Raw genomic sequence first — 113,496 nt, 5'->3', positions numbered from 1 at the left:
CAAGGCCGATATCGCCAAGCTTGCCGAGCTGCGCGACGGACTGAAAGACGCCAAGGATGCCTACTGGTCCAACATCGTCGACATCCAGCAGCAGATCGCGAGCGCCTGGGTGCAGTACGCCGAAGGCAAATATGACGAGGCGCTCGGCGCGATGAATGCCGCCGCGGAGGCGGAAGACAAGACCGAGAAGCATCCCGTTACCCCGGGACCGCTGGCGCCGGCGCGCGAGCTCTATGCCGCCATGCTGCTCGATCGCGGCAAGGCCGCCGACGCGCTTGCCGCCTACGAGGCCGTGCTCAAGAAGGAGCCCAACCGGCTGGCGGCGTATCTCGGGATGATCAAGAGCGCCAAGGCTTCCGGCGATCAGGCCAAGACCCGGGAATGCGCTGATCAGATCGCCCGGCTTACCGCGGATGCCGATCTGTCGCGGCCCGAGCTGATCGAATTGCGACAGACAACCGGAAGCAAGCTGTGATGCCGCTGACGACATGGCGCAACGGTGCGGCGCTGCTCGGCGCCGTTGCGCTCTGTCTTTGCCACGTGCCGCCGCTCGGCGCGATGGAGATCCTCGGCCAGGCCGGCGTGCTCGGCGAATGGGAGCTGACCGGGCATCTCACCGAAAGCGGACCGGGCACGCCCGGGCAATTCTCCGGACCGCTGAAGATGAAGCATGTCGGGATCTGCACGCTGGACGGACCGGAGGAGCGCGCCGGAGAGATCCGGCTGCAACTCACGGGTGCGGATTCGCAGGTGACGGCCGAGCTGGTGCTGGACGGCGCGCCCTGCACCTACAGCGCTCGCAAGACGCACAATTACGAGGGCACGCTGTCCTGCGAGGGTCGCGCGCCCGTCCCGCTGCTGGTGTGGCTCAAGTAGCTGCTACCGTCAGGCTGCCGGCCGCGAGCGGCGCAGCCAATCGTTCAGATCGATGCGGCCGAGGCGCGCCTCGCCCAACGGCACGAGGGAGTGCTCCTCGACCCGGCCGCCCCAGTAGAGGGCGTCAGGGTCTCGCACTACCTGACGCGGATCGCCGATCGTCTTCAGGTAGCGGGCGACGATTTCGTTGAATGGCGCGCGTTCCGGTCCGGCAATCTCGACGATGCCGTTGCGCGGCGGCTCGAGCGCCACATCGGCCACGAGGGCGGAAACATCCTCCGCCGCGATCGGCTGGAACAGGCCGGGCGAGAGCCTGATGGTATTTCCAACTGCACCCGCATCGGCGATGGCTCCGACGAATTCCATGAACTGAGTGGCGCGGATGATGGTGTAGGGGATGCCGGAGGCCTGGATGAGTTTCTCCTGGGCGACCTTGGCGCGGAAGTATCCGTTCTCGGGCGTGCGGTCGGTTCCGACGATCGAGAGCGCGACATGGTGCCTGACGCCGGCCGGCGCCTCCGCCGCCAGAAGGTTGCGGCCGGAGGCCTCGAAGAACGCCATCACCGCCTTGTCCTCGAATGATGGCGAGTTGGCCAGGTCGATCACGACAGTCGCGCCGGACAGTGCCTCCTTGAGCCCCTCGCCGGTGATGGTGTTGACGCCGCTCTTCGGCGAAGCGGCGACAACGTCGTGGCCACGCTGGCGCAGAATGGCAACGGTCCTGGAGCCGATCAGTCCGGTGCCGCCGATCACAACGATCTTCATGATTGGGTCTCCCTTGTCGATGACTAGAGATTTGCCGATCTCGGGACGCGCTTGTGGTTCGAGCTTGCTGGCGGCAAGCGCGATGAGCGCCGCGGTTGATCGACAAATCGATGAACGTTGCGTGCCCGCAAGGCGAGATCACGCGGACGTCTGGCTGACGAGGAGAGTTGAAGAACCGCGCCGCCGTATCGATCGCTCCTGCATGCGCAACGACAATTATATCATGCCGCTCGCCTTGATGGCGCGTTCGACAAATTGATCAGGATTGGTCAGCAGTGCTGATTGACTCGGAGAGGCGTGCCGCCCGCCGCCGCTTCAGGAAAACTCGTTCCAGCTGACGCGCCGCGCGTCGAGGTCGCCGAGCACGACCGGATCGTGGATGTTGCGCACGCTCTGGAAGCCGGAGCGCAGATAGATCAGCGGATCGATCGTGGTCGCGGCGCGGACATGCTGGACCTCGCCGATGAAGATCGAATGGGTCTTGGTCTCGAGCTCCTGCGTCAGCACGCAGTCGAACGCCGCCACCGCATCCTCCAGCACCGGGGCACCGGTTGCGCCGGTGGTCCAGCGGCCGAACGCAAAACGGTCGTCGCCGTTGACGCCCTTCTGGCCGGAGAAGGTCAGCGCCAGCAGCGCGTGGTCCTCGTTCAGGAAGTTGATGACGAAATGGCGCTCCTCGCGGATACGGGCGTGCGCGCTGGCATTACGGTTAACGCAAACCAGAACCGAGGGCGGATTGTCCGACAGCGAGCAGGCCGAGGTCACCGTCAGGCCGGTGCGCTGCCCGGTCTCCGAGCCGACCGTCACCAGCGCGACCGCGCCGGCGCAATGGCGCATCGCCTGCTTGAAACTCTGTGCGTCGACCGTCATGCCGCAACCCCGGTACTGAAATATATTTCCCTCAAGATATGCAAGGCGGGATGCGAGGCAAGCCCCGCACCCCGCCTAGCTGTCATGCAGCCTTCTCGAACTCGGCGCCGAGATGCTTGAGCCGCGGCATCACCTCGTTCTTGAGCAGGTCCAGCGAGTGCCGCCAGGCCTCCGGCTTGTGCTTGTAGTCGAAGCCGAACACGCAGAGCACGCCGAAGCCGCCGACCTCCTGATAGATCTTCTCGATCTTCTCGGTGACGGTCGCGGGCGAGCCGACGATCCAATTCCGGCGCGCGCAATATTCGACGGTGACGTCGCTGTCGGGCACGTCGGGGGCGTGCTTCAGATAGTCCTTGAAGCCGAAATGGCCGAGCAGCGGCAGGAAGTACTCGCCCATCATCCGGCCCATCATGTCGCCGGTCGACAGCCTCCACGCCTCCTCATCGGTATCAGCCACGAACACCTCGCGCACCAAGCGCCAATCCCTGCGGCTCGGCTTGCGGCCGGTCTTAGCCGCGCCGGCTTCCACCGAGTCCCAGTGACTGCCGACATAGGCCGGGTTGAGGTTCAGACTCATCGGGATGAAGCCGCGCTCGCCGGCGAGCTTCAGCGTGTCGGAATTCTTCGACAGGCCGGCGACGCCGATCGGCGGATGCGGTCCTTGCAACGGTTTGATGTGCGGCTTGAGGAAATCGAACATCGTGTCCGGCTTCGACACCGTCCAGTACTTGCCCTTGTGCGTCCAGGGTCCGGGCTCGGACCACATCTTCAGGATGATCTCGAGCGCCTCGCGGGTCATGTCGCGGTTCTGGCCCGACATGCCGTCGACATTGAACATCGCCCAGTCGCTCGGCAGGCCCGAGGCCGCGACGCCGAAGTTCAAGCGCCCGTTCGAGAGATGATCGAGCATTGCGACGCGGTTGGCGAGCTCCGCCGGGTGATGATACGGCAGCAGGAAGCCGCCCGGCCCGATGCGCAGATTCTTGGTCTGCAGCAGCGCCTGCGCGACCAGCAGATCGGGCGACGGGTGCGGCTCCCAGGGTGCGGTATGATGCTCGCCGATCCAGGCTTCCTGATAGCCGAGCTCGTCGAGCCAGCGCAGCGTCTGCAGGTCCCAGTCGTGGCCCTCCTTCAATCCGCACTCCGGCGGGTGCGAGGGCATGGTGAAGTAGCCAAGCTCCATGTGCGTTTCCTTCCTTCGCTTGAGGTTTAGTCATGCAATGCGTCTTGCCGCGCATTCGAAGATGCGTTGAGCAAGCGCTGTGCCAGCGTGGAAATCGCAGGAGAGGAAGAAAAAGGCGCGTTTTCGGCCAAGTGCAAGCCATGCCCCGAGCCCAGCGAGACCCCTTGCCGTCTCATCGTCGCGAGACACTGTCGCAACGATGAGACGGAACGCGGTGTCGCAGATCAGCCCGCCGCGCGGCGCGGCAGCTTGTTGGCATCCGGCTCCGACGGCGCGGGAAGCTGCATCAGGATGGTCTGGCCCATCGAGGCGATCTCGATGCCCTCCTCCTGGAAGCGCCGCTTCATGCGGCGATTGAACTCGCGCTGCACCGCCCAGCGGCCGCTATCGGTGCAGCGGATCTGGCCAACGATGGTCACGACCGAGCCGTCGACCTTGTCGACGCCCCACAATTCGAGGTCGCCTCGAATGAATGCGCGATACGCCGTCTCCTGACGCATTTGGGCGACGATGTCCTTCAACACCTCGCCGGCGCGATCGGTGTCCTCCTTGTAGGACACATTGACGCTGACCGCGGCGTTACCGGCGCCGCGGCTGGAGTTGGTGATCGTCGTCACCGCGCTGAACGGCACCACATGCACCGAGCCGTCGCCGGCGCGCAGCCGCATGGTGCGGATCGAGACGTTCTCGACTACGCCCGACAGGCCCGACACCGTGACGGTGTCGCCGACCTGCACGGTGTTCTCGATCAGGAGGAACAGACCGGTGATCAGGTCCTGCACCAGTTTCTGCGAGCCGAAGCCGATCGCGATGCCGACGATGCCAGCGCCGGCGAGCAGTGGTGCGACATTGACGCCGATCTCGCTGAGCGCGGTGAGCCCGACCACCGCGACGATCATGCAGAACAGCGCGGTACGCAGCATCGGCTGGAAGGTGCGCAGGCGCGCCGCGCGGGCGTAGTGCCCCTCACGCGACAGCGTATCGATCTGCCGGTCCATCAGCGCATTGGCGACTTCCCAGATCACGGCCGCGGCGAGCGCGGCGATGCCGATCGTCACCAGCGCCGAGATCAGGCGAGAGCCGATCTGGCCGCCGTAGAACCAGACGATGGCGTCGACACCCCAGACCTCGAGCAGCGCGACGAAGCCGATCAAGGCGATCACCGTTGTCACCACCTTGCGCAGCAGCGGCAGGTAGCGGTTGGCGCGCGTCTCGAGCCCCGGAAAACGTTGCATCAGGTCCGGGCTGATGCGGAAGCCGCGATCGATCAGGCTCAGCACCACCATGGTGACGAGCCGGGTGACCAGCAGCACCGCGACGGTGCCGACAAAATATTGCAGCAGCAGCGAATAGCCGTTGCGGATGTTGAGCGCCCACACCGCCCACAGTGCGAGGTCGAGCGCGATCGCCAGCACATGCCAGAGTGACGCGAGACGGTTGCGCGTCCGCGCCGCAACGCCGGTGCGATCGGCCGGCGCGCGGATGACATCGGCGACCTGCCGGCGGCACTGCAGGATGATGACGACGATGAAGAGATGCACCACCAGCATCACGAGCCGGATCAGCGCGGCATAGCCGGCGCGATGCAGCCCGAGCAGCAGCGCGACATTGGCAAAGGCGATGCCGGAGACGCCGACGGCGACGATGCGCCGCGCCCAGATCTCGATATAGGCTGCGGTCTCGGCGCGGACGCGGAACAAGCCGAAGGGGCCGGCCAGCGCGCGCACCGCGCAGATCAGCACGCGCGAGAACACATAGGCGTTGACGACGGCGAGGATCACGAGGCGCGTGGTCGACTGATCGCCGATCTCGGTGCCGAGCAGCGCGGTGGCGATGCCGCCGAACACGACCACCGGCAGCAGTTCGAGCAGCAGGCGGCCGAGCACGAAGGGCAGCCGGACCAGCGACTGCCAGGCCCGCGCCAGGCTGAGCCGGCGCCGATGCAGATCGGCCTCCGGCGTGACGTCGGCAACCGACGACGGCGGATCGGCGCTGGCAAGCGCCTGCACCGGCACGCGCGCGGTCTGCGGCAGCCGCGTTTCGAGGAACGCAACCGGCCGCTTGATCAGGCGGAACACCACCCATTCGGCAGCTAACGCGCAGCCGAACACCAGCACCAGCTTCCAGGCGATATCGATCAGGAGGCCATAGGCGTCCGGATCATTGGCGGTGCGCACAAACCAGTAGTAGAACGCCGGAAAATGCGTCAGCGTGCGCGCGACGTCTGCGACCTCGCGCGACATCTCGCCGACCTGCTCCGACACCATCAGCAGGAGCTGCGCACCGAGGCTGTCGGCGGTGAGCGGGATCGGCGAATGCTGCTCGGGTGCCGGCTCCGCGGCCGCCGGCTGAGCAGCGGCCTGCGGCGAGGCCTTGGCGATGGCGCGCAGCGTGTTGATGATCTCGCCGCGCTTCTTGTCGTCCTGCAGCGTCTCGAGCGCGCGCTTCGCCTGCTCCGGTGTCAGCGTGTCGCTGGTACCGGGTTGCGGCGGCGCCGGCTTGGCGGCCGGCTGCGCAAGCGCGGGAGAGACGAACAGGGTGAGGACGAGAAGGATCGCAAAACGAAATGTGTGCGACACGAGGGCCTCTTATTAAAAGTCATTGCGCGACGGCTCATCCCTGGAAGGAATCAGCTCTCGCGCTCGCGCCATGTCGGATCGCTCCTTTTCGCCCCGATGATGTGTCGGAAGTTTGCCGTTGCAGCGGCCATGTTTTGGCATTTGCCGCAACACAATCGTCACAAGTGTTGAGCGGCGTTTACGCATGCAAGGCGGTTCCGGCTGCGCCGATCGATCGACGCACCACACGCCAGGGATGAGGCGGCCGAATCTTTCGCTTGACGCAGGCCCGCAACCATGATGTTCTTATTTTGTTCTTTTGGTTCCGATTGCGTTTCGAGGTGATCATGCACGACGTGTTCAGCGACGACGGTCCGGTCCGGCTCTTCATTCATGATGACGACGAAACGCCGCTGGAGTTCGTGCAGGATCTGTTGCGTACGGTGTTCGGGAAATCCGAGCAGGAAGCCATTGCCTGCGCCGCCTTGATCGAGGCCAACGGCGCTATTCCCTGCGGCCCCTATCCGGGACCGGTCGCACGGGCCATCTTCAACTCGGCGAAATGGCTGATCCGCTCCAACGGCCAGCCGTTGATGATCAGCACCGAATCCGCCGATGCCAGCCGCCCCTGCGATCTCTGCGAAGCCCCGCGGGCCGTGACGGAGATTCTGATCCCCGGTACGACGACTGCATCGCTGTGCAGCGACTGCCTGCTCGCGGCACGCCGCAGCTCGGAAGACTTGCCGGGCGAGACGTTTCGATCCGCTTACGTTGCGCTCGACTGGCATTTTGCCGGCGTGCCACGCAACCTGATCGTGACACGGGCGCGACAGTTTCCGGGCCACATGCGCGCCGATGTTCAGGTCGCGATCGACAAGCTGCTCACCGATCCGATCCACTTCTTCGGCATCCATGAGGAATATCGCTACGAGACGCTCGACTTCGCGGCGCTGATGAAGGCTGGCCGCAATGCACCGGCGATCGCGCCGCCGCAATATCGCGATGTCGATGTCGGCGAGGCCGAGCCGGTGAAGTGCCTCGTCAATGGACTATGGCTGTGCCGAACCGGCGAGTTGCGCTACGCCGTGCTGCTGACATTCTATCGCGAATACAATCACGAGCCGTCGCTGCGCATTGAGATTGCGTTACCTGCCGGCGCGGCCGGCAATGCTTTCGTGCAACGCACTTTCGCCGAGCTGGAAACGGCTGTGCATGCGGCGCGCTCCTATCGCGGCAAGATCCTGTCGCTGGAGGATGGCGCCAATTATCGCGGACGTTCGCGTGGTCTGACCGTGCATCGCCTGCCGACGGTCGCCCGCGACGACGTGATCCTGCCGGACCGGACGCTGCGGCTGCTCGACCGCAACGTGCTCGGCTTCGTCGAAAGCCGCGATCTGCTGCGCAAGCTCGGGCAGTCGACCCGCAAGGGCATCCTGCTCTACGGCCCGCCCGGCACCGGCAAGACCCACACCATTCGCTATCTCGCCACCAATCTGCCTGATCACACCACGCTGATCATCACTGCAGAGCAGGTCGGCCTGCTCGGCGCCTACATGAACCTCGCCCGCCTGCTGCAGCCGGCCATGGTCGTGATCGAGGATGTCGACCTGATCGCCCGCGACCGCGAGGACATGGGCGGGCCGTGCGAGGAATCCCTGCTCAACAAACTGCTGAACGAGATGGACGGCCTGAAGGAGGATTGCGACATCCTGTTCCTGCTGACCACCAACCGCCCCGAGGAGCTCGAGAGTGCGCTGGCCGGCCGGCCCGGCCGCGTCGACCAGGCGATCGAGGTGCCGCTGCCCGACGAGACCGGACGCGACAAGCTGATCAGACTCTATGGCAAGGGCCTGCCGCTCGAGCAGCCCGTCATCGACGAGGCCGTCCGACGCAGCGAAGGCGTCAGCGCCGCATTCATCAAGGAGCTGATGCGCCGTCTCGCCCAGGCCAGCATCGTCAGCGACGGGCGGATCACGACATCCGACCTCGACGGCGCGGTCTGCGAAATGCTGTTCGACGGCGGCCGACTCAACGCCAAGCTGCTCGGCGGCGCGCAGGGAATGAGCGCAACGTGACTGACCGGAAGCCTCGGCTGGTCGTCAGTCGCGGGACGTCTGTGGCAGCAGCAGGTCCCGCTCCCCTCGCGCGACCCGTGCAAGCGCGTCGGACATTCGCGTCAACACGCCCTCCCAGGCCTGCGGTCTGTCCTGGCGGAACAGCCGCATGGTCGGATACCACGGCGTGTCGGCGCGATCGCGCAACCAACGCCAGTCGAGCGCATAGGGGCACAGCATCCAGACCGGGCGGCCCAGCGCGCCGGCGAGATGCGCCACCGAGGTGTCGACGGCGATGACGAGATCGAGCGCGCAGACGGCCGCCGCGGTGTCGGCGAAATCGCCGAGCGTCGGCGCGAGGTCGACGATATCAGCACCGAGACGCCGCAGCACCGGGGCATCGTCCGGCCGCGGCTCCTTCTGCAGGCTGTAGAGCTGGACGCCCGGTGTGACCAGCCGCGGCAGCACGGCATCCGCCGGCACCGAGCGCTGGCGGTCGCCCTTGTGCCTGGCATTGCCGGCCCAGACCACGCCGACCTTCAGCGCGGACACGCCGGCGAGCGCCTCGCGCCAGCGCGCGAGCTTGGTGGCGTCCGCCTGCAGATAGGACACGGCGGCGGGAATGGTCTCGACGGTGGTGCGGAAAATCCGCGGCAGGCTGAGCAGCGGCAGTTGCAGGTCGAACGGCGGCAACGGCTCGCCGCGCGCGAACACCGCGATATCGGGCAGCATCGGCCGCAGCAGCGAGACCAGCGCCGGCTGCACCTGCAGAATGATCCGGCCGCCTCTGCCCGCCAGCATCGGCACATAGCGGACGAAATTGATGGCGTCACCGAGCCCGTATTCGGCAAACAGCAGCAGCGTGCGTCCCGCCAGCGGCTCGCCCTGCCATTCCGGCTCGTCGAACACCGGATCGCCTTCGCTGAGCATCTTGGTCTTGCGGCGCCACTGATATTCTTCAAAACCCTCCTCGAACTCGCCGTTCATCAGCAGGAAATGCGCATGGTTGTAATGCGCCAGCGGCTGCTCGGGATCGAGCGCGATGGCCCGGCGCGAGGCCACCAGCGCCGCGTCGATCTCGCCGGCATTGCGCAGCGCGACCGCAAGATTGGCGTGGCCCTTGGCGTAATTGGGTTCGAGCTCGACGGCCCGCCGATGCGCGGCGACCGCCGCCTCGACCAGATTCTGCGCCTCGAAGATGATTCCAAGATTGGTGTGCGCGGCGGCATAGTCCGGCTTGAGCGCCAGCGCCAGCTCGGCGCAGCCGATGGCATCGTCGACCTGTCCGAGCTCGAACAGGCAGGCGCCGAGATTGTTGAGGATGACGTGATCGGACGGATCGCGGGCCGAGACTTGCCGATAGATGCGGACCGCCTCCTCGCGCTCGCCCAGCTCGTGCAGCACCATGGCCAGCAGGCGCCGCGGCGCGAAATTGTCGGGATCGAGCGCGATCGCCCGGCGATAGTGCAGGACTGCGTCCTCCAGCCGGCCGAGACGGTAGAGGGCCGCGCCGAGGCCGCTATGCAGGCCCGGATTGTCGGGATCCGCGCCGAGCCCGCGGCGATAGGCGGTGGCGGCAGCATCGTGCTTCTTCTGATCGGTCAACGCATTGCCGAGGTTGAGCCAGACGCCGCGATAGGCCGGATCGCGCGCGATCACCTCGCGATAGGCCTGCTCCGCCTCGACCGGCCGCTGCTGCCCGGCCAGCGCAACGGCGAGGTTGAACCGCGCCCGCGTCAGGCCGCCATCAAGTGCGATCGCGCGACGAAACGCTGCCTCGGCCTCGTCAAAGCGCGACAGCTCGCACAGCGCAACGCCGAGCTTGATGTGCAGGCCGGCATCCTTCGGCCGCAATGTGACGCCGCGCTGGAACGCGGCCACCGCCCCCTCGTGCTCGCCCTTCACGGCGAGCGCATCGCCGAGCGTGGCGAACGCCGGGCCGTGATGCGGATCGAGGCTGAACACCCGGTTCAGCAGCACCGCGCCTTCGGCGGCGCGGTCGGTCACGAAGGCGATGACGGCGGACAGATGCAGCGCCGGAATATGGTCGGGATCGGCGCTCAGGATATCGCCGCACAAGGTGCCGGCCTCCATCGCGCGGCCCGCGCCATAATGCGCCACCGCATCCAGCAACATCCGATCTACAGCCACACTGCCCACGATACCGCCCCCGCCTCTCAAGACCCCGATGGGGATTAAACGGGCGGCGGCGGGAATTCCGGCACGGGAATCCCGATTGAAGAAGCATGACCTGGGTGCAGTCCCGATCTCTTCTCTTTCCCCTGAAAGGGAAGGTCGGGATGGGGGTCAGCCGCACACCGCCGCTGACGGAGAGAGTGATCCCCGCCCGCTTGGCTCTGGCGCGCAAAGCTACCTCCTCTTTTCCAAGAGGAAGTGGAGGGGCGACCAGGAACGACGAACCGCCCGTCATCTCCCTCTTGACGTCCACCCCATCATGCAACATATGAAGTTACATGATACGCGATAGCCGTCTATCCGGTGTCCTGCATGGCCTTCTCCACATGATCGGAGCGGGCGAACCAGTCACCTCGGAGCAACTTGCGCAGGCGATGGCCACCAACCCGGTCGTCGTCCGCCGCGTGATGGCGGGCCTGCGCGAGCAGGGCCTGGTCCGCTCCGAGAAGGGCCATGGCGGCGGCTGGACGCTCGCACGCGATCCCGCCGACATCACGCTCGCCGACATCTATCGCGCGGTCGGCGCGCCCACGATCGTCGCGATGGGCCATCGCTCGGAAAATCCCGGCTGCCTGGTCGAACAGGCCGTTAACGATGCGCTGTCAGGCACGTTTCGCGAGGTCGAGGCGATTTTCCTGAAGCGGCTCGGCGCGGTAACGCTCGACGCGCTCGCGAAGGACTTCAAGCGCCGCCTCGCCAAACACAAGCAAAGCCTCGAGGACCAGATTCATGCAGCCAAGTGAACAGGCGAAGCCGCTTCCGTTCAACGATCCCGCACACTGGGACAAGATGGTCGCGACCTACGAGGCGCAATCGCAGCCGTTCACGACACACTTCGCCGAGGCCGCGGTCGCGATGCTCCCGATCGGCCCGTCGACGAAGGTGCTCGACGTCGCCACCGGTACGGGGGCCGCTGCGCTTGCGGCCGCGCGCCGGGGCGCCGACGTCACCGCGATCGACTTCTCGGCCGGCATGGTGGCACGGGTCCGCGCGCATGATGTGGCGAATATCGATGCACGGCAGATGGACGGCCAGGCGCTCGACCTGCCGGATGCCGCCTTCGATGCGGCGGTGTCGGTGTTCGGCGTGATGCTGTTTCCGGACTGGCGCGCCGGGCTGCGCGAGATGGCGCGGGTGACACGGCCAGGCGGATCGGCGGCGATTGCGGTCTGGAAAAGCGCCGACGGCGCCGCTGTGCATCTGCTGCTCTCGCAGGTGATCCGGCGGCTCTATCCCGACAACGTCACGCCGATGCCGTGCACGGGCCTCGCCGAACTCGCCGATCCCGGCCGCCTCGCTGCGGCGGTCGTCGCGGCCGGCTTCTCCGGCCCGGCAATCGCCGAGATCACCCACGACTTCAAGCTCAACGTCGCCGATCCTGCCGACGTCGACAAACTGTTCGAGTTCATGCCGCATTGGAGCGGGCTCGATGCGGACCAGAGCGCCGCCGTTGCACGCGCGTTCCGGAGCGAGATCGAGCGCGGGCGGGTCGGAGACACCTTCGCGATTCCCTCGACCGCGCTGATCGCGACGGCGCCGCGGCCGTAGCCGCGACGGTCCCGCAGCAAGCGCCTCATGAGACGGGTGCGTTATCAACGACCCACTTTGCGTGCGCTGAATGCGAATGACGGCCTGCTCGCAGCAATATCGTGCGCTAGCGGCTTCTCAAATCGTGCAATGACGTAGCAGCCCAGCAACGCCGCGTTACAAAAGCCGATGCGTGCGGAGATTCCGCGGCGTGCCGCGCGAGCCGCGTACTACAACAAACCCGTATTTTTTGAATGTGCGCCGATTCCGCAGCGGGGGCCGGTGCGACGGGGGTTACCTTGTTGCCGATTGCAAATTTCATGCGGACTCGTTTCCGCTTCGCCGCCTCGCGTCTTGCATTCGACGTCCGCACCAGACTGCGGCCGATGGCGATCGCGCGACACGCCGGATGCGCCCTCGCCCTGATCGCCGCCACGCTGTTCAGCCAGGTCGCCGCGGCCAGCTCGCCGCCGGCGGTGGTCTCGATCTCCCCGGCGACGGGGCCCGCGGCGGGCGGCACCACCGTTATCATCGCGGGCGGCAGCTTCAACACCGCAACCGCCGTGCACTTCGGCGCCGCCAGTGCAACGAGCTTCGCCATCGATTCGAACGAGCAGATCACCGCCGTTGCGCCGGCGGGTACCGGCACGGTCGATGTCACCGTCACCAGCCCGTCCGGGACGTCGTCCACGTCTCCCGTGGATCGGTACACCTACGTAGCATCCGCGCCGACGGTGACGTCGATCTCGCCGACCGCAGGCCCGACCAGCGGCGGAACGACGGTCATCATAACAGGCACAGCCTTGACCGCTGCGACGGCCGTCACGTTCGGCGCAACCCCTGCAGCCGGCTTCACCGTTAATTCCAGCACCCAGATCACGGCGACCTCGCCGGCGGGAACGGGAACGGTGGATGTCACGGTGACGACGGCAGTCGGGACCTCGGCGACATCGGCTGCGGACCGCTTCACCTTCGCAGCAACAACGACGACCCAGACCGCACTGACCTCGTCGCAGAATCCGAGCAATCTTGGCCAATCGGTCACCTTCACGGCGAACGTCACCGCCGCAGCAGGAACGCCGACCGGCACAGTGACCTTCAGCGACAATGGATCGCCGATCGGCAGCGCGACGCTCGCGGCAGGCACGGCAAGCTTCTCGATCGCGACCCTCAAGATCGGCAGCCACACCATCACGGCGAGCTATGCCGGCAGCGGCGCGTTCAATGCCAGCACCTCGCCTGCGCTGGCGCAGAGCGTGAATGTCCCGACCGACAGCGTGAAGCTGCGGGCATTGCAGATCGACATCACCAAGCTGGTGGCGCAGAACTCCGGCCAGGCGATCTCGGGCGCGATCGACAACGCGATCTCGGAAGGGTTCAGCGAAGACGGCAGCTTCATGACGCCAGGCGGCGCCGGCATGCGTTTCAACTTCGCGGCCGATCCGTCAGACGGCGTGGCGCAGGCCGATGCGACGGGGAATCGCAGTGCTTACGCGCCGGATCGCGCTTCCGGCGCACCCGGACGCAGCAGCGGCAGTTCGCGCATCGACAATGCGTTCGCGGCGATCGATCAGCAGATGCCGACCAAGGCGAAGCCCAAGGCCTACCGCGAGGCGCGCGACTGGCTGTTCTGGATCGACGTCAGGGGCAGCGGCATCGACCGCTGGTCGTCGCCGAACTCGCCGGGTGTCGGCACGACGGGCTCGTCGATCTACGGCAGCCAGCTCAATGCCCTGATGGGACTGACCTACCGGGCAACGCCGAGCCTCCTGGTCGGTGCCGTCGCCGGCTATGAGACGTTCAACTACACGGCCCAGGACATCAACGGAAAGCTCACCGGCGATGGCTGGACCGCGGGCACCTATCTCGGCTGGATGATCACGCCGGCGTTGCGCTACGACGCCGCCGTGACCTTCTCGCAGATCGGCTACAATGGCGTCGCCGGAACGGCGCAGGGCAATTTCAACGGCGACCGCTGGATGTTCGCGACCGGGCTCACCGGCAGCTACAGGATGAGCAACCTGCTGGTCGAGCCGTCCGCGCGCCTCTACACGTTGTGGGAGCATGAAAACGCCTATGTCGACACGCTCGGCACGCTGCAGACGGCGCGTGACTTCGTCACCGGCCGCGCATCCGGCGGTGTCAAGCTGAGCTATCCGCTGGCAACGATCGACGCCGCGGTGGTCTCGCCCTATCTCGGCATCTATGGCGACTACTATTTCAGCAAGGACGACGCCGCGGCACTGGCCGTGAGCGGCATCCCGATCAACCCGACGCTGGTGCTGGAGGGCTGGTCGGCCCGCGTCACCGGCGGGCTGAACACGAGGCTCGCGGGCGGCACGATGCTCGGCCTCGGCGCGGAGTATGGCGGCCTCGGCGGCACGGCCCGGATCTGGACGTTCTCGGCCAGGGCGCGCGTGCCGTTCAACTGATTGAAGGCGGCACCACCGGCTCGCATCCGCGCCGATGCGGATCCATCGGTGGCGCTCTTACTTGCGCTGACGCTTGTCGTCGCCCGGCTTCTCTCCTTCACTCGGCGGCTGCAGGCCGGGGCTGTTGGCCCAGCGGTCGAGATCCTCGATGACCCGCCGGTGGCTCGGCCGCAGCGACGGCGGACCGCCGGGCTCCTGAGACAATTTTCGGGGCAGCTTGACCTGTTCTGGCATGGCGAGGCTCCAGAGCTGGGTGGTGTGCGGGCCATTCACAGCGACCGTGACGCAATGCGTGGATGGTCGATCGCAACGAAGGCGCGAAGATTATTTGTGATCTGCCGGATTCGCCGGTGCTGTGACCTGCTGAGCGGGAGCGGCCTGCTCCCACGGCGCCGGCAGGATGACCCGCGCCGGCGGCAGGTTCTGCGCGGCGCGCTGCACACCGGCATCCGCGTTCGCCGGCCGCGGCTCCTCGCTGGCGCTATCGGCGCGGGCGATGGCGATGGTGATGCCCATCGCCATGATCGCGAGGCCGAGTCCCGTGCCGATCGAAGCGGCAACGACGCCAGTCCGTGGCCTGTTCAGGATGGCAAGATGAGATGAGGTCATCACAACTGCTCCTCACGCAATACACATGGTTCGGAGCCGTGCGGGATGTGACCGTCGCGCACGGCTCGAGGTGGCGATCAGGTCTTGATGTCGGCCGGCAGCTTGCCGCCATTGGCGGCGAGCTTGGCCATCACCTGCTGATGCAGCCAGACATTCATGGTAGCGGTGTTGTTGGTATCGCCGGTGTAGCGCAGCTCCCTGGCGAGCTCCTTGCGCGCAGCGAGGCTGCTGTCGAGGCCGAGCGCCTTCATCAGGTCGACGATCGAGGTCCGCCAATCGAGCTTCTCACCGGTGGCAGCCGCCGCCTTGTCGACGATCGCCGCGACGTCGACCGTTTGCGCGGCGGGCGTTCCAGGCGCGGTGGATGCGGCGGTTGACGTCGTCGCCGGCGATGCTCCCGGCGCAGCCGTCGTGGTCTCAGGTGTTTTGGCCTGGGCACCGTGGCCGAAGATTGCACCCATGATGCTTCCAAAAATGCTCATGATCTCTCACTCCGTGCGCCCGGGACACCGTTGGTCTCGTGGCTGGTTCCAGTGACGAGTGGACGATAGGCAGGCCATTGGCCGAGTGGAAGATGACCATCGTCACTATCGGAGTGTGGGACGGCGTGGTGCAGTCGGGGAGAGATTCGTGCGGTCATGCACCGCATGTCGCGCGCGTTTCATCGTACGCCCCACGTGCGATGAAGTCAGCCGTCCCGGCCCGATTCGCCAGCCCCGAGAAGTCGGGACGGCTGACACAAACCTGCGCCTCAGTTTTTTGAGAAGAGCGTTGTCGAGCGAAGTGGACGCCACCTCGCGCGAGGAAGACGCGTCAGAGAAAATCTAGAGCTGACGGCGGCGAATGGTCTGGGCGAGCTCGACAAAGCATTCGGCAATGCCGACGCCGGTCTTGGCGCTAACCGGCTTGACGCTCGACTTGGCGAGCTCGGCAATCGCGCCGGCGCTGCCGGCAGCTTCCGGCAGGTCGGTCTTGTTGAGCAGCGCCCGGTAGGGCCGGCCCGGGAATCGCTCCTCGAAACCGCGGACCAGCTCGACCATGCGGGTCACGGTCTGCGGCCGCGTGACATCGGACACGATGATGGCGGCGGATGCGCCGGTGACATAAACCGTGTCGAAGATCTGCGTGCCGAAATCGCCGTCGGTGTCCCACAGCACGAGGCGCATCGGGTCGCCGCCATCGGCCAGCGTCACGTCATGGCTCAGGATCTCGACGCCGAGCGTGGATTTGTACTGGCCCTCGAACCGATTGTAGATCAGCCGATAGAGGATCGAGGTCTTGCCGACCCCCATATCGCCGAGCAGCATGACTTTTGCGGTGAGCATCAGCGGGCCACTTCGCTTCGGTAGACCGTCTCGAACGCCACGCGGCGGTTGCCGCCGACGGTGGCATCGAGCCGGTCGGTGATCGGCATCGTCGCGGCGCGCGAAACCAAGATCAGCCGGGACGGGTCGACCCCGAGCGCGGTCAGCCTGCGCTGCACCTGCTCCGCCCGCTTGCGCCCCAGCGTCTTGTTGGTGCCCTCGGTGCCGCTCTGATCGGCATAGCCGACGATCCGCAGCCTGAGATCATTGTTCGTCAGCAGCGCGGCGAGCTCGCGCAGCTGCTGCTCGGCCTGGTCGTTGTCGAGGACTTCGTCCGAATTGTTGATGAAGAAGATTGCCGTCGAGGCGATGAAGCGATCGAGCCGCGCGGCCGGACCGTCGGCGACGGATTGCAGCTTCGTGACTTGCTCGCTCAACTTCGTGGACTGCTCGCCGAGCTTGTCATACTGCGCGGCGAGAGCGGCATATTTCTCGTCGCCCGACTTCGCCTGCGCGCCCATCGCCTCGCGCATCTGGTCGAGGCTCGCCTGCAGGCGCGTCAGGCTCTGCTGCAGGCCCGCAATGCCGGCCTGCGACGCCGCCGCCTGGTCCGGCGTGGACACCAGCCCGATGCGGTCGACGACCTTGTACGGCGCTGCGGCCGTAGCGAGCGCGTCGATCACCGGCGTCGTTTCCAACTGGCTCGGCTCGATGCCCGAGACGGCCACACTTCGGCTGCCGTGGTCGAAGTCGAGCCGCAGCGGGAACGTGGCCAGCAGGGGCTGCTTCGCGACGAGCTGCTCCAGCGCGGCATGGGTCCGCCGCTCCAAAAGGGCGCGCGTCAGCGAGGTCGCGGCAAACCAGAGCAGCAATGCGGCCACGGCTGCGAGCACGGCAAACAGGATCACCTTGCCGCGTCGGCTCGCGATCCGCCGCGGCGCGTCGTCGGTCTCGATCGCGGATGCGAGCGAGGCGAGCATCGGCGCGTCGCAATCCGCGCCGCGGTCGATACGCTCGATCGCATCGAAGAACAGCGAATTGATCCTGGCATTGTCGGCCGGGCGCAGCGGTCCCAGGCACTCCGCCGCCAGGATGAAGCGGGGCGAGGCGCGCAGCGCGAGCTGCCGGCCGCCGAAATCGAGCGTCTGCAGATTGCCTTCGCCGGCCAGCGCCTGCACGGAGAATTCGAGGATCGCCGCGACCATGGCGCTGAGCAGGTCGGCGCGCTCGTCGGCGCTCGCCTCGCGCTTCCAGTCGGCGATCAGGCGGCCATTGCCGCGTTCGATGATCAGGAGCCGGTTGATCTGCGGCGGACTGTCGGCGAGCACGAACTCGCTGATCGGACGTCCCGTCACCAGCGACTTGACCCGCCCGACCCACAATTGCGCCGAGGTCAGCGCATTGATGCGCTGCTCGAGCGAGGCAACCAGTTCCCGGAACGCATTTGCGACCGCGGCGCTGACCAGCCGGCCGACGATCGGATAGAGCGCCTCGATCATCTGCTCGCGCGAATTCTTGATCTCGTTGCGGATCGCGGAGACCACGACCGGCGCAATCGCGGTGGCGAGCTCGCGCGGCCGGTTGACCTCGGCGCGCTCCAGCGCCTCGACCAGAATGCCGGCGGTGGCCGTCTCCAGCCGATCGGCGTTGCCGACATAGCGCTGCAACGAGTCGAGGTCGGCCTCCAGCGAGGTCAGACGCGTCGCCTCGGGCTGAAACAGCAATGTCCTGAGCTGCTCGATCTCGCGGTTCTGGCCGGCAGCAGCTGCCATGCTATTTGCCCGTGCGGCCGGATCCCAATCCGCTGATCGCAGCGCCGAGCTGGGTGATGGCCGCACCGACATCCTTCAGCGAGTCGAGGCGCTTCTGCTCGGTATCGCGCTCGAGGTCGGAGAGCCGGGCCTGCAGCGCGGTGAGCTCGTTGGTGAAGTCGGCCTGCATCTGCTTCAGCGAGGCCTGCATCTCCTCGCGTAGACCCGAGAGGTTGGTCTCAATCGAGCGTTGCGCGCCGCCGAACAGGAGATCGCGGACCTGATCGATCGCCGCCATGCCATGCGCCGCGGCGTCCGCGCCGTTGCCGGCCGCCGCGCTTGCCAGTCCATCGCTATCCTTGGTCTGGCGCTCGATACCCTTCATGGTCATTCCCTGTTTAGTCAAAGCCGCGCAATCCGGACCTGCTATGTCAAAAAGCAAATCCGAAACAAACCTATAGCCAATTTTGTCGGCGCGGCCCAGAGAAAGGCGAGCAATCTCAGCCGGATCAACCGCGTGGTGTGCGGTTAGGGGCAATTATTTCTAGTAAGTTATTGCCTTTATTGCCAGTTCCGTACGGTTCTTGACCTGGCATTTCTCCAGGATGGTGCTGACATAGTTCTTCACCGTGCCCTCGGCCAAATGCAGCCGTTCACCGATCTCGGTATTGCTCTTGCCCTCGACGATCAGCGTGAGAATTTCATTCTCCCGCGCCGTCAGCCCGTCGCGAACCGGCAGCTTCGCCGAGACGCGCGGGCCGCGCAGCCGCTTGAACTCGTCGAGGATGCGCGCGGCGACGCTGGGCGACAGCCCGGACTGGCCGTTGATCACCGCGCGGATGGTTGATGCGATCTCCTCCATCCTGGCGTCCTTCAGGAGATACGCCTTGGCGCCGGCGCTGACCGCCTCGAAGATCAGATCGTTGGTCTCGAATGTCGTCAGCACGACGATATGGGTCTGCGGCAGCTCGCGCAGGATCCGCTGGGTCGCCGCGATGCCGTCGACACGCGGCATCTGCAGGTCCATCAGGATGACGTCCGGCCGATAGCGCCGCGCGAATTCGATGGCCTGCTCGCCGTCGGACGCGCCGGGAAGGATCTCGAAATCGTCGTTCTGCTGGGCAAGCAGTGTGGCGATACCTTCCCTGATCAGGGTCTGATCCTCGGCAATCAGCACCCGCACCTTCTCAATTCTGCTCACGGGCTTCAGTCATCCTCTCGAAGGTTCTGAATAGGCGGCAACGACATCAATCGGCCAGCAGGCCGGCAGACGCTGCCGGCGGCACCGCCACGGGGAGCGATATCCGGACCAGCGTTCCTTGTCCGGGCGCGCTCTCCACCGCGCAGCTTCCGCCGACGAGTTCAGCAAATTCGGTCATCCCGATCAATCCGAAATGTCCGGGAGTGGGCACCGCGAGATCGAAGCCGCGGCCGTCGTCGCGGATCTCGACGACGAGCTTGCGACCGACCGCAGCCGGCGCTTCGAAGGCGTGAAACGAGACACGGCGTGCCTTCGCATGTGCCTGAACATTGCGCAATGCCTCGCTGAGGATGCGCTGAACCGTCAAGCCGCAATCGCGCAAGCCGGGACGCGCCTCCTCGTCGATCTGGATCGACACCCTGACACCGCTGCGCGCGGCGAAGTCGCTGAGCAGTCCTTCGACATCGGGATCGAGCTTCAAATCGTCGGGCGTGCGCAGCCGATCGATGGCCTCGCGGGCGCGCGAGAGGCCGCTCGCTGCGGCGTCTTCGGCGGTTGCAAGGCTGTCCGCCACCCGCGCAGGGGCAGCCGAAAGATAATGCCTGATCAGCCGGATCTGGGTCAGCAGCGCCACGATCGAATGCACCAGCGTATCGTGCAGGTCGCGCGCCAGCCGCAGCCGCGTCCGCGCCAGCGAGGCAAAGCGCACTTCCGCGCTGGCCGCCTCGAGCTGCTGCTCCATCAGGCGGCGGGCCCGGCGCTCGCTGCCGAGCAGCGTTTCGACCTGACGTCCCGCGAAGTCCGGCATGGCGATGACGAAGTAATGCGACTGCGCGTTATTCCACAGCACGACCGCCGTCATCGGCTGCGTGATGTCAGGCGAGGCACCGCGGACGCCGGCCAGTGCGATCATGTCCCGCTGGCCGCCGGCCAGCGCCGCCAGCTCGGCCTCCATGCCGACCAGCAGCATGCATTCGCAGCAATCGACGCCGATCGCGGGAAGCCATTCGACCAGCCGCCCGATCTTCCGCTGCATGCTTCGGTCGGCACCGATGACGGCGAGACCGATGACGTCGGCTCCTGCGGCCGCAAGCAAATCCGCGCTCAGATCGATCATGCGTTGCCCATCAACTCAGCGAGCAGCCCACTCTGGCGTAAGCCGGCAGTGGCCGCAAACGAATATGACTTTCGTCACAACTGATCCTGACTTTCGTCAGATGCCGCTGCCGCCCGAAATGCGGTTCTGTCTTACGAATGAGTAACAGCGCAAGCCATGATGTGCCACACGCCGGCGTCCATGGCGATGCCGGCCGGTCGCCGGGCCTCGCGGAAGGTCGCGCCAGTCGGCCGGAGTGTGAGCTGACAATGAAGGCCGCGCCACGGAAATCGTTGGGTATCGAGCTCATGCTGGCGGAAGCGGAAAAGCCTGCGCGGCGCCGGCGCCTGAGCGCGACCCAGAAGCTGGCGTTGCAGGAGGCGCTCGCCGGCCGCCTGCAGCTCTACCCGCGCGGATATGCCGCGAGCAAGACCGGGCCATTCCACTCGCGCCGCGCCATCCTCGGGCTGGTGCGCGCCGGCCTGATGAGCCTCAGTGCGACCGCGCGCTATGCGGCCGTGACCCGGCGCGCACGGGACATGTACGCGGCGCCGGCGACCAGCGAGAGCGAGTAGGCCACGACGGTAGGCGCCGGCAGCGGCTCCGGTGCAGTCCGGTCCATACGCCCTGGACTAATGTGTTTCGGCCAGGCCCTGAATCTGAATGATCGAATCGTGCAGCTGCGCCCCTGCTCCCAGGCGAATATAGGCGCGCGACGGGATATCCTGAATATCAGGACCGACGATGGCGTGATGACCTGTCGCGGTCGGAAAGAAAAAGCCGGCCGGCGCGCCCTTGTTCATGGAGATCATCGCTCCACCGGTCCAAACCAGCCCGTCCTCATCGCTGCGCACGCCGGCTTCCGACGCGCCGTCGACCTCGCAGTTGGAGAACTGGATTTTGCCCCGCGTCCAGTACTCGTAACGTGGGTTCCCCCACGCGTGCACATTCGTGTAGAAATTGTGGGCTGAGCCGGTATCTCGCACGTTGGCGACCGAGGCATGGGCAACGACCATGTCGCTGAAATGGCTGTCGCCTGCCGAGTTGAGGATGCCGAACAGCGGCGCGCCATGCCGCATGATCGACGTCGTGTCCGCCGTGATCGTGCTGTGGTCGGCCATGAACTCCCAAACATTTGTGTACCAGCTTTTCGGATTGGTCAGCGTGCCGTCCGGGTTGACGGCGATGGTCCCGAGATGCAGGCCCGCGATCCGGCTGTCGTTGTAGTACAGGTTGGCGTGATGGCCGGCATGACCGCCCTGGATGTCTGCACCAAAGTCGGCCAGGCCGGAACCGTCGATACCGAAGTCGAACAAGTTGGCCTGGTTGTGCTCACCGGCCGGTTCCTCGATCACCGCGCGCATCGGCGCCAATGCCACGAGCCACGATGCGCCGCGGCCGCCGCCACGCAGCGTGACCTGCTCTATGCCGAACGCGCCCCTCTCGCGGCCGCCCGGCAACGCGATGGTCGCGCCGACGCCACATACGCCGTGCGGCAGGCGCAGCTCGCCAAGGTCCCATTGCGGGACTGAAGCGCCCGAGAAGATCGCATTGATCGCCGGCGCATCGTCCGTGCCATAGGCGAGATAGCCGTCATGTACGTCGACCGACGTCTGCGCCGGGAGCGCGAGGACGATTTGCGATTTGGATTCGACCTGCGTGATGCTACCGGCCAGATTGGCGCCGCCCGCGCCGGCACCGGCAACAACGATCAGTTTGCCAACGTCGCCCGACCCGAACCACGCATCAGGCACTGTCAACTGCCGCGAACCTGCGGCGATCGACATTCGGTGCCATCTGAGCACGACCGTGTTGCACACGGCTCCATAGTCGAGCACGCTCGGCACATCATGCAGCTTGTCGCCCAGGTGCCGCGCCGTCTGCGCATTTTTGAGCGTCACCATCTCTCCGGAGAGGTCGGGCGAGGCAGCTAACGCAGGAAGCAGCGTGGCCAGGAAGAGGCACGGTGAGAGGATCCAGAAACTGCGTGCCGTGACCTGCGGACGCGCATGTCCCGCCATTCCGGATCGCGGTGTCGTCCTGAACCGCCACCAAATACAGCGCGCCGCCCGAGCCACCAATGCAACGATAATGACAGCAAGCGATCTCATCGAGACATTCTCCAACATCTTCTGCCAAACTAGTCCGGCAAGGGCGCGCCCCAGCTTGCCGTCACGTTGCCGCCGAGCCTCGGATTAGTAAAAGGCCTCCTGGGGCCAAGAATTGACGGCAAACGCGGATCGTGAAACCGGGCGTAGTACGGCTCCATCCAGGCAAGGTCTCCCTGAAACGTCCAGGGGAAGAGCTGCTGCGGAACGTTGGTGAGAGCGCCGAAGCTGCGCTCGTCCTGCACTGCGCGAACGATCAGGTCGGCGAGCCGACGGATCGCTCCGTTGTTCTCCGCATAAAGGTCGACCTTCCGGCGACTTGCGAGTTCGGCGCAGAACACCAGCGGGATCAGCGCAAAGTTGTGATAGTGCAGCGCGCGCTCGCCGCGCATCAACTCGCGCTCCAATTCGCCGTGGGCGCCGATGTCCCTGATGCCCTGGCGCGCCCGGGACATGCCGGCGTCGACCAGATCGCCCCGATCCGTCAGGGCGCCGATCGACATCAGATCGAGCCCGGCCCAATAGACCAGATTGTTGCCGAGATGGTTGATGCGATCGGCATCGCGCGTTTCCTCGGCAATCCGGATCAGCCACGGCTTGATCTGCTGGAATCGATGGTCGGCCTTGATGGACGCGCCCGGGAAGCGCAGCAACGCCAGCGCGAAATCGGTCCCGGCCCAGGAGCGTTCGAAATCGCTCTGATAATTCGCGCCTGTTGTCAGCAGCGCACTTCCCCTCGCCCAGCCCGCGAGCAGGTCCATCACGCAATCCAGATCGCGTTCATCGGCGGCCTTGTTGACCTCAGCAATGAACGCATGCAGCGGCTTGATGGCGTCCGCGTAACCGCTTGCGTTCTGGTAGAAGCCGGGAGGATCGACCGATGTCAGCGCCGGTGGCGCCTCGCAGGTCCGGGCCGCTGCCGGCTGCGCCAGGCAAGCGAGGACGATCGACACGCCGATCGCCGTGAAACGAACATCAAACTTCATTCCAAACAACTCCGCGAGCCACCGCGGGGACGACACGCCACGTTGTGAGCGCAAGCGCAGTCATCGACAACCGCGCGCACGAAGACAACAAAATCTAATGTGATTCACTCCGGAGCCGGGTTCAGGCGCCATTCAGATTTTCAAGCCGCGCCCCGCAGCACTGACGCTCACGGGAATATGAAGGTAATCTGCGAAGACAATCTTTACAGTTTACCTGCATATATGTCATTGTCACCGGCATGAACAATGCCACGGCCCGTACCGGCTCGGCGCGTACATCCGCGCTCGCCGAAGACCTTCGCCTGTTGATCGGAACGCTGAAGCGCCGGCTGCGCGAGCAGGGCCAGCGCGAGGATCTTCCGCCGTCCCAGGTCGCGGTGCTGCTGCGCCTCGAAAAGGACGGCCCCGCAACTGTGTCCAGCCTGGCGCGCTCGGAAGGCATGCGTCCGCAGTCGATGAGCTCGGCGATATCGGCGCTCGAGGCCGCGGGCCTGGTCCGCGGCGCGCCCGATCCGGACGACGGCCGCCAGACCATCATGTCGCTCACCGATAGCTGCCGCGAGCGGCTGCGCACCGGCCGCGCCGCGCGACAGGACTGGCTGTCGCGCACCATCGCCGCGCGGCTGTCGGCGCACGAACAGGATGAACTCGCCGCCGCCGTCGGCTTGCTGAAGCGGCTGGTCGCCGATTGATGCCGGCCGCGCCGCGCCAATCGCCAGAAAGGAGACGATCATGGCTCTGACGACGCTCGATCCGATCACCGCGCTCATTGTCGTCGATCTGCAATCAGGGCTCGTCGGCGCGCCCTTCGTGCATCCGTTCGCAGATGTCGTGGCGTGCGCCTGCGCCCTCATCGATGCCTTTCGACGGCGTGGACTGCCGATCGTGCTGGTCAATGTCGACGGCACGGCACCCGGACGAACTGAGCGGCCGCGCCACAATGGACAATTTCCCGACGGCTGGACCGACCTGATTCCGGAGCTCGACCGGCAGCCGGGCGACATCGTCGTGACCAAGCGGACGTGGGGTGCGTTCGCCAGCACCGATCTCGAGAGGCAGCTGCGCGCCCGCGGCGTCACCCATGTCGTGGTCGCCGGCGTTGCGACCGGCACCGGCGTCGAATCGACGGCGCGGCAGGCCTATGAGGCCGGCTTCAACGTCACGCTCGCGGTCGACGCCATGACCGATGCGCGGCCCAACGCACATGACTACAGCATCGAGCAGGTGTTCCCGCGGCTCGGCGAAACCGGCTCGGCGCAGGCGATCATCGATCTGCTTGAAAGGACCAACGCGCATGAACTGGCTTGACCTCGTCGCCTATTTCTTCGGCGGCGCCTTCCTCACCAACGCGATTCCGCACGTCGTCGCCGGCATGATGGGCGAGCCGTTCCAGAGCCCGTTCGCAAAGCCGCCGGGCGAAGGCCTGTCGTCATCGACCGTCAACATCGTATGGGGCTTCTTCAACCTCGCCGTCGGATACCTGTTGGTCTGCCGCGTCGGCGACTTCGGCTTGAGAACGACAAGCGACGTCGTGGCGCTCGGCCTCGGCGGGCTGCTGATCGGTCTGTTCCTGGCGCGGCGGTTCGGACGGTTTCACGGCGGGAATGAACCGCAGAGAACATGAGACGTGTCTTTCGATCGCTCGCAAGCTTCAACTACCGGGTCTGGGCCGCCGGCGCGCTGGTGTCCAACATCGGCACCTGGATGCAGCGCGCCGCCCAGGACTGGCTGGTTCTCACCCAGCTCACACAACACAGCGCATCCGCCGTCGGCATCGTGATGGCGCTGCAATTCGGCCCACAGCTGCTGCTGATGCCGTGGAGCGGCTTTGCCGCCGATCATTTCAACCAGCGCAAGCTCTTGATGGCGACCCAGGCGACGATGGGCGCGCTCGCGCTGGTGCTTGGGATTCTCACCGTCACCGGACTGGTGCAACTCTGGCACGTCTATGTGTTCGCGTTTCTGTTCGGCTGCGCGGCAGCACTCGACGCACCCGTGCGCCAGACCTTCGTCGCCGAGCTGGTCAGCGACACCAACCTCTCGAATGCGATCGCGCTGAATTCGACCTCGTTCAATGCCGCGCGCATGATCGGCCCTGCCGTCGCCGGCCTGATCATCGCCTCCGTCGGCACCGGCTGGGCGTTCCTGTTCAACGGCGCATCGTTCCTGGCGGTGCTGACCTCGCTGACCCTGCTGCGCGCCTCCGAGCTGCGCCCGAACGCGCGGGCGCATCCCACCAAGGGCAGCGTCATGCAGGGCTTCCACTACGTCTGGTCCCGCCCAGACCTTCGGGCGACCTTGATCATGCTGTTCCTGATCGGGACCTTCGGACTGAACTTTCCGATCTTCATCTCCACCATGGCGGTTGGCGTGTTCCACACCGATGCGCGTGGCTTCGGCCTGCTGTCGTCGGTGATGGCGCTGGGCACGATGTCGGGCGCGCTGCTGGCCGCGAGCCGCGAGCAGCCGCGGTTCTCGTCCCTGATGCTGGGATCAGCGATCTTCGGCCTCGGCTGCACGCTCGCCGCCCTGGCGCCGAACTATTGGCTGTTCGCTGCCGCGCTCGTCGTGATCGGCATCGCCGCGCTGACCGTCGCCAACACCTCGAACGCGCTGATGCAGCTCGCGACCGAGCCCGCGATGCGCGGGCGCGTGATGGCGCTGCGGCTTGGCGTGGCGCTGGGCGGCACGCCGATCGGCGCCCCGATCGTCGGCTGGGTCGCCGATCACCTCGGTCCACGATGGGCACTCGGCGTCGGCGCTGCCGCCGGCTTCGCCGCCGCGATCGTCGCTCTCGGCATGCTGCCGCGGACAAACCCCGAAGCACGCCATGGCAGCCTGCCGCCGGCGCAATAACAGCGGCGGCGCGACTTCGCCGCGCCTCAGACGAAGGCGCTCAGTCCCATGATCGACTTGCCGACGATCAGGGTGTTCATCTCTCGGGTCCCCTCATAGGAATAGATCGCCTCGGCATCCGCGACGAAGCGGCCGATATGGTTCTCGAGCAGGATGCCGTTGCCGCCGAGCAGCTCGCGTGCATAGCCGACCGTCTCGCGGCATTTGACGGTGCAGAACGCCTTCGCCAACGAGGCGTGCTCGTCCAGCATCACGCCTTCGTCCTGCATCTGTCCGAGCCGCAGCATCATCGCCTGGGTCGCCGTGACGTTGCCGAGCATCCGGACCAGCAGATCCTGCACCAGCTGGAAGCCGCCGATCGGCCTGCCGAACTGCCGCCGCTCGGTCGCATAGCGTAACGCGTGCTCATAGGCGCCCATCGCGCAGCCAACGGCGAACCACGCCACCCCGGTGCGGGTCATGCGCAGCACCTTGGCGGTGTCCTTGAAGGAGTTGGCGTTCTGCAGGCGGTCCGTCTCGGGCACGCGGCAGTCCTTCAGGGTGATCAGGCCGTTCTGCACCACGCGCAGCGCCATCTTGGTCTTGATCTTCTCGACCGAGAAACCGGGATTGTCCTTACCTACGACAAAGCCCTTGACCTGGTTGGAGCCCTCCTCGCGCGCCCAGATCACGTTGATATCGGCGAAGGTGGCGTTGCCGATCCACTTCTTCTGGCCGTTGAGAATCCAGACGTCGCCCTCGCGCCGGCAGGTGGTCAGCATCCCGCCCGACGTCGCCGAGCCGACCAGCGGCTCGGTGAGGCCAAACGAGCCGATCTTCTCGAAGCGCATCATCGCCGGCAGCCAGCGTTGCTTCTGGGCCTCGTCGCCGCACAGATAGATCGAGCCCGCCGAAAGCCCGGTGTGCACGCCCCAGAAGGTCGCGACCGAGGAATCGACCCGCGCCAGCTCCATCGCGACAAAGCCGTTCAGCAGCCAGCTGCCGCCGGCTGCGCCGTACCCCTGATAGCCGACGCCGCCGATGCCGATTTCGGCCATGTCAGGGATAATCGCGAACGGAAATTCGTCGCGGCTCCAGAACTCCTCGATCACGGGCGCGACGACGCCCTCCGTGAACTCACGCACGCGCCGCACCAGCGCGCGCTCCTTGTCATTGAGGACGCTGGCAATGCCGTAGAAATCGCCGTTGATCGGCGGCGGCGCGTAATCCGGCTTGGCCGCCCGTGTCGCGTGCGCGTTAGCCATGGTGTCCTCCCTGATGCATGGCGATGCTTCGCCCTTGTCCCGCGCGCCCGGCAGGACCCGCGCCCTGCCGGGATTCGTCTCATCGCGACGTCAGGTTGACTTGTTCGGGCGGACGCTGGCGCGGAACTCCTCAAAGTTCTCCTTCATCCGGTCCTGGATGATCTTCACCGCTTCGGTGGTCGACTGCCGCGCCGTCGATGCGCTGTCCTGCGCGCCCTTGACCGCGATATCGAACACCTTGCGCGCAAATTCGGTTTGCAAAGCGAGGTTCTCATGGATCTTGCCGAGCGGCTTGTACTCGCGCGCCAAGGTCGAGGCCTCGCGCAAGCCAGCCTCGATCACCTCGCGCTGCTTCTGCGCCACCGATTGCGCGCCCTGGGCCGCAACCTTCGCGCTCTGGCCGAGCGCCTCGAGGTTCTTCTTCTGCGCCTGCAGCAGTTCGTCCACGTTCAGTTTCGGCAGACCGAGATCACTGCCGAACTTGCGCAGCATGTCGATGTAAGAGGTATTGTCGGTCACGATATCCTCCCTGGTTGCTGTGTCTTAAGGCTTCTGCCGTCCGCCTTCGGACGTCGGAACGAGATCCCTGAAGTAGCTCGTCGTTCGCGCGAGCAGGGATGACGATGCGGCCTGACGGCTCTCGTCAGCCAGAAACGCTTCGATCAGGCCGGCGGTTTCCGTTGGCCGCGTCACCATGAACAGGTGTCCGTCGTCGATCAGGCGCAACTCGGCGTTCGGGATCAGGCTCGCCATGATCTGACCGTTGACCGGAGGGACCAGCGGATCGTCGCTGCCCATCAGGATCAGCGTCGGCTGCGGCAACGACCACAGCCAGGGCAGGCTGGTCCAGCCGGTCATCGCGAGCAGCTGATAGAAATAGCCCATGCTGCGCGCGCCGTGCATCGCGGCCGCATGCCGGCCGATCAAGGACGGATCGTCGCGAAACGCCCCGCCATAGATGTCGGCGGCGATCGATTTCATGTAGCCCTTGTCGGTGTAGCGGCGCGGCGTCGCCATCTTCCACAGCACCGCCGGGCTTGCCGGCACCATGGTGAAACCGGGGGCGGTCGCGGCAAGCACCAGGCGGCGGCAGCGCTTTGGAAACTGATGCGCGAATTGCTGCGCGATGCCGCCGCCCCACGACACGCCGGCGACATCGACCTCGGCGTAGCCCAGCTCGGCAACCAGCCCGGCGGCAAGCCGCGCCAGCGTCGACGGACGATAGGGCCACGCCGGCCGTGGCGATCCGCCGACCCCGGGCACGTCGAAGATGATGGCGGTGGTCGAGGTAAGAGCGTCCAGGAACGGCCGCGCCAGCTCCCAATTGGCGCCGATGCCGTTGAACAGCAATAGCGGCGGCCCGCTGCCGTCGCCGTGCCTGATCGCGACCTGAAGCAACTGGCCGTCGATGGTGATTTGCCGCGTCTCGATCATGCCGCGCTGCGCGGCCTCGCCAGTGCTGGTGAGATCGTCAGTCAAAGACGTAGGTTCCCGGTGCTGCGCCAAGCGATGGATAGCGCGCGCTGCCGAGCGAGGCCGGCGCCGCCACCTCATCGCCCGAACGCGCCTGCAGCCAGTCGCGCCAGTCGAGCCACCAGCTGCCCTTGCGCTTCTCGGCCGAGGCCATGAACGCATCGGGCTTGTCCTTGGAGATCGGCCCGATCACGAAGGACGCCTTCGGATTGCTCGGCGGGTTGAGCAGGCTCTGCAGATGCCCGCTGTTCGACAGCACGAAGGTGGTGCCCTCCCCCATGATCTGCGCGGTCTTGTAGACACCCTTCCACGGCGTGATGTGGTCGGTCACCCCGGCGACGACGTAGCTGTCGGCCTTGACCTTGCTCATGTCGATGGTCTTGTCGTTGAGGGTCAGCTTGCCGGCGTTGACGAACGGGTTGGAGAAATAAAGATCGAGATAATCGCCGTGCAGCGCCGCCGGCAGACGGGTCGTGTCGGCGTTCCAGTACAGGATGTCGAACGCCGGCGGCTGATTGCCGAGCAGATAGTTGTTGACCCAGTAGTTCCAGATCAGGTCGTTGGGCCGCATCCAGGCGAACATCCGCGCCAGATCGTGGCCGTCGACAATGCCGCGCAGCTGCGAGGTCGCCTTGGCCGCGCGCATGGTCTCCGGCGTCATCAGGCAACCGAACGTGCTCTCCTCGGCCGAGTTGGGATCGAGCAGGCAGACCGCCAGCACCAGGTTCTTGATCTTCTTCTCGGTTGCGCTGCCGAGCGTCGCGAAATAGGCCGTCGAGGTGATGCCGCCGGAGCAGGAACCCATCATCGAGATGTCTTCGCTGCCGGAGATTTCGCGCGCCGCGTCGACCGCCTCATCCAGCGCGGCGACATAGGTGTCGAGCCCCCAGTCGCGATGCGCCGCCGTCGGGTTGCGCCAGCTCACGGCAAAGACCTGGAAGCCGCTCTCGAGCAAGAAGCGCACCATGCTCTTATCCGGCGACAGGTCGAGCGCGTAGTACTTGTTGATCTGCGGCGGCGTGATCAGCAGCGGCCGCTTCCTGACTGTCGGCGTCGTCGGGGTGTACTGGATCAGCTCGAGCAGCTCGTTGCGGAAGATCACTGCGCCCGGCGTGGTCGCGAGGTTCTCGCCGACCTTGAACGCGCTCATATCGACCATCGACGGCATGCCGCGGTTCTGCGTCAGATCGCCGATGTAGTTCTTCAGGCCGCTCCACAGGCTCTGCCCGCCGGTGTCGATGAATTTTCGGACCGCTGCCGGGTTGGTGAGCATGGTGTTGGTCGGCGCGACGGCGTCGATCAGGATATCCGTGATCAGATGCGCGCGCTGCTTGTCGATGTCGCTGAGGCTGGTCTTGTCGACCAGGCCGTTGATCGCCTCGCCCCACGCCAGGTAGGCCTTGAGCAGGCCGGAGTGCAGCGAGCTCTCTTTCCAGGTCGGATCGGCAAACCGCTTGTCGCCGGCCTTCGGCGCGCGCTCGGACTTGCCGGCGGCGATCGAGCCGAGCTCGCCGACGAAAGACAGCCACTGCTCGGTCGCAACCTTCGGCTCGTTGATGACCGCCTTGAACAGGATGCCGGCGCCTTCGACGAGGTCCTGCCCCTGGATACCGACCAGTGGATTGAGCGCCAGCGTATTCCTGGACGCCGCCTCGGACATGTCAGACGCCGAGGAATCCGGACTACGATTTTCCGTGCTCATTGCTTGGCTCCCGCTGCGGGAATCAGAAGCGCCAGCGTCTCGGCGATCAGAGCGGGCTTCTCCGATCCTTCGACTTCCAGCGTGTTCAGGGTCTTCATGATTACCTGGCCGCCGTCCCTCGGCTCGATGCCGGACAGCACCACCCGCAGCCGCACGCGCGCGCCTGATGGCACCGGCGCCAGGAAGCGCACCTTGTCGACCCCGTAATTCAATCCGGCCGCGGCATCGCGCGGGATGATGCCGACCTGCATGGCCAGCGGCGCCACCATCGCGAGCGTCAAATAGCCATGCGCGATCGGACCGCGGAACGGGCTCTCCCGTTTCGCGCGCTCGACATCGACATGGATCCATTGGTGGTCGCCGGTGCAGGCCGCAAAATTGTCGATACGCTGCTGATCGATCGCGACCCAGTCGGAAAGTCCGAGCTCCTTGCCAACATGTTCGCCGAGGCCGGCCAAAGTGAGATTGCTCATGATGTCGTCCTCCTCGATCCGTTCCTGGCTGTTGAGCCGTTACATGTCGCCGTAAAGCTCGCGCAGCTCCTTCTTGTTGATCTTGCCGACGCTGGTCTTGGGAATGCTGTCGATGAACAGGATCTTGCCAGGGATGCCGTATTTCGAGATCACGCCCTTGTCGGCGAACACCTTGAGATGGTCCTTGATGGCGCCGTCGCTGAGGCCGTCGGCACCCGACGGCTTCTTGACCACCAGCGCGAGCGGCCGCTCGCCCCATTTCTCGTCCTTGACGCCGATCACCGCGGCCTCGGCCACGCCGGCGCATTGCGAGATCAGATCCTCGATCTGCAGCGAGGAAACCCATTCGCCGCCGGTCTTGATCACATCCTTGATCCGGTCGGTGATCTGGACGTAGCCGCCCGGGCTGACCACGGCGATATCGCTGGTGTGCAGATAGCCGCCTTCCCAGAGCTGCTCCGAGCCTTCGGGATTGTTGAAGTAGCCCTGGGTGAGCCAGGGCGCCCGCAGCACGATCTCGCCGGCCGACTTGCCGTCATGCGGCACGTCCTTCATGTCGGGATCGACGATGCGCAGATCGACCAGCGGGCCGGCCATGCCGGCGCGGGTACGGAATTCGACCTCGCCGTCGGGATCGCCGCTGAGATCCCTGGATTGGACATGGGAGACCGCGGCAAGCGGGCCGGTTTCCGACATGCCGTAACCCGCGAAGATGTCGATGCCGGCGTCCATCGCCTGCTTCGCCAGCGCCTTCGGCAACGCCGAGCCGCCGATCACCATCTTGAGACCTTGGAGGTCGACCTTGGCCGCAGTGGCGGCGTTGAGCAGCATCTGCAGGATGGTCGGCACGCCGTGCGTGAAGGTGACGCCTTCGCTCTTGATCAGCTTGACCAGCATCGCCGGCTCGTAGCGGCCGGGATAGACCTGCTTGGTGCCGGCCAGCGTCGCCGACCACGGGAAGCCCCAGGCGTGAACGTGGAACATCGGCGTGATCGGCATGTAGACGTCGTCGCGCGAGAAGCGCCCCTGCGACCCGGCCATGCCGAACAGCGCTAGTCCTGCGATCGTGTGCAGCACCAGCTGGCGGTGGCTGTAATAGACGCCTTTGGGCAGACCGGTGGTGCCGGTCGTGTAGAAGGTGGTGGCCTGGGTGTTCTCGTCGAAATCGGGAAAGTCGTAGTCCGGCGAGGCCGCGCCAAGCAGGTTCTCATATTCGCCGATGAAGGACAGGCTGCCGGTCTGCGGCGACGGCTTGTCCGACATCACGATCATCCGCTTGACCTTGGGCAACTGCGCCTTGATGCCTTCAAGCAGTCCGACGAACTCTTCATTGACCAGCAGCGTCGATGCGCCGGCGTGCTCGATCGTATAGGCGATCTGCTCTGGCGACAGGCGGACGTTCACCGTCTGGAGCACGGCGCCCATCATCGGGATTGCGAAGAAGGCTTCGAGGAAGCGATGACTGTCCCATTCGAGCACCCCGACGGTGTCGCCGGGCTCGACGCCTGCCTTGCTGAGTGCCGAGGCGAGGCGGCCGATCCGTTCCCTGGTCTGTCGATAGGTCTGACGCTTGAGATCGCGATAGACGATCTCCTGGTCCGGCGCCTGCACGCTCGGCGTATGCCATAGCTGCTTGAAGATGAGCGGATAGTGATAGGCGGATTGGGCAGTCTGAATCAGCCTTCCGACCATGGAAGCCTCCCTCGACCTGGCATGTCCTCCGACCGTTGCGTCCGCAGTTCTAAGCGAGCGGATCGTGTGGTCTACCGTGCTGCATCACGACGGTCTGACCCGTGTGACATTAGGACGAAGCGTCGCGTGGCGCCCGAGATTTGTGAAGGTCCGAAACGGACACGAGCCGGGTCTGAACCGGACAGAGTGCCGTCATCGACGGCAACCGGTGTTTTGCTATCCTCGTCGCAGTCTGCGTTTCCCGCGCCCCTTTTGCTGCCTCGCAACACGGGAGACCCATTGATGAGTCTTGGGTTTTGGCGCGAACCGGCTATGTTCCAAAGGCTCGCGAACGGAAATCCACTCGGGCCAGTTTCGCGGGGCACGGCTTCCGGACTGAAGGAAAGGCTGGTTCACTTTGCAACCAACCACACGACTGAAGAGGCCTGTGGGCTCCCGCAACGACATCCTGACCGTCGGTACCGGCGACAAGGTCTATGAGACCACCAAGCTCGGCGCCGTCTTCGACATGCTGGCCGGCGCCGGCGTTCCGGCCGACGCCATCCTTCGCGACACCCGCATTCCGCTGGCCGACGTCCATTCGCCGCAGGCACGGATTTCGCTGACGCAGCTGATGACGGTTTGTCAAAACGCACTGCGCCTGTCGACCGACCGTCATTTGCCCTATCGCATCGGCGCGTCGATCCACATCTCGACTTACGGAATGTACGGCTATGCGCTGCTGTGCTGCCCGGACTTTCGCAAGGCCATGGAATTCGCGATGCGCTACCACGCGCTCGCCGCGCCGCTGGCGACGATCGAATTCTGCGAGGACAAGGCCCATGCGAGATGGATCATCGAGCCCAATCTGAACGCACTGGCCGATTCCACGCTCTACCGGTTCGTCACCGAGATGCAGATCGGCATCCACATTTCGCTGATGCGCGACATCATGGGACCAGGCTTCGCTCCCTCTGAAATCACGCTCGCCTACCCGCGGGCACAGGACTTCGATCTTCCGCTCGATCATGTCGGGTGCCCGGTGCGCTTCGATCAGCCGGCCAACCAGATCGTCTTCAAGGCGCAATTGCTGGACCGCAGCGCGGACCTCGGCAACAAGACGACGTATCCGACCATCGTCGCCCTCTGCGACGACTTGCTCGGTGACTTGAGATTGCGGACCGGCATTGCCGGAAAAATCCGCGCCATCCTGCTTCGCGACATCGCCAATCCCCCGACCTTCGAAGCCATTGCCAAATTGCTGGGCGCGAACGAGCGTTCGTTGCGCCGCCAGCTTCGTCAGCAGGGCTTTTCCTTTCGGGGACTGCATGACGAACTGCGGACCCAGATTGCGCTGAAATATCTCCGCAGCACGACGCTGGCCAATGACGATATCGCATTGGCGCTCGGCTTCAGCGATGCGGCAAACTTCCGCCGCGCGTTTCACCGCTGGACCAACAAGGCCCCGAGCGATATCCGCGGCGAATGATGGCGGGCCGCGACCGCTCGCCGCCTCGATGGCGCGGACGCCGGCGCTAATACGCGTAGGACGTCTTGCCCGGCTGCACCGTCAGCCGAAAAGCGACATCGGTCGAACCGTCCATCAGCTCGATCAATTGGTCACACACCAGGCATCGAAACTCGCCGGGGATGCCGCCCTTCGACGTCAATTCGATCCGGCGGTAGCCGGCCTGGCAATGGGGGCACGTCACGTCAGATTTTCGCATGGAATCAGCAAACCGTTGCTCTCTCTATTTTCCACATGCCCATCGTCAGAAATGTGACGGCGTCACGATCTCTGAGAAACAGACGCGCATCGCACGCGTTATCGATGACTGTAAACGGGCGCCGCCGGGCGATAGGGAAAGGCCGAGACCCCGAAGTTGCGGCCATATTGCTGCTGCACCGCCGGGATGTTGACCACGCCCACCTTGAGATCCTGCGATTTCGCATCGATCGGCGGCGTGTTGGTCACGGGCGGATTGACCTGATCGACCTGCTTCTTCAACCGCTCATTGATACAGCCAAGCGAGGCGGCATCGCCGCAGCCCCCGGCAGGCGCGCCTCTTGCCGCAGCCCGGCCGGTGCTGCCACGGGTATCGCGGTTGAGGTTGAGCGTGGGCGGCGGTGTGCCGCCACTGGTGTCGCGGTTAAGGTTGAGCGTCGGCGGCGGTGTGCCGACGACAACTTCCGGAAGCGGCGTGTGCGTCTGCGTTTGCGCCTGCGCCTGCATCGCGGACAACCCGGCAATGACGATCGCCGACATGATCACCTTCATCGGCACTGCTCCTTGCAGAACCAGAACTGTTTCGAACGATAGGAAGCCAAGGGCAGATATCAAGCGAGGATATCAAGGCAACGACTTGAACGAGGGAGGCGCGGCCTTGCTATTTCCCTCCCCGGGCCTGGATCACAAGCGCATTGAGCCGCGTGTTGAGCGCGACCAGATCGACGCGGCCGATGCGCCCGCCGCCGCCGAGGCATTTGCGGCCGCATCCGCCGGCACGGCCCGGTTCGCCGAAGGTCGCGACCGGTACGGTTCCCGTCACCCGAAAGCCGCGGGCAAACAGCCGGCTGCGCACCGCCACGCAATAATTCACCGACAGATAGGAGAAGCGGGTCTCGCCATGACCCGCGCGGTACTTCATGACTGCGGTGCACAGGTCACCGCCGGCAAGGCGCCACGCCTGCGCAAGATACATGACACCGAAGTGAATGTTGTTTTCGGGAATCGCGAGTTCGGCAAGCGAGCCGGAGAAGCCCAGCATGCGCGCGGTCGACGGCAGCAGCTGCATCAGCCCGATTTCGCCGACGCCGCCGATCACGTCGGGATTGTAGCCGCTCTCCACGCCCATCACCGCCTCGGCGATCTCGGGCGCGAGCCCGCTTCCCGCCGCCTCCTTCTCGATCAGCGCGCGATAGCGCAGGCGCGCGTCAGACACCGCGGGCTGGCTTGCGGGCGGAAACGGGAGCGTTTTCCCGCCACCGTCCTTCGGCGCGTCCTTCACCGCGTCTTTGGCCGGCGCGGCCGGCTTCGTCGTCGCCTCGGCCGGCGGCTTTGCCGTGGCGTCGGCTGAAGGGTCTGCCGACTCGACGGCGGCAAAGCGCGTGCTGAATGACGATGCCGGCGTCGCCTGCTCCGCGTGAGCGGGCTGCGCAAGACAAAGCGCGAGCACAAGACCACAGGCTGCGATGCGGCCGCCCCGGTGACGAGCAGGATCCAGCAGCTTCCGCCATCGGCTGAAGCTGCCCGCCTTCATCGTTGAGGCACCGTCATTCATGGATCGGTTGCGGTCCTGATGCTCGCCCGTGCGCGCGGGCTACTGGATGGTGGGAACCGATCCCGCTTCCGCGGCGTGCTCGTGCGCCGGCTGCTGGGCTGGCGCACCCGGCTGCGGGGCAGCCGCAGCGCCATTCCGGGCGACAATCTTCGGCAGCTCCTCGCGCAGATAGGCGATCAGCTCCTGAACCAGGCGGTCCCAGACCTCGATCTGCGCCCGCACGAAGTTCGGCGCCACGCCACCGGCCACGGAGACATCGAGGCAGAACAGCAGGAACGGTTGGCTGAACTGCAACCGCCCGAACCGCCGCGTCGTGTTCCAGTGATTGACGAGGTCGAGCGGCAGCTCGCCCTGCACCTGGAGCGTGGTGACCAGCGCGGCGTCGACGAAACTCTGCTCCTCGCCGACGAGCTGGTTTCCCGGCCTGATCTCGAAGCCGAGCCCCGCCGTCGCGGAGCGCAGATAGGTCGTGTTGGCGATCGGATCGGTCAGCGTTTCGACGCGATAGCCGACATTCTGGAAGCTGTCGCGCAATCCTTCGATGGTGAGTTTGGTGATGATCTCGGACATTTTGGTCTCCGTGTTATTTCTTCGACGCGTCGAGCAGGCTCGACAGGGCAAGCTCGTTGAGGACGGGCGGATGCTGCTTCAGCAGCTCGGCGAGGTAGGCCCGCCGCATCATGTTCGACCGCTCGGAGCGGATCTGCAGCACCAGCTGGTCGCGCACTTCGGGCAAGGTGCGGGTATAGGACGCCTTGGTGTCGATCAGCTTGATGATGTGCCAGCCGTCGTCGAGCTTGATCGGCTCGGACATGCTGTTCTTGGCCAGCCCCATCACCTGGTTGCGGATCTCCGGACGGATCTGGTTCTCGGCCACCCAGCCGAGATCGCCGGCATCCTTGGCGGCGTTGTTGTCGCCGCGCGCGATCGCCGCGAAGTCGGCTCCCGGCGCCTTCAGCTTGCGCTGCAAATCGTCGAGCTCCAGCTTCGCCTTGTCCTCGGCGGACTTGTCGCCCTCCTTCGGAGCGGCGACGAAGATCTGCGAGAGCTGGAATTGCCGCGGCATCAGGAAGGCGGCGCGATTGGCCTCGTAGACCTTCTGCAGATCGTCCTCGCTCGGGAAATTGGCCGGCGGCGTCGATACCGATTGCAGGTAGAGCTCGACCACCGCGCCCTCGCGCGCCCGCTCGAGCTGCGCGGCGACGGCGGGTTGCTGATCCCACTTCTTCGCCACCGCTTCCTGCAGCACGAGGCGGTTGGCGAGCAGCAGCCGGACCGCCTGGCTCAGCGTGGCCGGATCCTTGGCCAGCGCAGCCTGCTCGCGCGGGGCAAGGGCTGCGACATAGCTGCGGAGATCATCGGCCGAGACGTTGGTGTCGCCGACCCGCGCGATGACATTCTCGGGCGCGGCGACGGGCTTCGGCGCGGCAGCGACCGGGGCGGGCGTCGCGGCGGCTTGCGCCTGCGCCGCGGGCTGTGGCTGCGGCTTCCTGACCGGAGCCTGCACTGTCCGCGGCGCGGGAGCCTGCGTCTGGGCCTGCGCCGAGGCAACGAGCGGCACAGCGAAAGCCGCCAAGGCAGCGGTCATTCCGGCGGCGAGACCGATCGACCGGAGCGACTTCACAATAAGGGCGGTCGTCATGGATACACCTTCTGATCGAGGAATTTGTCCTGGCTTTCCTGCAGCTGATTCTGGATTTCGACGCGGCGCTGCTGAATCATCGGCTCGCGCGAGACCACGATCTCGCCGATGGTCAGGTCCTTGTAGCGTTGCACCATCTCCTTGCCGGCCTTGATCAGCTGGGTGTTCTTGGCGATGCAGCTCTTGGTGCTGGCCTTGTAGGCGGTGGCCTCACCTTCGAACTTGGCGCGCTCGGCGTCCTTGGTGCGGGCAACGGTGGCCGCCTCCTCATACGCCGACTTCCACTTCTCCAGCGTCTCGTCGCGTTCGGCGAGCCGCTGATTGAACTCGTCGACGGCGTCGCGATGTTCCTTGTCGGCCTTCTTCAGCTGCGCCTTGAGGTCGTCGACCTCCTTCTTGGCCGCCGCCTTTTCGCGGTCGGCGTCGGCGACTTTGGCCTGCAACGCCGTGCGCTGGTCTTCCAGCGCACGGGTCTGCGCCGTCGCGCTGCGCAGGGCGTCGCGCAGGCGGTCGGTCTCGGACTGGGCGAATGCGGTGCCGGAGCTCAAGGCTCCGATCACCATCGTCAGGACGAAGAGTGCGATGCGCATGATCAGAACTTCGCGTTGAGGTCGACTTGCAGGACGTCGACGGCATAGGGGCTGCCGGCGATGCTGTTGGCGCTCATCCAGCGCAAGGTCGCCCAGACGTTCTCGCCGAGACCGACATTGCCGCCGACGAAATAGCCCTTGAGGTTGGTGCCGCCGAGGCCGAAGTCGGAGTCGGCGAACGCATCGATGGTGGCATCCGATTCAAGGTATTTGTAGCCGGCGTGGACGTTCCAATCCCAGAGATGCTTGATCTCCCTGTTGCCGACGGTGACGCGGCCGAGCCAGCCCTGATTGCCGCCGTTGAACGCGCCGGGCGTGGTGCCGCCATCCGGGCTCGGCCCGCGGTTGTTCATCAGCACGCCGTAGGTTGCCGCCGCTGCGTTCATGAAGGAGCGGCTGAACGCGGTGTTGTAGACATACTCGCCGTCGAGCACGATGTGGGTCGGATGGAATTGTCCGAGATCGAGCTGCCCGCTGACGACCACCGGACGGTACTGGCTGACCAGTCCGAAATATTCGAACTGGCTGATCGTGCCGCCGTTGTTACCGGTGCCCGGAGGATCGGCGATGATGTTACGCAGCGGGAAATAGGTATTGCCCTTCTGCGCGAACGACGGCCGGGTCAGGTCGGTGTCGCAGACGTCGGATGCCGACGTGACCCTGCAGGGGCTCGAGAACTGACCCTGAACATTGTCGAAGTCGTAGAAGGCAACGCCGAACCGGAATGAGTACTCCGGGCTGAACCGGGCATTGAAGCCGACCTGGCCTCCGAACAGCCACTTGTCGCGGCTGGCAAACTTGCTGGGCGGCGAGTTCAGGTTGCTCGGATCGGCCGGCAGATTGCTGCCGGCATTGAAATCGGTGTTGTAGATCGGGAACGCACCGCCCACCGCGAACGGCGTGAAGCCTTCCCACACCTCGTGCTTGGCCTGAACGGCAAAGCCGTCGAAGCCGAGTTCCTTGTACCAGACCAGATCGGTCGGCGACCAGAATGGATTGTCGATGCGACCCGCGGAGATCCTTAAGTCGTCGCCCCAGGTCTGCCAGTTGATGTAGCCGCGATCGAGCCAGACGCCGTACTTCGAGAAATTGCCGCCGCCACCGCCAAGGGTCTGGTTGGTGGACACCGGCGAGCTGTTCTCGCCGGTCGCAATGCGCAGGCCGGCAGTGAACCCGTAGAGCAGATCGGCTTCCATGCCGAGCCGGCCGCGGAAGCGGAACTGGTTACGATCCTGCGTGGCGTCGTAGGTCGGACCAAACGCAGTGCTCGAAATGTCATATGGCGATCCGGTGTTGATCGCGTTGTAGTTGGCGGCGCCTGCCTGGTCGTTGCCGGTCGGGAAATAGGCACCCTGATAGCGCACGCGCGCATCGCCGTAGAAGCGGATGCGTTGCGCCCATTCCGGGTAGGTTCCGGGCGACGCCCAGTTCTCTTTCTGCGCCTTGGCCATCACCTCCTGCTTAATCTCTTCCCGTAACTGTCTTTTGACGACTTCGGGAACGTAGGTGACATGCCGCGTGCCGGGCGGCTGCGCCGCTGCGGCGGCAGCGGTTGCGGCCTTGGTGGCGTCGTCGGCCTTGGTCGTGGCGTCCTTGGCGGCCTGGCGAGAGACGTAGGCCTCGTCCTCGGCCTGCTTGATCAACGCCTGGGCCTGCTCTTCCTTGAGGACACCCTGCTGCACCAGCAGATTGACGAGGTTGACGGTGGCGTTCGACGATGTCGGCTTGGTGCTCGACACCTTCGGCTTCTTGGCATCGGTCCGCTTCGCCGCGGCGGCGGGACCCTGCTCGGCGGCCTGGTCCGCGGTCTGGCCCACGGCCGGCGTTGCGCAGGCGAGCGCGCTCAGCGACACCGCAAGCGGCAACGCGCGCCATTCTGCGTGAGCTCGTTTCTTAAACATCAGTCCCCCAGTTCTCACTCGCACATTGAATTTCGAAGATTGGTCGTTCGTCAGTTGGTCTCGTCAGCTCGGCCGGCGCGCGGTGACGCGCGTGACCACCGGCATCGGCATGTCCTTGGGCGGCGGCTCGCGCAGCGTCAGGCTGCCGATCACCTCGTTGCGAAGCGCCGCATCGATCTCCGGATTGCCTGATGACGGCGTCAGGACGACCCGGGTGACGTGGCCGGAGCCGTCCACCCACAGCCGCACCTGGATCTGCGTCGCCATGTTGCGGGTCTTCGGATTGGCGCGGATCGCCGCCTCGACCTGCGAGGTGATGATCGTGGTGTACCAACCCCAGCGGCTGCCACCGCCGCCGCCTCCGCCATACGGGTTGCCGCCGGGCTTGCCGCCGAGATTGAACAGATCACCGGGTCCGGTCGGCTTGGCATCGAGCGACAGCGGACCGGGCGGCTCGTCGTTCTTGGCGTCCTTGGCCGGCTCGTCCTTCGGCTTGTCGACCGGCTTCTCTTCCTTGAACTCCGGCTCCGCCATCTTGGGCTGCTCGATCATCTTCTGCTCGGGCTGCGGCTGTGGCGGCGGAGGCGGAGGTGGCGGCGGCAGCGTCACATTGACGATGGTGAGATCGCGCACCTGACGCGGCGGCGGTAGGTCATCGTGACCGAGAAAGAAATAGACGATGCCGCCAAGGAACAGCGCGACCACCGCCACCACGGCGCCGTAGCGCAGCAGCGCGCTGCGCTCGCCCTTCCGGGCGGCCGTGCTGCGGGCAGCCGTCGGCTGTGCCGCAGCTGTTGCGGACGCGACGGCGACATCGTGATCGTCGGCTGACGGCGCGGCACGCGCGTTCTGGTCCCGCATCGGCGCGTTCATGGCGCGGCCTCCACCGAGGCGCGGTCAAGCAGCCTGTCATTGACATACTGCATGACGAAGCTGACGAGCGCGTCGAAGTCCGTGGTCTTCAGGATGACCTTGGTGTCGGGGCCCGCTTCGATCGCTGCGTGAAAGGTCTCAACCTCGCTCAAATAGTCGACATAGGCCATCGCGTCGATCGACAGGCGGGTCCATGGGCATCGCGAGATCGTCAGCCGCAGCGGGTTGTCGGCGGGCTCGCGGCCTGCGACGTGCCGGCGCAGCACATCCGCGAGCTTGACCAGCAGGGCCTCGCCATGAACGGGGAATGCCACCACCTCGCCGCGCGACTCTTCGCGCCCCACCGGGGCGACCGGCAACGCGGGGAGCTCCGCGCCAATACCGGCGCGGATCGACACCTGCGACAGGGTTTCGGCGCGTGTGACGTCCGCGGCGCCACAGCCGTGATCGAATGATCGCATCATGCCGCTCAGCCATGACCGCAGCGTCCTGCGCTCGGTCAGTGGGAAGGATGCTGGCTGCGTCATCATGGCGTCGCTTCCCGGCTGGCTCACTTCACGAGCGGCTTGGTGGCGAGCCCGACCTGGCTCAGGCCGATACGGCTGAGCAGATCGAACACATCCATCACGCTCTGGTACTGCGCCTGCGCATCGCCGCGCAGCACCACGGGAAATTCCGGCGTCAGCGCCTTCTGCTGAATCAGCCGCTGCTCGAGCTCGGCCAGGGTCACCGGAATAGTGTCGAGGAAGATCTTGCCGTCATTGGCGACCGTGATCGCCTTGGTGGTCTGGGTCGCAAGACTCGGCGCCGCCGAGGCCTTCGGCAGGTTGACCTTCTGACCCTGCACGGTCGCCGTCGTCATGATGATGAAGATCACCAGCAGCACGTAGGCGAGGTCCAGCATCGGCGTGATGTTGATGTCGTCATAGGGCTTGGAGTCGGCCTGGATCTGCATCGCCGTTACTCCGCGGCGATGCGGTGTTCGATCGGGTCCGGCCGGTCGGCGGAATAGAATTCCGCCATCTTGGTCACGAACTCGTCGACGAAGACCTGAATGTCGTTGGTCAGGTCCTTGATCCGGGAGATCAGGTAGTTGTAGCCGAACAGCGCCGGGATCGCGACACCGAGACCGGCGACGGTTGCGACCAGCGCCGCGGCGATGCCAGGCGCGATCGCGTTGACGTTGACGTCGCCGCTCGCCGCGATCGCCGCGAAGGTGATCATGACGCCGACCACGGTGCCGAGCAGGCCGAGGAACGGTCCGCCGGAGATCGCGATGGTCAGCACCACCATCAGGCGGTTGAGCCGCTGCATCTCCTTGACGACGCCGCTATCAAGCGCCGCGCGGATCGCCGCGATCGAGACCGCCGACAGCACCGGAGCGCGCTGCGAGTTGCTGAAGCGGTGGCGGATTTCCGCCGCGCCGATGTGATAGATGCGATACAGCGACGACGAGCGCATCATCTTGGCGTCGGCCTCGGTGAGGCGCCCGCCCAGCGTCGAGATGTCGTCGGCATCGCCGCGATCCAGCATGGTGAGATCAGCGGCGATCTCGCGGAACCCGTTCATGAACTGGGCATTCGCCTTGGCCTGCTTGCTGAGATACGAGGCCCGATCGAACATCACCACCCAGCTGATCGCGGCCATGATCAGCAGAATGCCGATCACCACCCAGCCGTCGAGCGTCACCGACTTCAGGATCACCGCGAAGTAGCCGGACAGCCAGCTTGCGGTCTCCTCGTCGACGCTGAAGGCGATCAGCTTGGCCTGGTCGGGGCCCTGCCCGATCGCCATCACCTTGATGAGTCCGGCCGGGCGCGCGACCTTGCTGATCTGCAGCTCGTCGATGTCGCCGACAAAGCCGGCCATCGCCGCGGCTACAGCCGCAGGTGCCGCCGCTGCAGCCGCATCCGGCGTCGCCGCAGGCGCGGCGCCACCGTCCGCAGCCGACGCATCAGGGGGCACTGATGGTGTTGCTGCGGACGGGGCCGTCGCAGGCGCGATCGGAGACGCACTGGAGGTCGACGAGTCTCCTCCGATCAGGCCAACGGTATTGAGGGCCGGCAGACTTGCGCTGAGCGCGGCGTAAGATACGCCATCAAGATAGAGCGTGACCTGTCCGTTTCCGGCAACGACGGCGACATGATGCCAGCTGCCGGCCGCCACCGGCGCGCCGGCACTCGAGCGCTGCACGGAGCCCGCATTGGTGACCTCGACAAACGGGCTGCCGTTGTCGACACCGACCACCAGCGCGTTGGCGCCGTCACGCCGGCTGAACAGCGCGGCGTTGGGCTGCAAGGCGGCCGGCTTGATCCAGGCCGACCAGGTCAGCGCGGCACCATCCGGCGACGCCAGCGACGGCGAGGCCGGCACGGTCACCGGCGCACGGCCGTCGAGCCGCAAGCCGGTCCCGATCAGCGAACCGTCCGCCGGCTGGCCGACGCTTTGGGCGTTGTTGGCCCACACCGAGGAATCGATCGCCGGCGTGCCGCGCTCGTTGAAGTGATAGACCGTCAGCGTATCCGGGTCGTAAGTGCCCTTGGGATCGCTGGTCGCGAGAGCTTTCTTGTTGCCGTAATAGAGCCAGATATCGGTCCGCGCGCCCGGCGCGATGTTCGGCACCGCGACCCAGACCAGGCCTTCGCCGAGCAGCGAATCGAACTTCTCGATGTGATGCTTCAGCGGCGTCTTGTCGTCACCGGCGACGAACCGCAGATCGCTGCCGTCGTCCTTCGCCGAGCTGAAGCGAAAGTTGCCGACGTGCAGCCGCACCAGCACCGGCACCCCGCCGATCGGATCCGTGACGTTGGCACCCGAGGCACTGACGTCGACGGTGATCTTCTTGCGCAGCGACCATTCGTCGTTCCACCACGCATTGGCCGGCGCGAGCGACGCCACCAGGGCGACGAGCCCGAGCAACAATGCCGTCGCGACGTTCGCAATGCCTCGGCGCAGCGCCGGCCGGCGCGTGCCCCGCTCGAGAGTAAGACCCATCCCCATCAGAATTCACCCCAGATTCGGAAGTTCACGCGCGGACTGTTTGCGTGCGTGTATTGTTGAGCGACCCCAGGCACTGAAAGCGCGACCATGCCGTTGAAATATTCGAACGTCTTGAATCGCGTGCCGAGGCCGTAGCTCCATGCGACGAACGACGATTGCTGATCAGGCAGTGGCTGCTGGATCGACGCGTAGCCGGCATCGAAGAACGTGAAGAAGCGCCAATCGTTGAAGGTGATGAAGCGTGGCTTGCCGTCGCCGGTTTCGCTCTTGAGCTCGCCTTGCAGCATGCTGCCGACATTGGGCGTGCGCAGCTCGAAATTGGCGACCGCGCCGTTGTCGCCGAGCACCTCGGATTCGAGATAGCCGCGCACGGTATCGAGACCGCCGAGACTGAACTGCTCGCTCGAGACCAGCGGACCGTCGGCAATCTGGCCCTGCACCTTGCCGTAGAGCTGGAAGCCTTCCGGCAGTTCCTGGATATGCGAGACGTCGAGGTTGAGGTGGGTGAAGCTCGGCGAAGCCTTGAAGCGCTTCGCGTCAAACTCGTCCCACGGGCTGCTCAGCGTCCGGATGTTGTAGGTGACGCCGGCGTTGAACTGCGTCGTGAACTTCTCTTCCTGGAACGTCGCCCCATAGGTCGCGACGACGGGATAATAAGTGATCGGCGACGAGAAGCCGTCGGTGCCGAGCTTCACGGTCTGGTCGAAATGCTTGTAGTCCATGCCGACCGACAGCGTATGGAACAGGCCCTCGCGCGTCGGCAGCGTGATCACCGCGCGCTCGCCGATGATCGTGCCGGGGCCGACAACGTTGGTGCCGCCGATCGTCGCGACATTGCTGTTCGACTTGACGCTGTAGAACAGCAAACTGAGCCAATCGGCGTTCGGTATCCGCGCCATGTACGAGCCGGAGAACACCTCGGCGTCGCTCGGGCGTTCCGGCGCGACCTGATATGTGAAGCTCAGGGAATGGCCGAGCTGCCACAGATTGTCGTAATGCACGGTGGCGGAGACGCGGCTCGCCGTGGTGGACGGCGATTGCCGGTTGTTGGCTTCGAGGCTGGCGTGAAACGGCGCCTTGTCCTCGACATTGAGGTCGACGTCGACGGTGCCCGGCGCCACGCCGGCGCGCAGCGCCGGAGTCACGCGACGATCCGGCCACTGGTTGAGCGACACGATGTCCTTGGCGACATCACCGAAATTGGGAACGGTGCCTTCCTTCAGCGAAGGCGCGCTGTCCTTGATCCGGTCGAGATCGAAATAACGCGAGTTCTTCACCCGCAGCCGGCCGACCTTCAGCTCGGTCACCTTGAGGGTGACCACACCGCCCGTCACGTTCTGCTGCGGGACCGCGACGCTGACGGTCTGGAGGCCCTTGTCGTGATACGCCTTCTCCAGCGCGGCCCGCGCCTTCTCGACGTCCTCCGAGGTCTTGTTCGGACCGAGGAAGGGATAGATCGCCTCCTCGATCTCGACCTGCGGCAGCTTATCGGCGCCCTGCACGGCAAAGTCGTCGATGTCGAAGCGCTGCAGCGGCGCCGACGGCTTTTGCGCCGGCGCGTTCGCCTGCGCCGGCTGCTTGTCCGCCGGCGCTGCGGCCGCAGCCGCAGCCGAATCTTTCGCTGCTTCCTTCGCTGCGCGCGCCGGAACGATGGCCGCTACGGAGCCAACCACGGTGAGTGCCGCAGCCGACACGCGCAACCCGAACCGGCATCGCGGACGATGCCCGAATAACCAATGATCTCTTCGACTACGCACAGACGTCCCACTTTACTTCGCGCAGGCGCGCGCCATCGCGACCGGAAGACCGCGATGACGGCGCCTTACTCAGAAGACGTTTGGGCGAACGCAAACCCGCAAAAGAATCTGCGGCGGCGCAAAAGAAATTTTCGGTTTGTTAGGAAATCGAACGCGCGGTGTCGATTCGTTCGACTTTAGTCAACTCATCAGCACCACGCCGCCGGGCAGCGATGTGATCCGCGCGCCGAACAGCTGCTCGACCTGGGCGACGAAATTGTCGAGCTTGTCGACCTGGAATGTGCCGTTGACGAGCCGGCGTTTCAGTTCAGCGCTGGTAATGATGATCTTTCCTGCACGATACCGGTTCACTTCGTCGACGACGCTCGCCAGCGGCCGGTCACGGAAGATCAACAATCCGGTCTGCCAGGCCGCAACCTGCTTGGCGTCGACCGGAAGCGATGCCTGCAGTCCCGCGGACGAGTAGGTGACCTGCTCTGCCTTGCGAAGCTGCACCGAGCGGCCGTCCTGCTCGACGGTGACGATGCCATCGAGGCATGTTACCGAGACGACGCCATCGAGGCAGCGCGCGTTGAAATCGGCCTGCAGCGCACTGATGCGCCCGTCGCGCGCCAGCATCACCAGCGGCGTCGACGACGATCGTCTTGCGACCACCGAGGCCTCGCCCGAAATCAATTCGACCCGCGTTTCGTTCGGCGTGGGCCGCAGCGCCAGGCTGGTCTGGGTGTTCAATTCAACCGATATGTCGGGCGCCAGCATCACCTTGCGCTGCTCGCCCTTTCCAGTCCGGTAGTCGGCCGAGAGCTCTTCGATCGACGGCCACATGTCGAGTGGCGGGCGGATCATCACATAGCCGGCTGCGGCTGCGATCGCACCGCCGAGCACGATGCGGCGCGTCAAGAGGCGTGAGGGCCGGGGCGGCAACGCCACCACGGCGGCTGCGGTGGCCTGCTCGTCGGCGAGTTCCTTTGCCGCGGCGCTGGCGCTGCGGAGCAGCCGGGCAGCTGCCCTGAAGGCACCCTCGTGGTCGGGACTTTGCGCGCGCCAGCGTTGCAATGCGTCGACGTCGGCGCGTGTCGGCTCGCCGGCTTTCAGCCGAACAACCCAGTCAAGCGCCTCATCCAGCAACGGGTCGGGCCCAGAAGTGCGGGTCGGCTCGGTCACGACGGATCGCTCATCACCCTGCTCGCCAAACCTCAACCTCCCGATCGCGTCGAGCACATAGCGAAGGACGCTATATAGACGATTCCGACGGCAGCAGGGCACCGCAATCGGCCGTTGCGCACAACGCAAGCAGAAACATCCGGCAATCGCAGCTTGCGCAGCATCGAGCGCCGGGAGGCGGCGCGATGCTGGCATGCCGGGCCGATCAGGTCTGAACCTGCTTTCAAGCGGCGCAACACTTCCAGCGAACCTTTCCCAGGCACCCAAACGGTCCTTATGAGATCGCTCTCTACCCTATAGACGACGGAAAGCCCGCTATCCCGCAGAACAGAGGTTGAAAATCCTGCAGCCTGTGACCCCTGATTTCAGGTCAAGCGCCTGCAGTTATTGGAAGTCGTTCCCGCAACAAATTTCGACGGCGCGCTGCGCGTGACGGCGCGCGTCGCGGCCGCGTCGAATTCGATCACGAACGGGGACGAGGACCGCCGAGACGACGGATCAGAGTATAATCGAGGCAATCGGCACAATGGCTCAGAGCCAATTTCAAATCGCTTTCCACCGTTCGCAAACTGACGCCGAGGCGGGCCGCCACATCGCTCGGCGTCCGTCCCTCGATCGTAATACTATAGAGCACATCGCGCGGCCGCTGCGGCAATTCGGCCAACGCGCGCTTGAACGCATCGATATCGGAGCGAGCCTCGACGATTCGCGCCGGGCTCGGTCCGTCGTCGCTGACGTCGAGCAATGAATCGATTTCGGCCGCGCTCACGCGGAGATTCTGTGCCTTCTGGCGATCCCGGGCGATGTTGATCGCGATACGGAAGATATAGTCGGCGGGGCTGCGGATCGGCACCGCGTCAGTGACCCGCTCCAGCCGCAGAAACGTCTCGTGCAGGGCTTCGTACGCGAAGTCCGACGATCCCAGACGGCGGGTCAGTTTCTTGACGAGCCCGTCGTAATTATCTGCAAGCTGGCCCCGCAGCCGCACTCGATTGATTTCAGCCACGTTCCGCGGCCTCCCAGACACCAGCCCGATATCCAGATTGAATTGTTCTTGAAGCTGCCCATCTCGTATCGGCCGCGCACAACACATTTATGACGGCAACAAGTCGACACCGAGCGACACGCAAGCTGCGTGCATCGCGGTCCCATCGAAACAAATGAACTGCCGCTTGCGCTTGCGAGGCCGAACGGCACCGCCGCCATCGGATCAGGCCGGGTCGAAGACCAGCGTGATCTGAACATTGAGCCGGTCGGGCAGCGCCGACGGGATCGACGGCAGCGGCTGCGCCCGCCGGATCGCCTCGACCGCGGCCTTGTCGAGCACGGCCTGTCCGGAGCTGGTCTTGACCCAGACCTCGAGCAGGGTGCCGTCCCGCTGCATGGAGAACAGCGTCTCGACCGCCCCGTGCAGCCGACCGAGCCGCGCCGCGTTCGGATAGCGCTGGTAGCGTGCCACATGACGAAGCAGCGCCTGCTGAAATTTCACGGCGACACTGTTGGGCGGCGCATCGGCCGGCGACGGCGTCGGACGCAGGCTCGGCACGGCCGGCTCCGCCGGCATCGGCTCCCGCGCCGGGGCCGCGGTCAGATTGTCGAGCGGCGGATCGGAGCTCTCCAGCGACACCTCGGTCCGGCTCGCGGGCGTCGCGGTTTGCGGCTGCGACATCGGCGCAACCGGAATCGGCGCAGGCGATGGGCTCGGCAGCAACCGAACCTGGACGATCGAGCTCTGCTCCCGGCTCGCCGGTCCAGCCGGCGGCTGCAGCCGGATCCAGTAGATTCCCCCGACGAACAACAGCGCCGCGATCGCCGGCACCAGGAGCAGACGCAGCACCTCTCCCGAGGTCCACGCGCCCGGATCCTCGGGATGAAACAGCAGAGTCATCGGAGTTGCGCCGCGCAACCCATCCGCTCCGCTGGTGTCATAGTCACTCATTGGAACGACTTCACCCGGATCGCGATCCGAACCGGCTGCGAAGCATTCGCCGGCGTGGTTCGGCTCACGGTCAATCCTTGCAGCGCCGCGGTCACGGCTGCATCGCGATTCTGATCGCCGGTGGAGCGCAACAATTGGGTTCGCTGGATCGTGCGCGAGGGATCGATCCACAGATCGACAATGAGCTGATAGCTGCCGCCGCGAGACCCGATATTCTTCTGCAACGCCTTTTGAAGGTCGAGCTGCAGGCTTTCGCTGTAGTCGCGCAGTGCGCCGGTGTCGTTGCCGTCACTGCTCGCCCGCACCTGGAGCGTGCCGAGCGATAGATCCGCGGTCGCAAGTGGGCTCGCCGGCGGACGGTCGGCGCGCACGGCGCGCGAAGCAAGCGTGATGGCATCCGGACGAATGTACTGGACCTTCAGGTCGGTTCCAGTCAGCAGCAAATTCAATGCATCCTCGGGCGTGAGGTTGCCTTCGACCGAGGTCGATTTCCGTCCCGTCGCGGAATTGCTCTCATAGAGCACCTGAACGCCGGTGCGTTCGCCATAGGCCTGCAGCGCGCTCGCAAGCGGCTGGGCCGGGATGTTGAATTCAATCGCTGCAGATGCCGCAACGGTGTCGCGCTGCTGCGCGGCAACCGCGCAGATGCTGCCGATAAGGAGCGCAGCACAAATCCCGAACAGATACCGCGACGTTGCGGAGGCTCCCGGAGCGTCAGCGCTGATCGCAGCCCCCGCGCGTGCACCATGTGATCCAACTGCCGTCATAACCTTGCTTCGGCCCAAAGTGACCGTGGGTGAAATTCGGCCAGCATGTCTGTGCGGGTTGGCCTTCCGGCCAACGAGCCTGCGTTCTTATATCTGGAATGTGACGGCCGTCTAACTGGCAGCACGATCGGCCGAAGTGCCCGGGATTTGTGCTGACCTTTCAGCGCGAAAAGTTCCCGAACCGCGCCGGAGCGGCGCCGGGCTCCAGGCAAGCGACGCGGCGCGGGGCCAAAAAACGAGCGAGCGCTCTCTCAGAAAATTTGATTATCCCCCTTTTCCGAACCGCGGTTCGTGGGCTAGGAATTGAGCAAGGGCGCAAAGCCCGGCCCGGACCGGCAACCAAATGCAATGTCCGGGGACATAGCCAGGGAGGCAACGTGGGTCTCGCGCGTCAGCGGCCGGGGACGAATGCGTTCGCGATGGACGTGCTTTGCGCACGCATCCTCGAACGCCATCGCGATTCCATCCGGGTGCAGAAATCGCATCTCGCCGTTCCGAACCTCACGCGCATCATCGGCGCGACGCTCACGCTTTCCAACAAGCACGGCTTTCATGCCACCACGCTGCGCCAGCTCGCTGAGGCCTCCGGCCTCAGCATGGGCGGCCTCTACACCTATTTCGACAGCAAGCCGACGCTGCTGTCGATGATCCTCGGCGAGGTCGCCGAAACGGCCGCAGAGGTCCTCACCGCGCCGCCCGCCGGCGTGAAGCAGGATGCGCGCAAGCATTTGCACTGGATCATCGCTACCCATGTTCGCATGAGCGAGGCGATGCAGCCCTGGTTCGTGTTCTCCTTCATGGAAGCGAAATCGTTTCCGCCCGCGGAGCGCCAGCGCGCCATCGAGATGGAGGTGATGACCGAGAAGATCATCGCCGATGTCCTGAAGCAGGGCGTCGCCAGCGGGGCGTTCGCCGTCGACCAGGTCACGCTGACGGCCTCGCTGATCAAGCCGCTGTTGCAGGACTGGTACGTCAAGCGCGCGAAGTACCGCAGGCGCGGCACCTCGATCGAGGCCTACATCAACGCCGTCGGCGCCTTCGTCGACGCCGCAGTCGCCGGCAGGACGCGGCCCGGCCGCGTCGCGACCGGCTCCCGCACGAGATCCAGGCCGACGGCGCAGCCATAGCAGCAGGAAGGACGAGGCAATGAAGCGATTGCGGTTCAATCAACAGGAGATCGTCTTCGCCGTATTCGCCGTGCTGTTCCTGGCGTTCTCGATTTTCCTGCGCGGCTTCCTGACGCCGGAAAACATGCTGACGCTGCTGCAGAACGTCGCGGTGCTCGGCATCCTCGGGCTTGCGATGGCGCTGGTCGTGATCGGCCGCGGCATCGACATCTCGCTGATCGCAGCCCTCGCGGTGCCTCCGGGGCTCGTGCTGCAGATGGTGCAGAACGGCCACTCGCTGCCGGCCTCGCTGCTGACCGCCGTGCTACTCACGATCGCGTTCGGCCTGGTCAATGGCTGGCTGATCGCCTACGCCGAGGTCCCTTCGCTGTTTGCGACGCTGGCGACCGGCCTGCTGCTCGCCGGCCTCGGACAGGCCGCGCTGTTTCAGCTCGACGTCGTGCAGTGGAGCGACGGCATGAAGGGATTCGAGCGGCTCGGACAAGGCACCATCGCCGGCATCCCGACCTCGATCGTGATGTTCGCGATCGCCTGCGTGGTGGTCGCCTTCCTGCTACGACAGACGCGCTGGGGCGCCTATATCTACGCGATCGGCGACAATCCCTATGCGGCTCGCGTCACCGGCATCCCCTCGCGGCCGATCATCGTGTTGCAATATGTCGTCGCGGCCCTGATCGGCTGCTTCGCGGGCTTGGTGATGGCGGCGTCGGTCAACTCGATGCCGACCCGGGTCTTCAATTCGACCCTGATCTACGACGTCATTCTCGTCGTCGTGCTCGGCGGCATCGGCCTGTCGGGCGGCCGCGGCGGCGTGCTCAACGTCATCATCGGAACGCTGCTGATCGGCACCATGCTGAACGGGATGACCATCATGGACATCTCCTACGCCGGACAAAACCTCGTCAAAGGTGTCGTCCTGCTTCTCGCCGTCATTACGGACTCATTCCTGAATCCGCGCAACGAAGAAACGGCACAGCAGGGCGACATCTGAACCAAGTCAAAGAACGATCAATCACGACCAAGGAGGAAGCAATGAAATACGCTGTCAGGACTGCCAAGGTGATCGCCGCAACGCTCGGGCTCGCGGCCATCGCCGCCCCGGCTCTGGCCCAGCAGGGCCTCGACGAGCCGTTCCAGAAGCCGTTCAAGGAGGCCCTTGCCGGCAAGACGGTGGCCTACGTTCCGGTCGCCATGAACTTCGACCTCACCGAAGGCTGGTACGCCGGCATGAAGAAGGAGCTAGAGCCCCTCGGCGTCAAGTTCGAGATCCGCGATCCCAACTGGAACACCAATGCCGGCGCGCAGGCGGTGACCTCGTTGATCTCGGAGAAGCCGGCCGTGATGGTGATCCACAATCCGGACGTGCAGACCTACGCCAAGCTGCTGCAGCGCGCCGAGAACGAGGGCATCTACGTCATCCAGATCAACATGGGATCGGCCTATCGCTCTTCGGCCTTCGTCGGCGCCAACTGGATCGAGATCGGCGAGAAGGACACTGAAGCCGTGGTCAAGGCGTGCCAGGGCAAGTCGAACAAGATCGCCATCGTGCAGGGCGCGCTTTCGGCCGCGGCCAGCGCCTACACGCTCAAGGGCGTCGAGAACGTGCTTGCCAAGCATCCGGAAATCAAAGTGGTCTCGAGCCAGGCCGCGGACTGGGATGCCGCAAAGGCCAAGGCGATCACCCAGACGGTGCTGAAGCAGAATCCCGATCTGTGCGGCATCGTCGGCTTCTGGGACGGCATGGACATCGGCACCGCGGCCGCGGTGAAGGAAGCCGGCCTGACCGGCAAGGTGTTCGTCGCCACCTCCGGCGGCGGCGAGCGCAAGGGCGCCTGCGAGCTCGTGAAGTCCGGCGCCTTCGACCTCAACCTGAGCTACGACGTGCCGACCCAGGCCGCGCAGATGGCAGGCACCATCAAATGGCTGCTGTCGTCCGGTGCCAAGGCCGGCTCGATCAAGGGTTCGGAATACACCACCCTGATTCCGATAACCAAGGAGAACGCGGACAGCCAGACCGCGTGCTGGAATCTCAGTGACCTGAAGAAGTAGCCCGGCCACATCCGCTTGACGTCCCGGGCGCGCTCCGCCCGGGACGTCAATCTCCCGAAATCGAACGCCTTGCTGGAATGCCGATGCGCGATACCCTGACGAGCCTGCGTTACCGCTATTGGCCGGATCATCTCCTCGGCGAGATCCTGTCCAAGCGTTGGACCGAGACCGCTATTCCGGTGATCCTGCTCTTGATCGTCGGCTTTGCGCTCAGCCGCTCCATCGATCATTTCCTGTCGCCGGCGAGCCTTGCCGACACCGCGCGGCAGGCCGGCGAGATCGGCTTCATCGGGCTCGGCATGGCGCTGGTGGTCATCGTCGGCGGCATCGATCTGTCGGTCGGCTCGATCTTCGCGCTGACGGATTTCTGCGCGCTCTATCTGCTCGACGTGCTGAACTGGCCGGTGCCTGCGGTGGTGGTCGCCACCCTCGCCTGCGGCGCGCTGCTCGGCGCCGTCAACGGCGTCCTGATCGGATACTTGAGGCTACGCGCCTTCATCACCACGCTGATCACCTTGATCATCTACCGCTCGGCGTTCGACCTCCTGATCCAACGCTACTCCAATTCGATCGCCGCGGCCTTCCCCGATATCCCGTCCTGGAATTTCATCGGCGGCGGCGACGTGTTCGGCATTCCGAGCGTCGCGCTGGTTTACATCGCGATCGCGATCTTCGGCCATATCTTCATGACGCGGCTGCGCCCGGGCTGGCACATCACCGCGATCGGCGGCTCGCGCCGCTCGGCCTACAATTCCGGCATTCCGGTTCGCCGCACCATCGCGCTCTGTTACGTCGCGAGCGGCGTGCTCACCAGCATCGCCGCGCTGTTCTTCGCAGCCAGGCTCGGCACCGTCGGCGGCGACATCGGCGTCGGCCTCGAGGTGATCGTGCTGACCGCGACCGTGCTCGGCGGCATCACGCTCGGCGGTGGCAAGGGCTCGGTCGCCAAATCGCTGGTCGGCGTGCTGATCGTGCTCCTGATCACCAACGGCCTCACTACGCTCAATGCCCGCGGCGGCATCAACCGCATGGCGCTCGCAGGCATCCTGCTGGTCGCCGCGATGGTCGACATCCGCTGGCAGAAGAACCGCACCCGCATCATCAGCAAGGTCTATGTCGCGCCGACCTATCACGCATTGCCGCCGCCCCCGGCCACCGAGATCGGCCAGGGCGGTCCGTTCGAGCAGAACGACAAGCTGCGCGACGTCGAATTGATCGGCCTCGGCCGCATCGAGGCGCCGGAAGACGTGATCCTCGATCGCAACAACAATCTCTACGCCGGCTCGCGCCATGGCGACATCATGCGCTTCTTCGCGCCCGACTATCAGCGCATGGAGGTGTTCGCCCATATCGGCGGTCAGCCGCTCGGCATGGCGTTCGACCGGCAGGACAATCTCTATGTCTGCATCGGCGGCATGGGCCTGTACCGGATCGCGCCCGACGGCACCGTCGAGAAGGCGACCGACGAGACCAATCGCAGCATGCATTCGGTCAATGACGACAGCCGCCTGCGGCTCGCCGACGACCTCGACATCACCGACGACGGCCTGATCTTCTTCTCGGAAGCCACCGTGCGCTACGAGATGGACGAATGGCCGATCGACGGCCTCGAGGCGCGCGGCAACGGCCGCATCATCTGCTACGACACCAAGACCGGCGCCACCCATACGGCGCTGCGCGGCCTCAAATTCCCCAACGGCATCTGCGTCGCCAGCGACGGCCAGTCGATCCTGTTCGCCGAAACCTTCGGCTGCTCGATCAAGCGGCTGTGGTTCGCGGGGCCGAAGAAGGGCCAGGTCGAGGTGGTGATGGACAATCTGCCGGGCTATCCCGACAACATCAACCTCGCCTCCGACGGCAATTACTGGCTGGCGCTGGTCGGCATGCGCAGCCCCTCGCTCGATCTCGCCTGGAAGATGCCGGGCTTCCGCCGCCGCATGGCCAAGCGCGTCCCGGTCGACGAATGGCTGTTCCCGAACATCAACACCGGCTGCGTCGTCAAGTTCAACGAGCAGGGCAAGATCCTCGAATCCTTCTGGGACCTGCGCGGCGAGAACCACCCGATGATCACCTCGATGCGCGAGCATCGCGGCTATCTCTATCTCGGCGGCATCATGAACAACCGGATCGGTCGTTACAAGCTCGACAACGCGGATCCGAACTACGTGCAGTATGACAAGCGCTGGGGGAAAGCGTCGTGATCGCGGCCGTCAGGGATTTCGCCAACCGCTTCCTCGGCCGCGGCGAGGCCACCATCACCGTGCCGTCGTTCGACGGCGCGCTCAAGCCGAACCAGAAGCTGGAGGCCGCGACCACCTTGCTGGAGTGCGAGGCGCTCGAGGATCTCGCAACCGACGGCCGCAACCTCTATGTCGCCGACGGCCGGCGTCTCCTCCGCCTCGACGGCAGCACCGCGAGCGAGCTGCGCAGCTTCGAGCGGCCGATCTCGGCGCTGTGTGCGCTCGCCGACGGCCGCATCGCGGTCGCGCTCGGCGGCCGCGAGGTGCGCCTCTATGCCAATCCTTCATCGGGCGAGCCTGATGTGACGTTCAGCGACGCCGCCTTCAATGCGATCAACGCATTGTCGCCGGCGGACGATGGAGCCTTGATCGCAACCGACGGCTCGACAAGTTGCGGCGTCGACGATTGGGCGCGCGACCTGATGGAGCTCAACCGGAGCGGCCGTGTGTTCCGGCTCGATCCCAAGTCACGCTCGGTGAAGCCGCTGGCCTCGAAGCTCGGCTACGCCTTCGGCGCCTGCGCGCGCGGCGATGGCGTCCTGGTCAGCGAGAGCTGGCGGCATCGTCTCGTGCTTGTGGCGGATGGCAGGCCGCCGCAGATCGTGCTCGGCCACCTGCCGGTCTATCCGTCGCGGCTGTCGAAGGCCACGGGCGGCGGCTATTGGCTCACCGCATTCACCGCACGCACCCAGCTGATCGAATTCGTGCTGCGCGAGCCGGCCTACCGACGCCGCATGATGGCCGAGATCGATCCGGCCTATTGGGTGGCGCCGCGGCTGCGCTCGGGCTTCTCGTTCAAGGAGCCGATGCAGGGCGCGCACATCAAGACCATGGGCGTGATCAAGCCGTGGGCGCCGCCGCGTTCCTACGGCCTCGTGATCCGGCTCGGCGAAGACGGCAAGCCGCTTTATTCGCTGCATAGCCGGGTCGACGGCGTCAATCACGGCGTCGTCGCAGCGCTCGAGCTGGGCAGCGACCTCGTGCTGATCGCCAAGGGACCGGGCCGCGTGCTGAAACTGCCCCTCGCCGGGCTTGCCGAGGAGACAGGCTCATGAGCGACACCGTGCTGTCCCTGCACAAGGCTACCAAGCTCTACGCCGGCGTGCCCGCCATCGAGGGCGTCGACTTCGACCTGCGCCGCGGCGAGATCCATGCGCTGGTCGGCGAGAACGGCGCCGGCAAGTCGACGCTGACCAAGGTGATGGCCGGCGTCGTGACCTTGACCTCGGGCAGCATGACGGTCGACGGCTCCGACGTCGCCCCGCGCACGCCGCTCGAGGCCCGCAATCTCGGCATCGCCATGGTGTTCCAGGAGAACAGCCTGGTGCCGACCATGACCGTGGCGCAAAACCTGTTTCTCGGGCAGGAGAAGTTCTACAACCGGCTGCGCGGCATCTACATCGCCGCCCAGCAGTTCCTGCAGTCGCTCAATTTCGACGTGACGCCGACGGCGACCGTGAGCGGGCTCGGCGCGGCCAAGAAGCAGATGGTGGAGATCGCGCGCGCGGTCCTGCACAAGGCCAAGGTCATCATCTTCGACGAGCCGACCGCATCGCTGACGCCGGAAGAGAAGAAATATTTCTTCGACCTCGTTCGCGATCTCAAGAAGCGCGGCGTTTCGATCGTCTTCATCTCGCATGCGCTGGAAGAGGCCCTGCTGCTCGCCGACCGCATCACCGTGCTGCGCGACGGCAAGCACGTCGTCACCGACGATGCGGCGAAATTCGATCGCGCCGCGATCGTGCAGGCGATGGTCGGACGCGACCTCTCCAACACGCTGTACGGCGCCAGGAAGGCCAGCGTCCGGCCCGCCGGCGCACGCGTGCTTACGGTGCAGAATCTCAAGATGGCGCCGATGGTGAAGAACAATTCGCTGTCGGTGTTTGCCGGGCAGATCACCGGCGTGTTCGGCCTGGTCGGCGCAGGCCGCACCGAGACTTTCAAGATCGTATCCGGCGTGTTGAAGCGCGACTTCTTCCACGGCGGCGAGATCCTGCTGCATGACAAGCCGGTGCGTTACCGGGTGCCGGCGCCGGCGGTGAAGGCCGGCATCGCCTATGTGACCGAGGATCGCAAGGTCGAGGGCTTCTTCGAGACCGCCTCGATCGCCCGCAACATCTATCTCGGGCTGCTCTCGAAATTTCCCGCCGGCCGGATGATGCTGTCGCGGCGCGAGACCAACACGGTGGGCAAGAGCTGGACCCAGCGGCTGAAGGTCCGCGCCATCGGCGACGAGGCCAGGGTGGTCGAGCTTTCAGGCGGCAACCAGCAGAAGGTCGTGATCGCCAAGTCGCTGGTGCAGGAGCCCGAACTGATCATCTTCGACGAGCCGACCCGCGGCGTCGACGTCGGCGCCATTGTCGAGATCCACGAGCTGATCAATCAGCTCGCCGATGAGGGCAAGGCGGTGGTGGTGATCTCATCCTATCTGCCCGAGATCATGGCCCTCTCCGACCGCATCCTGGTCTCGCGCCAGGGCAAGGTGGTCGAGGAATTCTCCGCGCTCGAGGCCACCGAGGAGAAGATCATGTACGCGGCGATTCATTGACGCCGCTCTACACATGCATTACGGCCGGCTCGCCACGCCGGCGCCCTTGCGCGGAGCCGGCGTATCAAGCTGCGTTTGCGGCCCGCCTTGCAACATCTAACGCACAGCAATTGGCAGACGCGCTCGCGCGTCACGCGGGTGGTTGGCCTTCAGAGCAATATGCGACGTTGGGTTCAACATGCTTCGCCACCTAATCTCTGTCCGATCGCAGTGGCGTCGTCGGACGCCTGTAATCAATAATGTTCAAAGCCGATGACCTGTCGCCGCATGGCTCACCGCGCGGTGCGCCTGTCCGGCGATCACTGTCATCATTCAAGCAAATCGAGAGTCTTGACCTCGATTGCGCAACCAGGGCGCTCGCCCTGCGGCAACCCTTCAACTTCACGCCGGAGCCGTCAAGAAATTCAACTTGTGGAGGTTAATGCGCGAACCGAACGTCGGTCCGTGACATCCGCGTGACCGCACGAGCTGACAACGGCAGGTCGTCCGGTCACATGCTACTTGGGACCGATGGTTCCGGTCACCTTCAGTCGCGCCGACCTCACCCAACCCGACACGTCATTGCCCGTCCCCGGATTGAGGTACATCACCGACGACCAGCCGTCATCGGTTTGCGCATAGGCGACGAGCTCGTCATTTGGAATCACGAACACGCCGCCGATCGGGCAGTGAAGATTCGGCGCCGAGTAGAATTGCAGCCGTCCCTTACCTGTCACCACATTGGCGAGCGGCGGCGACAGCATCGGGACGCGGTTGGTGCCCACCCGCGGCTCCTTGCAGCTCGACGGCGTCTGCGCGTGGACGGTCGCACCCAGGCCCCCCAGGGTCAGGGCACTGCCGACGATGCAGGCGAGCACGGTTCTATCCGACATCACTCGATCTCCCGACCGCTGGACGCGATCATTTGTCATTCCAGAGTGTTTGTCGCCGGAAAAGGCGGCCAGGTTCTGTAAGCGAGAGCGATTTTGAGCGAAGTGGACGCCGGATCGCGAGAAGAAAACGCATCAAAACCAGGAATCTAGAGCTTCGGTTCTGAGTCGATCAGAACCGAAGATGCGCTAGGACGAAAGTTTGCGCTCCCGCAACACGAGCATGGCCGCAGGCACGGTGGCCAGTCCGACGACAATATCGCTCAGATGGTGACCGCCGGCGGTCAGCGCCGATACGATGATCAGAATGTTGAGCGGGAGAAAGACGGCGAACAGGAAAGTGCCCCGGCTCGTCAGGATGAGGATCAGCGCAAGCGCGGCATGGAACGAGGGGAACTGAATGATGCCGTTGATCCTGGACAGATCGATGACCTTCGTGGATCCATCGCGGATCGCATAGAAGTCGGACAGATAATAGGCGCTTGTCAAATGCGACACACCGTAATGCGCCCAGGCCCCCTCCGCCGGCAGCACCATCGACAGAGGAAGGATCATCAGCAAGGTGGTCACAAAGAGCCAGGCGAGTTCTCTTGCCCTTTCGAGCTTACCGATCGTGTTCAGCACAACCAGCAGGACGCCGAACTGAATGAAGAGCGTATCGTAGATGATATCGAGCGCCCAACCGATGCTCGGATGCTCCAGCTTCACCCAGTTGAAGAATGCGAGCCAATCGAAGCCGAGCGCGGAATCGGTCGCGGCGAGAGCGTTGTCGACCAGAGGGAATGCGGCGGACGCGGCAAGATAGCTGAGAACGGTTCCGACATTGGTGAACGCGACCAGTTGCGCGCAGGTGAGGGCAAATGACGCGATACGTCTGTTGGGCCTGATCCTGGTGTAGACCACATTGAGGCCGACCAACGCCACGAAGCCGACGACGATCACAGGGTTGAATGAGACCCAAAGTCCCGACAGAACGAGCCCCGCGGCTGCAACTCCGGTGAGCGCGGCAATGATGATCCACAGGCTCCTGGCCTCTGCGGCTTCAGAATATGGGTGAGGGAACACGCGCGCGGCCCGTGCCGAAACCGGGCCGGGCGCACAAGGTTGCACCTCGTCAATACTACCCATGGAGAAACTCTTATCGTTCTAGAATACCCGAACTGATGTCCCGCGCCGCGCGCGGTTCTGCTTCATTGGACTTGCAGCAAGATGCGCCGGACAACACAAGTGCTTCGCCGGGTCCGGCAATGAGACGAAGCGGCCGGCTCAGTTCGCACCCGCGATGATGACGAGATTATTCAGGACCGGCGTACAGCAGAAGGCGACGACGAGAGCGATGTTGTAAACGTTGTTGCTGCGCCAGAGTAACCACGTCAAGACAAACGTGAGACCGAGCTTGGGGACCAGCCACCATACGCCGAACCATGTCTGTGCCAGGTGCATGAACGGGTTCAACTCGCCCAACCCGAGAGTCAAAATCACATTGGTCGACGCGAGGTCGGCGTACCCCAGCAGCAAGGCGAAGAACAGCAAGAGGCCTTTAACCCAGTTCATTCTTTGACTCCCCATGCCGAAGATGCCGGATCGGCCAGATCACGCTGTTGATGATGTCCACCCGTTCGGCCGGCACGAGTCCTGTCGCAGGATACTCGTCCGGCTTCGGCACCCACGCCGTGCCGAACAGAATGTCCAGGAGCGGAAAGAAGGCAGCAAAGTTCTTGTCCCGATGCTCGGGATGCACCGAGTGATGGATCCGGTGCCATTGCGGGTTGTTGATCCATGTCACGAAGCGGCCGAGCGGGATGCGGACGTTGAGATGCGCGCACGCATCGGGGACGAAGAAGATAAATCCCGCGGCAATTGCCATATCGGGCGGGACCCGAAACAGGATCGCCAGGATTGGAAGAAAGGCGTCAGACAGCACTCTCTCCAGCCAGAAATGTCGGCCGGCGGTAATGAACGTCAGGGCATTCGCGCTGTGATGGAACGAGTGCATCGCCCAAAGGAACGGGATCGCGTGCTGAAGACGATGGAACGTGTACTTGTAGAGATCGAGTGCAACCACGACGAACGCGAGAGAGGCGTACCACCAGTAACCCTCGGTCGGTAACTTGATCCAGCCAAGCCCGGTATAGCTCGCGATGATGCCCACGCTGATGGCCGCGATCGGAGCGAGCAGGTTCTCCAATCCGATGCTCACGATGACAGCTAACCAATCATCACGAAACTCGGAGCCGGGAACGTCTGCAATCGGCCACCACGTCTCGAGGATGCGTGTGCTGTAAACGACACCCAGATACACCGCCGCCAGGAAAATGGCGTCTGAGATCTCACTCGACATGAGAGATGACCCGCCGGTTCAAATGGACGGACAAAATGAATAAAACGTTCTGTCGCCTATAGCCTAAAAGGACTTATTTTTTCTCAACGGTCGGACGAGCGCAAGCAGGGTTTCTACGGGATGGCCCTCGCCATCACCCGCGTCGACGGCGTTCGCAAATCGGCAATGTCGAGGCCTTTTGGCTGTCCAAGCGTGCGATCGAGTTCGATGACAGCCGCATGCTGCTGCGCAGATAAGCGAGGGCGGAGGCAGCCGTTGCACACCTCACATATGAGAAAGCCCGCGACGTGGTCGCGGGCTTTCTGGAGTTGGATCAGCGGAGTCGATCAGTGCAACGCGCGGTCCGTCCGGACCGAAGCCCGGGCGGTCGTGATCTTGCTTCGCGGCGTCAGAACACTGAGCTGATGCGGAGTTGCCGACGTCGCGGCTACCGGCGCCTGCTCGTGGACGTTGGCGGCGCCAAGCACACCAGCCTGCACCGGCGAGATCGGCAGGCCCGCGGCCTCGAAAGTCGGACGCTCCGCAGCGGATGCGATCGTCGCGCTCGCGATTGCGAGGGTGGCGGCTACGATGGACAGAGAAATCTTGGTCACTTGGAGGCTCCTCGATAGAACTCGAGCAGCACAGGTAGACGCTGTTTGTTGCAATGCAATAAAATCATACTGCGTCGCACAAGTATTTGATCGTCGCGACCAGCCCGGTGCCGGCGGTCAACGGCGCCGCTCTCGCTCCGGCCGGGAGCGAGCGCGACAAGCGACGCAAAACTTCAATGAAAACAATGCCAAATGGCGCGCCCGGAACGATTCGAACGTCCGACCCTCAGATTCGTAGTCTGATGCTCTATCCAGCTGAGCTACGGGCGCATTTTCGCAGGTGGGCCTGAGGCCCGCACGGTTCCGGGAGCCCCGGAACGTCGCGAAAGAGCGCTCTAGCTACAGGCTCCGGGTCCGGTTGGCAAGGTCTGGAAGCGGCAATTTCGGCCGCCGTTTTCGCCGCCCGGATGACCGGGGGACGGCCTCAGGCCCTCGCCCGTTCGCTGCGGATCGACAGCAGTTCCACCGGGCGATCCGGGATCGAGATCTGGAACGTGGCGCCGATGGTGCCCTCGACCAGATGGATATGGCCGCCATGGGCGCGGATCAGCTCGGCGGCGATCGCAAGGCCGAGGCCGCTGCCGCCGGGGCGGCCGGAGGTCTGGAACGCCTCGAACAGGTGCTCGCGCGCCTTGGCCGGAACGCCGGGGCCGGTGTCGGAGACCTCGATGATCGCAACCGTCCCCTCGCGGCGGCCGGTGATGCGGATCTGCTGCGCACCGCCATCGCTGTCCTGCCGGCTTTCCAGGGCCTGCGTCGCATTGCGCACCAAATTGAGCAGCACACGGAACAGCTGATCCGGATCGGCGTCGATGGTGAGGCCGCGCTCGATCGCGCTGATCCAGGTGATGGAGACATCGGTGGCAAGCCCGGCCGATTCCCGCACCTCGGCAACCGCAGGCTCCACCATGATCACGCGGCGGTCGGGCGCCGCCTCCTGCGCGCGGCCATAGGACAAGGTCGACTGGCAGAACGCGATGGCGCGCTCCAGCGAGCGCAGCAGTTTCGGCGCGAAGCGCTGCACCCGCGGGTCGGGCACGCTGGCGAGCTGATCCGACAGCAGTTGCGAGGACGCCAGCAGATTGCGCAAATCGTGATTGATCTTGGAGACGGCGAGCCCGAGCGCGGCGAGCCGGCTTTTCTGATGCAGCATCGAGACCAGGTCGCGCTGCATGTCCGACAGTTCGCGCTCGGCGACGCCGATCTCGTCGCCGCGCTGGCTTGGCACGATGATTCGCGCCGAACTCTCCGGATTCTCGTGGAAGCCGACCAGGCTCGCGGTCAGCCGCCGCATCGGGCGGACGAACAGATAATGCAGCGCCAGATAGACCAGGCCGGCGGTCAGGCCGGCGATCAGCAGCGCGACCACCAGCACGTTGCGCGAGAAGCGGTACATCGCCTGCCGCAGCGGTTTCTCGTCGATCACGACCTCGATGAATTGCGCCTGGCCCGGCGCAGGTCCGACCACGCGGATGGTCTGGTCACCGTGTTCGAGCATGATCTCGAAGGCATCGACGATCGCGGACCACACCGTCATGGCCCGCATGTCGACATCATGGTCGATCGCGGCCGGCAGGTCGGCGCTGGCGAGCAGGCGGCGCTGCTGGCCTAGCTTGATGGCAACCGCACGGGCGCCGATGCTGGTCAGGATCTGCCGGGCCAGCGAATCCGGCACCAGGCCGGACGGGGCGGCATCGAGCACCAGCGCCGCGGTGTTGGCGGCCGCCAGGCGGTCATTGAGCCGGTTCATCCGGAAGTTGGCGATGGCCGGCACGTAGATCAGGAGCCCGGCGATCATCACCAGCGGGATCGTCAGCAGCAAAAGCTTGCCCGAGAGCCCGAGCCGAAGGGGCGGCTTGGGCCGCTGCTTCTGCGCGGTCGCCTGATCGTCAGTTAGAGCCACAAGATAAGGCCTTGTTTGGCTGAGGGGTCGGAAGATGCGGTCCGGCCCCCAAGCCGGTCAAATTACGGATCGCTAATGTCGGCGGTTCCCCGAACGCCCCAAAGCGTACCCTTACCGTCAAATACCCCGCGAAATCAGATATATTCGCCCCAATTGCGACGTTTCAAAGAACCCTCTTTGCGACGCCCTGTGACATTGACGAAAACAGGGCGCTCCCTTATAAGCCGCGCCAACTGTCCGCGATGGCCCGGTTCTTGACCGGGGGCGGCTCTTTGGGGCCGTAAATGGCTCGTTTGAGCCCGCCAGCATCACCGGATTCCATCTCAATATAACGGCAAATTGCCCGGTCAGCGGAGAATTACCCGTGAAGCGGACTTATCAACCCAGCAAACTGGTGCGCAAGCGCCGTCACGGCTTCCGCGCCCGTCTCGCCACGGCCGGCGGCCGCAAGGTCCTCGCTGCGCGCCGCGCGCGTGGCCGCAAGCGCCTGAGCGCCTGAGCCCGGACGTCTCCTCTCCGGAGATACCCATTATGGATCGGCTGAGGCAGCGGGCGGATTTCCTCGCCGTTGCCAATGGCGCACGGGCGAATACCGCAGCTTTTGTGCTGCAGGGCCGCCGTCGCGACGATCAGGGCCCGATCCGCATCGGCTATACCGTCACCAAGAAGAACGGCACCGCGACCGAGCGCAACCGCATCCGCCGCCGGCTTCGCGAAGTGATAAGACGGGTCGATGCCGTATTCATGCGGCCGCACCATGATTATGTGCTAGTCGGCCGTCGTGACGCGCTGACCCGCGACTTTGCGACCATGATTGACGACCTGCGGTCGGCGCTGCGCCGCCTCGACCGGCCTGCGCAAAAGGCGGGTAACAAAAGCGCGCCCAATCCGAATGGAATGACGAGACCCTAAGAGATGTCCGACAACCGCAATACGATCATCGCCGTCATTCTGTCGGGCCTCGTCCTGATCGCCTGGCAATACTTCTACAACGTGCCGCAGATGGAGAAGCAGCGCGAGGCGCAGCGCCAGGCCGAGCTGCTGAAACCGGCGCCGCAGGCGACTCCCGGTGCTGCTGCTGGCGCCACTCCGGGAAGCGCAACGACGCCCTCCCCGGCACCGGGCAGGCCTGCTGCCGACGCTCCGGTGGCGAGCCGCGAGACGGCGCTCGCGGCCGGCCCGCGCATCAAGATCGAGAGCCCGCGCATCATCGGCAGCATCGCGCTGAAGGGTGCCCGGATCGACGATCTGTCGCTGGTCCAGTTCCGCGAGACGGTCGACCCCAAGTCACCGGCCATCGTGCTGCTGTCGCCGTCGGGCACCGCCGAGCCTTATTATGCCGAGTTCCTGTGGCTGACCGCCAACGGCTCGTCGGTAAAGACGCCGGACGCCGAAACCGTCTGGGAGCAGGAGGGGTCGAACAGCCTGTCGCCGAGCACCCCGGTGGTTCTGAAATACGAGAACGGCCAGGGCCTGACCTTCCGCCGCACCATCTCGATCGACGATCGCTACCTCTTCAGCATCAAGGACGAGGTCATCAATCAAGGCAGCGCGCCAGTGACGCTGTACCCGTTCGGGCTGATCTCGCGCGGCGGCAAGCCGCCGGTCTCAGGCTACGCGATCCTGCATGAAGGCCTGATCGGCTATCTCGGCGAACAAGGTCTGCAGGAATACACCTACAAGAACATCGACGACAGCAAGATCCCGACCGGCGAGGACTCGCGTGGCGTCAAGTTTGACAACGTGACCAACGCCTGGCTCGGCATTACCGACAAATACTGGGCGACAGCCCTTTTGCCGGACACCAACGCCACACTGCAAACGGCCCGTCTTACCAACGACCAGGCTTCCGATCCGCGCGCCAAACGCTATCGGGCCGACTACATGCTCGGCGCGCAGACCATTCCGATCGGGGGCACCGGCGTTGCCCATGCGCGGCTGTTCGCCGGCGCGAAGGAGGCCGCGACCGTCGGCCTCAACTTCCCGCTGGTCGGCTTCGGCGGCTACAACAAGCAGCTCGGCCTCAACCATTTCGATCTGCTGATCGATTGGGGCCATTTCTACTTCATCACCAAGCCGATGTTCCTGGCGCTCGACTGGTTCTATCGCCTGGTCGGCAATTTCGGCATCGCGATCCTCCTGGTGACCGTGATCGTGAAGCTGTTGTTCTTCCCGCTCGCCAACAAGTCCTACGCCTCGATGGCGAAGATGAAGTCAGTGCAGCCGCAGCTTCAGGCGCTGAAGGAACGCTATCCTGACGACCGCGTGAAGCAGCAGCAGGAGATGATGGAGATCTACAAGAAGGAGAAGATCAACCCGATCGCCGGTTGTCTTCCCGTCGCGTTGCAGATCCCGGTGTTCTTCTCGCTCTACAAGGTGCTGTTCATCACCATCGAAATGCGGCACGCGCCGTTCTTCGGCTGGATCAAGGACCTCTCGGCGCCCGATCCGACCAATCTGTTCACGCTGTTCGGGCTGATCCCGTTCGATCCGATCGCGCTGCTCGGACCGCATTTCGGCGCCTATCTGGTGATGGGTATCTGGCCGATCATCATGGGCATCACGATGTGGGTGCAGATGAAGCTCAACCCGGCGCCGCCGGATCCGACCCAGAAGATCATCTTCGACTGGATGCCGCTGATCTTCACCTTCATGCTGGCCGGCTTCCCGGCGGGTCTCGTGATCTACTGGGCGTGGAACAACACCCTCTCGGTGCTGCAGCAGAGCTTCATCATGCGCAAGAACGGCGTGAAGGTGGAGTTATTCGACAATCTGAAGTCGACCTTCGCCAAGAAGCCGACGTAGCTTCCTGCGCCCGATCTATCATTGCGTCATGCCCGGCCTCGTGCCGGGCATTGACGTATTGGAGGGCGGCAAGGCGTTGACATGGATGGCCGGTTGACGCGGATGGCCGGGTCGTCTTACGCCAAGGCTGCGCTTCGGGCCTTTGCCCGGCCACGACGAAATGGGATCCTTCGCATGACCACCGAACCTGATGCGGAGCTGATCGAGCAGGGACGCAAGCTGTTCGCCGGCGACTGGCGCTTCATCTGGGCCTCGCCCACGATCGAGACGCTGCCGCCGATGGCCGGCCTCGAGGTCGCCTTTGCCGGCCGCTCCAATGTCGGCAAGTCGAGCCTGATCAACGCACTGACCGGCCGCAATGCGCTGGCGCGCACCTCGCATACGCCGGGCCGCACCCAGGAACTGATCTTCTTCGAGGGTCCGGAAAACGCGGACATTCGTCTCGTCGACATGCCCGGCTACGGCTACGCCTCAGCGCCGAAGACGAAGGTGGCGTCATGGACCGCGCTGATCCACAAATTCCTGCTCGGGCGCGCGACGCTGGCGCGGGTCTATGTGTTGATCGACGCCCGCCACGGCATCAAGGACGTCGATCTCGACGTGCTGAAGACGCTGGACAAGTCCGCGGTCAGCTACCAGGTCGTGCTGACCAAGGCCGACCAGGTCAAGGCCGGCGAACTCAAGACCGTCACCGCCGACACGATCGCGACGCTCGCAAAACATCCCGCCGCGTTCCCCGAAGTGCTGGTGACCTCGTCACGCACCGGCGACGGCATGCCGGAGCTGCGTGCCGCCATGGTACGCCTGATCGAGGAACGGCGCCGATGAACGGCGCATCCCGCCTCCTGATCGGCCTTGCCGCCATCATGGGCGCCTGCGGCGTGATATTGGCGGCGGCCGCAGCCCATTTGCCGGATGCCACGCGGCTGGCGGCAGCGTCCTCGATGCTGCTGTTCCATGCCACCGCCGCCATCGCGACCGTTGCGGTCGCCGAGCGCGCGATCATCCATGCAAAGCTCGGCATCGTGGCGGCGGCAGGCTTCGTCATCGCCGCGTCATTGTTCGCCGGCGATCTCACGCTGCGCCAATATGGCGGCCATGGCCTGTTTCCGATGGCGGCTCCATCAGGCGGAACGCTGCTGATCCTGAGCTGGCTGGTGCTGGCGGTTTCGGCCATGTGGCCGAGGCGTTGATAGGCACGCCTTCCCCTCTCCCCTTGTGGGAGAGGGCGCCTTCGCGAAGCGAAGGCGGGTGAGGGGTCTCCATCCGCGGAGACAAACCCCTCATCCGGCGCGGATTACATCCGCGCCACCTTCTCCCACAAGGGGAGAAGGAAAGAAGGGCCACCGTGTGACAGCCCTGCATCAACCCCACTTTGCGCCCTGCCCGGCAATCAGATAGAAACGCGCCCGTCCCTCCGCTGACGTGAGACCAGCCCCATGACCGACCAGCACATCAGCCCGCTCGATCAGGCCCGCATCCTGTCCGAGGCGCTGCCGCACATGCAGGAATATGACGAGGAAACCATCGTCATTAAATATGGCGGCCATGCCATGGGTGCCGAGGACACCGCCAAGGCGTTCGCGCGCGACATCGTGCTGCTCGAGCAGACCGCGATCAATCCCGTGGTGGTGCATGGCGGCGGGCCGCAGATCGCAACCATGCTGAAGCGCCTCGGCATCCAGTCGGAATTCGCCGCGGGCCTGCGCATCACCGATGCCGCGACCATCGAGATCGTCGAGATGGTGCTGGCGGGCTCGGTCAACAAGCAGATCGTCGGCTACATCAACGAGGCTGGCGGCAAGGCCGTCGGCCTCTCCGGCAAGGACGGCAACATGGTGAAGGCGTCGAAGACGACGCGCACCATGGTCGACCCCGATTCCAACATCGAGAAGGCGGTCGATCTCGGCTTCGTCGGCGACCCCGAGAAGGTCGACCTCACGCTGCTCAATCAGCTGATCGGCTATGAGCTGATCCCGGTGCTGGCGCCGCTGGCGACCTCGCAGGACGGCCAGACGCTCAACATCAACGCCGACACCTTTGCCGGCGCGATCGCGGGCGCGCTGAAAGCCAAGCGCCTGCTGCTGCTGACCGACGTGCCCGGCGTGCTCGACAAGTCCAAGAAGCTGATTCCGGACCTGTCGATCAAGGAAGCCCGCAAGCTGATCGCCGACGGCACGATCTCCGGCGGCATGATCCCGAAGGTCGAGACCTGCATCTACGCGCTCGAACAGGGCGTGCAGGGCGTCGTGATCATCGACGGCAAGACCCAGCACGCGGTGCTGCTCGAGCTCTTCACCAACCAGGGCACCGGCACGCTGATCCATAAGTAATGGCAGACGCGGGACACACGGCGAGCATCCCTCGCCGGTCGCCGGCGGCACGGCTCGCGATGTCGCTGCCGGCCGCGCTGATGTCGTTCCTGTTCTCGTCGGCGCCGGCGCATGCCGATCTCAAGCTGTGCAACCGCATGAGCTATGTGATCGAGGCCGCGATCGGCATCGACGACAAAGCCGCAACCGCGACACGCGGCTGGTTCCGCATCGATCCCGCGACCTGCCGCGTCGTGGTGCAGGGCGCGCTCACCGCCGACCGCGTGCTGCTCAATGCCCGCGCGCTCGGCGTCTACGGCGCCTCGCCGATCCCGCAGAACGGCACCGACACGCTGTGCGTCGCGCAGGACAATTTCGTGATCGCCGCCGCGCGCCAATGCCGCTCCGGCCAGACACCGGCGCAGTTCACCCAGATCACGCCGACGCAGACCGATGACGGCAACCTCGTCGCCTACCTCGCCGAAGACAGCGAGTATGACGACGAGCAGGCGCGGCTAGCCGGCATCCAGCGCCTGCTGGTGATCGCAGGCTATGATGCGGCGCCGATCGATGGGGTCGACGGGCCGAAGACCCAGGGCGCGCTGTCGGCCTTCCTCAAGAGCCGCGGGCTCGGCAGCGACATCGTGCAGTCGCCGAACTTCTTCGCCACCATGGTCGACGCCGTGCAGAAGCCGTCGCCGTCGGGACTGACCTGGTGCAACGACACGCCGCACAAGGTGATGGCCGCGGTTGCCACCGACGACGGCAAGATGGTAACCAGCCGCGGCTGGTATCGCATCGACCCCGGCAAGTGCCTGCATCCCGACGTATCGGGCACGCCGAAGCAGATCTATTCCTTCGCCGAAGCGGTCGACGGCGACAACCGCGCCATCCGCATCAAGGACAAGCCGCTGAACTGGGGCGGCGCGGTGCTGCTCTGCACCCGCGAGAGCAAGTTCGAGATCAACGAGCAGGGCGACTGCGCGAGCCGCGGCACCGCCGCGGTCGGCTTCACCACCGTCGACATGACCAGCGGCGGCAAGACGCTGCGCTTTGCGATGCCGTGATGAAGACAAAGGCGCCGCGTACACGACTGTCGTCCCGGCGAAGGCCGGGACCCATAACCACCATACTGAGTTTTGTTGACCGTCGATGACCACAAAATCAAAGCCGACTTACACCGGGTTCACCAATAGCCACCGCGGCGTATGGGTCCCGGCCTTCGCCGGGACGACAGCATCATGAAAACTCCCCGCAGCTTCGGCCATGTCGAGACCTGGGTGTTCGACCTCGACAACACGCTGTATCCGCATCACGTCAATCTGTGGCAACAGGTCGATGCACGGATCGGCGAGTTCGTCGGCAACTGGCTGAAGATCTTGCCCGAGGAGGCAAGGCGGTTGCAGAAGGACTATTACCTGCGCTACGGCACCACGATGCGCGGGATGATGACCGAGCACGGCGTGCAGGCCGACGACTATCTCGCCTATGTGCACAAGATCGACCATTCGCCGCTGCAGCCGAATCCGGCGATGGGCGCTGCGATCGCAAAACTGCCGGGGCGCAAGCTGATCCTGACCAACGGCTCGGTCGACCATGTCGATGCGGTGCTGGGCCGGCTCGGCATCTCCAATCATTTCGACGGCGTGTTCGACATCATCGCCGCCGATCTCGAGCCGAAACCGGCGCCGCAGACCTACCAGAAGTTCCTGAGGCTTCACGACGTCGATCCGTCGAAGGCCGCGATGTTCGAGGACCTCGCGCGCAATCTGGTGGTGCCGCATGAGCTCGGCATGACCACCGTGCTGGTCGTGCCCGACGGCAGCCAGGAGGTGGTGCGCGAGACCTGGGAGCTCGAAGGCCGCGACGCCGCTTATGTCGACCACGTCACGGACGATCTCACCGGGTTCTTGCAACGGCTGAGGCCCTGATCTCTCCGCAGCGTCGTCCCGTCGAAGGAAGCAGACCGCCCGGCGAGCGAGGAGTTTGCCTTGACTCCGTGGCCCCAAATTCCGAAAAAGCCCTGCAAAATTTCCGTCATATCCCCGATACGCCCAAGGATTGTCCCGATGTCGCTGTCCGCCCTCGAAACCACCGTCAACACCGCGTTCGACGCCCGCGACGGCATCTCGACCTCGACCAAGGGTGAGGTCCGCGAGGCCGTCGATCATGCGCTCGAGCTGCTCGACAAGGGCGAGGCCCGCGTCGCCGAGCGCGAGGCCAATGGGAAGTGGAAGGTCAATCAATGGCTGAAGAAGGCCGTGCTGCTCTCGTTCCGCCTCAACGACATGAGCGCCATTCCCGGCGGTCCGGGCAAGGCCTCGTGGTGGGACAAGGTGCCCTCGAAGTTCGAGGGCTGGGGCGAGAATCGCTTCCGTGACGCCGGCTTCCGCGCCGTGCCGGGCGCGATCGTGCGCCGCTCGGCCTTCATCGCGCGCAACGTCGTGCTGATGCCCTCCTTCGTCAATCTCGGCGCTTACGTCGATGAAGCCACCATGATCGACACCTGGTCGACGGTCGGCTCCTGCGCCCAGATCGGCAAGCGCGTGCACATCTCCGGCGGCGTCGGCATCGGCGGCGTGCTCGAGCCGCTGCAGGCCGAGCCCGTGATCGTCGAGGACGACTGCTTCATCGGCGCGCGCTCAGAGGTCGCCGAAGGCGTCATCGTGCGCAAGGGCGCGGTGCTGTCGATGGGCGTGTTCCTCGGCGCCTCGACCAAGATCGTCGACCGCGAGACCGGTGAAATCTTCGTCGGCGAGGTCCCGGAATACGCCGTCGTCGTTCCCGGCACCCTGCCGGCCAAGCCGCTGAAGAACGGCCAGCCGGGACCTGCCACCGCCTGCGCCGTGATCGTCAAGCGCGTCGACGAGCGCACCCGCGCCAAGACCAGCATCAACGAGCTGCTGCGGGACTGATCGAACCAAATTTCATCTGACGCCGACATAACTCCGGCTGCGAAAAATTGCCGCTGTCCGGAGCTTTTTCATGGACTGGGCCAACTACCTGTTCGGCTTCAAGGGCCGCGTCAACCGGGCCAAGTTCTGGCTCGCGGGGCTGATCATCGTGTGCTGGATGATTTTCCTTGCCGCGCTGGTGATCTCGGCCGGCCTCGGCGGCAAGCACGGGTCGTTCGGCTTCAATGTCGACGACATCTTCCGGGCCTTCGACCCGGACAGCTATAAATCGCTGACCCTTGCCGGTTTGCCCGCGCTGCTGGTCAAGGCCAGTGGAACGGTGCTCTTCGTCTGGGTTTATGTCGCGGTCTCGATCAAGCGCCTGCACGACCGCGACAAGTGCGGCTGGTGGATGGTCCCGTTCTTCGCGATCCCCGGCCTCATGAGCCAATTCTCGGACCGGCTGCCCGATGAATCCTATTGGGTGATGGCCGCGGGCGCGATCGTCTTCGTGCTCTATATCTGGGGCTTCATCGAGCTCGGCTTTCTGCCCGGCACCTCGTACCCCAATCGCTACGGTCCCAATCCGCTTGGGAAAATCCACGCGCGGCAAGGCAGCGGCCGCGACAGCGGGTCGCGCCCCACGCAGGGCTGGGATCAACAGAGCGAGCTCGAATGATGCCGTACAAAGCTGGTCCACCCGCGGTGTGACGTGTTAAGCGAGGCGCATGAGTGATGCTGTCTCGATTACCCGCGATCTCGTTCGCTGCCCCTCCGTCACCCCGGCCGACGCCGGCGCGCTCGGCGTTCTTGAAAATTTGCTGAAAAGCGCGGGCTTCGACGTTCACCGCGTGACGTTCTCCGAGCCCGGCACCGCCGATATCGACAACCTCTATGCCCGCATCGGTTCTTCGGCACCGCACATCACCTTTGCCGGCCACACCGACGTGGTGCCGCCCGGCGATGAAGCCGCGTGGACGCTCGGCGCGTTCTCCGGCGAGATCAAGGACGGCTATCTCTACGGCCGCGGCGCCGTCGACATGAAGGGCGGCATCGCCTGCAGCGTCGCCGCCGTATTGCAATATCTCAGCGACCATGCCGGCAAGGCAAAGGGATCGATCTCGTTCCTGATCACCGGCGACGAGGAAGACGTCTCGATCAACGGCACCGTCAAGCTGTTGAAATGGTGCGCCGAGCGCGGCGAAAAATTCGACCATTGCGTGCTCGGCGAGCCCTCCAATGTCGAGGTGCTCGGCGACATGATCAAGATCGGCCGGCGCGGTTCGCAATCCGGTACGCTGATCGTCGACGGCGTGCAGGGTCACGTCGCCTATCCACACCGCGCCTCGAACCCGGTGCCGGATATCTCGCGGCTGATCGTGGCGCTGAGCGACGAGCCGCTGGATCACGGCAGCGCGCAATTCCAGGCCAGCAACCTCGAATTCACCACGGTCGATGTCGGCAACACCGCAAGCAATGTGATCCCGGGCCAGGCGCGGGCGAAATTCAACATCCGCTACAACGACAACCACACCCAGGAGAGCCTGCGGCAGTTGGTCGACGAGCGGCTGGCGAAGGCCTGCGGCAATCGCATCCACGCCCACATCGACTGGCAACCGTCGAACTCGAACGTGTTCGTCACCCAGCCCGGCCCGTTCACCGATCTCGCCGTCGCCGCGATCGAGGAGGTCACCGGCCGCAAGCCGGAGCTGTCCACCTCGGGCGGCACCTCGGATGCGCGCTTCATCTCGAGCTATTGCCCGGTGATCGAATTCGGCCTGGTTGGCCAGACCATGCACCAGATCGACGAGCGCACGCCGGTGGCCGACCTCGAGAAGCTGACGAAGGTCTATCGGGGCGTGTTGGACCGGTATTTTGCGTAAGGCCAGCCGTCCGGCTGGACCAAAACATCGAAAAACAACCCCATGCACAGTAGGGATTGGGGCCGCTAGTCATCCACCTGCACAAGATATAGCCCGTAGGATGGGTAGAGCGCAGCGAAACCCATCACCTCGAATCTGCGGCGCACATGATGGGTTTCGCTTCGCTCTACCCATCCTACGCAATCACTCCCACCGCCTAATAATCTACCCGCATCAAATAGAGCCCGTCGGGCGGCGCGACGGGCCCGCAGGCGGCGCGGTTGCGGGCGGCGAGTGCGGCAAAGAGATCGTCCGCGCTCCAGCGGCCCTCGCCGACCCAGACCAGCGATCCGACCATCGAGCGCACCTGGCTGTGCAGGAACGAGCGCGCCGAGGTCACGATGTTGATGGCACTTCCCTCGCGCGTGACGTCGAGCTGATCGAGCGTCTTCTCCGGCGACCTGGCCTGGCACTCGGTGTCGCGGAAGGTAGTGAAATCGTGCTTGCCGAGCAGTCGCTGCGCGGCCTCGTGCATCGCGCCGGCATCGAGCGCGCGCGGCACGCGCCAGACGCGGCCGATGTCGAGCGCGAGGTTGGCGCGGGTGTTGGTGATGCGATAGAGATAGTGCCGCTTGATCGCCGAGAACCGCGCCTCGAATTCGTCGGGCACGATATCGGCCGCCAGCACGCCGATCGGATTCGGCCGCAGATGCGCGTTCAGCCCGTCGCGGAAGCGGCCGGGCGGAAAATGCTTGGCGATGTCGCAATGCGCGACCTGGCCGCGCGCATGCACACCGGCGTCGGTACGCCCGGCACCATGGACGCGCACGTCCTCGCCGCAGATCGCCTTGACTGCGGTCTCCAGCGCGCCCTGCACGGTCGGTGCGGTGTCCTGGATCTGCCAGCCGGAGAACGGCGTGCCGTCGTATTCGATGGTGAGCTTGTAGCGGGGCATCAGGTGAGCCGCGCAGGCGGCTTCAGCGGCGTGCCGCGCAAAAAGTCCGCCGCCTTCATCGGCGCCTTGCCGGCGCGCTGCAATTCGAGAATCCGGACCGCGCCGTCGCCGCAGGCGATCGCAAAATTGTCGTCGAGCACGTCGCCCGGTTGGCCTGAGCCCTTCGCCAGCTCGCAGCGCAGGATCTTCAGCCGCACCGGCTCGGCTTCGCCGGCGAGTTCGCACCAGGCGCCGGGGAACGGCGACAGCCCGTGAATGTGGCGCAGCACCGCGTGCGCCGGCTGCGTCCAGTCGATCCGCGCTTCGGCCTTGTCGATCTTGGCGGCGTAGGTGACGCCGTCCTCGCTCTGCTTCGTCAGCTGCAAGCCGCCACGCTGCAGCCCGCCCATTGCGCGCACCATCAGGTCGGCGCCGAGCGGCGCCAGCGCGTCGTGCAGGTCGGATGCGGTCATGCTGTCCGAGATCGGCAGCCGCTCGGCCATCGCGACGTCGCCGGTGTCGAGGCCGACATCCATCTTCATCACCATCACGCCGCTCTCGGCGTCGCCGGCCATGATGGCGCGGTTGATCGGCGCGGCGCCGCGCCAGCGCGGCAACAGCGAAGCGTGCAGGTTGAAGCAGCCGAGCTTCGGCGCGTCGAGAATCGCCTGCGGCAGGATCATGCCATAGGCGACGACGACGGCAGCATCCGCGTCATGCGCGCGAAACGCCTCGAGCGCTTCCGGTGTCTTGAGGGTCTTCGGCGTCAGCACGGGAATGCCAAGGCGGCGCGCCTTCTGCTCAACCGGCGTCGGCTGCAACTGCAGGCCGCGCCGCCCGCCCGGCTTCGGCGCGCGGGTATACACCGCCACGACCTCATGGCCATGGGCCACCAGCTCCAGCAGCGTCGGCACCGCGAAATCGGGCGTGCCCATGAAGATCAGGCGAAGAGGCATGCGATCGATTTCTTCCGAGAGTGAGCGGCGCTATTCCGCGGCGCGCTTGGCGGCCTTCTCGAATTTCTTGAAGACGCGGTCGCGCTTCAGCTTCGACAGATAGTCCACGAACAGCACGCCGTTGAGATGGTCGATCTCGTGCTGGATGCAGGTGGCGTAAAGTCCTTCCGCATCCTCCTCGTGCAGCTTGCCGTCGAGATCGGTGAAACGCAGGCGCACCCGCGCCGGGCGCTCGACCGCCTCGTAATATTCGGGGATCGACAGGCAGCCCTCTTCGTAGACCGACAGCTCTTCGGAATGCGAAATGATTTCGGGATTGATGAACACCCGCGGCTGCGGCGTGGTCTCGCCGTTCTCGTCGCGCTTGGCGAGGTCCATGGTGATCAGCCGCAGCGGCTGCGCGACCTGGATCGCCGCGAGCCCGATGCCGGGCGCGTCATACATGGTCTCGAGCATGTCGTCGGCGAGCTTGCGGATCTCCGGCGTCACCTTCTCGATCGGTTTCGATACCAGACGCAACTGCTTGTCCGGCAGGATGATGATTTCTCGTAATGCCATGGCGGCGATTTAAGCCGCGGGCCTGATGCGGTCAATGCGTTCAGGAACCGGTTAAGGCGGCCTTAACCACGTTTCTTCACGCAAGATTAACCAAGGAATCCAAGGGACTGTTTACCATAAACGTTCCCTTTTCGTTCGATGCCGGTGCCGAATCGGCTACAATTGATGGCATGAACGAAATTCTGCTCACGATTGGCGACCTCCCTGTCCGCGTCTCCGACGCCTTGATCGGCCTTGGCGCGCTGGCGCTGGTCCTGCTGCTTGCCATCGCCGTGGTGATCGCGCGCGCCAGCCGGCGCGGCGCGGAACTCGCGATGGCCCAGGCCATTCGCGCCGACGAGCTGGAGGAACGGCTTGCCGACATGCTGCGGGCCCAGAGCGAGGCCTCAGGACGGGTCGACGCGATGGGGCAGGCACTGGCCGGCCGCCAGGCCGAGATGGCCCGCGCCGTCAACGAGCGGCTCGATTCGGTGACCCACCGGGTCGGCCAATCGATGGAACAGACCACGCGCAACACGATGGATTCGCTTCGGGTGCTGCATGAGCGGCTCGGCATCATCGACCACGCCCACAAGAACCTCAACGAGCTCACCACCCAGGTCACGACGTTGCGCGACGTGCTCGCCAACAAGCAATCGCGCGGCGCCTTCGGCCAGGCGCGGATGGAGGCGATCGTCCAGGACGGCATGCCGAAAGGCTCGTTCGAGTTCCAGTACACGCTGACGTCGGGCAAGCGGCCGGACTGCGTCGTGTTCCTGCCCGACCAGCGCCCGCTCTGCATCGACGCGAAGTTTCCGCTGGAGGCGATGACCGCGCTGCACGATGCGCGCAGCGACGAGGAACGCAAATTCGCCAGCCAGCGGCTGCGCGCCGACGTATTGAAGCATGTCAGCGACATCGCCGAAAAATACCTGATCCCGGGCGAGACCCAGGACACCGCATTGATGTTCGTGCCGTCGGAATCGGTCTATGCCGAAATCCATGACGGCTTCGACGACGTGATCCAGAAGGCCTATCGCGCCCGCGTCGTGCTGGTGTCGCCCTCGCTGCTGATGCTGGCGATCCAGGTGATGCAACAGATCCTGAAGGACGCCCGCATCCGCGACGCCGCCGACCAGATCCGCAACGAAGTGATGCACCTCGGCGACGACCTCGGCCGCCTGCGCGAGCGCGTGCTCAAGCTGCAGAATCATTTCGGTCAGGTGAACGAGGACGTGCGGCAGATCCTGATCTCCGCCGACAAGATCGAGAAGCGCGCCGGCCGCATCGAGGAACTCGACTTCAGCAAGTCCGAGACCCCGATCGAGGTGCCGCGCTTCGTCAAGCCCGCCGCCACCGACCTGTTCCCCGCCCCGCGCAAGCTGCAGGCGGGGGAGTAGGCGTTGTTCTGCCGCAGGTGGCGGATAGGCCTCTGGGATACTGGATCGCCCGGTCGAGCCGCGCGATGACAGTCTTTTTGGGGCCGAATCTGGTAACACCGCTTCTATGACAGCACCTGAAGCGACGTCGGATACGTCTGCAAAGTCGGAGGCCAGGCCCGCCCCCACCTCCTGGCGCGACAGCTTCGCCGTGTACCTGCAGCCGCGGGTGCTGATCGTGCTGCTGCTCGGCTTCTCCTCCGGCCTGCCGCTGGCGCTGTCCGGCTCGACATTGCAGGTGTGGATGAAGGAGGCCGGGGTCGATCTCGGCACCATCGGGCTGCTGGCGCTGATCGGCACGCCCTACACGCTGAAATTCCTCTGGGCGCCGCTGGTCGACGCGCTGCACGTGCCGCTGTTCACGCAGATCTTCGGTCGCCGCCGCGGCTGGCTGCTGCTCTCGCAGCTGCTCTTGATCGCGACGATCGTGGTGCTGGCGCTGGCCGATCCGGCGCGGTCGCCATGGTTCGCGGCGTTCGCCGCGCTGCTGGTCGCAACCGCCTCGTCGACCCAGGACATCGTGGTCGATGCCTTCCGCGTCGAAAGCCTGCCTGAAAGCGAGCAGGCCGCCGGCATGGCGTCCTATGTCGCGGCCTATCGCATCGGCATGCTGGTCTCGACTGCAGGCGCGCTGTTCATCGTCAGCGGCTTCGAGGCCGCCGGAGTGGCGCGTCCGTCGGCATGGATGTGGGGTTATGTGGTGATGGCCGCGCTGGTCGTGATCGGCATCGTCACGGCGCTTGCTGCGACCGAGCCGGCGCAATCGAAGGGCGCGGAGGCCGCCACGCATGCGCAGACCGCGGCCGAACGCGTGCTGCATGCGGCGCTCGGCGCGTTCTCCGAGTTCCTCAGCCGCAAGGACGCATTGGCGGCGCTCGCCTTCGTGGTGCTGTTCAAGTTCACCGATGCGTTCTCGGGCACCATGACCGCGCCGTTCGTGATCGACATCGGCTTTTCCAAGGTCGATTACGCCGCGATCGTGAAGGGCGTCGGCCTTGCCGCCACCCTGATCGGCGGATTTGCCGGCGGCTTCGTGGCGCGGCGCTATTCGCTCGCGACCAGCTTGTGGATCGGCGGCGTGCTGCAGGCGGTCGCCAATCTCTCGTTCTCCTGGCTCGCCCATGTCGGCGTCGATCAATGGGCGCTCGCGCTGGCGATCACCGCGGAGAATTTCACCAGCGCGATCGGCACCGTGATCTTCGTCGCCTACCTGTCGGCGCTGTGCCGCAATCCGCTGCACACCGCGACCCAGTATGCGCTGCTGACGGCGCTCGCGGCGGTCGGCCGCACCTACCTGTCATCGGGCGCGGGCTATGTGGCGAAGGCCGTCGGCTGGCAGATGTTCTTCGTGATCTGCGTGCTGGTCGCGATCCCGAGCCTGATCCTGCTCGCCTGGCTGCAGCGACGCGGGCATTTTGACGAGCTGGGGCCGGTCAGGGTTTAGCTCTCCCTGTCATCACCCGGCTTGCCGCCTCCGCTAAAGCTTCAGCGGAGAAGCCGCGGCACCACTCCGCGCGTCGTCCTGGCGAGAGCCAGGACCTATTACCCAAGTGCGAATTGTTGCACGACGTTGGGGCCACAATCCATCCGACAACCAAGGCCGATGGTTATGGGTCCTGGCCTTCGCCAGGACGACGATGAGGATGGGTCGCAACTCAAGATGTCAAACAGCGCGGTGTCATCACCCACGCAGCCCGGAGCCGCAATTGGGCGGCTACTTCGCCACCACGCTCCACTTGGTGACGATGGCTTCGCTCATCTCGCCGGCGTCCTTGGCGCAGGCGATCTCGTCGACCTTCACCGAGATCGCCTTGCCCGAGAGGCTCTTGAGCTGCGCGGCCTGGGCGTCGTTGGTCGGAATCAGCTGAAAGGTTTCCGGCCCGGTTTCGAGATTGCAGAGACCGTTCGGCGGCGGCAGGCGGCGCGGCTCGCTGGTGATCTGGTAGGTCGCGACGCGCTTGCCGCGGTTCTTGGTGTCGCGCACCTTCATGACGCCGAGTTCCCCCGACAGCACATCGCCGGCCCGGATCATCTTGCCGGGCTTCTGCGGCGCATCGCTCTGCTGTGCGAGCGCGCAGGTCGCGGCGAATGTGGACGCCAGAAACGCAACGCCCAAGCGTACGCCGAATCGGTGTGTCGTCATTTGCAGTGGTTCCGTAGTTGATTCGTCAGAGCGTGGATGACCGTCCCCGAATCGTCATCCACCCTATCATTTTGTTTCAGTGCGATCTTTTCGACTTGTGACGGATCGCCCGGCGAACGCCGTGGCATCCCGTTGCTGGATCGCTTGCTAGAACAGCGTCCGCTGCCGCATCGCAGCCGATAGCGTACCTTCATCGAGGTAATCAAGCTCTCCGCCGACCGGCACGCCATGCGCCAGCCGCGTCACCCGCACATTGGCCTCCGACAACAGGTCGGTGATGTAATGCGCCGTGGTCTGGCCATCGACGGTCGCATTCAGCGCGAGGATGATCTCGCTGACCTCGGGCGCATGCGCGCGCGCCACCAGCTGATCGATGGTGAGATCCTGCGGGCCGACGCCGTCGAGCGGCGACAGCGTGGCGCCGAGCACGTGATAGCGGCCATTGGTCGCATTGGCGCGTTCCAGCGCCCAGAGATCGGCGACATCAGCGACCACGACGATGATCGAAGGATCGCGGCGCGGATCGGTGCACACCGTGCAGGGGTTTTGTGTATCGATGTTTCCGCAGGTCTTGCAGACCTGGATCTTGTCGATCGCGACCTGCAGCGCAGCGGTGAGCGGCGTCATCAGCGCTTCGCGCTTCTTGATCAGATGCAGCGCCGCGCGCCGCGCCGAACGCGGCCCGAGCCCGGGCAGCCGCGCCAGCAGCTGGATCAGGCGTTCGATTTCGGGGCCGGCAACGCTTGCAGCCATTAGAGCATGATCCGGAAAAGTGTGGAGCGGTTTTCCCTCGCGACAAACGCGGAACGCGTTTGCGCGGAGATCATGCTCCAACAAAGAGCCAAGGCACGATGCGTCATCTTGATCTCGTCGCGCTTCAAGTCGGACCAAATCCCGGCGGCAGGCCGAGCCCGCCGGTGATAGCCATCATCTTCTCCTGCATCGCCGTCTCGGCCTTGCGGCGGGCATCGCCATGCGCGGTGACCAAGAGATCCTCGAGCACTTCGCGCTCCTCCGGCTTCATCAGCGAGGGATCGATCTTGACGCCCTTCACTTCCATCTTCGCGGTCATGCGCACCGCGACCAGGCCGCCGCCGGAGATGCCCTCGACCTCGACATTGCCGAGTTGCTCCTGCATCTCCTGCATCTTGGATTGCAGCTGCGCTGCCTGTTTCATCATGCCGAGAAAATCAGCCATGCGTGCATCCTTATGATCAGATCAATCGTCGTCGCTGTCGGAAGTTTCAATCGGATCTTCGCCGGTCGCATCCGCTACCGGAACCTCGGCGGCAAGGCGGCGAACCTCGACCACCTTGGTGCCGGGGAAGCGCGCCAGCACCTCCTGCACGCGCGGATCGGCTTCCGCAGCGCGCTGATGCTCGCTGCGCGCGAGTTCGTTCTGCGAGCGCACCGTGGGCTGGCCGGCCGCGTTGGAGATGATCACGGTCCAGCGCCGCCCGGTCCATAGTTCGAGCTTGCGTGGCAGATCGGTGACCAGCGCGCGCTGCGCCTTCGGCTCGAGCGCGATCTCGAGCTGGCCGTCCTCGATGCGCACCAGCCGCACATCGGCTTCCAGCGCGCTCTTGGTCATGATGTCGCGCTTCTCGCCGGCAAGCGCGATCAGTTGCGGAAAGCTCGTGATGCGCAGCGCCGGCGCGGCATCGGCGACCAGGGCCGCCATCTGCGGGCGCGCGGCGAGATCGGCGCGCGGCGAGGCCTGCGGCGCGCGCACCGGCGCTGAGGTCATCGCAGACATCGTCGAGCCAGGCGCGCCGCGTGGCGCTGACGATGCGGCGGAGCCTGCCGTCGCAGGAGCCGCGCCGCCGCCATTCTGCTCGACCAACATCCGGATCGCCTCGTCCGGCGTCGGCAGGTCGGCGACATAGGCGATCCGCACCAGCACCATCTCGGCGGCAGCGGCCGGCCGCGTCGCGGTCTGCACCTCGGCGATGCCCTTGAGCAGCATCTGCCACATCCGCGACAGCACCCGCGTCGACAGCTTTGCGGCGTATTCACGCGCGCGCACCCGCTCGGTCTCGCCGAACGCGACATTGTCGGCGGTCCCCGGCACGAACTTCACGCGGGTGACGAAATTGACGAACTCGGCGAGGTCGGACAGCACCACCACCGGATCGGCGCCGACATCGTACTGCGCGCGGAATTCGGCGAAGGCTGAGGCGAGATCGCCGCGCGCCAGCGAATCGAACAGATCGATGACGCGGGTGCGGTCGGCGAGGCCGAGCATCTGCCTCACCGCATCGGCCTTCACGAGGCCCGCGGCATGCGCGATCGCCTGGTCGAACAACGACAGCGAATCGCGCACCGATCCCTCGGCCGCGCGCGCGATGATGCCGAGCGCCTCGGGCTCGACCTCGACGGCTTCCTTGGCCGCGATATTGCCGAGATGCTTCATCAGCACGTCGGCCTCGACACGGCGCAGGTCGAAGCGCTGGCAGCGCGACAGCACCGTGATCGGAACCTTGCGGATTTCGGTGGTGGCGAACACGAACTTGGCGTGCTCCGGCGGCTCCTCCAGCGTCTTCAGGAAGGCGTTGAAGGCCGCCGTCGACAGCATGTGGACTTCGTCGATGATGTAGACCTTGTAGCGCGCGCTGGCCGGCGCATAGCGCACGCTGTCGTTGATCTGGCGGACATCGTCGACGCCGGTATGGGAGGCCGCGTCCATTTCCAGCACGTCCATGTGCCGGCTTTCCATGATCGCCTGGCAGTGTACGCCGAGGTCGGGCATGTGGATGGTCGGCCCCTTCACCGAGCCATCGGGCTTTTCGTAGTTCAGTGCGCGGGCGAGGATGCGGGCGGTGGTGGTCTTGCCGACCCCGCGGACGCCGGTGAGGATCCAGGCCTGCGGAATCCGCCCGGTCTCGAACGCATTCGAGACGGTGCGGACCATGGCCTCCTGGCCGATCAGATCCTCGAAGCTGGAGGGGCGGTATTTGCGGGCGAGAACGCGATACGGCTTGGCCGTATCCGGCGCGCCACCCAAATCAAAACCGCCGTCAAGGCTCGCCTTGCCTGCGCCGTCGGACGGTTGGGAGGGGTCGCCAGCGTCATTCATGCATCGATCCGCAACTTGGGAATTGTCTCTTCGGCCGGCGTGCGGATAGGAGCCGAAATCGAGCGCCGGGCGCGGAGACCGCCATTCCAGCACGATTCGCTCGGAAAAACAGGTAGGAGACTGACGAGCGACCCGATCCGGACCTCGTTAGGGCTGCTTCCTTCCGGACCTGACCCGGTTGGCGAGTGGCTCGTCCACCGCCAATCTCCCGGTCCCTATTTGGGGCCAAAACCGCCGGAAAGCAAGCGGCCTGACCCGGCTTTGTAAGGCTGGCTTTGTGGGGCTTGTCTGGGAACACGGAAAGGCATTACTTGCCCCTCATGCCCGCCTCCAATTGGTCGCTGCATTCGCAGCTCAACAAAGACACCATCGACGTCGGCGACCTGCCGCTGTGCAAGGTGCTCGTCATCAAGGATGCGCATTATCCCTGGCTGCTGCTGGTGCCGCGGCGCGACGGCGCGGTCGAGATCATCGACCTCGACGAGGTCGAGCAGGCGCAGCTGATGACCGAGATCACCCGCGTCTCGCGGGCCCTGAAAGAGGTCACCAAGTGCGACAAGCTGAATGTCGCAGCCCTCGGCAACCTCGTCCCGCAGCTTCACGTCCACATCATCGCGCGCCGCACCAGCGACGCTGCATGGCCGCGTCCCGTTTGGGGCGTGATGCCGCCGCTGGCGCATGACGCCGAGGAAGTGCAGAATTTCATCAGCGCGCTTCGCCGCAAGATCTGGTTGGGTTGAAAATTCAATGTCTGCATCCGATTCATTTCCGCTCGGCCAGCCGGCCTTCGTCACCCATGTGCTCGACCGCGCCGCGCATCTGCGCAGCAATGACGAGAAGCTGTTCGCACTGGAGGGCCATCGCGAGGCGCGAGCCTATGTGATCTATCGCGACTCGCTGGTGGTGAAGCAGGAGGATGGCGGGGCCCGCGCGCTGCTCTCGCTGGAGGAGGCCCGCAGCTTCGGCGCCAATCCCGGCACGATTTTCCTCGGCTTGCGCGATACCGCGCCGATCTTCGGCATGGGGATCGCGCCCCAGGCGGCCGAGAAGCTGGTCGGGCGCGGCGACGTCGCGATCACCGAATTGCGCGGCATGGCGATGCAGGGCGTGGTGCCGCCGGAGCAGTTGTCGGCGATCGCGATGGCGAAATCGATGGTGACCTGGCATCAGCGCCACGGCTTCTGTGCCAACTGCGGCACCCGCACGGCGATGAAGGAGGGCGGCTGGAAGCGCGAATGCCCGAGCTGCAAGGCCGAGCACTTTCCGCGCACCGATCCGGTCGTGATCATGCTGGTCACCTCGGGCGACAAGGTGCTGCTCGGCCGGCAGAAGCAGTTCATGCCCGGGATGTATTCCTGCCTCGCCGGCTTCGTCGAAGCCGCCGAGACCATCGAGGACGCGGTCCGGCGCGAGATTTTCGAGGAGTCCGGCATCCGCTGCACCGACGTCAATTATTACATGACGCAGCCCTGGCCCTATCCGTCATCGCTGATGATCGGCTGCACCGCGCGCGCGACCAACGAGGACATCGTGGTCGACCGCACCGAGCTCGAGGACGCGCGCTGGTTCGACCATGCCGAGGCGACGCTGATGCTCAAGCGCCAGCATCCCGACGGCCTGGCCGGCCCGCATCCGTTCGCGATTGCCCATCATTTGCTCGGCCGCTGGGTGCACCACCGAAATCCGTTGGACCAATAGCGGGAACCGGACATCGTTCTGCCGATTACATCTGGCACAGCTTGTGCCAGATGACGGAACCATTGCCACGGACCTTTGCATGAATTTTCAAGACGGTGCCCCGAAAGTCCCGCCCCGTATCCTCTGCATCGGGCTGCCGGTGCGCGACCTGACCTTCCGCGTCAATGTTCCGGCGCGCGGCTCCAAGGAGAACGCGACCCATTTCGACGAGATCTGCGGCGGCAACGCGCTGAACGCCGCCATCGGCATTGCCCGGCTGGGCGGCCGCGCCTCGATCTGCGGGCCGATGGGTGATTCGCGGGAGACCTCAAGCCGCTACATCTTCGACAAGATGGCCGAGGAGGGCATCGAGACCAACCATCTGATCCACATGCCGGACCTGGTCACCCCGATCTCGGCGATCATGATCGACGACACCGGCGAGCGCACCATCGTCACATTCCGCGATCCCGAGCTCTGGAAGGTCAAGCTGCCGCCGACCGAACTGCTGCTGGAGGATTGCGCGGCGATCCTGACCGAGAGCCGCTGCGCGCCGTTCTGCACCGAGCTGTGCGCCGAGGCGGTCAAGCGCGGCATTCCCGTGGTGGTCGACGTCGACCGCGCGATGTCGATGCGGGAAGGGCTGCTGACCGCCTCCTCCCACCTGGTGTTTTCCAGCGAACCGCTGCAGCAGACCGCCGACGTCACCGACGACGGCCAGGCGCTGCAAAAGCTCGCCAAGCTGACCCCCTCCTTCCTGGCCGGCACCCGCGGCCCCCAGGGCACGATCTGGCTCAATGAGAAAGGCGGGCTCGAGGAGACCCCGGCCTTCCCGGTCCATACCGTCGATACGCTCGGCGCCGGCGACGTCTTCCACGGGGCGTTTGCCCTCGCCATCACCGAGAAGCAGGAGTTGCGGCAGGCTCTCCGCTTTGCCTCCGCCGCTGCAGCGCTGAAATGCACCCGGTTCGGGGGCGCTTATGCCGCACCGCAACGTACTGAAGTTGAAGCGTTTTTGGGCGAGCACGCCGACGCGCGGCCGGCCTGACCGGCCACGACCCGCTTGATTTGGAAGATTTTTCTCTATATGAGGGAGTTTGAACCTTCATGTGGAACTTTCTTCTATGACCGATGTCGCCATTCAGCTTCATGACAACAACCGCCGCCTCGACGCCATCGATCGCAAGATCCTGACTGTGTTGCAGGAGGATGCCTCGCTCTCCGTCGCCGAAATCGGCGACCGGGTCGGGCTGTCGTCGACGCCGTGCTGGAAGCGCATCCAGCGGCTCGAGGCCGACGGCGTGATCCTGCGCCGCGTCGCGCTGGTCGATCAGAACAAGATCGGGCTCGGGATCTCGGTGTTCGTCTCGGTCGAGAGCGCCGACCATTCGGAAGCCTGGCTGCGCAAATTCGCCGACGCCGTCAGCGCCATGCCCGAAGTGATGGAGTTCTACCGGATGGCCGGTGACGTCGACTACATGCTGCGCGTCGTGGTCGCCGACATGCAGGCCTACGACGTGTTCTACAAGAAGCTGATCAGTGCCGTGCCGCTGAAGAACGTCACCTCGCGCTTTGCGATGGAGAAGATCAAGTCGGTGACGGCGCTGCCGGTGCCCGCGGCGTAAGCGCCGCCGCACAATCCCATACGATAGTCGATACGCCCCCAGGTAGTCCGCCCGCCCGGCATTTACCGGAAGTTAGCGCGACCAGCGGTATTATGCTGCGATGGAGCCGGGGGAGATCATCCCAGCGAGACGACGGCCCGCATGGCCAGGCGCGGCTGCATTGCTGATTGCGAGCTGGATCGCGGTCGCGATGCTGTCGCTAAAGGTGCGTGCGGGCAGCGACGTGGTGGCCGTGGCCTTTCCGCCGTGGTGGCGCGCCGAGCGCGCGCTGGCGGCGGCCGCATCCGCCAATGCGTCGATCGTTCGGATGACCGCCATTCCGGCCCTGCTGGTGGTGCGGCCTGACCGCGATGGCGGGCTGAGCCGGCTGTATGAGGCGGGCGCCCTGCTGACCATGGATCCGCAGGCGATCGCCGGCTGCTTCAAGGCGGACGACGATCTGGGGGTTGGGAATGACCTTCGAAGGCGATGAAATGGCCGCGCTGCGCGAGACGACCAGCAAGATCCTGCTCGTGGTGCTGTGGCTGCACGTTCCGATCGCCGTCATTGTCGGCATGGCGCTGCACACCGACTGGCTGATCCCGGCCGGCTTCATGGTCGCGATGGCGCTCGCCGCGACGATGTCGTGGCGCATGTCGGGCAACGGCGTTTCAACGCAGCTGACCGTCGCGGTGGCCTTGATGGCCGGCGTATCGATGCTGGTCTACCAGTTCGCGGGCCACCGCTGGCAGGTCGACATGCACATGTACTTCTTCGCGGCGCTGGCCTGCCTGGTCGCCTATTGCGACTACCGGCCGATCGTCGCCGGCACGGTTGCGGTCGCCCTGCATCATTTGACGCTGAACTTCATCCTGCCGGCCGCGATCTATCCCGGCGGCGCCGATTTCGGCCGCGTCGTTCTTCACGCCGTGATCCTGCTGATCGAGGCCGGCGTGCTGATCTGGCTCGCGCACACGCTCGCCGAATTGTTCAAGAGGTCGGCAGAGAAGGCGGCGGAGGCCGAGGCCGCCAGCGCCGCCGAAGCGCGCGCCAATGCCGAGCGCATCGAGGCCGAGCGGGCCAAGCACGACCGCGATGCCGCGCGGCGCGAGCTCGCCTTGGGCTTCGAGCGCAAGATCGGCGAGGTCGTCGAGGCCGTCGCGGTGGCGGCGAACGCGATGCAGGGCCTGTCGGCGACGATGGACGGCAGCAACGCGGAAACCATTCGCCAGGCCACCGCTGCCGCTTCCGCATCGACGCTGGCGTCGAGCAACGTGGAAACCGTGGCGTCGGCGACCGAGGAGCTGACGGCCTCGATCAACAACATCGCCGAGCAGGTGACGCGTTCGGCGCGGATCGCCGCCAAGGCTGCCGACGAGGCGCGCCGCACCAACGCCGTGGTGCAGGGTCTCGCCGCCGGCACGCAGAAGATCGGCGAGGTGGTGACCTTGATCCAGAGCATCGCCAGCCAGACCAACCTGCTCGCCCTGAACGCAACCATCGAAGCGGCGCGCGCCGGCGAGCATGGCCGCGGCTTCGCGGTCGTCGCCAGCGAGGTCAAAGCACTGGCCAACCAGACCGCCAAGGCGACCGAGGAGATCGCGGTTCAGATCCAGGATATCCAGAGCGCGACGGGTGCCGCCGTCAGCGCGATCGGGACCATCGGAACCACCATCGCGGAAATCGACCAGGTCTCCGGCGAGATCGCCGCGGCCGTCGATCAGCAGGGCGCGGCGACCCGCGAGATCTCCAGCAATTTGCAGCAGGCGGCCGATCGCACCCGCGACGTCAACAAGGGCATCCTCAACGTCAACCGCGCGTCCGAACAGGCCGGCGGCGCGACCGCACAATTGCTCGATGCGGCCAACAGCCTGTCGTCGCAGTCGGAATGGCTGAAGACCGAGCTCGACCGCTTCCTGGCCTCGCTGCGGGCGGCGTGAGCGCGCGTTCAGATCTTCTGATTATACTCGCCGACCTCGGGGTGGGTGCGCAGCACTGAATCCATCGCCTCGAACATGTCGCGCATGCGCTGCTCGCTGACCGGGCTTTCCACCACGACCACGAGCTCCGGCTTGTTCGAGGACGCGCGCACCAGGCCCCAGCTGCCGTCCGCGACCGTGACGCGCACGCCGTTGACGGTGACGAGATCGCGGATGGTCTGGCCCGCGACCTGCGCGCCCTGTTGCTGCAGCGTCTCGAAGTGCTTCACGACGGCGTCGGCCACGCCGTACTTCGCCTCGTCGGCGCAATGCGGCGACATGGTCGGCGACGACCAGGTCTTCGGCAGCGCGTCCTTCAGGTCGGCCATCGACTTGCCGGGGGCGCGGTCGAGCATCTCGCAGATCGCGATCGCGGACACCAGGCCGTCGTCATAGCCGCGACCGAACGGCTTGTTGAAGAAGAAGTGGCCGGACTTCTCGAAGCCGGCGAGCGCGCCCAATTCGTTGGTGCGGCGTTTCATGTAGGAATGCCCGGTCTTCCAATAGACGGTCTTTGCACCCTGCTTCTGCAACACCGGATCGGTCACGAACAGCCCGGTCGACTTCACATCGACGACGAACTGCGCATTGGCGTTGATCGCCGACATGTCGCGCGCCAGCATGACGCCGACCTTGTCGGCAAAGATCTCCTCGCCGGTGTTGTCGACCACGCCGCAGCGGTCGCCGTCGCCGTCGAAGCCAAGGCCGACATCGGCCTTATGCGCCAGCACCGCATCGCGGATCGCGTGCAGCATCTCCATGTCTTCCGGATTCGGATTGTATTTCGGGAAGGTGTGATCGAGCTCGGTGTCGAGCGGAATCACCTCGCAGCCGATCGCCTCCAGCACCTGCGGCGCGAACGCGCCCGCGGTGCCGTTGCCGCAAGCCGCCACCACCTTCAGCTTGCGCTTAAGCTTCGGCCGGCTGGTGAGATCGGCGATGTAGCGCGCCGGATAGTTTTCATGGAATTGATAGGAGCAGCCGGCCTTGTTGTCGAAATCGGCGTTGAGCACGATCTGCTTCAGCCGCGTCATCTCGTCGGGACCGAAGGTGAGCGGACGGTTGGCGCCCATCTTGACGCCGGTCCAACCATTATCGTTGTGCGAGGCGGTGACCATGGCAACGCAGGGCACGTCGAGATCGAATTGCGCGAAATAGGCCATCGGCGTCACCGCAAGGCCGATGTCGTGCACCTTGCAGCCCGCCGCCATCAAGCCGGAGATCAGCGCGTATTTGATCGAGGCGGAATAGCCGCGGAAATCGTGACCGGTGACGATCTCCTGTTTGACGCCGAGCTCCGCGATCAGCGCGCCGAGCCCCATGCCCAGCGCCTGTACGCCCATCAAATTGATCTCCTTGTTGAACAGCCAGCGCGCGTCATATTCGCGAAACCCGGTCGGCTTCACCATCGGCTCGGATTCGAAGGCATAGGTGTTCGGAACCAGCGCGGGCTTCGGCTTGGGAAACATCAGGAACGGCCTCGTGGAAATGCGGAGGAACAATGCCGCTGGCTTTAGCGAATGCATCGCTGCAGCGGAAGGCAGGATTGACGGCTTGTGGCCAATAATTACGGCAGATTTGGCGTCGGCGAAATATCGGTTGACACGTCGGGCAACTCACCGACATGATCTGAAAATCAGAAATCATTGGAGCCCGCACCGGAAAATCCGCTGCGGGCTTTTTGAATCGGACAGGCAGCTGTCGGCCAATCCATTGCCGAGCGCGCCGAGATTGGCCGCCGCAGCGAACCGAACTGGCTGACAACCAGGGGCGACCCCACCGACAGGCGGCCGTCCGGCGAAGACGATGGGCAAGCCGGACCGAAAGCGACACTTCCGCGCCGCCGCGCAAGCCATCCTTCAAGCACTTGCCTTCAACTCATAAAGCCAACCCAGCCTTCTCCGCGAGGTGCGGTCACGCACGGGCTCACCCGAAGGTGTCCGCAATATCTGTAGGTGATAATGATGCCCGATTACTCTCTGGTGCCGGTAGACTATCAGCCGGACTTCGATAACTACTCGCTCGTTCCGGTGGACCGCGATCCTTTCGCCGCGGATGGCGTAATTCAGCAGGCGCAGCTTCAACAACCGCCGACACCGACTCAACCAGCGCAGCAGCCACAGCCGCGAATCCAGCCGCAACAGCCTTCGACCGGAGCCGGTCAGCCCGGCGTCAACGGGCCGGCGACTGGCAACAGCTCCAGCGGATCGGGTGGCATCGCCGGCATCAAGCGCTTTGGCGGCGCCGAAGGTGGCGACTATCCGAGCCGCAACGCGGGGATCGGGTTCGAGAGCGCGGAGAGCGCATGGGATGCTGCCCTCAAGGAAATGAGAGACCTTGGCGCCCAACATTACCCGGAAGAGACCAAGAGCAGGGGTTTCATCCCGGAACTGGGCGTGGAAATCTATAAACGCGGCGGACTATATTACTACGATCAGATCGCGCGCGGATTCCAAGACGGAGCGCTAGGCGGTGGTGTGGGGTTTGGCGATGGCGGAGCGGTCGCACGTGGGCACATGCACTGGGATGATCAGCACGAGAGCGATGGAGACATAAACAATGCGAAGGCTTATTCCCAGAAAACTCCAGATTATCGAGCGTGGGTTGGATCTTGGGATGGGAGCTATTTGTATTGGCATGACGGCAAGCCAACGGGGTCGAGAATGCCCGACTGGAATCGATACAAATATTGAGTCATGCCGATGAAAATGTTCGCGCTCGCTGGAGCCTTATGCCTTCTGCTCTCCAGTTCAACGGTGTGCAAAGCAAACTCCGGCCCCTGGTGTAAGCCGGATGTCGTGACTTTGACTTTCAAAAATCAACAAGGCGGGGACCTTGCGAAGATCGAACTTCGCACCCTCAAGGCAGTTTGCGACCGAAACCCGGAAAAAAAAGGGTTTGGGGAAGGCTTGGAACGGTCGATGCGCATTGAACACAATGGGCAATGGACCGATGTGCCGAAAGAGTGCCTATCCGTTTTTGCTTTTGGCGTAGATGAGGTGTCGCTATCGGGTGACGCTTCCGGCCTAGGCATAGCTATTATTGGGAAGCCGACGGAGAGAGGCGAGCGTCTAAAAGTCTCGATATTCAAACACGGTGACGAAGTCCTTTGCCGTCAGGTCGTGCGCTGCCCGAATGTCGACGATCCGCCCGGCTATATTAGAGAGTGCGCAAGGGACTTACAGTGAGTACGCCGGGAGAGCGGCTCGACACTCTGCGCAAGCGCTTCAGGTCCGATGTTGCCAGCGAACGTCCGGCGGAAAGGTATCCGGCCTATGACCTATCTCAAGGTGAAATGAACTCTTCCGCTTTTGGCGCAATAGTGGACGTGGTCCGAATTCTTCCGATCTGGGGATATGGTCCGCATCACAGGCGAAGACATTGAGAGGTCTCATGAAGCTTTTGAAGACCGGGATACTCGCACTTTCGCTAACGGTGACACCGGCCGTTGGGTTCGCTGCGGATTACGAGTTTTCCGCTGAGTTTGCGACTGTGGAGACTGGGGTAAACCATTATGCTGTCGAACGCCTCGACCACAAGAACCAGAAGCTTCATCATTGCACCGCAGTCCTCGACGCCGAGACCAAGCAATTGACCGGTCAATGCACCGAGAGGCCCGGCTTTCCAGAGAAACCGACCGGCAAAGGACCTAACGTACAGGGAGGGATTTCAAACATTTTTGGCGGATTGCCAGTGTTAGGCTCTTGGAAGATCGATCAGACTACCGGGAAAACTGAGTTCTGTATTTCAGACTCCGCTCAGTGCGTGGAGGTAACTCCGCAATAGAGATCTACGGTGAGGCCGCCGGGAGACCGGCTCGACACTCTGCGCAAGCGCCTCAGGTCTGATGTTGCCCGCGAACGTCTGGCGCAAATGCCGCGCCGTCGCGAAGATCGACTCGATTACCCTCTCATTCCCAAAATGTGAACGAGCACCGCCCTGAATTTCAGTTTCGGCGGAATTTTCTGCCGCTCTGAGGAGACCATCCGCATCACGGCGAAAGACATCCAGCGGAAGACTTGGTGAGGGCTTTGATGCCAATCGGCCTTACTGCTCAAGCAGCAGCTTGCCGTTGGCATATTCGAAGCGCTTCAGCTTCGACAGGAACGACAGGCCGAGCAGGTTTTCCGACAACGCCTCGTCCGGCAGCACCAGCGCATCGACGTCGCGCACGGTGAGGCCGCCGATCTCGATCATGGCGAGGTGGGCGCGCGCCGCCTTGATGGTGCCGTTGGCGGTGGTGACGCGCGAGGTGTAGTCGCCCGGCACCGGACGCAGGCCGAAGCGCGCGGCCGAGGTCTCGTTCAAGGCCACCACCGAGGCGCCGGTGTCGACCATGAAGTTGATGCGCTGGCCGTCGATCCGGCCGTCGGTCGCGAAGTGACCGCGCGGATCGGGCGCGATGCTGAGCGTGCGGGCGGCACTGGCCTGCGCCACCGTGACGGCGGGAGCGATGGTCTGCTTGGCGGTGGTCGCGGCGGCGGGAGCCATCTTGCTGGCCATCTGGGCCATGAAGGTGCCCAGCCCGATCAGGATGGCCGCGAAAATCATCAGGTTACGCATGACACCATACTCGGAAAACCGAACACGCAATTTCACCACGCCCGACGCTCCGCCGCGAGCGAGGGCGGCAGCGCGAGCCTGCCATTTTGGCGAAAAGGATGAGCGAAGGGTTAATGCGAGCCCGCTGAGGCGGCCGAATGTCGTCGGCCGCCTCACAAAGCCGGAATTTGCCGGCCCTCAGGCCGTCCTGGCAACCGGGCTCGGCATCGCAACCCGCAGCGCGTAGTACACGGCGCCCGCGATGGCGACCCCGAAGAACCAGCCATAGACCGCCCACCACGACGGCAGGATCGAGGTGAAGTTCGGCAGCACCGACGAGAACAGCGCGCCGACGGCCGCTGCAATCAGGGCGCTGACGTTCCAGCCGTTCTGGAAGCGATATTCGCCGTCCTCCTGATACAGCGCCGGCACGTTCACGCGGCCTTTGGCGATCAGATAATAGTCGACCATCATGATCCCGTAGATCGGCCCCATGGTCGCGCCGATCAGCCCGACGAACGAGGCGGCGCTGCCCTCCCAGGGCGCGAACGGATAGAGCGCCAGCGCGATCAGCGCCGCGATGTAGCCGCCCTTCTTGAAGTCGATATGCCGCGGAAACACGTTGGAGAAATCGAACGCCGGCGAGACGAAATTGGCGACCACGTTGATGCCGAGCGTTGCCACCGCGAAGGTGACCGCGGCAAGCAGCGCCAGGAACCAGCTATCGAACTTCGCCGAGATCTGGTCGGGATGCAGCAGCACCTCGTGATAGACGTTGAACGCTGCGATCGTGGTGACACCGGCGACCAGCGAGAACAGGATCAGATTGACCGGCAGGCCCCAGATATTGCCCTTGCGCAGCGCGTTGACGTCCGGCGCATAGCGCGAGAAATCGCAGAAGTTGAGATAGAGCGCGGCGAAATAGGTGATCCAGGTCGCGGCGACGGCGCACAGTGCCGAGAACGAGCCGGGCACCCCGGGCACGCCGGCCTCCTTGGTCTTCTCCAGCAGCACGTCCTGCGGGATCGGCGCGGTCAGCGAGATGCCGCCGGCTGCGATGCAGAGATAGATCGCAAGGATCAGCATCATCAGCCACACCGCCGGCCCTGCCCAGTCCTGGAAGCGCCGCACCGTTTCCATGCCGCGCTGGATGATCAAGAGTTGCAGCGCCCAGATCACCACGAAGCAGATCACCTCGAGGGTGGAATGGCCGAGCATGTGACTCGACTGGTGGAACGTCTTGAAGCCGTCGATGCGCGTCAGCAGCGCGACGATCGCACCCGAGGCCGCCGCAGTCTGCGCGCCGTACCAGAAGCAGGCGACGATGGCGCGCACCAGCGCCGGAATATTGGCGCCCCAGATCCCGAACGAGGCCCGCGCCAGCACCGGATACGGCACGCCGGTCCGCACCCCGGCATTGCCGATCAGGCTCATCAGCACGAAGATCACCAGCGAGCCGGCGCCGATCGCGATGATGAAGTTGACGAAGCTGCCGCAGAGCAGGAACAGGCTGGCGGCGAGATAATAGCCCCACAGGCTATGCACGTCCGAGGTCCAGACGTTGAAGATGCTGAAGGCGCCCCAGTTGCGTTCCCTGGCCGGCGCCAGGTCTTCGTTGTACAGCGACGGCGATGCGTTCTTGATCTCCACGGTGGCCTCCCCAATGCGAGCCCGTGATCCCATCCCAGCCCGCAAATCTAACCACCGTTTGCCGGCGCTCGCCAGCGCTAGAGGTCGTCATGATCGGGAAAAGGACTCAGTGTCGTCCCGGCGAATGAGAGAAAGCGTTGCCTCGAAGATTCAAGTACCGCGCGGTTTCACCCGCCTTGTCGGCATCGCGCTGGCGGGATCTTCCGGCCAGGGATGGCGCGGATAGCGGCCGCGCAGGTCGGAACGCACCGCGGCGTAGCTGCCGCGCCAAAAACCCGGCAGGTCGCGCGTCACCTGCACCGGACGCTGCGCCGGCGACAGCAGCTCCAGCACCAGCGGCACCGCGCCTCTGGCGATCGAGGGATGGGTGTTGAGCCCGAACAGTTCCTGCAACCTGACTGCAATGGTCGGGCCCTGCTCGGCCTCGTAATCGATCGCAAGCTGCGTTCCGGTCGGCGCCTCGAAATGCGTCGGCGCCTCGCGATCGAGCCGGGCGCGCAATTCCCACGGCAGCAGCGCCATCAGCGCGTCCGACAGCTCACCGGCCGAGAGATCCTTCAGCGCGGTCTTGTCGTAGAGTGCGGGCACCAGCCAGTCGTCGGCGCGCGCGGCAAGCGCCGTGTCCGACAGATCGGGCCAGCTTTCGTCCTCGGCCTTGCGCAGGAACATGATTCGATCGCGCCACTGCTTCGCCTGCTTCGACCACGGCAGGCGGTCGAGCCCGGCGGCGATCAGGCCGTCGGCGAACACGCGCGCGGTCTCGGCCGATGGCTTGAGCGGCATCGGCGCCTCGGAGAACGTGATCGCGTGCAGCGAACGCCGGCGGCGCGCGCGCAGCGCCATCGCGCCGCGGTCGAACGTCACCTCTTCCACATTTTCGATCTGGTCGGCGAAGCGCTGCTCGATCTCCTCCTGAGTGATCGGCGCCGCCAGCAGGATGCGGCCGTTCGCGGCGGTGCCGGTCAGTTCGGCGACTGCGATATAGGGCAGCCGCGCCAGCGCCGCGGTCTGCTCGACGGCGGCGCCGCGGCCATTGGCCAGCACGAAGCTGCCATTGCCGCGGTTCTTCGCGACACGGTCCGGGAATGCGAAGGCCAGCATGACGCCGGTGGAGAGATCCTTCGGCTCGCTCGCTGCCACCTTCACCTGCGCAGCCCAGCGCACGGCCATGCTGCGCGCGCTCGATGCGCGCTGCGAGCGGTCGCGGCGGAACTGGTCGAGCCTGTGGTCGAGATCGACGCTGTCGCCGCCGAGCCCGCGCTCGGTCAGCACCGCGGCGATTTCGGCCGCCTCCTCGCCGGCACCAAAGCGGGCGGAATCCACGATCATGCGCGCCAGCCGTGGCGGCAGCGCCAGCGCGCGCAGGCTCGTGCCTTCCTCGGTGATGCGGCCGTCGCCATCGAGCGCACCGAGCTCGCCGAGCAGCGATCTCGCTTCCTTCAGCGCCGGCCCCGGCGGCGGATCGAGGAAGGCAAGGCTCGCGGGATCGCTGACACCCCATTGCGCGAGGTCGAGCACCAGCGAGGACAGATCGGCGGAGAGGATCTCGGGCGCGGTGTAGGCGGGCAGCGATGCGGTCTGCGGCTCGTCCCAGAGACGGTAGCAGACGCCGGGCTCGGTACGGCCGGCGCGGCCGCGCCGCTGATCGACCGCGGCGCGCGAGGCCCGCACCGTCTCGAGCCGGGTCAGCGCGATATCCGGCTCGTAGCGCGGCACCCGCGCCAGGCCGGAATCGACCACGATGCGCACGCCCTCGATGGTCAGCGAGGTCTCGGCAATCGAGGTCGCCAGCACCACCTTGCGGATGCCCTTCGGCGCCGGCGCGATGGCGCGATCCTGTACGGCGGCATCGAGCGCGCCGAACAGCGGCACGATCTCCACTGCCGCATCGTGCACGCGCTCGGCGAGAAACGTTTGGGTGCGGCGGATCTCGGCCGCGCCCGGCAGGAACGCGAGCACCGAGCCGGCATCGGCGCGCAGCGCGGTCGCGATCGTCTCGGCCATCTGCCGCTCCAGCGGCGCATCGACCTTGCGGCCGACGTAACGGGTCTCGACCGGAAAGGCGCGGCCTTCGCTCTCGACCACCGGCGCATCGCCGAGCAACTTGGCGACGCGCGCGCCGTCGAGCGTTGCCGACATCACGAGGATGCGCAGGTCCTCGCGCAGGCCGGTTTGCGCGTCGCGCGCCAGCGCCAGCCCGAGATCGGCATCGAGCGAGCGCTCGTGGAATTCGTCGAACAGCACCGCGGCGACGCCGGTGAGCTCGGGATCGTCGAGGATCTGGCGCGAGAAGATGCCCTCGGTCACGACCTCGATCCGCGTCGCGCGCGACACCTTTGAGCCGAAGCGCACGCGATAGCCGACGGTCTCTCCGGGACGTTCGCCGAGCGTCTTCGCCATCCGCTCGGCGCTGGCGCGCGCGGCGATGCGGCGCGGCTCCAGCACGATGATCTTCTTCCCCTTTGCCCAGGGCGCATCGAGCAGCGCCAGCGGCACGCGCGTGGTCTTGCCGGCGCCCGGCGGCGCGACCAGCACGGCGGCATTGTGGCGATCGAGCGTGCGGTCGAGCTCATCGAGCACGGCGTCGATCGGCAGCGGGCTATCGAAGTGGTGCGGCAAGGAGTCTCATCGCGGCAGCGGCGCTCGGCCGACCTGCCTCCCTGTGGTTAACAAAGCGCGGTTTCTTCTAGGATTTCCGGGCCTCTTAGACCATTCGCCGGTGACAGGGAACCGGGGAAAGGTCCGGCTTCGGCGGCACATCATTTGTAAGGATAAAGGAGAAAGCAACAGATCGGGCCGATGATGAGCCCGATCACGCCGGAACGGGACAAGGATGACCACAAACGGCACACAGGCTGCGACAGATCGTTCCCTTGATCGATCACTTGATCGATCACTCGGGAACGCGGCCACGCGCGTCGATTGGGTCGACTATGCCAAGGGCATCTGCATCGTCATGGTGGTGATGATGCATTCGGTGCTGGGGGTCGAGAAGGCCGCCGAGCAGACCGGCTTCATGCATTATGTCGTGATGTTCGCGAAACCGTTCCGGATGCCGGACTTCTTCCTGATCTCGGGGCTGTTCCTGTCTGTCGTGATCGATCGCGACTGGCGCACCTATCTCGACCGCAAGGTGATGCACTTCGCTTATTTCTATGTGCTGTGGGTGACGATCCAGTTCGGCTTCAAGGCGCCGTCGCTGGCCGCCGAAGCGGGCTGGGCCGCGGTCGGACTGCAATATCTCGAGGCCTTCATCGAGCCGTTCGGCACGCTGTGGTTCATCTATCTGCTGCCGATCTTCTTCGTCGTCACCAAGCTCACGCGCAACGTCCACCCGCTCGCGATCTGGCTGGTCGCAGCGGCGCTGGAGAGCGCGCATGTCATGAGCGGCTGGACCGTGATCGACGAGTTCTGCGCCCGCTTCGTCTACTTCTTCACCGGCTATGTGCTCGCGGCTTACGTGTTCGCGCTGTCGGACCGCGCGCGGGCGCGGCCCGCATTTGCATTGCTCGGGCTTGGGCTCTGGGCGCTCGTCAATGGCGGCCTGGTCGCGCTCGATGTCAGCGAATGGCCGGTGGTCTCGCTCGCACTCGGCCTCGCCGGCGCCTGCGCGATCATCGTGACCGGCACTCTCTTGGCGCGCGCGCAGTGGCTCGGCTTCCTGCGCTTCTGCGGCGAGCACTCGATCGTGATCTACCTCGCCTTCTTCCTGCCGATGGCCGCGTCGCGCACCCTGCTGTTGCGGTTCGGCATCATCCACGACATCGGCCTGGTCTCGCTGATCGTCACCGTGGTCGGCGTCGCAGGCTCCCTCCTGATCTGGCGGCTGGCGCTGGCGGGGCGGGCCAATTTCCTGTTCGAGCGGCCCGACGCGTTCTGGATTGCCCCGAAAAAGGCAGCGCCCGCTCTGCAGGCGGCCGAATAGTGCCAAAAGTCACGGCCCGGATTCGTTCCGCCGACCGAGAACCGGCCCGTTCGAATTTCCGCACGTTGAAATAACTGGCTTTTTGGACCCGAATGTTTCGTCGCCAGGACCACGACGAAACAATTCTCCCGGTCACGAAACCATTTTCCGCTTTTCGCGCAGACATCCGGAAACGGGCGCTAACTAACAATTCTCCCAACGAACCGCCGCCCAACGGCGAACTGGGAGCCTGTCATGCCGAACGTCATCGCCATCAACTCTGCAGCCAAGAAGCACATCGAAGCTGCACGCGCGACCTCGGATGAAACGCTGCTCGCGCATATCGCCAAGAATAACCGCACCTCGATGCACACGCTCTATGCCCGTCACAACGTGCGGGTTTACCGCTTCGTGCTCCGCATGGTGCGCGACACCACGATGGCCGAGGACCTGGTCAGCCAGGTGTTCCTCGACGTCTGGCGCACCGCGGCCCAGTTCGAGGGCCGCTCGCAGGTCTCGACCTGGCTGCTGTCGATCGCCCGCTTCAAGGCGCTGACCGCGCTGCGCCAGCGCCGGCATGAGGACATCGACCAGGAGGACGTGCTGGAGATCGCCGACGGCGCCGACACGCCGGAAACCTCGCTCGATCGCGCCACCACCAGCGAGATCCTGCGCGCTTGCGTCGCCAAGCTGTCGCCGGCCCACCGCGAGATCATCAATCTGGTCTACTACCATGAGAAGTCGGTCGAGGAGGCCGGCCAGATCATCGGTATCCCGCAGAGCACGGTGAAGACCCGCATGTTCTATGCCCGCAAGCAACTCGCCGACCTCCTGAGGGGCGCTGGCGTGGACAGCGTTGCGGCCTAAAGCAAAGCAAATTCAGTAATTTAGGAAGGGATCAAGCAACCCGGACAATTGTCCACGAAGCCAAAAAAGTTCAGCGACGAAACAATTGAAACAATCGACGACATCACCCGGAAAAACGCGATCTCTATACCCATATCCAACGACGCAACCCCAACCCCAATTCACTGACCCAAGTTTCGATACCTCCCAAGTTCTAACCTCCCAAGTAACCTCCAACGACCCGGCCGGGATGCCCCCCAGCCGGGTCGCTCTGTTTTGGGCGCGCGGTCGTGAGGCCGAACGCATTTCGTCTCACACGGACGTGACGGCGCTTGGGACTGATCGGCCGTAACGGCCCACGCCGTCCTCGCGAAGAACATCAGGCGTACCCGGCACGGCCCTCTGGCGCGCCGGGACTTCCGATGGACGGACGACGATGCTCAGCCTTGCCCTTGCCCTGCTTGCCGGTGTCGCCACCGTCGCCGCGCCTTGCACCCTGCCGATGCTGCCGATCCTGCTTGGGGTATCGATAGGCCAGACCGGCAAGGCGCGGCCCGCGATGATCGCGCTCGGCTTCGTGATGTCATTCTCTGCGGTGGCATTGCTGCTGAGTGCGATCACCCGCGCCTTCGACTTCGATCCCAACCTGCTGCGGACCGGCGCGGCCGTCCTGCTCGCAGGCTTCGGCCTCCTGATGATCTGGCCGGCGCCGTTCGAATGGCTGGCGATTCGGCTCACCGGTGCCGCCGGCAACGTTAGTCAGGCCGGGCCGTCGCCGAGCCTGTTCGGCGGCTTCGTGCTCGGCTCGACGCTCGGCCTGGTGTGGACGCCGTGCGCCGGTCCCGTGCTCGGCTCGATCCTGACCATCGTCGCGACCTCGAAGGACACGGCGTGGGCGAGCCTGCAGCTCGTGACCTATGCGATCGGCGCCGCGATCCCGATGCTCGTCATTGCCTATGGCGGGCAGGCCGTCACCACCCGCGTGCGCAGCATGGCGCGGATCGCGCCGCGGCTGCAACAGGGATTCGGCGTCGTGATCATCGCGTTCGCCGCGCTGTCCTACCTGCAATACGACACGCTGATCGTGGCGTGGCTGACCCAGTTCTATCCCAATGGCCAGATCGGCCTGTGAGCTCATAAGGAGAGATCGATGTCCCTGCGCTTGATTGCCGTATCCACTCTGGTGGCGGGCCTTGGCCTCGGCGGCGCCGTCATCCCCGGCCTCTGCACCGAGTCCAACGCGCCGGCCGTGCCCGTTCCGATGGCGACTGCGATGACGACCGCGCAGAGCCAGGCCGCGCCCGAATTCGCCGGCATCAGCAACTGGTTCAATTCGCAGCCGCTGAAGCTTGCCGACTTGCGCGGCAAGGTCGTGCTGGTGGATTTCTGGACCTATGGCTGCGTCAACTGCGTCAACACGCTGCCGCATGTCACCGAACTTTATGCAAAGTATCGGGATCGCGGCCTCGTCGTGATCGGGGTCCACACGCCGGAATTCCCGTTCGAGCATTCGGCCACCAACGTGCAGGCGGCGCTGAAGCGGCACGGCATCCTCTATCCGGTGGCGCAGGACAACAATTCGCAGACCTGGAACGCCTACGGCAACCAGTATTGGCCGGCGCAATACATCATCGACCAGAACGGCAAGATCGTGTTCCAGCATGCCGGCGAGGGCCGGTACGACGAGATCGACCGCACCGTGGCCCGGCTGCTCAACGCCAATAGCTGACTGGACAATTTGTCCGCGAATTGGACAATCCAACGTCATTCCCGGCATGCTAGGCTTCATGTTGGGAATGCGCGATCCCGAAGCTGATCGCGCCGTAAATCGACGACGGACGGTGCGTCATGTTCGAAGGCTGGGATGCGGTCGTACTCGCCCGCGCGCAATTCGCTTTCACGATGTCGTTCCACATCGTGTTCCCCGCATTCTCGATCGGGCTTGCGAGCTACCTCGCCGTGCTCGAAGCGCTGTGGCTGGCCACCAAGCGCGAGGTCTACATCAACCTGTTCAATTACTGGCTGAAGATCTTCGCGGTCGCGTTCGGCATGGGCGTGGTCTCGGGCATCGTGATGTCCTACCAGTTCGGCACCAACTGGTCGTCGTTTGCCGACAAGACCGGGCCGGTGATCGGCCCGATGATGGCCTATGAGGTCCTGACCGCATTCTTCCTCGAGGCGGGCTTCCTCGGCGTGATGTTGTTCGGGCTCGAGCGCGTCGGCCCGAGGCTGCACTTCGTGGCGACGCTGATGGTCGCGATCGGCACGCTGATCTCGGCGTTCTGGATCCTGTCGGCCAATTCCTGGATGCAGACGCCGGCCGGCCATGCCGTCAATGCCGACGGTCAGTTCGTCGCCGCCGACTGGCTGAAGGTGATCTTCAATCCGTCGTTCCCCTATCGCCTCGTGCACATGGTGCTGGCGGCGTATCTCACCACCTCGCTGGTGGTCGGCGGGGTTGGCGCCTGGCATCTGCTGCGCGACCAGCATCTGGCCGGCCCGCGCGTGATGTTCTCGATGGCGATGTGGATGGCGACCCTGGTGGCGCCGATCCAGATCCTCGCCGGCGACCAGCACGGCCTCAACACGCTGGAGCACCAGCCGGCCAAGGTGATGGCGATGGAAGGCCACTTCCAGAGCCACAAGGACGGAGCGCCGCTGATCCTGTTCGGCTGGCCCGACCAGCGCGAGGCGAAAGTGAAGTACGCGATCGAGGTGCCGAAACTGTCGTCGCTGATCCTGAAACATTCGCTCGACGCACCGCTCGCCGGCCTCGACACCGTGCCGCGCGAAAACTGGCCGCCGGTGCCGATCACCTTCTGGGCGTTCCGCATCATGGTCGGGCTGGGCTTCCTGATCCTGGGGCTCGGCCTGCTCAGCCTGCTGATGCGCTGGCGCGGCATGATGTACCAGTCACCGCTGCTGCATCGCTTCGCGGTCCTGATGGGCCCGGCCGGCTTCATCGCGGTGCTCGCCGGCTGGATCACCACCGAGACCGGGCGGCAACCGTTCACCGTCTACGGGCTGCTGCGCACCACCGATTCGGTCTCGCCGCTGGCAGCGCCTGCGGTGGGCTCGTCGCTGATCGCCTTCATCATCGTCTATTTTGCCGTGTTCACCGCGGGCGTGATCTACATCCTGCGGCTGATGGCGCAGCCGCCGCATCCCGGCGAGCAGGGCCCGACCAAAGACCTTCCCGCCCGCGCCGCCGGCATCACGCCGGCGGCAGGTGCAGCCGTGGAGGGCGCGCGATGATCGACCTCGCCACGATCTGGGCCTTCATCATCGCCTTCGCCGTGTTCGTCTATGTCGTGATGGACGGCTTCGACCTCGGTCTCGGCATCCTGTTTCCGCTGTTTCCGCAAAAGGCCGACCGCGACGTCATCATGAACACGGTGGCGCCGGTGTGGGACGGCAACGAGACCTGGCTGGTGCTCGGCGGCGGCGGCATGATGGCGGCGTTTCCGCTCGCCTATGCGGTGCTGATGCCGGCGCTCTACACCCCGATGATCGCGATGCTGCTCGGCCTCGTGTTCCGCGGCGTCGCCTTCGAATTCCGCTGGCGGACCCAGAAGGCGCGCAACAAGTGGGATCTCGCCTTCGCCGGCGGCTCGCTGGTCGCGACGATGGCGCAGGGGATCGCGCTCGGCGCCATCCTGCAGGGCATCCATGTCGAGGGACGCCACTATGCCGGCGGCTGGTGGGATTGGCTGACGGCGTTCAGCGTGCTGACCGGCATCGCGCTGGTGATCGGCTATGCGCTGCTGGGCGCGACCTGGCTGGTGATGAAGACCGAAGGCGAGCTGCGCGAGCGCGCCTATCACCTGAGCTGGATGTTGCTGGTCGCGATGCTATGCGCGATCGGCGCCGTCAGCATCGCAACGCCGTTCCTGGCCGTGCAGTACACCCAGCGCTGGTTCGCCTGGCCCAACATCATCCTCACCGCGCCTGTCCCGATCGCGGTCGCCGCCGTCACCGCGCTCTTGCTGCGCGCGCTCGGCAACAAGAACGACCACCAGCCGTTCTTCCTGACGCTCGCCCTGTTCGCACTGTCCTATGCCGGGCTCGGCATCAGCATGTATCCGTACATCGTGCCGCAAAGCATCACGATCTGGCAGGCGGCATCGCCCGCCAACAGCCAGATCTTCATGCTGTTCGGGGTCTCGATCCTGGTGCCGCTGATCCTCGGCTACACCGCCTGGGCCTATTGGGTGTTCCGCGGCAAGGTGCGCCCCGGCCACGGATACCATTGATGCCGTCACCGGGCCCGAATCAGCGGCCGCTCGGGCAGCGCCTGCTGTGGTTCGCAGCGCTCTGGCTCGGCGGCGTCGGCACCGTGACCCTGGTCTCTTTCGCGTTGCGACTCTGGATTGCGCCGAAATAAGGCCGTCCACGCGGCGTGCCACGAGCCCCGTGACAAAAAACAGAAGCATTACAGTGATATAGTGTGATGCCCGCCCTAAACTTGCCATCAAGCTGCCGCTGAGATTTGATGCCTCGCGCGATTTGGGTGGAGCAACCATTGGCCGCGCGCCAACAAGGAGAGCTTTGCATGACGAAACTTCGTCACCTGGTCTGGATGTTGATCGCCACGGGCGCGCTCGTGCTGTCGACGTCGCAAGGCTTTGCCCAGAACCGCCCGGACGCCGACGAGCCGGGCCTGATCGCCGACGACAGCTACCAGCTCGATCCGGAATGGCAGAAGCAGGTCGTCTACTACCGGACCAACGAGGCGCCGGGCACCATCATCGTCTCCACCGCCGAACGCCATCTCTATCTCGTGCAGGGCAACGGCCGTGCGCTGCGCTACGGCATCGGCGTCGGCCGCGACGGCTTCACGTGGCAGGGGCTGGTGACCATCACCCGCAAGGCCGAGTGGCCGGATTGGACCCCGCCGCCGGAAATGATCGCCCGCCAGCCCTATTTGCCACGCTTCATGGCGGGCGGCCCGGGCAATCCGCTCGGCGCGCGCGCGATGTATCTCGGCACCACGGTGTACCGCATCCACGGCACCAACCGGCCCGACACCATCGGCACCGCGATCTCGTCCGGCTGCTTCCGCCTGGTCAATGCCGACGTCGCCGATCTCTACAACCGTGTTCCCGTCGGCACCAAGGTGATCATCCGGCAGAAGCCCGAACTGTAATCTCGACCCACCCGCCTTCGATATCCGACCTGTTTTTCCCCCGATCATTCGCGAGAGAGAACCCATGCGTACATTTCGAGGCGGCCTGACGATCGGGCTCGCGGTCGCCGCGCTGGTTGCGGCCGCCGCCATCACCTATGAGCGTTACGACACCCGCACGCTGAAGCGCACCGTCCGCCGCGGCGACGTGCTGTGCGGCGTCAACAAGGGCCTGCCGGGCTTCTCGAACCCCGACGACAAGGGTAACTGGACCGGCTTCGACGTCGACTTCTGCCGCGCGGTAGCCTCGGCGATCTTCGACGATCCGTCGAAGGCGAAGTTCGTTCCGCTCGACGCCAGCGAGCGCTTCAAGGAGCTGCAGAACCGCAAGGTCGACATCCTCTCGCGCAACTCCACCTGGAGCATGTCGCGCGAGACCAATTACGACCTCTATTTCCCGGCGGTCGCCTATTATGACGGCCAGGGCTTCATGATACCGCGCTCGCGCAACATCGATTCTGCGCTCGACCTGAACGGCAGCAAGGTCTGCGTGCAGGCCAACACCACGACGCAGCTCAACCTCGCCGACTATTTCCGTGCCAACAACATGAAGTACACGGAGATGAAGTTCGAAAAGCTGGACGATGTCGTGAAGGCTTATGACACCGGCCAGTGCGACACGCTGACGTCGGACGCCTCGCAGCTCTATGCGCTGCGGCTCAATCTCTCCAAGCCGAACGACCACACCATCCTGGCCGACATCATCTCCAAGGAGCCGCTGGCGCCGGTGGTCCGGCAGCGCGACGACGACTGGATGATGATCGTGAAGTGGACGCTCTACGCCATGATCAACGCCGAAGAACTCGGCATCACCTCGAAGAATATCGACGAGGCGCTGAAGTCGAAGAAGCCGGAGGTGATGCGGCTGGTCGGCACCGAGGGTTCCTATGGCGAGGATCTCGGCCTGACCAAGGACTGGGCGGTGCGCATCATCCGCCATGTCGGCAATTACGGCGAGGTCTACGACCGCAACGTCGGCGCCGATTCCAAATTGAAGATTCCGCGCGGCATGAACCAGCTCTGGAACGCCGGCGGCGTCCAGTACGCGCCACCGATCCGTTGATTTCGCCCCAGCGTCATTGCGAGGAACGAAGCGACGAAGCAATCCATGCCGCCGCGAGCGACGAGATGGATTGCTTCGCTTCGCTTGTAATGACGGCACTACTCTAGCAACCAACGATCGCTGTCATACCCCGCGAAGGCGGGGCATCCAGTACGCCGCGGCTTCTCGGCTCAAGCACAAGTGCCTCTGGAATACTGGGCGGATTCGCCCGGTCGAGCCGGGCGATGACAGTGTGTTGTGGGGCGACGACGAAGCCTCGCCTCAGTACCCCTTGCCCTGCGCCAGCTGATCGGTGTGGAAATTGCTGTCGCCGAACAGCTCCTGGCAGACGCGGGCGCGCTTCATGAAGAAGCCGATGTCGAACTGGTCGGTCATGCCCATGCCGCCATGCATCTGCACGCCCTCCTGGACGGCCAGCGTCGCGGTGGTGCCGGCGCGGGCCTTGGCGACCGAGACCGCATTGCCCGCCTTGCCCAGATCGGCATCGAGCGCCTGCAGCGCCTTCAAAACGGCGGCGCGGGTGATCTCGATATCGATGTAGAGCTCGGCGGCACGGTGCTGCAGCGCCTGGAACTCGCCGATCGCCTTGCCGAACTGCTTGCGCTCCTTCAGATAGGCCACGGTGCGGCCGAACACCTCGTCGGAGAGCCCGACCATTTCGGAGGCGACCGCGCCACGGCCGATATTGAGCACGCCCTCGAGCAACCCGCCTCCCTGATCGACCTCGCCGAGCACGCTGTCGGCATTGACCTCGACATTGTCGAACACGATGCGCGCCGCGTTGTGCGAATCGACCATCGCGGTGCGCTCGACCGCGAGGCCCTTGGCCTTCGGATCGACCAGGAACAGCGTCAATCCGTTCTTGTCGCCGGCGCTGCCGGCCGTGCGCGCCGCGACGATGAGGAGATCGGCGGTATGGCCGTCGACCACGAAGGCCTTGTCGCCGGACAGCTTGAAGCCGTTGCCGGAACGCGTGGCCTGCAACTTCGTCTGCAGCGGGCGATGCTTGGCGCCCTCGTCGATCGCGAGCGCCGCCAGCAGCGAGCCGTCGGCAATTTTCGGCAGATGCAGCGCCTTCTGCGCCTCGCTGCCGCCGCGCGATAGCGCTGAGGCCGCGAGCACCGAGGTGGCGAGGAACGGCGACGGCATCAAGGTGCGGCCGATCTCCTCCATGACGATGCCGGCCTCGACGCAGCCGAGCCCGCTGCCGCCGAACTGGTCCGGCACCAGAAGACCGGAGAAGCCCATCTCGGCAAAGGTCTTCCAGAGTTCGCGCGAGAAGCCGGTGGTGTCCTTGCTGTCACGCAGGCCGCGCAGATGCGCCACCGGCGCCTTGTCGCTGATGAGACCGCGCGCACTGTCGCGCAGCATGGATTGTTCTTCGGTGAGGACGAGGGCCATGGATGGATTCCGCTCTTCGATAATTCAGACGATGTTGAGTTCGTCATTCCGGGATGGCCCGAAAGGCCAGGCCCGGAATCCATAACCACGATCGGGAGTATGGATTCCGGGCTCGCGACTGCGTCGCGCCCCGGAATGACGGGATGGTGAAACGCTGCTTCACGCCCCCGGCAGATCGAGGATGCGCTTGGCGACGATGCCGAGCATCACCTCCGAGGTGCCGCCCTCGATCGAGTTGGCCTTGGTGCGCAGCCAGGCGCGCGGACGGGCGCCGCCCCTGGAGCGGTCGCTTTCCCATTCCAGCGCGTCGATGCCGCCCGCCGACATCAGGATCTCGTAGCGGCGCTTGTTGAGCTCGGTGCCGTAATATTTCATCGCCGACGAGAACGCCGGATGCGATTGCCCGGCCTTAGCGAGATCGACCGCGCGCTCCGCCGCCGCGGCGAGCGCGGCCTCGTCGACCTCGAAGCTCGCGATCTGGCTGCGCAGCTGGGCGTCGTCGAGCCTGCCCTGCGCATCCGCGCCGACCGAATCGGCTGCGATCTGGCCGAGCGGACGGCCGACGCCGCGCTCCCCCATGCCCGAAATCATCGCACGCTCGTGCTGCAGCAGATATTTCGCGACATCCCAGCCGCGATTGACTGACCCCACGACATGCGACTTCGGCACGCGGACATTGTCGAAGAAGGTCTCGCAGAACGGCGAATAGCCGGAGATCAAGAGGATCGGCTTCGTGGACACGCCCTTCGACGTCATGTCGAAGAGGATAAAACTGATGCCGTCGTGCTTCTTGGCCGCCGGATCGGTGCGCACCAGGCAGAAGATCCAGTCGGCATAGTTGGCGTAAGACGTCCAGATCTTCTGGCCATTGATGATATAGTCGTCGCCGTCGCCGACCGCGCGGGTCTGCAGCGAGGCGAGGTCGGAGCCGGCGTTGGGCTCGGAATAGCCTTGGCACCAGCGGATCAGGCCCGCGGTGATTTTCGGCAGATGCTCCTTCTTCTGCTCCTCAGTGCCGTATTGCAGCAACGCCGGTCCGAGCATCGAGATGCCGAACGAGGTCAGCGGCTGACGCGCGCCGATCGCCGCCATCTCCTGGCGCACGATCTTGGCTTCCTCGCCATCGAGGCCGCCGCCGCCATATTGCTTCGGCCAATGCGGCACGGTCCAACCCTTGTCGCGCATCCGCTCGAACCAGACCCGCTGCGCGTCCGACGAGAATTTCGCGTTGCGGCCGCCCCAGAAGGTGTCGCCATCGGAGGTCATCGGTTTGCGCATCTCCGCCGGGCAGTTCTGCTCCAGCCAGGCGCGGGTCTCCGCGCGGAATTTCTCGAGGTCAGCCATGGTGCGTTTCCAGTCAAAATCGACGAATTGGATTCGACCTTAGACCTACGCAGCCGCCGAATTCAATATGCCTCGCAGCCGCGCCATGCTCTGGCGTCGCTACTCGCCTTGCGCATTCGGGTGTATCGCCGATGTGGGGTAACGATTGAAAAACAAGAGGAAACGGACATGCGGCTGAAGCTGCTTTCGCCTAGCGAAATGAACCCCGCCCAGAAAGAAACCTACGACGAGTCGATCTCCGGCAAGCGCGGCGCGCCACCGGCGCCGATGATGGCCTGGCTCAACAGCCCGGAGATGGCGCGGCATGCCACGCGGCTCGGCGAGGTGCTGCGCTTCGACACGATCTTCCCGCCGAAGCTGTCGGAGATCGCGATCCTCGTCACCGCGCGGCACTGGACTGCGCATTACGAATGGTATGCCCACAAGCGCCTCGCGCTGAAGGGCGGCCTCGATCCGAAGATCATCGAGGACATTCGCGTGCGCCGGACACCGAGCTTCGACGATCCCAAGGCCAGGATGATCTACGACGTCGCCAAGGCGCTGCACGAAGGCCACGGCCTGCCGAAGGGACTGTATGACGAGGCGATCGAGGTGCTGAGCCTGCGCGGCCTGGTCGAGGTGATCGGCCTCTGCGGTTACTACACCATGGTGTCGATGACGCTGAACACGTTCGAGTTCCAGCTGCCCGGCGGCGAGTTGTCGGAGCTCTGCTAGGACCAGCCGAACCACGGCGCCGTTCGGAAACGCTGGGTTTCCGAATGGATGCTCCGGCCCCGGCAAATCCGGATTATATCAGGCGGCGAAGCCTTGCCCCTGACGGCAAGGCATGGATGCCAACGGAGCCAGGTCATGCCGGAAAATCCCCCCATCATCGCGGGCACGCGGATCGGGCATGTGCACCTCAAGGTCGCCGATCTCGAGCGGGCGCTCGGCTTCTATTGCGGCGTGCTCGGCTTCGAATTACAGCAGCGCTTGGGGACGGACGCGGCCTTCATCTCGGCCGGCGGCTATCACCACCACATCGGCCTCAACACCTGGGAGAGCAAGGGCGGCCGTCCGCCTCCGCCCGGCACCACCGGCCTGTTCCACACCGCCATCCTTTATCCGACCCGCCCGGCGCTCGCCGATGCGCTGCATCGGGTGCTGTCGGCCGGCATCCAGCTTGATGGCGCCAGCGACCACGGCGTCAGCCAGGCGCTCTATTTGCGCGATCCCGACGAGAACGGCGTCGAGCTCTATTGGGACCGGCCCGAAGCCGAATGGCCGCGCAGCGCCGACGGCAAGCTGTCGATGTTCACGCGACGGCTGGATCTGGAAGATCTCTTGAAGCAGCGGGCGGCGTAATTCCGCAACGCGGATTGTAGCCCGGATGAGCGCAGCGAAATCCGGGGTTCGCTCCGTGAGGCGATACTGCTCCCGGATAACGCTTCGCTCCATCCGGGCTACGGGTCCAGTAATAGGTGCGCGAGCCAACCCGCAGCGTAGAGCCCGATGCCGAACACCGCATGCGTCAGGACGCTCTGCAGCCGCGCCGCCCATGGACGGGGCGTTCGGCTCGCGGCGATGCCGGCGCCCATCGCGGGCTGCATTACCAGGAACGGCGCGGCCACGCTGCCGATCCCGACGATCAGCGCCGGAGCGATGGTCGGCTGCCGCGCCCAATCAGGGCCGAAGATCGCAAGCAGCACGCCGGCAAAGCCGATCCCGATCAGATAATGCGCGGACCATCCGATCACCCGTTCGCCCGCGACCTGCGGTGACGCGGCGATGCGCTCGTGCCGCAGGCGGCCCGATGCGAGATGGCCGAGCCAGCGGCCGACCAGGGCATAGTCCAGCGACGGCATGCCAAGCAGCCGCGTGCGGACCATGCCCCAGACATCCATCACGATCGTCGCGCCGGTCCCGATCAGCACCGCACTTGTCAAAAAATCCACGGCGTCAACCATGCGCAGCCTCCACTGGCGCGCTCGCCGCGACCATCCAGCAGGCCGCGGTGAAGCGAATCTCGTTGCCGTGGATGTAACGGTCGAAGGCGCCGCGCACGGTCTCGATCACCTCTGTGCGACGCGGCTTTTCCATCCCCTGCAGCGTCGTACCGACCGGGCCGAGCCAACTCACGTAACGGGTCAGCTCCGATGCCGGAAAGCTCAAGGCGACATCGACCGGCTCGATCGCGACCGCGTCCCAGCCGCTATCCTCCAGGATGCGCGCGACCCGCTCCCGGTCCGCGAAGCCGAACTGCCCCGGCGCATCGGGGCGCCGCGCCGGAAGATCGGGCAGCAGCGGCTTTGCCGCGCGCTCTGCCGTGGTCATGAACAGGTTCTCGGCGGCGTCCCGCCACGCGATGAAGCGAAGCGCCGCACCCGGCCGGGCCGCGCGGCGCAGATTGGCGAAGGCCTGCACCGGATCGGCAAAGAACATCACGCCAAGGCGCGAGATGATGATGTCGAAATTCGCCTGCGCAAAGCCATGGGTCTGCGCGTCGGCGCAGATGAAGTCGGTAGATAGCCCCTCCCGCTCCGCGCGGACGCGCGCCGCCGCGATCATCGGTGCGGAGATGTCGATGCCGGTGCAATGCCCTTGCGGGCCGAGCATGTGAGCGACGGCGATTGTCGTGGCGCCCGTGCCGCAGCCGATATCGAGCACATGGCTGGCCGCGGCATCGGCCACCGCCCGGACGAGCAGCGCTTCAAGCGGCTTGAACATCGCTTCGAGCACGTCGCGCGTCTCGACCCAGGCAAGTCCGGCAGCGCCGTTCCAGAGTCTGACCTGCTCGTCCTCGGCCTGCGGTGTGGCACTCATGATCTCGTCCTCTTGCGTATTTACCTGTCCTGGTGCTTGCCTCGCGCAAGCGCCTGGCGGCACACTGCCAGTTCAAGTGAACTTGAGGTCAAGGCCATGCGGGACATCGACATCGCGGAGGTGGCGCATTTATCGGGCGTTCGCGCCTCGACCTTGCGCTTCTACGAGGAAAAGGGGCTGATCGCCTCGCATGGACGGCGCGGGCTGCGCCGGCTGTTCGATCCGGGCGTGCTGGACCGGCTGGCGCTGATCGCGCTAGGCCGCGCCTCCGGCTTCGCGCTCGACGAGATCGCAAAAATGTTCGCGCCCGACGGCAGGCCGCGCATCGACCGGAAATTGCTCGCGGCGAAGGCCGACGAGCTCGACCGCACCATCCGCCGGCTCAACGCGATGCGCGATGGCCTGCGCCACGCCGCCGTCTGTCCCGCGCCGAGCCACATGGAATGCCCGACCTTCCGCCGCCTGCTGCGGGTCGCCGCGGCCGGCAAGATCGGCGAGAAGAAATCACGAAAGAAATCGTAGCCCGGGTGAGCCAACGGGGCTACTTCCCCTTCGTCATGATCGCCGCCGCCGCGATCAGCTCCAGCCCGATACAGCCATAGAACGGCAGCGCGTAGCTGCCCGAGAGGTCGTGCAACAGCCCGATCACGCCGGGGCCGAAGGCGTAGGTGATCTGGTTGATCGCAGTGATCAGGCTGACCAGCACGCCGAACGCGCGCGGATCGAACTCGCGCTGCACGATCAGCGCCGGCAGCGTGATCAGATTGCCGACCGAGAAGCCGAACAGCGCGCAGGCGGCGATCTGGGCGATGTCGTTGTGCACATTGATGATGACGACGAGCGCGACCGCCTGGCTGACAAAGGACAGCGCCGACGCCAGCCGCTGGTTGAGCCGGTCGATCACGAAGGAGAACGAGACCCGGCCGACCACGGCCATCGCGGTCAGCAGCGCCATCGCCACCGTGGCCCGCTCGCGGCCGATCACCTGGTCGAGATAGGCGATCAGATGCACGATGAAGCCGACCTGGGCGAACAGCACCAGCGCGAAGGCGATCGAGACCGAGAGGAAGCGGATGTCGCGCAGCGCCCGGGCGCGCACCTGGGTCGCCGACGGCGCATCGGCCGCCGCTGACGTCACCGCGTGCAGATGCACTGGCGGCCGCCCGACGAAGATCAGGATGACCGGCACCATCACCACGACGAGCGCCACCGCGGCTGCGATCATCGCGCCGGAGAAGCCGAAATAACCGATGCCGGCAACCAGCAGCGGGACGCCGACGATGCCGCCGAAGCTGGCGCCGTTCAGCGCCAGGCTGATCGCCATGCCGCGCTTCTTGTCGAACCACAGGCCAAGCGTGTTGGTGATGATGCCAAGGCTGGTGCCGGCCCAGCCGAACGCCAATAGCGCATCGGCGAGATAGAGCTGCCAGGGCTCGCGCACCTCGCCGATCGCAACCGCCGCGACGGCCATCGCGAGGGTGCCCGCGATCAGGCAGCTGCGCGCACCGAACGCCTTGATCGCCTCGCTGACGAAGGCCACCAGCGCGGCGCCGAACAAATAGAAGAAGGTCGTGCCCGACGAGATCAGCGACGCCGGCCAGCCGTGCAGCCGCTGCAGCTCGGCGACATAGACGCTCTGTCCATAGAAGCCCAATCCCCAGCCAAAGGTCGCAAGCAGGAAGCAGACGACGACAATGCGCCAGCCCTCATAGCCGAGCGCGGATTCGTCATGCAGCGCGGGTGATGATGTGTCCATTTCTTGCTCTTGCTTCTCACATCGTCAGGGCCGGATTAAATCCGTTCCCACGATGTGAGCAGCCTTGCAAGCCGATCATTTCGAAACCGGTCGAAGTGTCAGCAATTGGCAGCAGGAAATTAGATGCCGGCGTCCGGGATTTCTTCCACCGCACGCAATTTCGCCCGCCGCTTGGCGAATGACGCAAGCAACAGCACGACGAGCCCGAGCAGCACCGGCGGAAACACCACCATGTTGACGGCGTTCCAGCCGTAATGCGCCAGCAGCTGGCCCGACGAGAACGAGCCGATCGCCATCATGCCGAACACCAGGAAATCGTTGAACGCCTGCACCTTGTTGCGTTCCTGCGGCCGGTGCGTCTCCAGCACCAGCGCGGAGGCGCCGACGAATGCGAAGTTCCAGCCGATGCCGAGCACGAACAGTGTCGCCCAGAAGTGAGGCGCGGTGATGCCTGACAGCCCGATCATCGCGGCCACCGCCTCCAGCGCCAGCCCGAGCGCGACGATGACGGGCGCACCGAAGCGGGCGATCAGCGAGCCCGTGAAGAAGCTCGGGCCGTACATCGCCACGATGTGCCACTGGATGCCGAAATTGGAATCGCTGACCGACAGCCCGCACATCTTCATGGCGAGCGGCGCCGAGGTCATCACCAGATTCATCATCGGATAGGCGATCACGCCGCACAGCGCAGCGGCGATGAAGCGCGGCTGCCTCGCGATCTCGAGCAGCGGGCGGCCGCCATGCAGATCCGCCGCCGCGGGCTTCGGCGCGTCGACACCCGACAGCACCGCCATCGCCACCAGCGCGACCAGCGCCTGCATCACGAAGGAGAACGCGAACAGATAAGGCGGCCAGATGTCCATGGTCCATTGCACGAGTTGCGGCCCGAGCACGCCGGCGAATACGCCGCCGGCCATCACCCACGACACCGCCTTGGGCCGGAACGCGACGCTGGCGCCATCGGCGGCGGCGAAGCGATAGGACTGCGCGACGGCGCCATAGAGCCCGCCGAGGAAGGTCGCACCGCAGAACAGCCAGAACGACGAGTGCAGGATCGCCCAGGCGCCGAGCGCACCGGTGAGCGTGCCGCAGAAGGTGCCAACGATGAAAGCGACGCGCCGGCCGTAAGCGCGCGAGATCGCGCCGGTCGGCAGCGTGCCGGCGGCAAGGCCCAGCACATACATCGAGAGCGGCACCGTCGCGAGCGAGATGTCGGGCGCCAGCGTCGCGCCGACGATCGAGCCGGTGGCGAAGATCACGGCCGAA

Annotated in this window: 112 protein-coding genes, 1 tRNA gene and 1 other RNA gene (2 of these 114 running past the window's edge); 52 read left to right on the top strand and 62 right to left on the bottom strand. The window is 65.0% G+C overall.

Annotation, left to right across the window (positions count from 1 at the left end; genetic code table 11):
• Positions 1–475, top strand: partial view of a tetratricopeptide repeat protein gene (locus CO675_RS24750; protein WP_245452903.1) — the 3' end only. It extends 959 nt beyond the left edge of the window; the window shows 475 of its 1,434 coding nt (coding positions 960–1,434); the start codon falls outside the window, past its left edge; its stop codon occupies positions 473–475.
• Positions 475–876: a hypothetical protein gene (locus tag CO675_RS24745; protein ID WP_097674449.1), complete on the top strand. Its 402-nt coding sequence runs from the start codon at positions 475–477 to the stop codon at positions 874–876. The genes CO675_RS24750 and CO675_RS24745 overlap by 1 nt, the downstream gene beginning before the upstream one ends.
• A gap of 9 nt (positions 877–885) precedes the next feature.
• Here the strand turns inward: CO675_RS24745 and CO675_RS24740 are convergent, their stop codons facing one another.
• From CO675_RS24740 to CO675_RS24725, 4 genes are all read right to left on the bottom strand, one after another.
• Positions 886–1,641, bottom strand: coding sequence for an SDR family oxidoreductase (locus CO675_RS24740; protein WP_097674448.1), 756 nt, complete (start codon positions 1,639–1,641; stop codon positions 886–888).
• A gap of 315 nt (positions 1,642–1,956) precedes the next feature.
• Positions 1,957–2,511: a flavin reductase family protein gene (locus CO675_RS24735; RefSeq protein ID WP_097674447.1), complete on the bottom strand. Its 555-nt coding sequence runs from the start codon at positions 2,509–2,511 to the stop codon at positions 1,957–1,959.
• 82 nt (positions 2,512–2,593) lie between these two features.
• Positions 2,594–3,694: an LLM class flavin-dependent oxidoreductase gene (locus CO675_RS24730; RefSeq protein WP_097674446.1), complete on the bottom strand. Its 1,101-nt coding sequence runs from the start codon at positions 3,692–3,694 to the stop codon at positions 2,594–2,596.
• 224 nt (positions 3,695–3,918) lie between these two features.
• Complete coding sequence (locus CO675_RS24725; protein WP_097674445.1) at positions 3,919–6,273, bottom strand: mechanosensitive ion channel family protein; 2,355 nt, start codon at positions 6,271–6,273, stop codon at positions 3,919–3,921.
• 326 nt (positions 6,274–6,599) lie between these two features.
• Between CO675_RS24725 and CO675_RS24720 the strand changes: the two genes are divergently transcribed.
• Positions 6,600–8,327 carry an ATP-dependent Clp protease adaptor ClpS gene (locus CO675_RS24720; RefSeq protein ID WP_097674487.1) on the top strand — a complete coding sequence of 576 codons (1,728 nt, stop codon included), beginning with the start codon at positions 6,600–6,602 and terminating at the stop codon, positions 8,325–8,327.
• A 24-nt stretch (positions 8,328–8,351) separates the two neighbouring features.
• Here the strand turns inward: CO675_RS24720 and CO675_RS24715 are convergent, their stop codons facing one another.
• Positions 8,352–10,442 carry a tetratricopeptide repeat protein gene (locus tag CO675_RS24715; protein ID WP_198964728.1) on the bottom strand — a complete coding sequence of 697 codons (2,091 nt, stop codon included), beginning with the start codon at positions 10,440–10,442 and terminating at the stop codon, positions 8,352–8,354.
• A gap of 338 nt (positions 10,443–10,780) precedes the next feature.
• Here CO675_RS24715 and CO675_RS24710 point away from each other — a divergent pair, with 338 nt between their 5' ends.
• The 3 genes from CO675_RS24710 to CO675_RS24700 all read left to right on the top strand — a co-directional run bounded on the left by CO675_RS24710 (position 10,781) and on the right by CO675_RS24700 (position 14,461).
• Positions 10,781–11,245 (top strand): Rrf2 family transcriptional regulator, encoded by a 465-nt coding sequence (locus CO675_RS24710; protein WP_097674443.1) that lies wholly within the window; start codon positions 10,781–10,783, stop codon positions 11,243–11,245.
• Positions 11,232–12,050: a class I SAM-dependent methyltransferase gene (locus CO675_RS24705; RefSeq protein WP_245452902.1), complete on the top strand. Its 819-nt coding sequence runs from the start codon at positions 11,232–11,234 to the stop codon at positions 12,048–12,050. Before CO675_RS24710 ends, CO675_RS24705 begins: the two co-directional genes overlap by 14 nt.
• A 299-nt stretch (positions 12,051–12,349) precedes the next feature.
• The gene (locus CO675_RS24700) at positions 12,350–14,461 is read left to right on the top strand and encodes an Ig-like domain repeat protein (protein ID WP_245452901.1); all 2,112 of its coding nucleotides are present in this window, start codon (positions 12,350–12,352) and stop codon (positions 14,459–14,461) included.
• 57 nt (positions 14,462–14,518) lie between these two features.
• Here the strand turns inward: CO675_RS24700 and CO675_RS41100 are convergent, their stop codons facing one another.
• The 8 genes from CO675_RS41100 to CO675_RS24660 all read right to left on the bottom strand — a co-directional run bounded on the left by CO675_RS41100 (position 14,519) and on the right by CO675_RS24660 (position 20,443).
• Positions 14,519–14,695, bottom strand: coding sequence for a hypothetical protein (locus CO675_RS41100; protein WP_198964727.1), 177 nt, complete (start codon positions 14,693–14,695; stop codon positions 14,519–14,521).
• Positions 14,696–14,785: 90 nt separating this feature from the next.
• Positions 14,786–15,070: a hypothetical protein gene (locus tag CO675_RS24690; RefSeq protein WP_097674440.1), complete on the bottom strand. Its 285-nt coding sequence runs from the start codon at positions 15,068–15,070 to the stop codon at positions 14,786–14,788.
• Positions 15,071–15,147: 77 nt separating this feature from the next.
• Positions 15,148–15,552 (bottom strand): DUF3597 domain-containing protein, encoded by a 405-nt coding sequence (locus tag CO675_RS24685; protein WP_198964726.1) that lies wholly within the window; start codon positions 15,550–15,552, stop codon positions 15,148–15,150.
• 342 nt (positions 15,553–15,894) lie between these two features.
• Positions 15,895–16,395, bottom strand: coding sequence for a Rab family GTPase (locus tag CO675_RS24680; protein ID WP_097674438.1), 501 nt, complete (start codon positions 16,393–16,395; stop codon positions 15,895–15,897).
• Positions 16,395–18,146, bottom strand: coding sequence for an OmpA family protein (locus CO675_RS24675; protein WP_158231298.1), 1,752 nt, complete (start codon positions 18,144–18,146; stop codon positions 16,395–16,397). The genes CO675_RS24680 and CO675_RS24675 overlap by 1 nt, the downstream gene beginning before the upstream one ends.
• A gap of 1 nt (position 18,147) precedes the next feature.
• On the bottom strand, positions 18,148–18,510 hold the full coding sequence (locus CO675_RS24670; RefSeq protein WP_245452900.1) for a hypothetical protein: 363 nt from the start codon (positions 18,508–18,510) through the stop codon (positions 18,148–18,150).
• 159 nt (positions 18,511–18,669) lie between these two features.
• Positions 18,670–19,326: a response regulator transcription factor gene (locus tag CO675_RS24665; RefSeq protein WP_050406118.1), complete on the bottom strand. Its 657-nt coding sequence runs from the start codon at positions 19,324–19,326 to the stop codon at positions 18,670–18,672.
• 46 nt (positions 19,327–19,372) lie between these two features.
• Positions 19,373–20,443 (bottom strand): histidine kinase, encoded by a 1,071-nt coding sequence (locus tag CO675_RS24660; protein WP_097674435.1) that lies wholly within the window; start codon positions 20,441–20,443, stop codon positions 19,373–19,375.
• Positions 20,444–20,691: 248 nt separating this feature from the next.
• On the opposite strand from CO675_RS24660, the gene CO675_RS24655 reads away from it, so the two are divergent.
• Positions 20,692–20,997, top strand: coding sequence for a hypothetical protein (locus tag CO675_RS24655; RefSeq protein ID WP_229168688.1), 306 nt, complete (start codon positions 20,692–20,694; stop codon positions 20,995–20,997).
• A 57-nt stretch (positions 20,998–21,054) separates the two neighbouring features.
• Here the strand turns inward: CO675_RS24655 and CO675_RS24650 are convergent, their stop codons facing one another.
• Positions 21,055–22,533 (bottom strand): hypothetical protein, encoded by a 1,479-nt coding sequence (locus CO675_RS24650; RefSeq protein ID WP_143279095.1) that lies wholly within the window; start codon positions 22,531–22,533, stop codon positions 21,055–21,057.
• Between the two features lie 29 nt (positions 22,534–22,562).
• On the bottom strand, positions 22,563–23,516 hold the full coding sequence (locus tag CO675_RS24645; protein WP_097674432.1) for an alginate lyase family protein: 954 nt from the start codon (positions 23,514–23,516) through the stop codon (positions 22,563–22,565).
• Positions 23,517–23,755: 239 nt separating this feature from the next.
• On the opposite strand from CO675_RS24645, the gene CO675_RS24640 reads away from it, so the two are divergent.
• The 4 genes from CO675_RS24640 to CO675_RS24625 are packed head-to-tail and all read left to right on the top strand — an operon-like array spanning position 23,756 to position 26,372.
• Entirely contained in the window at positions 23,756–24,208 is a 453-nt protein-coding gene (locus CO675_RS24640) for a MarR family winged helix-turn-helix transcriptional regulator (RefSeq protein WP_097674431.1), read from the top strand.
• A gap of 40 nt (positions 24,209–24,248) precedes the next feature.
• Complete coding sequence (locus tag CO675_RS24635) at positions 24,249–24,824, top strand: isochorismatase family protein (protein WP_097674430.1); 576 nt, start codon at positions 24,249–24,251, stop codon at positions 24,822–24,824.
• Positions 24,811–25,140: a hypothetical protein gene (locus CO675_RS24630; protein ID WP_097674429.1), complete on the top strand. Its 330-nt coding sequence runs from the start codon at positions 24,811–24,813 to the stop codon at positions 25,138–25,140. The genes CO675_RS24635 and CO675_RS24630 overlap by 14 nt, the downstream gene beginning before the upstream one ends.
• Positions 25,137–26,372, top strand: a complete 1,236-nt coding sequence (locus CO675_RS24625; protein ID WP_097674428.1) for an MFS transporter — start codon at positions 25,137–25,139, stop codon at positions 26,370–26,372. Before CO675_RS24630 ends, CO675_RS24625 begins: the two co-directional genes overlap by 4 nt.
• A 26-nt stretch (positions 26,373–26,398) precedes the next feature.
• Here the strand turns inward: CO675_RS24625 and CO675_RS24620 are convergent, their stop codons facing one another.
• The 6 genes from CO675_RS24620 to CO675_RS24595 all read right to left on the bottom strand — a co-directional run bounded on the left by CO675_RS24620 (position 26,399) and on the right by CO675_RS24595 (position 32,956).
• Positions 26,399–27,616 (bottom strand): acyl-CoA dehydrogenase family protein, encoded by a 1,218-nt coding sequence (locus CO675_RS24620; RefSeq protein ID WP_097674427.1) that lies wholly within the window; start codon positions 27,614–27,616, stop codon positions 26,399–26,401.
• 90 nt (positions 27,617–27,706) lie between these two features.
• A complete protein-coding gene (locus tag CO675_RS24615) occupies positions 27,707–28,135 on the bottom strand; it encodes a phasin family protein (protein ID WP_143279093.1) in 429 nt (142 codons plus the stop codon).
• A gap of 24 nt (positions 28,136–28,159) precedes the next feature.
• Complete coding sequence (phaZ, locus tag CO675_RS24610) at positions 28,160–29,095, bottom strand: poly(3-hydroxyalkanoate) depolymerase (RefSeq protein WP_245452899.1); 936 nt, start codon at positions 29,093–29,095, stop codon at positions 28,160–28,162.
• On the bottom strand, positions 29,088–30,791 hold the full coding sequence (locus CO675_RS24605) for an alpha/beta fold hydrolase (protein WP_097674425.1): 1,704 nt from the start codon (positions 30,789–30,791) through the stop codon (positions 29,088–29,090). The genes phaZ and CO675_RS24605 overlap by 8 nt, the downstream gene beginning before the upstream one ends.
• Positions 30,788–31,264 carry a MaoC family dehydratase gene (locus CO675_RS24600; RefSeq protein ID WP_097674424.1) on the bottom strand — a complete coding sequence of 159 codons (477 nt, stop codon included), beginning with the start codon at positions 31,262–31,264 and terminating at the stop codon, positions 30,788–30,790. Before CO675_RS24600 ends, CO675_RS24605 begins: the two co-directional genes overlap by 4 nt.
• A gap of 39 nt (positions 31,265–31,303) precedes the next feature.
• Complete coding sequence (locus tag CO675_RS24595) at positions 31,304–32,956, bottom strand: fatty acid--CoA ligase (RefSeq protein ID WP_097674423.1); 1,653 nt, start codon at positions 32,954–32,956, stop codon at positions 31,304–31,306.
• A gap of 427 nt (positions 32,957–33,383) precedes the next feature.
• Here CO675_RS24595 and CO675_RS24590 point away from each other — a divergent pair, with 427 nt between their 5' ends.
• Positions 33,384–34,424 carry an AraC family transcriptional regulator gene (locus CO675_RS24590; RefSeq protein WP_097674422.1) on the top strand — a complete coding sequence of 347 codons (1,041 nt, stop codon included), beginning with the start codon at positions 33,384–33,386 and terminating at the stop codon, positions 34,422–34,424.
• Between the two features lie 46 nt (positions 34,425–34,470).
• Here CO675_RS24590 and CO675_RS24585 read toward each other — a convergent pair whose 3' ends face one another.
• From CO675_RS24585 to CO675_RS24510, 16 genes are all read right to left on the bottom strand, one after another.
• Positions 34,471–34,647, bottom strand: a complete 177-nt coding sequence (locus CO675_RS24585; protein ID WP_245452898.1) for a hypothetical protein — start codon at positions 34,645–34,647, stop codon at positions 34,471–34,473.
• A gap of 113 nt (positions 34,648–34,760) precedes the next feature.
• Positions 34,761–35,213 carry a hypothetical protein gene (locus tag CO675_RS41520; protein WP_245452897.1) on the bottom strand — a complete coding sequence of 151 codons (453 nt, stop codon included), beginning with the start codon at positions 35,211–35,213 and terminating at the stop codon, positions 34,761–34,763.
• 109 nt (positions 35,214–35,322) lie between these two features.
• Entirely contained in the window at positions 35,323–36,216 is an 894-nt protein-coding gene (locus tag CO675_RS24575) for a lytic transglycosylase domain-containing protein (RefSeq protein WP_349644034.1), read from the bottom strand.
• Between the two features lie 39 nt (positions 36,217–36,255).
• Positions 36,256–36,786: a YbjN domain-containing protein gene (locus CO675_RS24570; RefSeq protein WP_097674420.1), complete on the bottom strand. Its 531-nt coding sequence runs from the start codon at positions 36,784–36,786 to the stop codon at positions 36,256–36,258.
• Positions 36,787–36,799: 13 nt separating this feature from the next.
• Positions 36,800–37,858 carry a peptidylprolyl isomerase gene (locus tag CO675_RS24565; protein WP_097674419.1) on the bottom strand — a complete coding sequence of 353 codons (1,059 nt, stop codon included), beginning with the start codon at positions 37,856–37,858 and terminating at the stop codon, positions 36,800–36,802.
• Complete coding sequence (locus tag CO675_RS24560) at positions 37,855–38,448, bottom strand: hypothetical protein (protein ID WP_097674418.1); 594 nt, start codon at positions 38,446–38,448, stop codon at positions 37,855–37,857. Before CO675_RS24560 ends, CO675_RS24565 begins: the two co-directional genes overlap by 4 nt.
• 2 nt (positions 38,449–38,450) lie before the next feature.
• Positions 38,451–40,349, bottom strand: a complete 1,899-nt coding sequence (locus CO675_RS24555; protein ID WP_097674417.1) for a putative porin — start codon at positions 40,347–40,349, stop codon at positions 38,451–38,453.
• Positions 40,350–40,412: 63 nt separating this feature from the next.
• On the bottom strand, positions 40,413–41,222 hold the full coding sequence (locus tag CO675_RS24550) for a TonB C-terminal domain-containing protein (RefSeq protein WP_245452896.1): 810 nt from the start codon (positions 41,220–41,222) through the stop codon (positions 40,413–40,415).
• Entirely contained in the window at positions 41,219–41,752 is a 534-nt protein-coding gene (locus CO675_RS24545) for a hypothetical protein (RefSeq protein WP_245452895.1), read from the bottom strand. The genes CO675_RS24550 and CO675_RS24545 overlap by 4 nt, the downstream gene beginning before the upstream one ends.
• Before the next feature lie 20 nt (positions 41,753–41,772).
• Complete coding sequence (locus CO675_RS24540) at positions 41,773–42,177, bottom strand: ExbD/TolR family protein (RefSeq protein WP_092122695.1); 405 nt, start codon at positions 42,175–42,177, stop codon at positions 41,773–41,775.
• Positions 42,178–42,182: 5 nt separating this feature from the next.
• Positions 42,183–44,222 (bottom strand): DUF2341 domain-containing protein, encoded by a 2,040-nt coding sequence (locus CO675_RS24535; RefSeq protein ID WP_097674416.1) that lies wholly within the window; start codon positions 44,220–44,222, stop codon positions 42,183–42,185.
• On the bottom strand, positions 44,222–45,916 hold the full coding sequence (locus tag CO675_RS24530; protein ID WP_245452894.1) for a ShlB/FhaC/HecB family hemolysin secretion/activation protein: 1,695 nt from the start codon (positions 45,914–45,916) through the stop codon (positions 44,222–44,224). The genes CO675_RS24535 and CO675_RS24530 overlap by 1 nt, the downstream gene beginning before the upstream one ends.
• Positions 45,917–46,159: 243 nt before the next feature.
• Entirely contained in the window at positions 46,160–47,143 is a 984-nt protein-coding gene (locus CO675_RS24525) for a FecR family protein (RefSeq protein WP_245452893.1), read from the bottom strand.
• 463 nt (positions 47,144–47,606) lie between these two features.
• Complete coding sequence (locus CO675_RS24520) at positions 47,607–48,149, bottom strand: RNA polymerase sigma factor (protein WP_097674413.1); 543 nt, start codon at positions 48,147–48,149, stop codon at positions 47,607–47,609.
• Between the two features lie 204 nt (positions 48,150–48,353).
• Positions 48,354–49,082, bottom strand: a complete 729-nt coding sequence (locus tag CO675_RS24515) for an energy transducer TonB family protein (RefSeq protein ID WP_097674412.1) — start codon at positions 49,080–49,082, stop codon at positions 48,354–48,356.
• Positions 49,079–49,849, bottom strand: a complete 771-nt coding sequence (locus tag CO675_RS24510; protein ID WP_097674411.1) for an STN domain-containing protein — start codon at positions 49,847–49,849, stop codon at positions 49,079–49,081. Before CO675_RS24510 ends, CO675_RS24515 begins: the two co-directional genes overlap by 4 nt.
• A 419-nt stretch (positions 49,850–50,268) precedes the next feature.
• Here CO675_RS24510 and CO675_RS24505 point away from each other — a divergent pair, with 419 nt between their 5' ends.
• The 6 genes from CO675_RS24505 (at position 50,269) to CO675_RS24480 (ending at position 57,813) form a co-directional block, all read left to right on the top strand.
• Complete coding sequence (locus CO675_RS24505; RefSeq protein WP_198964733.1) at positions 50,269–50,976, top strand: TetR/AcrR family transcriptional regulator; 708 nt, start codon at positions 50,269–50,271, stop codon at positions 50,974–50,976.
• 19 nt (positions 50,977–50,995) lie between these two features.
• On the top strand, positions 50,996–51,967 hold the full coding sequence (locus tag CO675_RS24500; RefSeq protein WP_097674409.1) for an ABC transporter permease: 972 nt from the start codon (positions 50,996–50,998) through the stop codon (positions 51,965–51,967).
• Between the two features lie 41 nt (positions 51,968–52,008).
• Complete coding sequence (locus CO675_RS24495; RefSeq protein WP_097674408.1) at positions 52,009–53,025, top strand: sugar ABC transporter substrate-binding protein; 1,017 nt, start codon at positions 52,009–52,011, stop codon at positions 53,023–53,025.
• Positions 53,026–53,102: 77 nt separating this feature from the next.
• The gene (locus CO675_RS24490; RefSeq protein ID WP_097674407.1) at positions 53,103–55,226 is read left to right on the top strand and encodes an ABC transporter permease; all 2,124 of its coding nucleotides are present in this window, start codon (positions 53,103–53,105) and stop codon (positions 55,224–55,226) included.
• Positions 55,223–56,320, top strand: coding sequence for an SMP-30/gluconolactonase/LRE family protein (locus CO675_RS24485; RefSeq protein ID WP_198964725.1), 1,098 nt, complete (start codon positions 55,223–55,225; stop codon positions 56,318–56,320). The genes CO675_RS24490 and CO675_RS24485 overlap by 4 nt, the downstream gene beginning before the upstream one ends.
• Positions 56,317–57,813, top strand: a complete 1,497-nt coding sequence (locus tag CO675_RS24480) for a sugar ABC transporter ATP-binding protein (RefSeq protein ID WP_097674405.1) — start codon at positions 56,317–56,319, stop codon at positions 57,811–57,813. Before CO675_RS24485 ends, CO675_RS24480 begins: the two co-directional genes overlap by 4 nt.
• A gap of 497 nt (positions 57,814–58,310) precedes the next feature.
• Here CO675_RS24480 and CO675_RS24475 read toward each other — a convergent pair whose 3' ends face one another.
• From CO675_RS24475 to CO675_RS24445, 7 genes are all read right to left on the bottom strand, one after another.
• Complete coding sequence (locus CO675_RS24475) at positions 58,311–58,685, bottom strand: hypothetical protein (protein ID WP_097674404.1); 375 nt, start codon at positions 58,683–58,685, stop codon at positions 58,311–58,313.
• A 186-nt stretch (positions 58,686–58,871) separates the two neighbouring features.
• Positions 58,872–59,810, bottom strand: coding sequence for a phosphatase PAP2 family protein (locus CO675_RS24470; protein WP_097674403.1), 939 nt, complete (start codon positions 59,808–59,810; stop codon positions 58,872–58,874).
• A 138-nt stretch (positions 59,811–59,948) separates the two neighbouring features.
• Positions 59,949–60,236: a DUF5658 family protein gene (locus tag CO675_RS24465; protein WP_245452892.1), complete on the bottom strand. Its 288-nt coding sequence runs from the start codon at positions 60,234–60,236 to the stop codon at positions 59,949–59,951.
• On the bottom strand, positions 60,223–61,023 hold the full coding sequence (locus tag CO675_RS24460) for a sterol desaturase family protein (protein ID WP_097674402.1): 801 nt from the start codon (positions 61,021–61,023) through the stop codon (positions 60,223–60,225). The genes CO675_RS24465 and CO675_RS24460 overlap by 14 nt, the downstream gene beginning before the upstream one ends.
• A 326-nt stretch (positions 61,024–61,349) precedes the next feature.
• Positions 61,350–61,616, bottom strand: a complete 267-nt coding sequence (locus tag CO675_RS24455; RefSeq protein ID WP_097674401.1) for a hypothetical protein — start codon at positions 61,614–61,616, stop codon at positions 61,350–61,352.
• A gap of 193 nt (positions 61,617–61,809) precedes the next feature.
• Positions 61,810–61,886, bottom strand: a tRNA-Arg gene (locus tag CO675_RS24450).
• 154 nt (positions 61,887–62,040) lie between these two features.
• Entirely contained in the window at positions 62,041–63,519 is a 1,479-nt protein-coding gene (locus CO675_RS24445; RefSeq protein ID WP_097674400.1) for a sensor histidine kinase, read from the bottom strand.
• 364 nt (positions 63,520–63,883) lie between these two features.
• Here CO675_RS24445 and rpmH point away from each other — a divergent pair, with 364 nt between their 5' ends.
• The 11 genes from rpmH to dapE all read left to right on the top strand — a co-directional run bounded on the left by rpmH (position 63,884) and on the right by dapE (position 73,413).
• Positions 63,884–64,018, top strand: a complete 135-nt coding sequence (gene rpmH, locus CO675_RS24440; protein ID WP_008542748.1) for a 50S ribosomal protein L34 — start codon at positions 63,884–63,886, stop codon at positions 64,016–64,018.
• Between the two features lie 32 nt (positions 64,019–64,050).
• Complete coding sequence (gene rnpA / locus CO675_RS24435) at positions 64,051–64,431, top strand: ribonuclease P protein component (RefSeq protein ID WP_097674399.1); 381 nt, start codon at positions 64,051–64,053, stop codon at positions 64,429–64,431.
• A gap of 3 nt (positions 64,432–64,434) precedes the next feature.
• Complete coding sequence (gene yidC, locus CO675_RS24430) at positions 64,435–66,324, top strand: membrane protein insertase YidC (RefSeq protein WP_097674398.1); 1,890 nt, start codon at positions 64,435–64,437, stop codon at positions 66,322–66,324.
• Positions 66,325–66,498: 174 nt separating this feature from the next.
• Positions 66,499–67,152, top strand: a complete 654-nt coding sequence (gene yihA, locus CO675_RS24425; RefSeq protein ID WP_097674397.1) for a ribosome biogenesis GTP-binding protein YihA/YsxC — start codon at positions 66,499–66,501, stop codon at positions 67,150–67,152.
• Positions 67,149–67,517 (top strand): DUF423 domain-containing protein, encoded by a 369-nt coding sequence (locus CO675_RS24420; protein ID WP_097674396.1) that lies wholly within the window; start codon positions 67,149–67,151, stop codon positions 67,515–67,517. The genes yihA and CO675_RS24420 overlap by 4 nt, the downstream gene beginning before the upstream one ends.
• A 246-nt stretch (positions 67,518–67,763) precedes the next feature.
• On the top strand, positions 67,764–68,657 hold the full coding sequence (gene argB, locus CO675_RS24415; RefSeq protein WP_029083632.1) for an acetylglutamate kinase: 894 nt from the start codon (positions 67,764–67,766) through the stop codon (positions 68,655–68,657).
• Between the two features lie 59 nt (positions 68,658–68,716).
• The gene (locus CO675_RS24410; protein ID WP_097674395.1) at positions 68,717–69,703 is read left to right on the top strand and encodes a DUF1036 domain-containing protein; all 987 of its coding nucleotides are present in this window, start codon (positions 68,717–68,719) and stop codon (positions 69,701–69,703) included.
• Positions 69,704–69,874: 171 nt separating this feature from the next.
• Positions 69,875–70,567, top strand: coding sequence for a pyrimidine 5'-nucleotidase (locus tag CO675_RS24405; RefSeq protein ID WP_198964732.1), 693 nt, complete (start codon positions 69,875–69,877; stop codon positions 70,565–70,567).
• Between the two features lie 138 nt (positions 70,568–70,705).
• Positions 70,706–71,551: a 2,3,4,5-tetrahydropyridine-2,6-dicarboxylate N-succinyltransferase gene (gene dapD, locus CO675_RS24400; RefSeq protein ID WP_097674394.1), complete on the top strand. Its 846-nt coding sequence runs from the start codon at positions 70,706–70,708 to the stop codon at positions 71,549–71,551.
• 70 nt (positions 71,552–71,621) lie between these two features.
• Positions 71,622–72,209 carry a DUF805 domain-containing protein gene (locus CO675_RS24395; RefSeq protein ID WP_097674393.1) on the top strand — a complete coding sequence of 196 codons (588 nt, stop codon included), beginning with the start codon at positions 71,622–71,624 and terminating at the stop codon, positions 72,207–72,209.
• 49 nt (positions 72,210–72,258) lie between these two features.
• Positions 72,259–73,413, top strand: coding sequence for a succinyl-diaminopimelate desuccinylase (gene dapE / locus CO675_RS24390; protein WP_097674392.1), 1,155 nt, complete (start codon positions 72,259–72,261; stop codon positions 73,411–73,413).
• Positions 73,414–73,609: 196 nt separating this feature from the next.
• Here dapE and truA read toward each other — a convergent pair whose 3' ends face one another.
• The 3 genes from truA to def are packed head-to-tail and all read right to left on the bottom strand — an operon-like array spanning position 73,610 to position 75,840.
• Entirely contained in the window at positions 73,610–74,347 is a 738-nt protein-coding gene (truA, locus tag CO675_RS24385; RefSeq protein WP_097674391.1) for a tRNA pseudouridine(38-40) synthase TruA, read from the bottom strand.
• Positions 74,347–75,282 carry a methionyl-tRNA formyltransferase gene (gene fmt / locus CO675_RS24380; protein ID WP_097674390.1) on the bottom strand — a complete coding sequence of 312 codons (936 nt, stop codon included), beginning with the start codon at positions 75,280–75,282 and terminating at the stop codon, positions 74,347–74,349. The genes truA and fmt overlap by 1 nt, the downstream gene beginning before the upstream one ends.
• Before the next feature lie 30 nt (positions 75,283–75,312).
• Entirely contained in the window at positions 75,313–75,840 is a 528-nt protein-coding gene (gene def, locus CO675_RS24375; protein ID WP_097674389.1) for a peptide deformylase, read from the bottom strand.
• Positions 75,841–76,010: 170 nt separating this feature from the next.
• On the opposite strand from def, the gene CO675_RS24370 reads away from it, so the two are divergent.
• On the top strand, positions 76,011–77,219 hold the full coding sequence (locus tag CO675_RS24370; protein WP_097674388.1) for a DNA recombination protein RmuC: 1,209 nt from the start codon (positions 76,011–76,013) through the stop codon (positions 77,217–77,219).
• A gap of 106 nt (positions 77,220–77,325) precedes the next feature.
• Positions 77,326–78,702: an AmpG family muropeptide MFS transporter gene (locus CO675_RS24365; RefSeq protein WP_097674387.1), complete on the top strand. Its 1,377-nt coding sequence runs from the start codon at positions 77,326–77,328 to the stop codon at positions 78,700–78,702.
• A 270-nt stretch (positions 78,703–78,972) separates the two neighbouring features.
• On the opposite strand, the gene CO675_RS24360 is transcribed toward CO675_RS24365, so the two are convergent.
• From CO675_RS24360 to ffs, 5 genes are all read right to left on the bottom strand, one after another.
• The gene (locus CO675_RS24360) at positions 78,973–79,401 is read right to left on the bottom strand and encodes a hypothetical protein (RefSeq protein WP_198964724.1); all 429 of its coding nucleotides are present in this window, start codon (positions 79,399–79,401) and stop codon (positions 78,973–78,975) included.
• A 147-nt stretch (positions 79,402–79,548) separates the two neighbouring features.
• Positions 79,549–80,154, bottom strand: coding sequence for a recombination mediator RecR (gene recR, locus CO675_RS24355; RefSeq protein ID WP_028335942.1), 606 nt, complete (start codon positions 80,152–80,154; stop codon positions 79,549–79,551).
• Between the two features lie 124 nt (positions 80,155–80,278).
• Positions 80,279–80,599: a YbaB/EbfC family nucleoid-associated protein gene (locus tag CO675_RS24350; protein WP_097674385.1), complete on the bottom strand. Its 321-nt coding sequence runs from the start codon at positions 80,597–80,599 to the stop codon at positions 80,279–80,281.
• Positions 80,600–80,620: 21 nt separating this feature from the next.
• A complete protein-coding gene (locus CO675_RS24345; protein WP_097674384.1) occupies positions 80,621–82,477 on the bottom strand; it encodes a DNA polymerase III subunit gamma/tau in 1,857 nt (618 codons plus the stop codon).
• A 112-nt stretch (positions 82,478–82,589) separates the two neighbouring features.
• Positions 82,590–82,686, bottom strand: an RNA gene (ffs, locus tag CO675_RS24340) — signal recognition particle sRNA small type.
• Positions 82,687–82,797: 111 nt separating this feature from the next.
• Here ffs and CO675_RS24335 point away from each other — a divergent pair.
• From CO675_RS24335 to CO675_RS24310, 6 genes are all read left to right on the top strand, one after another.
• The gene (locus CO675_RS24335) at positions 82,798–83,217 is read left to right on the top strand and encodes an HIT domain-containing protein (protein ID WP_097674383.1); all 420 of its coding nucleotides are present in this window, start codon (positions 82,798–82,800) and stop codon (positions 83,215–83,217) included.
• 7 nt (positions 83,218–83,224) lie between these two features.
• A complete protein-coding gene (gene nudC, locus CO675_RS24330; RefSeq protein ID WP_097674382.1) occupies positions 83,225–84,175 on the top strand; it encodes an NAD(+) diphosphatase in 951 nt (316 codons plus the stop codon).
• Positions 84,176–84,254: 79 nt separating this feature from the next.
• The gene (locus CO675_RS24325) at positions 84,255–85,202 is read left to right on the top strand and encodes a sugar kinase (protein WP_097674381.1); all 948 of its coding nucleotides are present in this window, start codon (positions 84,255–84,257) and stop codon (positions 85,200–85,202) included.
• A gap of 76 nt (positions 85,203–85,278) precedes the next feature.
• Positions 85,279–85,779 (top strand): Lrp/AsnC family transcriptional regulator, encoded by a 501-nt coding sequence (locus CO675_RS24320; RefSeq protein WP_024578797.1) that lies wholly within the window; start codon positions 85,279–85,281, stop codon positions 85,777–85,779.
• 160 nt (positions 85,780–85,939) lie between these two features.
• Entirely contained in the window at positions 85,940–86,251 is a 312-nt protein-coding gene (locus tag CO675_RS24315) for a hypothetical protein (protein WP_245452891.1), read from the top strand.
• Positions 86,232–87,698: a methyl-accepting chemotaxis protein gene (locus tag CO675_RS24310; protein ID WP_097674379.1), complete on the top strand. Its 1,467-nt coding sequence runs from the start codon at positions 86,232–86,234 to the stop codon at positions 87,696–87,698. Before CO675_RS24315 ends, CO675_RS24310 begins: the two co-directional genes overlap by 20 nt.
• A gap of 8 nt (positions 87,699–87,706) precedes the next feature.
• On the opposite strand, the gene CO675_RS24305 is transcribed toward CO675_RS24310, so the two are convergent.
• Positions 87,707–89,206 carry a phosphomannomutase/phosphoglucomutase gene (locus CO675_RS24305; protein ID WP_097674378.1) on the bottom strand — a complete coding sequence of 500 codons (1,500 nt, stop codon included), beginning with the start codon at positions 89,204–89,206 and terminating at the stop codon, positions 87,707–87,709.
• Between the two features lie 495 nt (positions 89,207–89,701).
• Here CO675_RS24305 and CO675_RS24300 point away from each other — a divergent pair, with 495 nt between their 5' ends.
• The 3 genes from CO675_RS24300 (at position 89,702) to CO675_RS24290 (ending at position 91,523) form a co-directional block, all read left to right on the top strand.
• A complete protein-coding gene (locus CO675_RS24300) occupies positions 89,702–90,430 on the top strand; it encodes a hypothetical protein (protein WP_143279092.1) in 729 nt (242 codons plus the stop codon).
• Between the two features lie 9 nt (positions 90,431–90,439).
• A complete protein-coding gene (locus CO675_RS24295; protein ID WP_143279091.1) occupies positions 90,440–90,925 on the top strand; it encodes a hypothetical protein in 486 nt (161 codons plus the stop codon).
• 205 nt (positions 90,926–91,130) lie between these two features.
• Positions 91,131–91,523: a hypothetical protein gene (locus tag CO675_RS24290; protein ID WP_097674375.1), complete on the top strand. Its 393-nt coding sequence runs from the start codon at positions 91,131–91,133 to the stop codon at positions 91,521–91,523.
• 261 nt (positions 91,524–91,784) lie between these two features.
• Here the strand turns inward: CO675_RS24290 and CO675_RS24285 are convergent, their stop codons facing one another.
• The 3 genes from CO675_RS24285 to hrpB all read right to left on the bottom strand — a co-directional run bounded on the left by CO675_RS24285 (position 91,785) and on the right by hrpB (position 96,548).
• Positions 91,785–92,300 (bottom strand): TIGR02281 family clan AA aspartic protease, encoded by a 516-nt coding sequence (locus tag CO675_RS24285; RefSeq protein ID WP_097674374.1) that lies wholly within the window; start codon positions 92,298–92,300, stop codon positions 91,785–91,787.
• Positions 92,301–92,477: 177 nt separating this feature from the next.
• Entirely contained in the window at positions 92,478–93,962 is a 1,485-nt protein-coding gene (locus CO675_RS24280) for an NCS1 family nucleobase:cation symporter-1 (protein WP_097674373.1), read from the bottom strand.
• 117 nt (positions 93,963–94,079) lie between these two features.
• A complete protein-coding gene (gene hrpB / locus CO675_RS24275; protein ID WP_198964723.1) occupies positions 94,080–96,548 on the bottom strand; it encodes an ATP-dependent helicase HrpB in 2,469 nt (822 codons plus the stop codon).
• A 214-nt stretch (positions 96,549–96,762) separates the two neighbouring features.
• On the opposite strand from hrpB, the gene CO675_RS24270 reads away from it, so the two are divergent.
• From CO675_RS24270 to CO675_RS24230, 9 genes are all read left to right on the top strand, one after another.
• Entirely contained in the window at positions 96,763–97,854 is a 1,092-nt protein-coding gene (locus tag CO675_RS24270; protein ID WP_097674372.1) for an acyltransferase family protein, read from the top strand.
• A gap of 234 nt (positions 97,855–98,088) precedes the next feature.
• Positions 98,089–98,700 carry a sigma-70 family RNA polymerase sigma factor gene (locus CO675_RS24265; RefSeq protein WP_097674371.1) on the top strand — a complete coding sequence of 204 codons (612 nt, stop codon included), beginning with the start codon at positions 98,089–98,091 and terminating at the stop codon, positions 98,698–98,700.
• 415 nt (positions 98,701–99,115) lie between these two features.
• Positions 99,116–99,811, top strand: coding sequence for a cytochrome c biogenesis CcdA family protein (locus tag CO675_RS24260; protein WP_097674370.1), 696 nt, complete (start codon positions 99,116–99,118; stop codon positions 99,809–99,811).
• An 18-nt stretch (positions 99,812–99,829) separates the two neighbouring features.
• Positions 99,830–100,408: a thioredoxin family protein gene (locus tag CO675_RS24255; RefSeq protein WP_097674369.1), complete on the top strand. Its 579-nt coding sequence runs from the start codon at positions 99,830–99,832 to the stop codon at positions 100,406–100,408.
• A gap of 119 nt (positions 100,409–100,527) precedes the next feature.
• Complete coding sequence (locus CO675_RS24250; protein ID WP_097674368.1) at positions 100,528–101,934, top strand: cytochrome ubiquinol oxidase subunit I; 1,407 nt, start codon at positions 100,528–100,530, stop codon at positions 101,932–101,934.
• Positions 101,931–102,932 carry a cytochrome d ubiquinol oxidase subunit II gene (gene cydB / locus CO675_RS24245; RefSeq protein WP_097674367.1) on the top strand — a complete coding sequence of 334 codons (1,002 nt, stop codon included), beginning with the start codon at positions 101,931–101,933 and terminating at the stop codon, positions 102,930–102,932. The genes CO675_RS24250 and cydB overlap by 4 nt, the downstream gene beginning before the upstream one ends.
• On the top strand, positions 102,932–103,063 hold the full coding sequence (locus CO675_RS24240) for a DUF2474 domain-containing protein (RefSeq protein WP_097674366.1): 132 nt from the start codon (positions 102,932–102,934) through the stop codon (positions 103,061–103,063). The genes cydB and CO675_RS24240 overlap by 1 nt, the downstream gene beginning before the upstream one ends.
• A 168-nt stretch (positions 103,064–103,231) precedes the next feature.
• Positions 103,232–103,825: a L,D-transpeptidase gene (locus CO675_RS24235; RefSeq protein WP_097674365.1), complete on the top strand. Its 594-nt coding sequence runs from the start codon at positions 103,232–103,234 to the stop codon at positions 103,823–103,825.
• A gap of 64 nt (positions 103,826–103,889) precedes the next feature.
• Positions 103,890–104,927, top strand: coding sequence for an amino acid ABC transporter substrate-binding protein (locus CO675_RS24230; RefSeq protein WP_097674364.1), 1,038 nt, complete (start codon positions 103,890–103,892; stop codon positions 104,925–104,927).
• A gap of 261 nt (positions 104,928–105,188) precedes the next feature.
• On the opposite strand, the gene CO675_RS24225 is transcribed toward CO675_RS24230, so the two are convergent.
• On the bottom strand, positions 105,189–106,328 hold the full coding sequence (locus tag CO675_RS24225) for an acyl-CoA dehydrogenase family protein (RefSeq protein WP_097674363.1): 1,140 nt from the start codon (positions 106,326–106,328) through the stop codon (positions 105,189–105,191).
• A 159-nt stretch (positions 106,329–106,487) separates the two neighbouring features.
• Positions 106,488–107,672, bottom strand: coding sequence for an acyl-CoA dehydrogenase family protein (locus tag CO675_RS24220; protein WP_097674362.1), 1,185 nt, complete (start codon positions 107,670–107,672; stop codon positions 106,488–106,490).
• Positions 107,673–107,840: 168 nt separating this feature from the next.
• On the opposite strand from CO675_RS24220, the gene CO675_RS24215 reads away from it, so the two are divergent.
• Both CO675_RS24215 and CO675_RS24210 read left to right on the top strand, forming a co-directional pair.
• Entirely contained in the window at positions 107,841–108,386 is a 546-nt protein-coding gene (locus CO675_RS24215) for a carboxymuconolactone decarboxylase family protein (RefSeq protein ID WP_097674361.1), read from the top strand.
• A 135-nt stretch (positions 108,387–108,521) separates the two neighbouring features.
• The gene (locus tag CO675_RS24210) at positions 108,522–109,016 is read left to right on the top strand and encodes a VOC family protein (protein ID WP_097674360.1); all 495 of its coding nucleotides are present in this window, start codon (positions 108,522–108,524) and stop codon (positions 109,014–109,016) included.
• A gap of 98 nt (positions 109,017–109,114) precedes the next feature.
• Here the strand turns inward: CO675_RS24210 and CO675_RS24205 are convergent, their stop codons facing one another.
• Both CO675_RS24205 and CO675_RS24200 read right to left on the bottom strand, forming a co-directional pair.
• A complete protein-coding gene (locus CO675_RS24205) occupies positions 109,115–109,618 on the bottom strand; it encodes a DUF2938 domain-containing protein (RefSeq protein WP_097674359.1) in 504 nt (167 codons plus the stop codon).
• Positions 109,611–110,474 carry a class I SAM-dependent methyltransferase gene (locus CO675_RS24200; protein WP_097674358.1) on the bottom strand — a complete coding sequence of 288 codons (864 nt, stop codon included), beginning with the start codon at positions 110,472–110,474 and terminating at the stop codon, positions 109,611–109,613. The genes CO675_RS24205 and CO675_RS24200 overlap by 8 nt, the downstream gene beginning before the upstream one ends.
• 96 nt (positions 110,475–110,570) lie before the next feature.
• Here CO675_RS24200 and CO675_RS24195 point away from each other — a divergent pair, with 96 nt between their 5' ends.
• Entirely contained in the window at positions 110,571–110,996 is a 426-nt protein-coding gene (locus CO675_RS24195; RefSeq protein ID WP_097674357.1) for a helix-turn-helix domain-containing protein, read from the top strand.
• 19 nt (positions 110,997–111,015) lie between these two features.
• On the opposite strand, the gene CO675_RS24190 is transcribed toward CO675_RS24195, so the two are convergent.
• Positions 111,016–112,230 carry an MFS transporter gene (locus tag CO675_RS24190; protein ID WP_097674356.1) on the bottom strand — a complete coding sequence of 405 codons (1,215 nt, stop codon included), beginning with the start codon at positions 112,228–112,230 and terminating at the stop codon, positions 111,016–111,018.
• Between the two features lie 119 nt (positions 112,231–112,349).
• On the bottom strand, positions 112,350–113,496 hold the 3' portion of the coding sequence (locus CO675_RS24185; protein ID WP_097674477.1) for an MFS transporter. It continues 98 nt past the right edge of the window; the window shows 1,147 of its 1,245 coding nt (coding positions 99–1,245); the start codon falls outside the window, past its right edge; it ends in the stop codon at positions 112,350–112,352.

Origin of the sequence: Bradyrhizobium sp. C9, assembly GCF_002532045.1 — a bacterium.
Taxonomy (GTDB): Bacteria; Pseudomonadota; Alphaproteobacteria; order Rhizobiales; family Xanthobacteraceae; genus Bradyrhizobium.
This window is presented reverse-complemented; position numbering and strand designations above follow the sequence as displayed.

Excerpts from the sequence above, each read along its gene's own strand:
- CO675_RS24225 (WP_097674363.1), bottom strand. The coding sequence starts at position 106,328 with ATGGCCCTCGTCCTCACCGAAGAACAATCCATGCTGCGCGACAGTGCG.
- CO675_RS24575 (WP_349644034.1), bottom strand. The coding sequence starts at position 36,216 with ATGAATGACGGTGCCTCAACGATGAAGGCGGGCAGCTTCAGCCGATGG.
- CO675_RS24235 (WP_097674365.1), top strand. The coding sequence starts at position 103,232 with ATGACGAAACTTCGTCACCTGGTCTGGATGTTGATCGCCACGGGCGCG.
- CO675_RS24600 (WP_097674424.1), bottom strand. The coding sequence starts at position 31,264 with ATGAGCAATCTCACTTTGGCCGGCCTCGGCGAACATGTTGGCAAGGAG.
- CO675_RS41520 (WP_245452897.1), bottom strand. The coding sequence starts at position 35,213 with ATGAAGGTGATCATGTCGGCGATCGTCATTGCCGGGTTGTCCGCGATG.
- CO675_RS24745 (WP_097674449.1), top strand. The coding sequence starts at position 475 with ATGCCGCTGACGACATGGCGCAACGGTGCGGCGCTGCTCGGCGCCGTT.
- CO675_RS24550 (WP_245452896.1), bottom strand. The coding sequence starts at position 41,222 with ATGAACGCGCCGATGCGGGACCAGAACGCGCGTGCCGCGCCGTCAGCC.
- yihA (WP_097674397.1), top strand. The coding sequence starts at position 66,499 with ATGACCACCGAACCTGATGCGGAGCTGATCGAGCAGGGACGCAAGCTG.
- CO675_RS24490 (WP_097674407.1), top strand. The coding sequence starts at position 53,103 with ATGCCGATGCGCGATACCCTGACGAGCCTGCGTTACCGCTATTGGCCG.
- CO675_RS24675 (WP_158231298.1), bottom strand. The coding sequence starts at position 18,146 with ATGGCAGCTGCTGCCGGCCAGAACCGCGAGATCGAGCAGCTCAGGACA.
- CO675_RS24570 (WP_097674420.1), bottom strand. The coding sequence starts at position 36,786 with ATGTCCGAGATCATCACCAAACTCACCATCGAAGGATTGCGCGACAGC.
- CO675_RS24210 (WP_097674360.1), top strand. The coding sequence starts at position 108,522 with ATGCCGGAAAATCCCCCCATCATCGCGGGCACGCGGATCGGGCATGTG.
- CO675_RS24260 (WP_097674370.1), top strand. The coding sequence starts at position 99,116 with ATGCTCAGCCTTGCCCTTGCCCTGCTTGCCGGTGTCGCCACCGTCGCC.
- truA (WP_097674391.1), bottom strand. The coding sequence starts at position 74,347 with ATGCCCCGCTACAAGCTCACCATCGAATACGACGGCACGCCGTTCTCC.
- CO675_RS24495 (WP_097674408.1), top strand. The coding sequence starts at position 52,009 with ATGAAATACGCTGTCAGGACTGCCAAGGTGATCGCCGCAACGCTCGGG.
- recR (WP_028335942.1), bottom strand. The coding sequence starts at position 80,154 with ATGGCTGCAAGCGTTGCCGGCCCCGAAATCGAACGCCTGATCCAGCTG.
- CO675_RS24710 (WP_097674443.1), top strand. The coding sequence starts at position 10,781 with ATGATACGCGATAGCCGTCTATCCGGTGTCCTGCATGGCCTTCTCCAC.
- CO675_RS24250 (WP_097674368.1), top strand. The coding sequence starts at position 100,528 with ATGTTCGAAGGCTGGGATGCGGTCGTACTCGCCCGCGCGCAATTCGCT.
- CO675_RS24230 (WP_097674364.1), top strand. The coding sequence starts at position 103,890 with ATGCGTACATTTCGAGGCGGCCTGACGATCGGGCTCGCGGTCGCCGCG.
- CO675_RS24505 (WP_198964733.1), top strand. The coding sequence starts at position 50,269 with ATGGACGTGCTTTGCGCACGCATCCTCGAACGCCATCGCGATTCCATC.
- CO675_RS24650 (WP_143279095.1), bottom strand. The coding sequence starts at position 22,533 with ATGAGATCGCTTGCTGTCATTATCGTTGCATTGGTGGCTCGGGCGGCG.
- CO675_RS24205 (WP_097674359.1), bottom strand. The coding sequence starts at position 109,618 with ATGGTTGACGCCGTGGATTTTTTGACAAGTGCGGTGCTGATCGGGACC.
- CO675_RS24280 (WP_097674373.1), bottom strand. The coding sequence starts at position 93,962 with ATGGGATCACGGGCTCGCATTGGGGAGGCCACCGTGGAGATCAAGAAC.
- CO675_RS24460 (WP_097674402.1), bottom strand. The coding sequence starts at position 61,023 with ATGTCGAGTGAGATCTCAGACGCCATTTTCCTGGCGGCGGTGTATCTG.
- def (WP_097674389.1), bottom strand. The coding sequence starts at position 75,840 with ATGGCATTACGAGAAATCATCATCCTGCCGGACAAGCAGTTGCGTCTG.
- CO675_RS24320 (WP_024578797.1), top strand. The coding sequence starts at position 85,279 with ATGACCGATGTCGCCATTCAGCTTCATGACAACAACCGCCGCCTCGAC.
- CO675_RS24730 (WP_097674446.1), bottom strand. The coding sequence starts at position 3,694 with ATGGAGCTTGGCTACTTCACCATGCCCTCGCACCCGCCGGAGTGCGGA.
- CO675_RS24190 (WP_097674356.1), bottom strand. The coding sequence starts at position 112,230 with ATGGACACATCATCACCCGCGCTGCATGACGAATCCGCGCTCGGCTAT.
- CO675_RS24685 (WP_198964726.1), bottom strand. The coding sequence starts at position 15,552 with ATGAGCATTTTTGGAAGCATCATGGGTGCAATCTTCGGCCACGGTGCC.
- CO675_RS24370 (WP_097674388.1), top strand. The coding sequence starts at position 76,011 with ATGAACGAAATTCTGCTCACGATTGGCGACCTCCCTGTCCGCGTCTCC.
- cydB (WP_097674367.1), top strand. The coding sequence starts at position 101,931 with ATGATCGACCTCGCCACGATCTGGGCCTTCATCATCGCCTTCGCCGTG.
- CO675_RS24255 (WP_097674369.1), top strand. The coding sequence starts at position 99,830 with ATGTCCCTGCGCTTGATTGCCGTATCCACTCTGGTGGCGGGCCTTGGC.
- CO675_RS24690 (WP_097674440.1), bottom strand. The coding sequence starts at position 15,070 with ATGACCTCATCTCATCTTGCCATCCTGAACAGGCCACGGACTGGCGTC.
- CO675_RS24360 (WP_198964724.1), bottom strand. The coding sequence starts at position 79,401 with ATGACGACACACCGATTCGGCGTACGCTTGGGCGTTGCGTTTCTGGCG.
- CO675_RS24410 (WP_097674395.1), top strand. The coding sequence starts at position 68,717 with ATGTCGCTGCCGGCCGCGCTGATGTCGTTCCTGTTCTCGTCGGCGCCG.
- CO675_RS41100 (WP_198964727.1), bottom strand. The coding sequence starts at position 14,695 with ATGCCAGAACAGGTCAAGCTGCCCCGAAAATTGTCTCAGGAGCCCGGC.
- CO675_RS24335 (WP_097674383.1), top strand. The coding sequence starts at position 82,798 with ATGCCCGCCTCCAATTGGTCGCTGCATTCGCAGCTCAACAAAGACACC.
- CO675_RS24645 (WP_097674432.1), bottom strand. The coding sequence starts at position 23,516 with ATGAAGTTTGATGTTCGTTTCACGGCGATCGGCGTGTCGATCGTCCTC.
- CO675_RS24310 (WP_097674379.1), top strand. The coding sequence starts at position 86,232 with ATGACCTTCGAAGGCGATGAAATGGCCGCGCTGCGCGAGACGACCAGC.
- CO675_RS24660 (WP_097674435.1), bottom strand. The coding sequence starts at position 20,443 with ATGATCGATCTGAGCGCGGATTTGCTTGCGGCCGCAGGAGCCGACGTC.
- CO675_RS24670 (WP_245452900.1), bottom strand. The coding sequence starts at position 18,510 with ATGAAGGGTATCGAGCGCCAGACCAAGGATAGCGATGGACTGGCAAGC.
- CO675_RS24365 (WP_097674387.1), top strand. The coding sequence starts at position 77,326 with ATGACAGCACCTGAAGCGACGTCGGATACGTCTGCAAAGTCGGAGGCC.
- CO675_RS24625 (WP_097674428.1), top strand. The coding sequence starts at position 25,137 with ATGAGACGTGTCTTTCGATCGCTCGCAAGCTTCAACTACCGGGTCTGG.
- CO675_RS24200 (WP_097674358.1), bottom strand. The coding sequence starts at position 110,474 with ATGAGTGCCACACCGCAGGCCGAGGACGAGCAGGTCAGACTCTGGAAC.
- CO675_RS24555 (WP_097674417.1), bottom strand. The coding sequence starts at position 40,349 with ATGTTTAAGAAACGAGCTCACGCAGAATGGCGCGCGTTGCCGCTTGCG.
- CO675_RS24715 (WP_198964728.1), bottom strand. The coding sequence starts at position 10,442 with ATGTTGCTGGATGCGGTGGCGCATTATGGCGCGGGCCGCGCGATGGAG.
- CO675_RS24325 (WP_097674381.1), top strand. The coding sequence starts at position 84,255 with ATGAATTTTCAAGACGGTGCCCCGAAAGTCCCGCCCCGTATCCTCTGC.
- CO675_RS24635 (WP_097674430.1), top strand. The coding sequence starts at position 24,249 with ATGGCTCTGACGACGCTCGATCCGATCACCGCGCTCATTGTCGTCGAT.
- CO675_RS24480 (WP_097674405.1), top strand. The coding sequence starts at position 56,317 with ATGAGCGACACCGTGCTGTCCCTGCACAAGGCTACCAAGCTCTACGCC.
- CO675_RS24265 (WP_097674371.1), top strand. The coding sequence starts at position 98,089 with ATGCCGAACGTCATCGCCATCAACTCTGCAGCCAAGAAGCACATCGAA.
- CO675_RS24290 (WP_097674375.1), top strand. The coding sequence starts at position 91,131 with ATGAAGCTTTTGAAGACCGGGATACTCGCACTTTCGCTAACGGTGACA.
- CO675_RS24740 (WP_097674448.1), bottom strand. The coding sequence starts at position 1,641 with ATGAAGATCGTTGTGATCGGCGGCACCGGACTGATCGGCTCCAGGACC.
- CO675_RS24680 (WP_097674438.1), bottom strand. The coding sequence starts at position 16,395 with ATGCTCACCGCAAAAGTCATGCTGCTCGGCGATATGGGGGTCGGCAAG.
- argB (WP_029083632.1), top strand. The coding sequence starts at position 67,764 with ATGACCGACCAGCACATCAGCCCGCTCGATCAGGCCCGCATCCTGTCC.
- CO675_RS24475 (WP_097674404.1), bottom strand. The coding sequence starts at position 58,685 with ATGTCGGATAGAACCGTGCTCGCCTGCATCGTCGGCAGTGCCCTGACC.
- CO675_RS24545 (WP_245452895.1), bottom strand. The coding sequence starts at position 41,752 with ATGATGACGCAGCCAGCATCCTTCCCACTGACCGAGCGCAGGACGCTG.
- CO675_RS24540 (WP_092122695.1), bottom strand. The coding sequence starts at position 42,177 with ATGCAGATCCAGGCCGACTCCAAGCCCTATGACGACATCAACATCACG.
- CO675_RS24220 (WP_097674362.1), bottom strand. The coding sequence starts at position 107,672 with ATGGCTGACCTCGAGAAATTCCGCGCGGAGACCCGCGCCTGGCTGGAG.
- CO675_RS24295 (WP_143279091.1), top strand. The coding sequence starts at position 90,440 with ATGAAAATGTTCGCGCTCGCTGGAGCCTTATGCCTTCTGCTCTCCAGT.
- CO675_RS24735 (WP_097674447.1), bottom strand. The coding sequence starts at position 2,511 with ATGACGGTCGACGCACAGAGTTTCAAGCAGGCGATGCGCCATTGCGCC.
- CO675_RS24195 (WP_097674357.1), top strand. The coding sequence starts at position 110,571 with ATGCGGGACATCGACATCGCGGAGGTGGCGCATTTATCGGGCGTTCGC.
- yidC (WP_097674398.1), top strand. The coding sequence starts at position 64,435 with ATGTCCGACAACCGCAATACGATCATCGCCGTCATTCTGTCGGGCCTC.
- CO675_RS24620 (WP_097674427.1), bottom strand. The coding sequence starts at position 27,616 with ATGGCTAACGCGCACGCGACACGGGCGGCCAAGCCGGATTACGCGCCG.
- CO675_RS24605 (WP_097674425.1), bottom strand. The coding sequence starts at position 30,791 with ATGAGCACGGAAAATCGTAGTCCGGATTCCTCGGCGTCTGACATGTCC.
- CO675_RS24345 (WP_097674384.1), bottom strand. The coding sequence starts at position 82,477 with ATGAATGACGCTGGCGACCCCTCCCAACCGTCCGACGGCGCAGGCAAG.
- CO675_RS24350 (WP_097674385.1), bottom strand. The coding sequence starts at position 80,599 with ATGGCTGATTTTCTCGGCATGATGAAACAGGCAGCGCAGCTGCAATCC.
- CO675_RS24500 (WP_097674409.1), top strand. The coding sequence starts at position 50,996 with ATGAAGCGATTGCGGTTCAATCAACAGGAGATCGTCTTCGCCGTATTC.
- nudC (WP_097674382.1), top strand. The coding sequence starts at position 83,225 with ATGTCTGCATCCGATTCATTTCCGCTCGGCCAGCCGGCCTTCGTCACC.
- CO675_RS24595 (WP_097674423.1), bottom strand. The coding sequence starts at position 32,956 with ATGGTCGGAAGGCTGATTCAGACTGCCCAATCCGCCTATCACTATCCG.
- dapD (WP_097674394.1), top strand. The coding sequence starts at position 70,706 with ATGTCGCTGTCCGCCCTCGAAACCACCGTCAACACCGCGTTCGACGCC.
- CO675_RS24560 (WP_097674418.1), bottom strand. The coding sequence starts at position 38,448 with ATGCGCATCGCACTCTTCGTCCTGACGATGGTGATCGGAGCCTTGAGC.
- CO675_RS24305 (WP_097674378.1), bottom strand. The coding sequence starts at position 89,206 with ATGTTTCCCAAGCCGAAGCCCGCGCTGGTTCCGAACACCTATGCCTTC.
- CO675_RS24700 (WP_245452901.1), top strand. The coding sequence starts at position 12,350 with ATGCGGACTCGTTTCCGCTTCGCCGCCTCGCGTCTTGCATTCGACGTC.
- CO675_RS24720 (WP_097674487.1), top strand. The coding sequence starts at position 6,600 with ATGCACGACGTGTTCAGCGACGACGGTCCGGTCCGGCTCTTCATTCAT.
- CO675_RS24470 (WP_097674403.1), bottom strand. The coding sequence starts at position 59,810 with ATGGGTAGTATTGACGAGGTGCAACCTTGTGCGCCCGGCCCGGTTTCG.
- CO675_RS24705 (WP_245452902.1), top strand. The coding sequence starts at position 11,232 with ATGCAGCCAAGTGAACAGGCGAAGCCGCTTCCGTTCAACGATCCCGCA.
- CO675_RS24630 (WP_097674429.1), top strand. The coding sequence starts at position 24,811 with ATGAACTGGCTTGACCTCGTCGCCTATTTCTTCGGCGGCGCCTTCCTC.
- CO675_RS24515 (WP_097674412.1), bottom strand. The coding sequence starts at position 49,082 with ATGAGTGACTATGACACCAGCGGAGCGGATGGGTTGCGCGGCGCAACT.
- CO675_RS24395 (WP_097674393.1), top strand. The coding sequence starts at position 71,622 with ATGGACTGGGCCAACTACCTGTTCGGCTTCAAGGGCCGCGTCAACCGG.
- CO675_RS24215 (WP_097674361.1), top strand. The coding sequence starts at position 107,841 with ATGCGGCTGAAGCTGCTTTCGCCTAGCGAAATGAACCCCGCCCAGAAA.
- fmt (WP_097674390.1), bottom strand. The coding sequence starts at position 75,282 with ATGCCTCTTCGCCTGATCTTCATGGGCACGCCCGATTTCGCGGTGCCG.
- CO675_RS24465 (WP_245452892.1), bottom strand. The coding sequence starts at position 60,236 with ATGAACTGGGTTAAAGGCCTCTTGCTGTTCTTCGCCTTGCTGCTGGGG.
- CO675_RS24655 (WP_229168688.1), top strand. The coding sequence starts at position 20,692 with ATGAAGGCCGCGCCACGGAAATCGTTGGGTATCGAGCTCATGCTGGCG.
- dapE (WP_097674392.1), top strand. The coding sequence starts at position 72,259 with ATGAGTGATGCTGTCTCGATTACCCGCGATCTCGTTCGCTGCCCCTCC.
- rnpA (WP_097674399.1), top strand. The coding sequence starts at position 64,051 with ATGGATCGGCTGAGGCAGCGGGCGGATTTCCTCGCCGTTGCCAATGGC.
- CO675_RS24270 (WP_097674372.1), top strand. The coding sequence starts at position 96,763 with ATGACCACAAACGGCACACAGGCTGCGACAGATCGTTCCCTTGATCGA.
- CO675_RS24420 (WP_097674396.1), top strand. The coding sequence starts at position 67,149 with ATGAACGGCGCATCCCGCCTCCTGATCGGCCTTGCCGCCATCATGGGC.
- CO675_RS24565 (WP_097674419.1), bottom strand. The coding sequence starts at position 37,858 with ATGACGACCGCCCTTATTGTGAAGTCGCTCCGGTCGATCGGTCTCGCC.
- CO675_RS24240 (WP_097674366.1), top strand. The coding sequence starts at position 102,932 with ATGCCGTCACCGGGCCCGAATCAGCGGCCGCTCGGGCAGCGCCTGCTG.
- CO675_RS24510 (WP_097674411.1), bottom strand. The coding sequence starts at position 49,849 with ATGACGGCAGTTGGATCACATGGTGCACGCGCGGGGGCTGCGATCAGC.
- CO675_RS24300 (WP_143279092.1), top strand. The coding sequence starts at position 89,702 with ATGCCCGATTACTCTCTGGTGCCGGTAGACTATCAGCCGGACTTCGAT.
- CO675_RS24535 (WP_097674416.1), bottom strand. The coding sequence starts at position 44,222 with ATGGGGATGGGTCTTACTCTCGAGCGGGGCACGCGCCGGCCGGCGCTG.
- CO675_RS24640 (WP_097674431.1), top strand. The coding sequence starts at position 23,756 with ATGAACAATGCCACGGCCCGTACCGGCTCGGCGCGTACATCCGCGCTC.
- CO675_RS24285 (WP_097674374.1), bottom strand. The coding sequence starts at position 92,300 with ATGCGTAACCTGATGATTTTCGCGGCCATCCTGATCGGGCTGGGCACC.